Annotated in this window: 97 protein-coding genes, 4 tRNA genes, 7 pseudogenes and 1 riboswitch (1 of these 109 cut by a window edge); of the genes and pseudogenes, 64 read left to right on the top strand and 44 right to left on the bottom strand. The window is 66.8% G+C overall.

Going from position 1 to position 115343, the window contains the following annotated elements; all coding sequences use genetic code 11:
* Positions 1-79: 79 nt before the first annotated feature.
* The 4 genes and pseudogenes from CWT10_RS17970 to CWT10_RS17390 all read left to right on the top strand — a co-directional run.
* Positions 80-298 carry a lichenicidin A2 family type 2 lantibiotic gene (locus CWT10_RS17970; RefSeq protein ID WP_103061647.1) on the top strand — a complete coding sequence of 73 codons (219 nt, stop codon included), beginning with the start codon at positions 80-82 and terminating at the stop codon, positions 296-298.
* 16 nt (positions 299-314) lie between these two features.
* A complete protein-coding gene (locus CWT10_RS09025; RefSeq protein WP_103061646.1) occupies positions 315-527 on the top strand; it encodes a lichenicidin A2 family type 2 lantibiotic in 213 nt (70 codons plus the stop codon).
* A 328-nt stretch (positions 528-855) separates the two neighbouring features.
* Positions 856-1024: pseudogene (locus tag CWT10_RS17965) on the top strand (helix-turn-helix domain-containing protein); the annotation flags it as partial.
* A 75-nt stretch (positions 1025-1099) separates the two neighbouring features.
* Positions 1100-1820, top strand: a pseudogene (locus CWT10_RS17390) (IS3 family transposase); the annotation flags it as partial.
* Between the two features lie 33 nt (positions 1821-1853).
* On the opposite strand, the gene CWT10_RS17385 reads toward CWT10_RS17390, so the two are convergent.
* From CWT10_RS17385 to CWT10_RS08980, 7 genes and pseudogenes are all read right to left on the bottom strand, one after another.
* On the bottom strand, positions 1854-2075 hold the full coding sequence (locus tag CWT10_RS17385; protein WP_233188072.1) for a hypothetical protein: 222 nt from the start codon (positions 2073-2075) through the stop codon (positions 1854-1856).
* Between the two features lie 264 nt (positions 2076-2339).
* A pseudogene (locus tag CWT10_RS17960) lies at positions 2340-2543 on the bottom strand (DDE-type integrase/transposase/recombinase); the annotation flags it as partial.
* Positions 2544-2652: 109 nt separating this feature from the next.
* Positions 2653-3487, bottom strand: a pseudogene (locus CWT10_RS09000) (IS5 family transposase).
* Positions 3488-4766: 1279 nt separating this feature from the next.
* Positions 4767-5186, bottom strand: coding sequence for a Fur family transcriptional regulator (locus CWT10_RS08995; RefSeq protein ID WP_103062578.1), 420 nt, complete (start codon positions 5184-5186; stop codon positions 4767-4769).
* Positions 5183-6100 (bottom strand): metal ABC transporter permease, encoded by a 918-nt coding sequence (locus CWT10_RS08990; RefSeq protein ID WP_103062577.1) that lies wholly within the window; start codon positions 6098-6100, stop codon positions 5183-5185. The genes CWT10_RS08995 and CWT10_RS08990 overlap by 4 nt, the downstream gene beginning before the upstream one ends.
* Entirely contained in the window at positions 6100-6909 is an 810-nt protein-coding gene (locus CWT10_RS08985; RefSeq protein ID WP_416171701.1) for a metal ABC transporter ATP-binding protein, read from the bottom strand. Before CWT10_RS08985 ends, CWT10_RS08990 begins: the two co-directional genes overlap by 1 nt.
* A gap of 86 nt (positions 6910-6995) precedes the next feature.
* On the bottom strand, positions 6996-7994 hold the full coding sequence (locus CWT10_RS08980) for a metal ABC transporter substrate-binding protein (protein ID WP_332881182.1): 999 nt from the start codon (positions 7992-7994) through the stop codon (positions 6996-6998).
* A gap of 133 nt (positions 7995-8127) precedes the next feature.
* Between CWT10_RS08980 and CWT10_RS08975 the strand changes: the two genes are divergently transcribed.
* Together CWT10_RS08975 and CWT10_RS08970 are read left to right on the top strand one after the other, a co-directional pair.
* Positions 8128-9522 (top strand): glycine--tRNA ligase, encoded by a 1395-nt coding sequence (locus CWT10_RS08975; protein WP_103062575.1) that lies wholly within the window; start codon positions 8128-8130, stop codon positions 9520-9522.
* Positions 9523-9796: 274 nt separating this feature from the next.
* Positions 9797-11002, top strand: coding sequence for a YibE/F family protein (locus CWT10_RS08970; protein WP_103062574.1), 1206 nt, complete (start codon positions 9797-9799; stop codon positions 11000-11002).
* 15 nt (positions 11003-11017) lie between these two features.
* On the opposite strand, the gene dusB is transcribed toward CWT10_RS08970, so the two are convergent.
* A complete protein-coding gene (gene dusB, locus CWT10_RS08965; RefSeq protein WP_416171699.1) occupies positions 11018-12367 on the bottom strand; it encodes a tRNA dihydrouridine synthase DusB in 1350 nt (449 codons plus the stop codon).
* A 55-nt stretch (positions 12368-12422) separates the two neighbouring features.
* Between dusB and CWT10_RS08960 the strand changes: the two genes are divergently transcribed.
* Positions 12423-13268, top strand: coding sequence for an SDR family oxidoreductase (locus CWT10_RS08960; RefSeq protein WP_103062572.1), 846 nt, complete (start codon positions 12423-12425; stop codon positions 13266-13268).
* Positions 13269-13432: 164 nt separating this feature from the next.
* Complete coding sequence (locus tag CWT10_RS08955; protein ID WP_103062571.1) at positions 13433-13945, top strand: SixA phosphatase family protein; 513 nt, start codon at positions 13433-13435, stop codon at positions 13943-13945.
* 136 nt (positions 13946-14081) lie between these two features.
* On the opposite strand, the gene serB is transcribed toward CWT10_RS08955, so the two are convergent.
* Entirely contained in the window at positions 14082-14792 is a 711-nt protein-coding gene (serB, locus tag CWT10_RS08950) for a phosphoserine phosphatase SerB (protein ID WP_103062570.1), read from the bottom strand.
* Between the two features lie 84 nt (positions 14793-14876).
* Complete coding sequence (locus CWT10_RS08945) at positions 14877-16121, bottom strand: glucose-1-phosphate adenylyltransferase (protein ID WP_103062569.1); 1245 nt, start codon at positions 16119-16121, stop codon at positions 14877-14879.
* A 254-nt stretch (positions 16122-16375) separates the two neighbouring features.
* Between CWT10_RS08945 and glgA the strand changes: the two genes are divergently transcribed.
* Entirely contained in the window at positions 16376-17608 is a 1233-nt protein-coding gene (gene glgA / locus CWT10_RS08940; RefSeq protein ID WP_103062580.1) for a glycogen synthase, read from the top strand.
* Positions 17609-17825: 217 nt separating this feature from the next.
* Positions 17826-19976 (top strand): glycoside hydrolase family 3 protein, encoded by a 2151-nt coding sequence (locus CWT10_RS08935; protein ID WP_103062568.1) that lies wholly within the window; start codon positions 17826-17828, stop codon positions 19974-19976.
* A gap of 63 nt (positions 19977-20039) precedes the next feature.
* Here CWT10_RS08935 and CWT10_RS08930 read toward each other — a convergent pair whose 3' ends face one another.
* On the bottom strand, positions 20040-20750 hold the full coding sequence (locus tag CWT10_RS08930) for a hypothetical protein (RefSeq protein ID WP_103062567.1): 711 nt from the start codon (positions 20748-20750) through the stop codon (positions 20040-20042).
* A 60-nt stretch (positions 20751-20810) separates the two neighbouring features.
* Between CWT10_RS08930 and CWT10_RS08925 the strand changes: the two genes are divergently transcribed.
* The 8 genes and pseudogenes from CWT10_RS08925 to CWT10_RS08890 all read left to right on the top strand — a co-directional run bounded on the left by CWT10_RS08925 (position 20811) and on the right by CWT10_RS08890 (position 31387).
* The gene (locus CWT10_RS08925) at positions 20811-21593 is read left to right on the top strand and encodes an ABC transporter ATP-binding protein (protein WP_103062566.1); all 783 of its coding nucleotides are present in this window, start codon (positions 20811-20813) and stop codon (positions 21591-21593) included.
* 415 nt (positions 21594-22008) lie between these two features.
* Positions 22009-22843, top strand: a pseudogene (locus CWT10_RS08920) (IS5 family transposase).
* 1012 nt (positions 22844-23855) lie between these two features.
* Complete coding sequence (locus CWT10_RS08915; RefSeq protein ID WP_158247620.1) at positions 23856-24029, top strand: hypothetical protein; 174 nt, start codon at positions 23856-23858, stop codon at positions 24027-24029.
* Positions 24030-24873: 844 nt separating this feature from the next.
* Positions 24874-25326 (top strand): NfeD family protein, encoded by a 453-nt coding sequence (locus CWT10_RS08910; protein WP_103062703.1) that lies wholly within the window; start codon positions 24874-24876, stop codon positions 25324-25326.
* 121 nt (positions 25327-25447) lie between these two features.
* Positions 25448-26701, top strand: a complete 1254-nt coding sequence (locus CWT10_RS08905) for an SPFH domain-containing protein (RefSeq protein WP_103062704.1) — start codon at positions 25448-25450, stop codon at positions 26699-26701.
* 71 nt (positions 26702-26772) lie between these two features.
* Entirely contained in the window at positions 26773-28530 is a 1758-nt protein-coding gene (locus CWT10_RS08900) for an ABC transporter ATP-binding protein (protein ID WP_103062705.1), read from the top strand.
* Positions 28527-30521, top strand: coding sequence for an ABC transporter ATP-binding protein (locus CWT10_RS08895; RefSeq protein WP_103062706.1), 1995 nt, complete (start codon positions 28527-28529; stop codon positions 30519-30521). The genes CWT10_RS08900 and CWT10_RS08895 overlap by 4 nt, the downstream gene beginning before the upstream one ends.
* Positions 30518-31387: a TrmH family RNA methyltransferase gene (locus CWT10_RS08890; protein WP_103062707.1), complete on the top strand. Its 870-nt coding sequence runs from the start codon at positions 30518-30520 to the stop codon at positions 31385-31387. The genes CWT10_RS08895 and CWT10_RS08890 overlap by 4 nt, the downstream gene beginning before the upstream one ends.
* 161 nt (positions 31388-31548) lie before the next feature.
* Here CWT10_RS08890 and CWT10_RS08885 read toward each other — a convergent pair whose 3' ends face one another.
* The gene (locus tag CWT10_RS08885; RefSeq protein ID WP_103062708.1) at positions 31549-33600 is read right to left on the bottom strand and encodes a glucose PTS transporter subunit IIA; all 2052 of its coding nucleotides are present in this window, start codon (positions 33598-33600) and stop codon (positions 31549-31551) included.
* Positions 33601-34005: 405 nt separating this feature from the next.
* Here CWT10_RS08885 and CWT10_RS17380 point away from each other — a divergent pair, with 405 nt between their 5' ends.
* The 4 genes from CWT10_RS17380 (at position 34006) to CWT10_RS08865 (ending at position 38238) form a co-directional block, all read left to right on the top strand.
* Complete coding sequence (locus tag CWT10_RS17380; protein ID WP_233188091.1) at positions 34006-34773, top strand: hypothetical protein; 768 nt, start codon at positions 34006-34008, stop codon at positions 34771-34773.
* Positions 34774-34887: 114 nt separating this feature from the next.
* Complete coding sequence (locus CWT10_RS08875) at positions 34888-36546, top strand: ABC-F family ATP-binding cassette domain-containing protein (protein ID WP_174722000.1); 1659 nt, start codon at positions 34888-34890, stop codon at positions 36544-36546.
* A 136-nt stretch (positions 36547-36682) separates the two neighbouring features.
* The gene (locus CWT10_RS08870; protein WP_103062709.1) at positions 36683-37084 is read left to right on the top strand and encodes a HesB/IscA family protein; all 402 of its coding nucleotides are present in this window, start codon (positions 36683-36685) and stop codon (positions 37082-37084) included.
* Positions 37085-37230: 146 nt separating this feature from the next.
* The gene (locus tag CWT10_RS08865; protein ID WP_158247621.1) at positions 37231-38238 is read left to right on the top strand and encodes an FKBP-type peptidyl-prolyl cis-trans isomerase; all 1008 of its coding nucleotides are present in this window, start codon (positions 37231-37233) and stop codon (positions 38236-38238) included.
* Positions 38239-38315: 77 nt separating this feature from the next.
* On the opposite strand, the gene CWT10_RS08860 is transcribed toward CWT10_RS08865, so the two are convergent.
* Positions 38316-38963: a superoxide dismutase gene (locus tag CWT10_RS08860; protein WP_103062711.1), complete on the bottom strand. Its 648-nt coding sequence runs from the start codon at positions 38961-38963 to the stop codon at positions 38316-38318.
* A 185-nt stretch (positions 38964-39148) separates the two neighbouring features.
* Between CWT10_RS08860 and CWT10_RS08855 the strand changes: the two genes are divergently transcribed.
* Positions 39149-39592 carry a DNA-binding transcriptional response regulator gene (locus CWT10_RS08855; RefSeq protein WP_103062712.1) on the top strand — a complete coding sequence of 148 codons (444 nt, stop codon included), beginning with the start codon at positions 39149-39151 and terminating at the stop codon, positions 39590-39592.
* A 49-nt stretch (positions 39593-39641) separates the two neighbouring features.
* Here the strand turns inward: CWT10_RS08855 and CWT10_RS08850 are convergent, their stop codons facing one another.
* Positions 39642-41282 carry a DEDD exonuclease domain-containing protein gene (locus CWT10_RS08850; RefSeq protein WP_233188092.1) on the bottom strand — a complete coding sequence of 547 codons (1641 nt, stop codon included), beginning with the start codon at positions 41280-41282 and terminating at the stop codon, positions 39642-39644.
* A gap of 223 nt (positions 41283-41505) precedes the next feature.
* On the opposite strand from CWT10_RS08850, the gene CWT10_RS08845 reads away from it, so the two are divergent.
* Positions 41506-42420 carry a lysophospholipid acyltransferase family protein gene (locus CWT10_RS08845; protein ID WP_103062713.1) on the top strand — a complete coding sequence of 305 codons (915 nt, stop codon included), beginning with the start codon at positions 41506-41508 and terminating at the stop codon, positions 42418-42420.
* A 139-nt stretch (positions 42421-42559) separates the two neighbouring features.
* Here the strand turns inward: CWT10_RS08845 and CWT10_RS08840 are convergent, their stop codons facing one another.
* Positions 42560-43750: an MFS transporter gene (locus tag CWT10_RS08840; protein ID WP_233188093.1), complete on the bottom strand. Its 1191-nt coding sequence runs from the start codon at positions 43748-43750 to the stop codon at positions 42560-42562.
* A gap of 18 nt (positions 43751-43768) precedes the next feature.
* On the bottom strand, positions 43769-44377 hold the full coding sequence (locus CWT10_RS08835) for a TetR/AcrR family transcriptional regulator (protein WP_103062715.1): 609 nt from the start codon (positions 44375-44377) through the stop codon (positions 43769-43771).
* A gap of 50 nt (positions 44378-44427) precedes the next feature.
* On the opposite strand from CWT10_RS08835, the gene CWT10_RS17665 reads away from it, so the two are divergent.
* Positions 44428-44826, top strand: a complete 399-nt coding sequence (locus tag CWT10_RS17665; RefSeq protein ID WP_218937318.1) for a type II toxin-antitoxin system Phd/YefM family antitoxin — start codon at positions 44428-44430, stop codon at positions 44824-44826.
* A 239-nt stretch (positions 44827-45065) separates the two neighbouring features.
* On the opposite strand, the gene CWT10_RS17370 is transcribed toward CWT10_RS17665, so the two are convergent.
* Entirely contained in the window at positions 45066-45521 is a 456-nt protein-coding gene (locus CWT10_RS17370; RefSeq protein WP_103062716.1) for a helix-turn-helix domain-containing protein, read from the bottom strand.
* Between the two features lie 214 nt (positions 45522-45735).
* Between CWT10_RS17370 and CWT10_RS08820 the strand changes: the two genes are divergently transcribed.
* On the top strand, positions 45736-46968 hold the full coding sequence (locus CWT10_RS08820; protein WP_103062717.1) for a pyrophosphate--fructose-6-phosphate 1-phosphotransferase: 1233 nt from the start codon (positions 45736-45738) through the stop codon (positions 46966-46968).
* A gap of 238 nt (positions 46969-47206) precedes the next feature.
* On the top strand, positions 47207-48550 hold the full coding sequence (locus tag CWT10_RS08815; RefSeq protein ID WP_416171705.1) for a class II 3-deoxy-7-phosphoheptulonate synthase: 1344 nt from the start codon (positions 47207-47209) through the stop codon (positions 48548-48550).
* 39 nt (positions 48551-48589) lie between these two features.
* On the opposite strand, the gene pknB is transcribed toward CWT10_RS08815, so the two are convergent.
* Entirely contained in the window at positions 48590-50638 is a 2049-nt protein-coding gene (gene pknB / locus CWT10_RS08810; RefSeq protein ID WP_103062826.1) for a Stk1 family PASTA domain-containing Ser/Thr kinase, read from the bottom strand.
* Between the two features lie 109 nt (positions 50639-50747).
* Complete coding sequence (locus CWT10_RS08805; protein WP_103062718.1) at positions 50748-51887, bottom strand: polyprenyl synthetase family protein; 1140 nt, start codon at positions 51885-51887, stop codon at positions 50748-50750.
* Positions 51888-52131: 244 nt separating this feature from the next.
* On the opposite strand from CWT10_RS08805, the gene CWT10_RS17365 reads away from it, so the two are divergent.
* From CWT10_RS17365 to thiD, 4 genes are all read left to right on the top strand, one after another.
* Positions 52132-53763: an RNA polymerase sigma factor gene (locus CWT10_RS17365; RefSeq protein ID WP_103062719.1), complete on the top strand. Its 1632-nt coding sequence runs from the start codon at positions 52132-52134 to the stop codon at positions 53761-53763.
* A gap of 101 nt (positions 53764-53864) precedes the next feature.
* Positions 53865-53953, top strand: a riboswitch (TPP riboswitch).
* Positions 53954-54002: 49 nt separating this feature from the next.
* On the top strand, positions 54003-54797 hold the full coding sequence (thiM, locus tag CWT10_RS08795; protein ID WP_103062827.1) for a hydroxyethylthiazole kinase: 795 nt from the start codon (positions 54003-54005) through the stop codon (positions 54795-54797).
* Positions 54794-55450 (top strand): thiamine phosphate synthase, encoded by a 657-nt coding sequence (gene thiE / locus CWT10_RS08790; protein ID WP_103062720.1) that lies wholly within the window; start codon positions 54794-54796, stop codon positions 55448-55450. Before thiM ends, thiE begins: the two co-directional genes overlap by 4 nt.
* A complete protein-coding gene (thiD, locus tag CWT10_RS08785) occupies positions 55447-56280 on the top strand; it encodes a bifunctional hydroxymethylpyrimidine kinase/phosphomethylpyrimidine kinase (RefSeq protein ID WP_103062721.1) in 834 nt (277 codons plus the stop codon). The genes thiE and thiD overlap by 4 nt, the downstream gene beginning before the upstream one ends.
* A gap of 37 nt (positions 56281-56317) precedes the next feature.
* On the opposite strand, the gene CWT10_RS08780 is transcribed toward thiD, so the two are convergent.
* Positions 56318-56596, bottom strand: coding sequence for a DUF7455 domain-containing protein (locus tag CWT10_RS08780; RefSeq protein ID WP_103062722.1), 279 nt, complete (start codon positions 56594-56596; stop codon positions 56318-56320).
* A 248-nt stretch (positions 56597-56844) separates the two neighbouring features.
* Between CWT10_RS08780 and CWT10_RS08775 the strand changes: the two genes are divergently transcribed.
* The 17 genes and pseudogenes from CWT10_RS08775 to CWT10_RS08700 all read left to right on the top strand — a co-directional run bounded on the left by CWT10_RS08775 (position 56845) and on the right by CWT10_RS08700 (position 73742).
* Positions 56845-57411 (top strand): MauE/DoxX family redox-associated membrane protein, encoded by a 567-nt coding sequence (locus tag CWT10_RS08775; RefSeq protein WP_158247622.1) that lies wholly within the window; start codon positions 56845-56847, stop codon positions 57409-57411.
* 158 nt (positions 57412-57569) lie between these two features.
* Entirely contained in the window at positions 57570-59777 is a 2208-nt protein-coding gene (locus tag CWT10_RS08770) for a DNA gyrase/topoisomerase IV subunit B (protein ID WP_233188094.1), read from the top strand.
* 127 nt (positions 59778-59904) lie between these two features.
* Entirely contained in the window at positions 59905-60960 is a 1056-nt protein-coding gene (locus tag CWT10_RS08765) for a GNAT family N-acetyltransferase (protein ID WP_103062725.1), read from the top strand.
* A 132-nt stretch (positions 60961-61092) separates the two neighbouring features.
* A pseudogene (locus CWT10_RS17955) lies at positions 61093-61215 on the top strand (hypothetical protein); the annotation flags it as partial.
* Positions 61216-61241: 26 nt separating this feature from the next.
* Positions 61242-61421 carry a hypothetical protein gene (locus CWT10_RS17360; protein ID WP_233188095.1) on the top strand — a complete coding sequence of 60 codons (180 nt, stop codon included), beginning with the start codon at positions 61242-61244 and terminating at the stop codon, positions 61419-61421.
* A gap of 129 nt (positions 61422-61550) precedes the next feature.
* Entirely contained in the window at positions 61551-62558 is a 1008-nt protein-coding gene (locus CWT10_RS08755) for a LacI family DNA-binding transcriptional regulator (protein ID WP_103062727.1), read from the top strand.
* A gap of 89 nt (positions 62559-62647) precedes the next feature.
* Positions 62648-63943, top strand: coding sequence for an ABC transporter substrate-binding protein (locus tag CWT10_RS08750; RefSeq protein ID WP_103062728.1), 1296 nt, complete (start codon positions 62648-62650; stop codon positions 63941-63943).
* Between the two features lie 71 nt (positions 63944-64014).
* Positions 64015-64953 (top strand): carbohydrate ABC transporter permease, encoded by a 939-nt coding sequence (locus tag CWT10_RS08745; protein WP_103062729.1) that lies wholly within the window; start codon positions 64015-64017, stop codon positions 64951-64953.
* A gap of 1 nt (position 64954) precedes the next feature.
* A complete protein-coding gene (locus CWT10_RS08740; RefSeq protein ID WP_103062730.1) occupies positions 64955-65902 on the top strand; it encodes a carbohydrate ABC transporter permease in 948 nt (315 codons plus the stop codon).
* Positions 65903-65905: 3 nt separating this feature from the next.
* Positions 65906-66820, top strand: coding sequence for a glycoside hydrolase family protein (locus tag CWT10_RS08735; protein ID WP_103062731.1), 915 nt, complete (start codon positions 65906-65908; stop codon positions 66818-66820).
* 328 nt (positions 66821-67148) lie between these two features.
* The gene (locus CWT10_RS08730; RefSeq protein WP_103062732.1) at positions 67149-67880 is read left to right on the top strand and encodes a helix-turn-helix transcriptional regulator; all 732 of its coding nucleotides are present in this window, start codon (positions 67149-67151) and stop codon (positions 67878-67880) included.
* Positions 67877-69316 (top strand): Fe-S cluster assembly protein SufB, encoded by a 1440-nt coding sequence (gene sufB, locus CWT10_RS08725; RefSeq protein WP_103062733.1) that lies wholly within the window; start codon positions 67877-67879, stop codon positions 69314-69316. Before CWT10_RS08730 ends, sufB begins: the two co-directional genes overlap by 4 nt.
* 61 nt (positions 69317-69377) lie before the next feature.
* On the top strand, positions 69378-70613 hold the full coding sequence (sufD, locus tag CWT10_RS08720) for a Fe-S cluster assembly protein SufD (RefSeq protein WP_103062734.1): 1236 nt from the start codon (positions 69378-69380) through the stop codon (positions 70611-70613).
* Positions 70614-70653: 40 nt separating this feature from the next.
* Complete coding sequence (sufC, locus tag CWT10_RS08715; RefSeq protein ID WP_103062735.1) at positions 70654-71403, top strand: Fe-S cluster assembly ATPase SufC; 750 nt, start codon at positions 70654-70656, stop codon at positions 71401-71403.
* 61 nt (positions 71404-71464) lie between these two features.
* The gene (locus tag CWT10_RS08710) at positions 71465-72826 is read left to right on the top strand and encodes an aminotransferase class V-fold PLP-dependent enzyme (protein WP_103062736.1); all 1362 of its coding nucleotides are present in this window, start codon (positions 71465-71467) and stop codon (positions 72824-72826) included.
* Between the two features lie 2 nt (positions 72827-72828).
* Positions 72829-73296 (top strand): Fe-S cluster assembly sulfur transfer protein SufU, encoded by a 468-nt coding sequence (gene sufU, locus CWT10_RS08705; protein WP_103062737.1) that lies wholly within the window; start codon positions 72829-72831, stop codon positions 73294-73296.
* 74 nt (positions 73297-73370) lie between these two features.
* Complete coding sequence (locus CWT10_RS08700; protein ID WP_103062738.1) at positions 73371-73742, top strand: metal-sulfur cluster assembly factor; 372 nt, start codon at positions 73371-73373, stop codon at positions 73740-73742.
* Here CWT10_RS08700 and CWT10_RS08695 read toward each other — a convergent pair.
* The 5 genes from CWT10_RS08695 to CWT10_RS08675 all read right to left on the bottom strand — a co-directional run bounded on the left by CWT10_RS08695 (position 73732) and on the right by CWT10_RS08675 (position 78279).
* Positions 73732-75351: a hypothetical protein gene (locus CWT10_RS08695; RefSeq protein ID WP_103062739.1), complete on the bottom strand. Its 1620-nt coding sequence runs from the start codon at positions 75349-75351 to the stop codon at positions 73732-73734. The genes CWT10_RS08700 and CWT10_RS08695 overlap by 11 nt on opposite strands.
* On the bottom strand, positions 75348-76253 hold the full coding sequence (locus tag CWT10_RS08690; protein WP_103062828.1) for an ABC transporter ATP-binding protein: 906 nt from the start codon (positions 76251-76253) through the stop codon (positions 75348-75350). The genes CWT10_RS08695 and CWT10_RS08690 overlap by 4 nt, the downstream gene beginning before the upstream one ends.
* Before the next feature lie 167 nt (positions 76254-76420).
* On the bottom strand, positions 76421-77218 hold the full coding sequence (locus CWT10_RS08685; RefSeq protein WP_103062740.1) for a MerR family transcriptional regulator: 798 nt from the start codon (positions 77216-77218) through the stop codon (positions 76421-76423).
* Between the two features lie 140 nt (positions 77219-77358).
* Positions 77359-77706 (bottom strand): hypothetical protein, encoded by a 348-nt coding sequence (locus CWT10_RS08680; protein WP_103062741.1) that lies wholly within the window; start codon positions 77704-77706, stop codon positions 77359-77361.
* A gap of 54 nt (positions 77707-77760) precedes the next feature.
* On the bottom strand, positions 77761-78279 hold the full coding sequence (locus tag CWT10_RS08675) for a flavodoxin family protein (RefSeq protein WP_103062742.1): 519 nt from the start codon (positions 78277-78279) through the stop codon (positions 77761-77763).
* 338 nt (positions 78280-78617) lie between these two features.
* On the opposite strand from CWT10_RS08675, the gene gap reads away from it, so the two are divergent.
* Entirely contained in the window at positions 78618-79628 is a 1011-nt protein-coding gene (gene gap, locus CWT10_RS08670) for a type I glyceraldehyde-3-phosphate dehydrogenase (RefSeq protein WP_103062743.1), read from the top strand.
* A gap of 91 nt (positions 79629-79719) precedes the next feature.
* Here gap and ypfJ read toward each other — a convergent pair whose 3' ends face one another.
* Positions 79720-80625, bottom strand: a complete 906-nt coding sequence (gene ypfJ, locus CWT10_RS08665; RefSeq protein WP_103062744.1) for a KPN_02809 family neutral zinc metallopeptidase — start codon at positions 80623-80625, stop codon at positions 79720-79722.
* Positions 80626-80765: 140 nt separating this feature from the next.
* Here ypfJ and CWT10_RS08660 point away from each other — a divergent pair, with 140 nt between their 5' ends.
* Positions 80766-81815 carry a quinone-dependent dihydroorotate dehydrogenase gene (locus CWT10_RS08660; RefSeq protein WP_103062745.1) on the top strand — a complete coding sequence of 350 codons (1050 nt, stop codon included), beginning with the start codon at positions 80766-80768 and terminating at the stop codon, positions 81813-81815.
* A 359-nt stretch (positions 81816-82174) separates the two neighbouring features.
* Here the strand turns inward: CWT10_RS08660 and CWT10_RS08655 are convergent, their stop codons facing one another.
* Both CWT10_RS08655 and CWT10_RS08650 read right to left on the bottom strand, forming a co-directional pair.
* Positions 82175-83182: an aldo/keto reductase family protein gene (locus tag CWT10_RS08655; protein WP_103062746.1), complete on the bottom strand. Its 1008-nt coding sequence runs from the start codon at positions 83180-83182 to the stop codon at positions 82175-82177.
* Between the two features lie 156 nt (positions 83183-83338).
* Positions 83339-83956, bottom strand: a complete 618-nt coding sequence (locus CWT10_RS08650) for a DUF3043 domain-containing protein (RefSeq protein WP_233188096.1) — start codon at positions 83954-83956, stop codon at positions 83339-83341.
* A 40-nt stretch (positions 83957-83996) separates the two neighbouring features.
* Here CWT10_RS08650 and CWT10_RS08645 point away from each other — a divergent pair, with 40 nt between their 5' ends.
* Both CWT10_RS08645 and CWT10_RS08640 read left to right on the top strand, forming a co-directional pair.
* The gene (locus CWT10_RS08645; protein WP_103062748.1) at positions 83997-85382 is read left to right on the top strand and encodes a M20/M25/M40 family metallo-hydrolase; all 1386 of its coding nucleotides are present in this window, start codon (positions 83997-83999) and stop codon (positions 85380-85382) included.
* A 49-nt stretch (positions 85383-85431) separates the two neighbouring features.
* On the top strand, positions 85432-86610 hold the full coding sequence (locus tag CWT10_RS08640) for a glycerate kinase (RefSeq protein ID WP_233188097.1): 1179 nt from the start codon (positions 85432-85434) through the stop codon (positions 86608-86610).
* A 65-nt stretch (positions 86611-86675) separates the two neighbouring features.
* Here the strand turns inward: CWT10_RS08640 and CWT10_RS08635 are convergent, their stop codons facing one another.
* From CWT10_RS08635 to CWT10_RS08610, 6 genes are all read right to left on the bottom strand, one after another.
* On the bottom strand, positions 86676-87698 hold the full coding sequence (locus CWT10_RS08635) for a LacI family DNA-binding transcriptional regulator (RefSeq protein WP_103062829.1): 1023 nt from the start codon (positions 87696-87698) through the stop codon (positions 86676-86678).
* 86 nt (positions 87699-87784) lie between these two features.
* A complete protein-coding gene (locus CWT10_RS08630; protein WP_103062750.1) occupies positions 87785-89743 on the bottom strand; it encodes an alpha-amylase family glycosyl hydrolase in 1959 nt (652 codons plus the stop codon).
* A 15-nt stretch (positions 89744-89758) separates the two neighbouring features.
* Positions 89759-90694 (bottom strand): sugar ABC transporter permease, encoded by a 936-nt coding sequence (locus tag CWT10_RS08625; protein ID WP_103062751.1) that lies wholly within the window; start codon positions 90692-90694, stop codon positions 89759-89761.
* A gap of 25 nt (positions 90695-90719) precedes the next feature.
* Positions 90720-92363, bottom strand: a complete 1644-nt coding sequence (locus tag CWT10_RS08620; RefSeq protein WP_233188098.1) for an ABC transporter permease subunit — start codon at positions 92361-92363, stop codon at positions 90720-90722.
* Positions 92364-92563: 200 nt separating this feature from the next.
* On the bottom strand, positions 92564-93856 hold the full coding sequence (locus CWT10_RS08615; RefSeq protein ID WP_103062752.1) for a sugar ABC transporter substrate-binding protein: 1293 nt from the start codon (positions 93854-93856) through the stop codon (positions 92564-92566).
* Between the two features lie 119 nt (positions 93857-93975).
* On the bottom strand, positions 93976-95205 hold the full coding sequence (locus tag CWT10_RS08610) for an alpha-amylase family protein (protein WP_103062753.1): 1230 nt from the start codon (positions 95203-95205) through the stop codon (positions 93976-93978).
* Between the two features lie 176 nt (positions 95206-95381).
* Here CWT10_RS08610 and CWT10_RS08605 point away from each other — a divergent pair, with 176 nt between their 5' ends.
* Positions 95382-96716, top strand: coding sequence for a deoxyguanosinetriphosphate triphosphohydrolase (locus tag CWT10_RS08605; protein WP_103062754.1), 1335 nt, complete (start codon positions 95382-95384; stop codon positions 96714-96716).
* 62 nt (positions 96717-96778) lie between these two features.
* Positions 96779-98797, top strand: a complete 2019-nt coding sequence (gene dnaG, locus CWT10_RS08600) for a DNA primase (RefSeq protein ID WP_103062755.1) — start codon at positions 96779-96781, stop codon at positions 98795-98797.
* A 78-nt stretch (positions 98798-98875) separates the two neighbouring features.
* Here the strand turns inward: dnaG and def are convergent, their stop codons facing one another.
* Entirely contained in the window at positions 98876-99367 is a 492-nt protein-coding gene (def, locus tag CWT10_RS08595; RefSeq protein ID WP_103062756.1) for a peptide deformylase, read from the bottom strand.
* A 153-nt stretch (positions 99368-99520) separates the two neighbouring features.
* Between def and CWT10_RS08590 the strand changes: the two genes are divergently transcribed.
* Together CWT10_RS08590 and CWT10_RS08585 are read left to right on the top strand one after the other, a co-directional pair.
* A complete protein-coding gene (locus tag CWT10_RS08590; RefSeq protein WP_128683365.1) occupies positions 99521-100123 on the top strand; it encodes a hypothetical protein in 603 nt (200 codons plus the stop codon).
* Between the two features lie 91 nt (positions 100124-100214).
* Positions 100215-100286, top strand: a tRNA-Asn gene (locus CWT10_RS08585).
* Here the strand turns inward: CWT10_RS08585 and CWT10_RS08580 are convergent.
* A complete protein-coding gene (locus CWT10_RS08580) occupies positions 100248-101099 on the bottom strand; it encodes an ion channel (RefSeq protein ID WP_103062831.1) in 852 nt (283 codons plus the stop codon). The genes CWT10_RS08585 and CWT10_RS08580 overlap by 39 nt on opposite strands.
* Before the next feature lie 155 nt (positions 101100-101254).
* On the opposite strand from CWT10_RS08580, the gene CWT10_RS08575 reads away from it, so the two are divergent.
* The gene (locus CWT10_RS08575) at positions 101255-101755 is read left to right on the top strand and encodes a DUF3145 domain-containing protein (RefSeq protein WP_103062758.1); all 501 of its coding nucleotides are present in this window, start codon (positions 101255-101257) and stop codon (positions 101753-101755) included.
* Positions 101756-101812: 57 nt separating this feature from the next.
* Here the strand turns inward: CWT10_RS08575 and CWT10_RS08570 are convergent, their stop codons facing one another.
* The 3 genes from CWT10_RS08570 to CWT10_RS08560 form a co-directional block, all read right to left on the bottom strand.
* On the bottom strand, positions 101813-103042 hold the full coding sequence (locus CWT10_RS08570; RefSeq protein ID WP_103062832.1) for a beta-ketoacyl-[acyl-carrier-protein] synthase family protein: 1230 nt from the start codon (positions 103040-103042) through the stop codon (positions 101813-101815).
* 47 nt (positions 103043-103089) lie between these two features.
* Positions 103090-103338, bottom strand: coding sequence for an acyl carrier protein (locus CWT10_RS08565; protein ID WP_103062759.1), 249 nt, complete (start codon positions 103336-103338; stop codon positions 103090-103092).
* A 62-nt stretch (positions 103339-103400) separates the two neighbouring features.
* The gene (locus tag CWT10_RS08560; RefSeq protein WP_103062760.1) at positions 103401-104585 is read right to left on the bottom strand and encodes a PucR family transcriptional regulator; all 1185 of its coding nucleotides are present in this window, start codon (positions 104583-104585) and stop codon (positions 103401-103403) included.
* Positions 104586-104795: 210 nt separating this feature from the next.
* Between CWT10_RS08560 and aspA the strand changes: the two genes are divergently transcribed.
* Positions 104796-106301, top strand: a complete 1506-nt coding sequence (gene aspA, locus CWT10_RS08555; protein WP_103062761.1) for an aspartate ammonia-lyase — start codon at positions 104796-104798, stop codon at positions 106299-106301.
* Between the two features lie 91 nt (positions 106302-106392).
* Here aspA and aceE read toward each other — a convergent pair whose 3' ends face one another.
* Positions 106393-109146 carry a pyruvate dehydrogenase (acetyl-transferring), homodimeric type gene (aceE, locus tag CWT10_RS08550; RefSeq protein ID WP_128683364.1) on the bottom strand — a complete coding sequence of 918 codons (2754 nt, stop codon included), beginning with the start codon at positions 109144-109146 and terminating at the stop codon, positions 106393-106395.
* A 383-nt stretch (positions 109147-109529) separates the two neighbouring features.
* On the opposite strand from aceE, the gene CWT10_RS08545 reads away from it, so the two are divergent.
* The 3 genes from CWT10_RS08545 (at position 109530) to CWT10_RS08535 (ending at position 110913) form a co-directional block, all read left to right on the top strand.
* Positions 109530-109934, top strand: a complete 405-nt coding sequence (locus CWT10_RS08545; protein ID WP_103062762.1) for a DUF3052 domain-containing protein — start codon at positions 109530-109532, stop codon at positions 109932-109934.
* Positions 109935-110043: 109 nt separating this feature from the next.
* Positions 110044-110116: transfer RNA gene (locus CWT10_RS08540), tRNA-Val, on the top strand.
* A 56-nt stretch (positions 110117-110172) separates the two neighbouring features.
* Positions 110173-110913 (top strand): YdcF family protein, encoded by a 741-nt coding sequence (locus tag CWT10_RS08535; RefSeq protein WP_233188099.1) that lies wholly within the window; start codon positions 110173-110175, stop codon positions 110911-110913.
* Here the strand turns inward: CWT10_RS08535 and CWT10_RS08530 are convergent.
* Positions 110835-112013, bottom strand: a complete 1179-nt coding sequence (locus CWT10_RS08530; RefSeq protein ID WP_103062764.1) for an aminotransferase class I/II-fold pyridoxal phosphate-dependent enzyme — start codon at positions 112011-112013, stop codon at positions 110835-110837. The genes CWT10_RS08535 and CWT10_RS08530 overlap by 79 nt on opposite strands.
* A 192-nt stretch (positions 112014-112205) precedes the next feature.
* Here CWT10_RS08530 and CWT10_RS08525 point away from each other — a divergent pair.
* From CWT10_RS08525 to CWT10_RS17355, 3 genes are all read left to right on the top strand, one after another.
* Positions 112206-112296: transfer RNA gene (locus CWT10_RS08525), tRNA-Ile, on the top strand.
* Between the two features lie 20 nt (positions 112297-112316).
* Positions 112317-112400 (top strand) — tRNA-Leu (locus CWT10_RS08520).
* 163 nt (positions 112401-112563) lie between these two features.
* Positions 112564-112773, top strand: a complete 210-nt coding sequence (locus CWT10_RS17355) for a hypothetical protein (RefSeq protein WP_103062765.1) — start codon at positions 112564-112566, stop codon at positions 112771-112773.
* 591 nt (positions 112774-113364) lie between these two features.
* Here CWT10_RS17355 and CWT10_RS08515 read toward each other — a convergent pair.
* The 3 genes and pseudogenes from CWT10_RS08515 to CWT10_RS08505 all read right to left on the bottom strand — a co-directional run.
* A pseudogene (locus CWT10_RS08515) lies at positions 113365-114363 on the bottom strand (recombinase family protein); the annotation flags it as partial.
* 29 nt (positions 114364-114392) lie between these two features.
* On the bottom strand, positions 114393-114746 hold the full coding sequence (locus tag CWT10_RS08510) for a hypothetical protein (RefSeq protein WP_103062766.1): 354 nt from the start codon (positions 114744-114746) through the stop codon (positions 114393-114395).
* Between the two features lie 133 nt (positions 114747-114879).
* Positions 114880-115343 carry the 3' portion of a replication-relaxation family protein gene (locus tag CWT10_RS08505; protein ID WP_103062767.1) on the bottom strand. Its footprint extends 361 nt past the window's final position, so the window shows 464 of its 825 coding nt (coding positions 362-825); its start codon lies beyond the right edge, outside the window; the stop codon is at positions 114880-114882.

The following is a 115343-nucleotide window of genomic DNA, read 5'->3' as shown; positions in this document are numbered from 1 at the left end:
CGCAATCGGATCACTTTTAGGGCTGCTGGCGTATCTGCACCAATGGATCTAAGTTCGCTCGGAGAATAGGAGTTGAAGAATGAACACCGAGAAAGTTGGTGCGTCCTTTGATGCACTAAGCCAGACCGAAATGGACTTCGTGATTGGAGCTGCTGGCAACGTGCAGCCGGCAGCCACGCCATCGGTCACGACCAGTTCACTGCCCTGCTTGAAAATATCAGCGAGTTCTGTGACTTGCGGAGGAGCGTCGGTATCTGGACTCTTCGGGCTTGTGTCATATATGAAACGCTGCATCTAGAAGGAGATGACTCTACATGACCCAGGACTACAATTGCGGACCGTCATTCGAAAGTCTATCTCAGGAAGAAATGGACTTCGTGACAGGCGCGAATGGTGACATTCAGCCTGCGGCAACTCCGACGCTCTCTTCCGTTGTTTGTGGCGGCGTTAGCAAGTTCGTTGGCAGTGCTATCGTCAGTTTTGTCGGTAGTTTCGTTGCGTCGGCTTCGTCTCGTTGCCGAGACTGAACGTCCATCGTCTCCGTGAAGCCGGTCGATCTATGAGCATCTTCTAGCACAAGACCATAGCATAGGCCAGGCTATACCGGTATGATTCGTTGGCCTAACACCAAACAGAACGCTGGATGACGTGGGGCTCAAGTCTTACGGACGTATAGCTGTTGTATTCAGTATAGAATATTTGAGCGGTCATAATGTTCCTGTCTAAGGGGGCTTCAGAGCGATGTTGCCGACCGGGGCCTTGGCCCCGTTTGTTGGACGCGCTGATTCCGGCCCTGCGGGGTCGGGGAGAGCGAGATGATCTGACTGTGGTTATGAAGGGTTACTCGGCAGGAGCTTGCGTCGTCAGGCGGTGGGCTTGTACGAGACGACACCGGGGGCGATGCGTGCGTGGTATCGCCCAGGACCTGGGGGTCTGCCGGGGCACGCTGCGTGAGTGGTTGCACCGGTGGGGCACCGGGCGGAAGACCGGTCCGGACGGTGCTCCGGCCCCCAGCCCGCTCAAGCCCAAGACCGATCTCGGGGACAGGACCGGGACCCAGACGCCAGCGCAGGCCGGCGCGGAGTCGATGGAGGAGCGGGTCGCCCGCCTGGAGGCGGCCAACGCCGCATTGCGGGCGGAGCGGGCCAAGCTGACCCGGGAGCGGGAGATCTTGCAGCAGGCGGCCAAGTATTTCGCGGGGGAGACGATCTGGTGAGCCGCTTCCAGTTCGTCGCCGACCATGCAGCCACCCATGGGGCGGGAGCGGCTTTGTGAGTTGCTGGAGGTAGCCCGCTCCTCCTACTACGCCTGGAAGGCAGGTGCTCCCAACAGGGCGCAGCGGGCGGCGGCCGATGCCGCCCTGACCGAGCGGATACGGGCCATCAATGCTGGTGACCGGGCCATGGGCGCTCCCAGGATCACCGCCGAGCCAGGCGAGGGGATCGACAAGGGCTCCGACGGGCGGATCAACCGTAAGCGGGTTGCCCGCCTGATGCGGGCCGGCGGCATTGTGGGGTATCGCAAGCGGCGCCGGGTGCGTACCACCGTCCCGGACTAGGCCGCGTCGAAGTATCCCGACCTGTTGAAACGGGACTACCGCCGCCGATGCGCCCAACCGCAACTACGTGGGCGACATTCCCCCACTGCGTGGGAGGTGCCCCACCTATCTGCCGCTGGCTGACGGGGGCAGCCTATACCTGGCCACCGTCATTGACTGCTACAGCCGGCGCCTGGTCGGCTGGGCGGTACGCGACCACATGCGCACATCCCTCGTGATCGACGCCCTACAGGCCGCCGCACGTGAGCGCGGGAGCCTTAGGTCGTGTTGCGTAAGTCGGGTGGGGTGGTCGATGTCAAGCCCCGGGTTTTGTGGAGGGTGTTTTATCTGGCGCCGGCTGGGGCTGGTTGGGGGTGGTCTGCTCGCCGACGTCCATGGCCTTTGCCTCGGCCTCTGCCTCGGGCTCGGGCTCGGCGATGGTGTCGGCGGCGTCGGCGGTGGTGCCGTCGGTGACGGTGTCGGTGGTGTCTGGTGGTGGTGGGGTGTAGGCCTGCTCGTGCTGGATCGGAGCGTGCATGCCTGTGGCGCAGTGAGGCCGGGTGTTGCCCGACCAGTTGCACCCACTGGGCGGTAGCGAACACGGGCATCGTCGATGCCCTGCCAGGGGCCGTGGTCGTCGAGGTAGTGGCGGCCCAAGGATCAATTCCGCTTTGTACAGGGAGTTGAGGGCTTCGGCCAGAGCGTTATCGTAGGAGTCGCCCTCGGGAGCCCACCGAGGCCACGGCATCGCAGTCGGAGGGGGCCTGCCCGCACTCGTATTGCCCGGTACAGCCGCACCCCGGTCGGAGTGATGAATCAGGCCGGTAAGGTCGGCTCCTTCGCGCCTGCGTTGCCAGATCCCCATGCGTAGGGCGTCCAACGCAAGGTCGGTGTACAGGCTGGTGGAGGTCTGCCAGCCGACGATCCGACGCGAGCACACGTCGGTGACAAAGGCCACATACACCCGGCCGGACAGGGTGTGTACGTAGGTGGGGCTACCTGTCACGTAGTGGGGGAAGTGTCCACACGCCCACAACTCGTTGGGCCTGAACGCGCTGAAGTGCCTGCCCGCCAGGTCCGCCGGGCACTGGTCCCTTAGAGTTCGCGTTAGTAGGTCATGGTTTGCGTGTGGGTCGTTGGTCCCAGTGGTGGGTGGTCCAGGCCCGGTGGATGAGGTTGCGTATGGTGATGATGGTGTTGGCCAGGGCGATGAACGCGTCGATGACGGTGGTGCGCACCTCGGTGCAGACCTGGAGTTTACGGAAGCCGCGGTTGTGCCAGGAGTTGGTGCGCTCGACCACCCATCGGCTGCCGGCCTGAAGAGGCGTGCCCTTAGGGGAGATCTGCCCCTCGCAGCCCAGCACCTCAAGCAGCTGGCGGGTCTTGCGGTTGTCGTAGCCGGCATCAAGGTGCACGGTGATGCGCTCGGGCAGGCCCGGAGCCGAACCGGCTCAGGCACTCCAGGGTGGGGGCCAGTAGCGGGGAGTCGTTACGGTTGGCCGGGGCGGCCACCACCCCAATGGGGATTGCGTTGCCTTCGACCATCACTGAGCGCTTGGTGCCCTGCTTGCCCCTGTCCACCGGGGAGGGGCCGGCGGCCTGGCCCCCGCAGGGGGCTTTTACCAGGCAGCCGTCCACGCACAGGTCCTCCAGGGCCAGGCCTGCGATCTTGTCGTAGGCCTCCAGGGCGGCCTGCTCCAGGGCGGTGAACACGCCGGCCGCGATCCACTCCTCGCGTCGGCGTCGGATGGTGGCCGCCGAGCAAGTGGCATCGGCGATCTTTTCATAGGCGGCTCCCAGCACCAGGACCTGGACGAGCTTGTCGAACACGACCCGATCCGGGATGCGGGGCCGGTGGCAGCCCAGCGGATGGTTGTCGACATGCTCGGGCAGTAGAGCACTGAACTGGACCCACAACGGGTCCATGAGCGAAGATGGCAGTACGGGCACCAGGACCCCCTGTCTGTGTAGGAACGATCGTCGAACAACTCATTCCTACCGGGACCTCGTGCCCACACCCTGCTCCCACACCACACCTACTGACGCGAACTCTTAGCAGCGCTGCGCGTGGTACGCGGTGATTTGGCGCGGCCGGTGGCCGTGCAGGCCCATGGCCCGCATCAACCGCACCCGCGGTGCAGCAGGCGCCGCATGCCCCAGGCCGTGCCGGGCAGAGGCCTCGGGCCGGCCCCGCATCGCATGCCATGTTGCGGGCCCCCACCCGCGCAGTAGTTGTCCTCGTGACCCCGCCCGGTTCTCGGCCTTCAGGTTCTCATCGTGCATCCCTGTGGCACTGGGGAGCCGGGTCCTGGCTGCGCAAGTGGTGCTCGGGGCGATCTTGACATCGGCGCTGACAAGCACCTGGCAGAACCGGCACAGGCCCCGCATCTCCTGCCTGTGGGAGTCGATACATCTCGCGGATCAGCGGGACGGGCGGCCTGGTGTCGGCCGCGAAAAACAACTGACGCATTCCTTTGGGATCGCGTTCGCCCGCCCCCGGCTCGCGGCTTGTCGGCCTCCAGCCGCCTGAACCGCTCAGCATCCTGACTGGTGGCCCCCGGCCGGGCGCCCGCGTCAACCTCGGCCCCTCTATCACCCAGGTACGCAACCCCCCCCAGGGCTCGGCACCCAACTCCTCGACGATCCCCCAGGTCCGTCCCCCTTAGACCTCTCAGGGTCCCGACGGGCCCCTGCACACCCCATCCTGGTAGCCCGCTCCCGCAACTCCTCGGGATACTTCCTCTGAGCACTCATGACAGTGATCCTTCCGGGTATTCACTGCCTCCATCAAACCCGGTTCAGTTCACAACCGCCCCCCGGGGTGGAGATCTACCCGATCATCTACCAGGGGTGCCATCCGCACCCAGGGTCCGCGCCGATGCCGCGGGTCCGGGACAGTGGCGAACACCCGGGTCAAGGGGCTGGCGTGACAAGGGCGTAGTGGGGGCTGATGACACAGCGGCGCGACCTTCCGTGACGAGGCTGATTTAGCGCCACCTATCGTCTCCGACGGGTCGCGCCGCACCCGCACCAACACTCCGAAAACCCCTAACAACCCCCAACCCAGACACCCACATTGCCGAGCCCCTGAGCCCGAGGAGGCCTACACCCCACCATAAGCAGAAGACACCGACACCGACAACGCCGAGGACGTCGGTGAGGTTTCCGCCACCAACCAACCCTAGCCAGCTACCACCGGCGCCACTTCGACCGAACTCGGCGGTTATTGCTACCGAACTCGGGAGCAGGCGGGGCACAGGCCGAAGAACTCAACCGTGTGTTCCACATCCGTGTACCCCTGCTCGGCGGAGACTCGGCGGATCCACTCCTCCAGCTCGCCGCCGGCCACTTCCACGGTGCGCCCGCAGGAGCGGCAGACGATGTGATGGTGGTGCCCGGGGCGCTCGCACTCCCGGTACAGGACCTCGCCGTCGGCACTACGGATCTGATCCACCTGACCGGCCTCGGCCATGGCGGTCAGGTTTCGATAAACGGTCGCCAGCCCCACCTTGGTGCCCTGCGCCTGCAGGGCGGCGTGAATCTGCTGCGCCGAGCGGAACTCGTCCGTGCGCGACAGCATGTCTGCCACCGCGGCCCGCTGCCAGGTGGAACGATGCCGCGCGGAACCGGCCCCGGCTGTATTGCTCATGCGTGCACCTCCTGCTCGCTTTGGCTGCTGACTCGCGGACGGCGTCCGCGTCTGGAACGGACCGTCCGCACCAGGCCGCCGAGCAGCGCGACTGTCGCATAGGTCCCCACCAGAAGCACCACTATCATGGCGCCCGGCGAGGCGGCGAGGAAGTAGGTGATCGTCAGCCCGGTCAGGCAGGCGACCACGCCGATGGCCATCGCCAGGTGCATGGTACGTCCGAAGGAGTAGCAGACGAGTTGGGCGATTGCCACCGGCACGATCATCACCGCCGACACCAGCAGCGCCCCGACCACGCGCATGGACACCGACACGGTCAGCGCCGCCACCACGGCCACGGTAACATTCAGCGCTCCGGTGGGCAGCCCCATTGAACGGGCGAACTCCTCGTCATGGCACAGGGCGAACAGAGGGCCGCGCATACCGATCCCCACCGCTAGCACGATGGCGGCCAAGACTACTGTGAACCAGGTGTCGGAGGCCGACACGGTAGCAATCGAACCGAACAGATAGCTGGTGAGGTTCGTCGTCGTCCCCCCGGCCAGCTTGATCAGAATCACCCCGCCCGCAATGCCCCCATAGAACAAGATAGCCAGGGCCACGTCTCCGCGGGTTCGGCCCCGGGCGCGGATGATCTCGATCAGAACCGCCCCGAGTACGGAGGCAATGATGGCCCCGGGTATAGCCCAGGCATCGTGGGGGGTGACGTTCGCAGCTGCGCCGGCGATCCAGCCGAGCGCCACGCCGGTAAGGGCAATGTGGCCGATACCGTCTCCCAAAAGGGCCAGCCCTCGTTGCACCAGGTAGGTGCCCACCACCGGAGCCGACAGCCCCACCAGCACAGCGACCACACAGGCCCGCTGCATGAGCGGACTGTCCAACATCTGGCCAAGGGCGGATATGAAATCGTTCATTAGAGGCCTCCTGCCTGGCGCACGGAGGTGGTCAGCACCGGCGCGTGGTGGGCGGTCGGTTCGCTGCTGCCGTGAACATGCTCATGTTCGCAGTCATCCAGGCTGTCGTGGCCGAGCTCGTCGTGGCGAGCGTGATCATGAGCGAGCGCATTCTTCGGGCCGTCGAAGACCACTCGTCCCTCGGACAGCACCACCGCCCGTTCAACGACGTCGGCCAATTCGCCCATCTCATGCAGCACTGTGAGCAGTGTGAGCCCCTGGCGGCGCAACTCGGCCAGGGTTATGGCCAGGGACTCGCGGGAGGCCCGGTCGATGCCGGCCAGAGGCTCATCCAACAGCAGCAGTTCGGGAGAGCGCACCAGTGCCCGCGCGATCAGTACGCGCTGGGACTGGCCGCCGGACAGGATCTGCACATGGTCCTGAGCCCGGTCGACCAGACCCACGGCCGCCAGCGCATCCAATGCCCGGCGTCGGGCGGCCCCGCCGCGGTCGGCGAAGGGGCGCCCGGGGGACAGCAACCCGGAGCGCACCACCTCCAGCGCGGTGGCCGGAACACCCGACGACGCCCCCACGCGTTGAGGCACATAGCCGACCCGTTCCCACGGGACGAGTCGCCGGCGCTCAACATCGTTGCCGAACAGGCGCACCGCGCCTGAGTGGACGGGGGTCAAACCCAGGATCGTCTTGACCAGGGTCGACTTGCCCGATCCGTTAGCACCCAGCAGCGCAACCGACTCGCCCTGGGTGACGGTCAAGCCCACACCATCAAGAACCAGATTCGAGCCGAGTACGACGCAAGTATTGATGATCTCGATAGGCGGAACAGGAGGGTGTGCTGAGGCGGGTGTCGAAACCGGGGTCAATGAATGCCTTCCACTGATGATGGGAACCGTGATCACTCGCAGGACAACGCGTTGCGCAGCTCCTGCAGGTTGGTGGACATGGCCTCAGCGTAGTCGCCGGAGGCGGGGGCGGACTCCAGCGGATTGAGCACGGCGGTGGTGGCGCCGGTCTCATCGGCCAGCGCCTCGGCCGTTTCGGAGGAAACCAGATCCTCCGTAAAGATCGTCGTCGTATTGGTCTCCTGGACGATCTTCTTGACCTTGGCGAGGTCTGCGGGGCTGGGTTCGGACTCGGGGTCGATGCCCGACACCGACGCCTGGCTGAGTCCGTAGCGGTCTGCCAGGTAACCGAAGGCGGCGTGCGAGGAGACGATAGTGTTCCGCTCGCACTTGGCCAGTCCCTTGGTGTACTCCGAGTCCAGGTCCTCCAAGGTCTCGGTCAGGGAGGCGAGATTCGCCTCATAGTCGGCTGCGTGGTCGGGATCCATCTGTGACATGGAGGCGGCGATGACCTCGGCGGCATCCTGCATGCGCACCGGATCAAGCCAGAAATGCGGGTCGGTCGCGTGGTTGTGGTCATGGGCGCCATGCTCTTCGGCGTGATCATCGGCGTCGTCGGCGTCGTGGTGATCGTGGTCGGCGTCATGGTGATCGTGGTCGCCGTCGTCGGCAGCTTTCAGGTCGACCGCATCGGCCAGGTCCAGGACGGTGGGTCCGGAGAGCTCGCTCAGGGCGTCGTCCAGAGACGGCTGGAAGCCTGAAACGTAGGCCACCAGGTCGGTTTCGGACAGGCCGGTGACGTCCTTGGGGGATAGCTCGTAATCGTGCGGCTCCACATTAGTGGGCGTGACTGAGGTCACGTTTGCGTGCTCACCGCCGATTGTTTGCGCCAGGTATTGGATCGGGTAGAAGGAAGCGGCAACGGATAGCGATGCGCCGTCGGCGGTGTTGCCGCCGGAATTGGTGTTGCAGGCCGCCAGTGGTAGGCAGGCGAGTCCGAATACGGCAGCGGAGGCGACGAGCGTTCGGCGGGAGCGAGTAAGAACCGTCATGGGAACCATTCTCATCTTGTTGTTACGGGTAGTCAAATCAGGTAGCCAAGACCCGTAGACTGACACCCGTTCGTCCCACCGATCGCGTGCGGACTGTAGACGGCATCAGCATCAGGACCTACGGAGAAACACAGTGGCAGCAACTCCCTCTACGCTCGACCGTGTCATCAACCTTGCCAAGCGGCGCGGCTTCGTCTTTCCCTGCGGCGAGATTTACGGCGGCACCCGCTCGGCCTGGGATTACGGGCCGCTGGGTGTGGAGCTGAAGGAGAACATCAAGCGCCAGTGGTGGCAGTACATGGTCCGCTCCCGCGACGACGTCGTCGGCCTGGACTCCTCGGTCATCCTGCCGCGCGAGACCTGGGTGGCCTCGGGTCACGTGGCCGCCTTCACCGACCCGCTGATCGAGTGCACCTCCTGCCATAAGCGGCTGCGTGAGGACGAACTCCAGGAGGCCTACGCCGCCAAGCACGGTATCGACAACCCCGACACCGTCACCCCGGACCAGCTCGTGTGCCCCAACTGCGGCACTCGCGGCGCCTTCACCGAGCCCAAGGCATTCTCCGGTCTGCTCAAGACCTTCCTCGGTCCCGTCGACGACGAGGCCGGCCTACACTACTTGCGCCCCGAGACCGCCCAGGGCATCTTCATCAACTTCACCAACGTGATGAGCGCAGCGCGTAAGCGGCCGCCCTTCGGCATTGGGCAGGTCGGCAAGTCCTTCCGCAACGAGATCACGCCCGGCAACTTCATCTTCCGCACTCGCGAGTTCGAGCAGATGGAACTGGAGTTCTTTGTTGAGCCCGGCACCGACGAGGAGTGGCACCAGTACTGGATCGACTACCGCAAAGCCTGGTACACCGACCTGGGTATCAGCGAGGACAACCTGCGCCTGTATGAGCACCCCCAGGAGAAGCTCTCCCACTACTCCAAGCGCACCGTCGACCTGGAGTACCGTTTCGGCTTCGCCGGCGGGGAATGGGGCGAGCTTGAGGGCATCGCCAACCGCACCGACTTCGACCTGTCCACCCACGCCGATCACTCCGGCAAGGACTTGTCCTACTTCGACCAGGCCAAGAATGAGCGCTGGACCCCATATGTGATCGAGCCCTCGGCCGGGTTGACGCGTTCCCTGATGGCCTTCCTGGTGGAGGCCTACACCGAGGATGAGGCACCCAACACCAAGGGCGGCGTCGACAAGCGCGTGCTGCTGCGCCTTGACCCGCGCCTGGCGCCGGTCAAGGCCGCGGTGCTGCCGCTGAGCCGCAAGGAGGAGCTGACCGGGCCTGCCCGCGAGCTCGCCGCCCGCCTGCGCCGAAACTGGAACGTCGAGTACGACGACGCCGGCGCCGTCGGCCGTCGTTACCGCCGGCAGGACGAGGTCGGCACCCCCTTGTGCATCACATACGACTTTGAGTCGCCCGAAGATGGTGCGGTGACCGTGCGCGAGCGCGACACCATGGCCCAGGAGCGCATCCCGCTTGAGGGCGTGGAGCGCTACCTGGCCGAGCGCCTGATCGGCTGCTGAGCGGCGAGCACGGCGCGGTTTACGACCTTGGGTTGCGGTTTACGACCCTGGTGTGGTCGTGAAACGTCCCCCAAGGTCGTAAATCGACATGTGGCGGGGCCACGGTCGCCAGTAGCGATCGGTGTTGCCTGCGCGGCGAGCGCGGTTCAACACCATTGGCAGGCATTATGGCGCCGTGAACGACGAGACGACGCCCACCACCACTGCTGCGTCAACTGATCCATCCGCAAACCCTCCCGCTGGAGCGCCCACAGACACCCCGCACACAATCCGGATGCCGCACACCCACTCCGCGCCCATCGAGCTGGATGCGGCCGAGGCCAGACGAGTGCGTCTGGTGCTGGCCGCGATCGTGGTGCCTTTGGTGGCGGCCACGCTCATCGGCCTGATCGTGCTGTGGCCGGGCGACAGCTCGCTGGTCGGCTCCCGGCCCTTCACCGCCGACGGCGCCAGCCTGGAGTCGGCCACAATCACCTCCCTGGATACTGCCGCCTGCGCCGACACCGCCGGCGCGTTGGAGGGCGTGTCAAACAACGCCTTGCTCGCCGATGCCGTCTGCGCCGAGATCACCTCCGGAGAGGGGGAGGGCTTGACTATGCCGGTGCACATTCCCGCTGAGTCCCTGCCCGCAGCCGATGTTGGCGACCGCCTGACGGTTATGTACACGCCCGCCGCGCTCGCCTCCGGTACCCCATACGTATTCGTCGACTACGCCCGGCAGGTCCCGGTGACGGCATTGGCCGTGGTCTACCTGGTGCTCGTCGTCGCCGTGGCCGGCCGTAAAGGGGCCCTGAGTGTACTGGGCCTGCTGCTGGCCACCGTCGTGTTGCTCGGCTTTATGATCCCGGCACTACTGGACCTGGCCTCACCCATGTGGGTGACGCTGGTGGGCGCTTCGGCCATGATGCTGCTGGCCGTCTACGTCGCTCACGGCATCTCCGTGCGCACCACCACCGCACTGCTGGGCACTTTCGCCGGAGTGGTCATAACCGTGCTGCTGTCCCTGTGGGGAGTGGACGCCGCCAACCTGACCGGCGCCACCGAGGAGACTTCCCTGACGCTTACGGCCATGGTGGGCGGCATCAATCTACAGGCGCTGCTCACCTGCGGCATGGTGGTGGCGGCCCTGGGCGTACTCAACGACGTGACCATCACCCAGGCCTCCGCCGTGTGGGAACTGCATGCCGCCAACCCGGCGTTGGGACGGGCCCGCCTGTTCACCGGCGGGATGCGGATAGGTCGTGACCACATCGCCTCAACCGTCTACACCCTCGCCTTCGCCTATGCCGGCACCGCCCTGCCGCTGATCCTGGCGGCCTCTCTGATCGACCGGTCGGTCACCGACACGCTCCTGTCAGGGGAGATCGCCGAAGAGGTCGTACGCACCCTGGTGTCCTCCATCGGCTTGGTGCTGGCCATCCCGGTGACCACGGCGATCGCCGCGGCCCTATGCCGTGCTGGAGAGCCGGATCGTGGCTGATTGCGCGAACGGCGCTCAGCCGCCGGACACGTCCAGTTCGGCGTCGGACAGCAGTGCACGATCCTCCTCACCCAGGTAGGGGGAGTCCAGCCAGCCATCGGGTAGGTGAGGTGTACGCGGATGGCCGGCCCGGCCACGCGGCCCCTCGGCCGCCGTCCCCGGGAAGGGGACCCGTTCGGGCAGCCGCTCCCGCATTCGTGTCAGAGCGTTATCCAGTTCGGTCAGCGAGGACACGCGCACCAACTCTCCGCGTGCCACCCCGCCGACTGGATAACCCTTCAGATACCAGCCGATGTGCTTGCGCAGGTCGCGCACCCCCCGGTCCTGTCCCAGTTCCGCCGCCAGCAGCCTACCGTGCTTCTTGATGACTGCGATCACCGCATCCAGGTCGGGGCGGGCGCGCTGTGCCCGACCGTGCATGGCGGAGACGATGTCCGCGAACAACCACGGCCGCCCCTGGCAGCCGCGCCCGACCACCACACCGTCACAGCCGGTTTCGTCGAGCATGGCGACGGCGTCGTCCCCGCTCCACACATCCCCGTTGCCGAAGACCGGCAGCTCGGTGGCCTCCTTCAAACGGGCGATCTGGTCCCAGCGCGCCTTGCCCGCGTAGTGCTGCCTCGCAGTGCGTGCATGTAGTGACAGGGCGGAGACTCCGGCATTGGCGGCAATGCGTGCAGCATCCAGGAAGGTCTCGTGCTCATCGTCGATGCCCAGGCGCATCTTGACCGTAATCGGAACCTCGCGTTCCCGATGGCAGGTGCGAACCGCCGTCTGGGAGGCCTGCACCGCTGCACGCATAATCGCTTCCAACAGATCCCGCTTCCACGGCAGGGCGGCGCCCCCACCCTTGCGAGTGACCTTGGGCACGGGGCAGCCGAAGTTGAGGTCGATGTGGTCGGCCAGGTCCTCGGCCACCAGGATGCCCACAGCCGCGGCAACCGTAGCCGGATCCACGCCGTACAGTTGGATGGAACGCACCCGTTCCTGGGGGTCCGTGCGCACCATCGCCAGAGTCTTCGCATTGCGCTCCACCAGGGCGCGGGTGGTGACCATCTCGGTGACGTACAGGCCGGCTGGGGCGGCCAGACCGCCGTCGGCGGTGATCACCGGTCCGTCGTGAGTAGGGCGTAGCGCGTCGGGCAGAGCGGTCTCGCCATAACGGCGGCACAGGCGCCTGAATGATGCATTGGTCACTCCCGCCATGGGGGCCAGAACCACCGGCGTGGCGATCTGAAGTGGGCCAATGCGCAACGGCTCGACGGGGCCCCCGCGGGGCTGCCCATCCGTGGGGCTGGGCTGCGGCTTAGCGGACTGCCTGGCCGGCAGGGGCGGTAGCCGGGTCGGTTCGGGCGATGCGGTCACCGGCACATGCTGGCACATATGCGCCGTGGGCGTCGCTACATGCGAAGCTGGTGCCATGAGCGAGCAGTCGGTTCCGTCCTCAGGCCTGCTCGAAGGCCGCACCGTCCTGGTCACTGGCGTGCTGCGCCCGGCCTCGATTGCAACTGCGATCGCCGTCACGGCTCGGGATCAGGGAGCCCGCCTGGTGCTCACCGGTCAGCCGCGCACCTTGCACCTGACCGAGTCGACTACTCGCCGCTGCCTCGGTGTGCACCCCGTACTTCCTCTGGATGTGGCCGATCCGGAGTCCTTGTCGCGTCTAGCTCCGCAACTGCGGCAAGTCGGCGTGGAGCGCCTGGACGGCGTCGTCCACGCCGTCGCCCACGCCAATGGTTCTGTACTCGGGTCGCTGTTGCCCCGGGAGGCCGATGCGGGGGCCGATGACACTACCACCTCGACCACGCAGGCGCATAACCGCAGCCGGGCGTTGGCGGAGGCCTTCGCCATCTCGACGGTCTCACTGCCGGCCCTCGTGGATGCCCTGCGCTTCATGCTCGCCCCACGTGCATCTGTGGTCTGCCTGACCTTCGACACCGACCACGTTCACCCCGGCTATGGCTGGATGGGGCCGCTCAAGGCCGCCCTGGAGGCGAGCGTCAGGGGACTGGCCGTGGAACTGGGGCCGGTGGGTGTGCGGGTGAATGCCGTCAGCGCCGGGCCCTTGGCCACACCCGCAGCCAGCGCGATCCCTGGTATTGAGTACTTGTCATCCCGTTGGGAGCAGCTGGCGCCGCTCGGCTGGGATCGTAGCGACGCCGCACCCGTGGCACGCACCGCCGTCGCGTTGCTGTCCGAATGGCTGCCGGCCACTACCGGAACGGTTATCTACGCCGACGGCGGCGCCGCTCTGCGCCTGCGCTGAGTGGCGGCCCCAGAGCGAGGGCTTTCTGTTCACGGCGGTGGGAGCACCCAGCCTGGCGGCGTCGCTTTCCCACAAGGCGCAATGGGTATGGACCGACCTCGATGGTTATGTCGACCGATCTCGATGGTTATTTCGACCGACCTCGGCGGTTATAGGGTATCCGCGTGACGACTGACTCCGCCGGGAAGATCCTCGTGCTGGTACGGCACTCGAAGGCGTCCCACAATGCCCCCACTGATCTTGAGCGTCCGCTGACCTCCCGCGGTCGTGTGCTTGCCGATGAGCTTGCCCACTGCCTGGAACGGCGGGTGCCGAGCCTCGACCTACTGCTGGTGTCGCCGGCGGCCCGCGCCCGCCAGACCGCCGGTCCCATGCGTGAGCGCCTGGCCCCGTCGCTCACGCGCGTGGAGCCGGAGATCTATCATGAGGGTCCCGGAGGTATCCTCCGCCTGCTGCAGCCGCTGCCGGAGACGACCAGGCAGGTGCTCGTCGTCGGCCATGAGCCGACTGTGTCGGTGCTTGCGCACATGCTGCACGACACCGTCGATGACCTGGCCAACCAGGTTTCCTTCGGCATCCCCACCGCGACGGCGCTCGTGCTGCAGGTGTCGGTCAACTGGGCGGGGCTTGGCCCCCAGACCGCGCACCTGAAGGAAATCGTCACAGCCCCGCGCTGATACCGGCGGGCCACGGCGCCACTTCGACCGACCTCGGCGGTAACAACGACCGACCTCGGCGGTTATATCGACCGACCTCGGCGGGGGTAGCCGCACTGCGGCTAGGGCAAGTGCGCTAGGGCAGGTCCCAAGTGCGCTAAAGCAGGTCCAGCACCGCCGTCAAGTCGCGCACATGCACCGCGGCCGGCGCCGCCTCGGATACGACCGGTTTGGCACAGAACGCTACGCCCAGCCCCGCCGCGGCGATCATGCCCAGGTCATTCGCACCGTCGCCCAGCGCAACCGTGCGCGCCATGGGCACGCCATCGGCCTGCGCCCAGGTGTGCAGGCAGCGGGTCTTCTCCTCCCGGTCCACGATCCGTCCGAGCACCCGACCAGTGAGCACGCCCTCCGCCACCTCCAGGCGGTTGGCGGCCGCATGATCGATGCCCAGGCGCCGTGCCAGCGGATATACGACCTCTTCGAAGCCTCCCGACACCACCCCGACCCGGCAGCCGCGCTCGTGCAGCACGGCAATGAGCTCGTGCGCACCGGTCGTCAGCTCGACCTCCTCCAGGACCTCGGCGAGCACCGACTCGGCAACGCCAGCCAGGGTCGCCACGCGCTCGCGCAGGGAGTCGGCGAAGTCGAGCTGCCCGTGCATAGCGCGGGCGGTCACTTCGGCGACGCGTTCGCGCGTGCCCGCCCGCTCGGCGATCAGCTCGATCACCTCCTGTTCGATCAGGGTCGAGTCGACGTCCATAACCAACAGACCGGGCCCCAGTGAGGCCAGTTCCCCCTGGGCGCGGGCACCGCTGACGCGCGGCGACCCCTCGGGGGGCACTGACGTAGGCGGACAGGTGTGCATAACCGGATGTTAACCAATGCCCACCAGGGGCGCGGCGGGTGACGCGGCCCCGGGCTCAGGAGTTCCCGGGGCGACGGCGAGGCCTCAGCGCGTGACCCGCTGCCCCTTGGGCACCACCGTGATTCCGGACTCGGTCACCGTGAAACCGCGCTCGCGGTCGTGCTCGGGGTCGACACCGACCATGGCGCCCTCCTCGACGATCACGTTCTTGTCCAGGATGGCGCGGTTGACCACGGTGTTGCGGCCCACATTCACGCCGTCCATCAGCACCGATTCGCGCACCGACGACCAGGAGTTCACGCGCACCGCGGGGGAGAGCACCGAGGAGATGACCTCACCGCCGGAGACGATGACACCGGGGGAGACGATAGAGTCGATTGCGTGCCCCAGGCGCTCGTGGTGACCGTAGACGAACTTCGCCGGGGGCATGGAGCCCGAGTAACCCGCGTACAGCGGCCACTGGCTGTTGTACAGGTTGAATACGGGAGTGACGCTGATCAGATCCTGGTGCGCCTCGTAGAAGGCGTCCACGGTTCCGACGTCCCGCCAGTAGTCGCGGTCGCGCTCGGTGGCGCCGGGGACCTCGTTGTCCTTGAAGTCGTACACGCCTGCTCCGCCCCGTTCGACGAACCAGGGAACGATATTGCCTCCCATGTCATGTTTGGAGGACTCGTCAGCGGCGTCAATGGTGACCGCCTCGGTCAGGGCATCGGCGTCCATGATGTAGTTACCCATGGAGGCGAGCACCTCGTCGGGGGAGTCCGGCAGGCCCGGGGTCTGCTTGGGCTTCTCGACGAAGGCCTTGATCTTGCCCGGTGAGCCGGGATCGGACTCGATGATTCCGAACTGGTCCGCCAGCTCGCGCGGCTGCCGGATGCCGGCGACGGTGCACGGCAGACCGGAGGCGATGTGGTGGTCGAGCATCTGGGAGAAGTCCATGCGGTAGATGTTGTCGGCCCCGGTGATGACGACATAGTCCGGGCGCTCGTCCTCGACCAGGTTCAGAGACTGGTAGATGGCGTCGGCCGAGCCGAGGAACCAGTGCTTGCCGACGCGCTGCTGGGCGGGGACCGGGGCGATGTAGTTGCCCAGCATGTCCGACATGCGCCAGGTGGCGGAGATGTGCCGGTCAAGCGAGTGGGACTTGTACTGGGTGAGTACAACCACCTTCAGGAAGCGCGAGTTGATCATGTTTGACAGGGAGAAGTCGATGAGCCGGTAGATGCCCCCGAAGGGCACGGCCGGCTTGGCGCGGTCTACCGTCAGCGGCATCAGGCGCTTGCCTTCGCCGCCGGCGAGGATGATTGCGAGGACGCGAGGAGAAGCCATGGGCCCACCTTACGGTGATTTTCGTCATCTTGGGAGTCGATTGGATCGATTGGATCGAAGTGCCCGCAGAACAATCGACACCTCCAAGCAGTCATGCGGCGTGTCAGGGCAGTCGGACTCGGCCCCGCCAAAAACAGCGCGCCGAACCCCGCTGGGGGATACTGTGTGACCTACAACAAGGCCCGCCGGACGTGCACGGGTGCACGACCACGAAGGAGAGCGCTGTGACCGAAGAATCCAACATCAATGACGCACTGCGAGTTGATCTGCTGACCAGGGAGTATCCGCCGTTCATCTACGGCGGTGCCGGCGTCCACGTCAATGAGCTCGCCAAGGTGCTGCGTCCGCTGGCGGACGTGCGCGTGCACGCCTTCGGAGGTCCTCGCGAGCCCGGTACCGAGGGCGCCGATGCGGGCGTGACCGGTTACCCGGAGGTCGCCGAGCTGGAGGGCGCCAATGCCGCACTGCGCACCCTGGGCGTAGATCTGGAGATGGTCCCCGGCGTCGAGGGGGCGGACATCGTCCACTCCCATACCTGGTACGCCAACCTCGCCGGGCATCTGGCGGGCTTGCTCTATGGCATCCCGCATGTCCTGTCCGCCCACTCCCTGGAGCCCATGCGCCCCTGGAAGGCCGAACAGCTGGGTGGCGGTTACGCACTGTCATCCTGGGCCGAGCAACAGGCCTATGAGGGCGCTTCCGCAATCATCGCCGTGTCCAACGGCATGCGTGCCGACATCCTCAAGTCCTACCCGAAGGTTGACCCCGAGCGTGTCAAGGTGGTGCACAACGGCATCGACTTGGCCGGCTGGGCCCGCCCCGAGGATGCCGAGTTCGAGGCGCTCGCCGAACAGGTCCGCCAGCGCTACGGCATCGATACCTCCCGCCCCACGATCGTGTTTGTTGGCCGCATCACCCGCCAGAAGGGGCTGCCGCACCTGTTGCGGGCGGTGGAGAAACTGCCCGGCGAGGTCCAGGTCATCCTGTGCGCCGGTGCTCCCGACACCCCGGAGATCAAGGCCGAGGTGGACGAGGCCGTGGCCGCCCTGCAGGGTCAGCGCACCGGTGTGATCATGATCGAGGAGATGCTTCCGCACCGTGAGCTTCAGGCCGTGCTGGCCGCCTCCGACGTGTTCGTCTGCCCGTCGGTGTACGAGCCGCTCGGCATCGTCAACCTTGAGGCCATGGCCATGGGACTGCCGGTGGTCGGCTCGGCCACCGGTGGCATCCCGGACGTGATCGTCGACGGCGAGACCGGCTACCTGGTGCCGATCGAGCAGCTGCAGGACGGCACCGGCACGCCGATCGACCCGGAGCAGTTCGCCACTGACCTGGCCCAGCGCCTGAGCGACCTGGTCATGGACGCCAACAAGGCCCAGCAGATGGGTGCGGCCGCCCGCAAGCGGGTGGAGGAGCACTTCTCCTGGACCGCGATCGCGGACCGCACCATGGAGGTCTACCGCTGGGCGCTGGCCAATCCGCGCTGACGCCGCGAACCTGAGCGCCGCTGGACGCCGTCGCCCACCCGGGCGGCGGCGTCCCTCTGCGGCGAGGCGTGCGCCGCCGTCGCTGCATCGGCGCGACCGCCGAAAGGCAACCACCCCTTGTGAGCGGAGCAAGACGATGCTAGGTTAGTTGTCCCGACCTACTAATTGGTCGGCGCCTGTTCGCGTCAACGATGACACCACCAGCTGGAGGAACAGCATGACCACATCCTTCGACCAGTCCGTGCAGGCCGTTCGCGATGGCGCCGATCCATTCGCCCAGGCCGCCTACCTCTATGAGCAACTGACCGACGACGAGCGCCTCGGCCTCCTGGACGGCGATCAGCCGTTCTGGCAGGGCATGGCCGACATGATGCAGGTCGGCTACAACGCCGCCCCCTACGTTCACGGCGCCGTGGAGCGGATGGGGATCCCCGGCACACGCTTCGTCGACGGCCCGCGCGGTTGCGTAAGTGGCCAGGGCACCGCCTTCCCCGTGTCCATGGCCCGCGGGGCGACCTGGGACGTGGACCTTGAGGAGCGTGTGGGTGAGGCGATCGGAACCGAGGTGCGCGCGGTCGGGGGCAATTTCTTCGGCGGCGTGTGCATCAACCTGCCACGTCATCCCGCCTGGGGCCGAATTCAAGAGACCTACGGCGAGGACACCTGCATACTGGGGGAGATGGGCGCCGCACTGACTCGGGGCGTTCAGCGCTATGCCATGGCCTGCGCCAAGCACTACGCCCTGAACTCAATGGAGAACAAGCGCTTTCAGGTTGATGTCACCATTGATGAGGCCTCCCTGCACGAGCAGTATCTGCCCCACTTCAAGCGGGTCGTCGACGAGGGCGTGGCTGCCATCATGAGTGCCTACAACTCCGTCAACGGCCAGTGGGCGGGGCAGAACCGCTACCTGCTTCACGAGGTTCTGCGCGAGCAGTGGGGTTGGGATGGCATCACCGTCTCCGACTTCATCTGGGGGCTGCGCGATGCGGCGACATCGCTGAACAACGGTCTAGACCTTGAGGAGCCCTTTGCACAGCAGCGTGCCCAGAACCTCAGGCGGCAACTCGCCGCAGGCGAGACGAGTTGGCTGATGGTACGGCGCGCGGGTCTGCGGCTGCTCGCAGCCCAGCTCCGTTCCTATGCCTTCCGGAAGGATGTGCCCGAGGACAGCTCCCTGCTTGCCACCGCTGAACATCGCGCCCTCGCACGCGAAGCCGCTACCCGGGCCATGACGCTGCTCAAGAATGATGACGTCGACGGCTCCCCAATTCTGCCGCTGTCATCGCAGTTGGATACGATCGCCGTGATCGGCAGGCTGGCGACGGCGGAGAATATGGGCGACTCCGGCTCCTCGATGGTCCATCCGCCCAGCCACGTCACGCCCGTGGACGGCATACGCGCAGCCTGCCCCGGTGCTCGCATCGTGCTCGTCGCAGACGATGACCCGCAGGCGGCCGCTCGAGCCGCATCGCGGGCTGACGTGGCGATTATCGTCGCCGGCTTCGATAAGCATGATGAGGGCGAGTGGGTCGGTGGAGACACGATGAACGACCCTGTGCTGACCAGGCTCTTCCCCGCTCTGCCCGCAGGCGCCGAGGCGCCGACCGGGGACGCCAACGCCGTTATGACCGCCGGATACGGGGGAGACCGCTCCCATCTGACCCTGCGCGAGGTCGACGATGAGATCATCAGGGCCGTGGTCGCCGCAAACTCGCGCACGGTTGTGACGCTTGTGGGCGCCGGCCCCATCATCATGGAGAGCTGGCGGAACAAGATTCCGGCCATAGTCATGATGTGGTACGCGGGAATGGAGGGCGGTCACGCACTCGCCGATGTCCTCTTCGGCGCCGCCAACCCATCGGGGCGCCTGCCCTTCTCCATACCCACAAGCGAGGACCACCTGCCGGCCTTCAATCGCGACTGGACGGCGGTGACCTACGACCGCTGGCACGGTCAGCGCCTACTGGACCGACTCGGCGTCGAAGCGGCCTTCCCACTGGGCTGGGGGCTGTCCTACTGCGCCTACCGTCTTGATGGTGCGCAGGTCATCGCCTCAACCGGCCAGGGAGCGGAGCGTGTCATCACCGTCCGTGTCCGCGTTACCAACACCGGCGCCCGTGATGGCATCCAGGTCATCCAGGTCTACGGTCGCGGCGGGGCACACCGCGAGGAGACTCAACTTCTCGGATTCGCGACGGTGGAGGTCCGCGCGGGAAGGAGCGCTGAGGTGGACGTCCCGGTGCGTCTTACGCAGCTGGGCTCATGGGACCCGCAGGTCGGGCGGATCGTCCTCACCGACGGACCCGTCTGCCTCGACGTCGCCTTCCACGCCCACGACGCCAACGCAGTCCCGCTGGTCGTCTGATGCCCCCGGTTCGGTCCGCCACCAAGTGTCCGAGCGCTTATCACTGCGACCTTGCGGCCCGGATCAGCGAGCCCACCACTCGGTGGCCGCAGCAACGCCCTGGCGGGCGGTGGTCAACAGCGGGCGCAGTACAGTCGCGCGCCGAGAGGCCTGCAACAACGTGGCCGCCGCGCCGTCGTCGGCCAGGGCTAGGGTGCAGATGGCCCGCAGTCGCAGGGAACGTTCCAACAGGGTGCGGCGGCGGGCGTCCAGGCCGGGCGGCAGCAGGCGCGGATCGATGACGGCGGTGACCAGGTCGTTGAGTGTGTCGGCCAGTTCGGGGCGCTCACGGGCCAAATCCAGCTCTATCAGCGCATCGATCGCCGCTTCGGTGGCGGTGTGCACGTCGCGGCGCGCCTGAGAGGGATCGAAGGGCGGCAGCGGGGCGAGCACCTCCTCCACCTGCCAGGCCACCGACGCGCCCGCGGCCTGGGGCACCAGCAGCACCCGGCGTCCAGTGGTGGCCTCCAGGACCACGCCCTGGCCGACCTCAATGGCGGCGCCCAGCCCCGGCAACGGGTCCGCGGGGGAGGGCAGTACCGCGCCGGCACGCGCGAGCGGACCAAAATCGGCCACCCACCGCTCCAGGGGTAAACGGCCCAACCCCCACGGTGAGGCGTCGTCGATGGCCTCGTGCGCGCCGTCCTCGCCCTGCACGACGGCGCGTCCCTGGGAGGATGGCTGGGGGGCCCACAGGGCCAGTAGGACGGACACGGGCATTGCAAGCGGATCCACGGCCGCACCTTAGTGCCAAATGCGAGGGGGCCGCACCGTCGCGCAGGATAGGGTGATCACATGACCAGCGTGCTCCGCTTTGACGACGTCTCGCTGCACCGCGGCACTGCTCAGATCCTCTCGCATGTGAACTGGAGTGTGGAGGAGGGGCAGCACTGGGTGCTGCTCGGCCCCAATGGCGCAGGGAAGACCACAATCGCCCGTATCGCCTCGGCTCGCCTGTTCCCGTCCACGGGCACGGTCGATGTCCTGGGGGAGCGACTGGGCGCAGTGGACGTATCCGAGCTGCGCCCCCGCATAGGTCTGGCTTCAACCGCCCTGGCCGGACGGGTCCAGGGAGGCGAGAGCGCCTTGTCGGTGGTTCTATCCGCCTCCTATGGCAGCATCGGGGTGTGGCGGCAGGAGTATGACGATTTCGACGTTGAGCGCGCCCGGGCGCTTCTGGCTGCACTCGATGCGCTCCACCTGGCCGAGCGCAGCTGGGCGAATCTCTCCTCCGGTGAGCGTAAGCGGATTGAACTCGCTCGCGCACTGATGCCCGATCCGGAACTGCTGATACTGGACGAACCGGCTGCAGGCTTGGACCTGGCGGGCCGCGAGCAGCTGTTGGCCGCACTGACCGAGATCATTTCCGGCCCGGGTGCGCCCTCCATGCTGCTGGTCACTCATCATCTGGAGGAGATACCGGTGGGCTTCACCCACGGCCTGGCCCTGCGAGGCGGTCGGGTGGTGGCCTCGGGGCCGCTGGACGGCGTCATGACCAGTCAGGCCATCACCACCACCTTCGGTCTTCCGTTGGAGATCGCCAAGGATCGTGGCCGGTACACCGCACGCGGTGCCTGAGAAGCACCCCCACCAACCTCTCCCCAGCCCACGGGGGCGCAGAACACCTGCACTGCATCGTTCTCAGAATGCGAGACTCGGCTAAGCTCGCCGCCCGCAGTCCTGTCCACGTCTCCGGTTGTAGACAACGGGTATACCACACCTCTCGGAGTTCAGGGGCTCGGCAAAGTTGAATCGTCCCGGGTTTGGTGGAGGTAGTGAATGCACGGAAGGATCACTGCCGGGAGTGCGCAGAGGAAGTATCCCGAAGAGGGTTGCGGGAGCGGGCCACCAGGATGGCTGTGGAGGCCCGTAGGGATCCGGAGAGGTCTAAGAGTTCGCGTCAGTAGGTGTGGTGTGGGAGCAGGGTGTGGGCACGAGGTCCCGGTAGGAATGAGTTGTTCGACGATCGTTCCTGCACAGACAGGGGGTCCTGGTGCCCGTACTGCCATCTTCGCTCATGGACCCGTTGTGGGTCCAGTTCAGTGCTCTACTGCCCGAGCATGTCGACAACCATCCGCTGGGCTGCCACCGGCCCCGCATCCCGGATCGGGTCGTGTTCGACAAGCTCGTCCAGGTCCTGGTGCTGGGAGCCGCCTATGAAAAGATCGCCGATGCCACTTGCTCGGCGGCCACCATCCGACGCCGACGCGAGGAGTGGATCGCGGCCGGCGTGTTCACCGCCCTGGAGCAGGCCGCCCTGGAGGCCTACGACAAGATCGCAGGCCTGGCCCTGGAGGACCTGTGCGTGGACGGCTGCCTGGTAAAAGCCCCCTGCGGGGGCCAGGCCGCCGGCCCCTCCCCGGTGGACAGGGGCAAGCAGGGCACCAAGCGCTCAGTGATGGTCGAAGGCAACGGAATCCCCATTGGGGTGGTGGCCGCCCCGGCCAACCGTAACGACTCCCCGCTACTGGCCCCCACCCTGGAGTGCCTGAGCCGGTTCGGCTCCGGGCCTGCCCGAGCGCATCACCGTGCACCTTGATGCCGGCTACGACAACCGCAAGACCCGCCAGCTGCTTGAGGTGCTGGGCTGCGAGGGGCAGATCTCCCCTAAGGGCACGCCTCTTCAGGCCGGCAGCCGATGGGTGGTCGAGCGCACCAACTCCTGGCACAACCGCGGCTTCCGTAAACTCCAGGTCTGCACCGAGGTGCGCACCACCGTCATCGACGCGTTCATCGCCCTGGCCAACACCATCATCACCATACGCAACCTCATCCACCGGGCCTGGACCACCCACCGCTGGGACCAACGACCCACACGCAAACCATGACCTACTGACGCGAACTCTAAGGGGGCGAACCTGGAGGATCGCTGAGGAGCTGGGCGTCCCGCCCCGGAGGCGTTGCGTATCTCATTCATCGACGGGCAACAAGGCGGACCTTGGGGCCTGTGCCGGTTGTGCCAGGCGTTGACCAGTGCCGGTGTCAAGATCGCCCCGAGCACCTAACTTGCGCAGCCAGGAGTCGTCCCCCATCGGCAAGGAGTAGACGCGATGACGCCCTCAAGGCCGAGATCAGCAGAGTGCATGAGAAGAACTACTGCGTACTGGGCGTAAGGAAGATGCACGCCATGCGGGGCCGTCCTGAGGCCTGTGAGCGGCATGGTCTGGGGCATGTGGCGCCTGCTGCACCGCGGGTGCGTCTGATGCGGGACATGGGCCTACGAGGCCACCGGCCGCGCCAAATCGCCCAGGACGACCCGGTCCGCACCGAAGGACGCATGCCCGGCGGACCTGGCGGGCATGCACTTCAGCGCTTCCAGACCGAACGACTTGTGGGCGTGTGGACACTTCCCCCACTACGTGGGAGGTACCCCCACCTGTGTGCGCACCCTGTCCGGCCGGGTGGTGCGCCTGCTTTCGCCCGCCGACGTGCTGCTCGCCTCGGATAGTCGGCTGGCAGACCACCCGCGAGCCCGTGTGCACCGACCTGGCCCAGGGGCGCCCTGAAAATGGGTATCTGGCAGCACCCGGCGCGAAGGAGCCGACCTTACCGGCCTGACCCCGCCACACGCGGCCGCGGGGTCCAGTACCGGGCCATCCGAGTGCGGGCAGGCCCCCTCCGACTGCGACGCGGTGGCCTCGGTGGGCACCCGAGGGCGACTTCCTTTCGGCTCCGCTCTGGCCGAGGCCCTGATACTGGCTGTACAAGGCCGAGCTGATCCTTGGGCCGCCACTACCTCGACTCCCATGGGCCCTGGCAGAGTATCGAGGACGCCCGTGTTCGCCGCCACCCAGTGGGCGCAACTGGTCGAGCACCGTACGCCCCCACTGCGCCACAGGCATGCACGCCCCGATCGAGTACGAGCAGGCCTACACCCCACCACCACAAGAAGACACCATCACCGGCACCATCGCCGACGGCTCCGACATCATCGACAACGCCGACGCCCAGGACGTCGGCGAGCAGACCACCAACCAAACCCCAGCCGGCAACTACCGGCGCCAGATAAAATAGCCTCTACGAAACCCGAGGCTTGACACGGTCGATGGCTTGTCGCGCTCATAGACACCCGGCTCACGCCGCACCTGGTGGCTGTATCGGTCCTGACCGTCTACGAGCTCGCCCGCGGCCCTCCCGGCAGGCCCCGGGAGCGGCGGCATGGACACCTTCAAGTATTTGCCGCAACTGCCCCGCCGCTGGCCGCCCACACGCGCTGGAGTACCTTTAAGGCGTCGTAGGAGTACTTGCGCGCCCGGGCACGCGGTTGCGGTTTTCCTGCGCCAGGAGGGCGCTTGGCTACCGCCCTCAGGCGTCGCCTGGAGCCCTCCCGGCTCCATCCGGTCACCGCGCACACATCACGCCGGTATCCTCCCCTTGTCCTTCTCTGGGCGCCTTGGCATACGCCCCTGCGTACTTCCTGGTGATCTCCGCCCTGGCCTGCACCAAACAACCCACCACCGCATGCCCACCACGATCCGCGACTCTCGCGAGCAGTTCCAGATGAGGCACCGAGCCTCTCTCGCGGGCACCTGAGATGAGTCACGTCGGCGTCTTGCCTACAACCGCAAACAACGAGACAATCAAACCAACCGAGAAGACCACGATGATGTCTGATCCAACCGCCCCAAGCGGACATTAACGCTGAAACAGGTCACCCACGGTCTCGTCCTGCGCCGGGGCACGGCCGTCGCAGCTGCCCCTGGACGGAGGCTTCGCCGGCGAGGTCTTCACCACGACCCGCGGTCTCCCACTGGAGATCACCAAGGGCAGCGGACGGTACACTGCCCGTGGCGCCTGAAATGCCCGTATTAGTCCCGCCCCGGCTCGCCGGGGCGCACGCAGACCAGAGGAGGACACGATGATTTGGCTGTGGTGGGTCGGAGCCGCCCTAGTACTCGGCGTCATTGAGACGGCGACGGCGGACCTGACCTTCCTCATGCTCTCAGGCGGCGCCCTCGGGGCCGCCCTGGCCGCCGCGTTGGGCGCCCCCGTGTGGGTGCAGGTGATCGTATTCGCCATTGTGGCCGCGCTGCTGCTGGTGGCGGTCCGCCCCTGGGCAAAACGGCACCTGGCCTCTACCACCCCGCAAATGCGCACCAACGCCTCGGCCCGCATCGGACGGGAGGCCACGGCCCTGACGGTGGTCGACGCCCGGGATGGCCGTATCAACCTCGACGGCGAGGAGTGGAGCGCCCGCCTGGCTGAGACCCCGGATGCCTACGGTACTAACGCCACCGCGCACATTGAGCCCGGAGCGGGAGTGCGCGTGGTTGCGATCGACGGGGCGGTGGCAGTCGTCGTGCCGAAGTGACTTTCGCGAGCTTCACCCGTGATCACTGACGGCGAATCCGAGCTGGGGTCGTCCACAATCTAACGATTCTGCGCCAGGCACTCGCGTATGCTGCTGAGCAACTTCGTGGAAAGGCCCTCTCGTGAACGGATTCGAGGTTGTGCTCGTGGTCATTCTCATACTGATACTGCTGTTCGTGGTCGTCGCCCTGTTCCGGGCGGTGCGGATCGTCCCGCAGTCCTATGCGATTATCGTCGAGCGTCTGGGCAAGTTCCAGGCGGAGTACGGCGCCGGCATGCACTTGCTGGTGCCCTTCATCGACCGCGTGCGCAACACCGTGGATCTGCGCGAGCAGGTCGTCTCCTTCCCGCCGCAGCCGGTGATCACCTCCGACAACCTGGTCGTGTCCATCGACTCGGTCATCTACTACCAGGTCACCGACCCCAAGCGCGCCACCTACGAGATCGCCAACTACCTGCAGGCCATTGAACAGCTGACCGTCACCACGCTGCGTAACGTGATCGGCGCCATGGACCTGGAGCAGACGCTCACCAGCCGTGACCAGATCAACGGTCAGCTGCGAGGCGTGCTGGACCAGGCCACCGGCCGCTGGGGCATCCGCGTTTCCAATGTGGAGCTGAAGTCCATTGAACCGCCTGCCTCCATCCAGGGTGCCATGGAACAGCAGATGCGTGCCGAGCGTGACCGCCGCGCCGCCATCCTGACGGCCGAGGGCGTAAAGCAGTCCCAGATCCTCACCGCTGAGGGAGACCGGCAGTCCGCGATCCTGCGCGCCGAGGGCCAGGCCCAGTCGGCCATCCTCAAGGCACAGGGCGAGTCTCAGGCGATCCTCCAGGTATTTGACGCCATCCACCGGGGCAATGCGGACCCCAAGCTGCTGGCATACCAGTACTTGCAGACCCTGCCGAAGATTGCCAACGGTTCGTCGTCCAAGATGTGGATCGTCCCCACCGAGTTCACCGCCGCCCTGGACGGCATCGCCGACGCCCTGGGCGGCAAGTCCGGGGGCGGATCCGGCTCGGGCGCCTTCGGCGCACACACCGATGACGAGGTGAGCGTGGACGTCAGCGGCATGGACACGACGCTGGACATTGCCGACAACCTCGCCGAAACCAGTCTGCAGGCTCCCGAAGAGGCTCTTGCCCAGGCTCGGGGTGAGGCCGCCTCCGCTTCTCAGGAGGCCGAGGCAGCCGATGCGACGCCGGGCATGAGCCCCACGGCGCCGTCGTCGCCAGTGTCTGAACCGGCGCCCTCGGCGGACCGCTCAGGTGGGGGAGCCGCCACGACTACGCTGCCGACCTCCGGCCGTCGCGCCGACGCCCCTCCAGCCGGAGGAGTGCCGCCCTCCATCCCGCCCTCGGGTCTGGATGCGTGAGACGCGCCCCAACTACCTGCCGCCAGTGAAATAACAAGACGCTGAGGGGCTGCTGGTTGTAGCCTCACAAGGTGCTACTCAAGACACTTCGTCACTACCTGCGGCCGTACACGGTCCCGTTGACGATCGTCTTCTTCCTTAAGATCATCGAGACGATCGCCGTGCTGTCGCTGCCCACGCTCAACGCCGACATCATCAACGACGGCGTGATCACAGGCGATACGAACAGGATCTGGGCCCTGGGCGGGCAGATGCTCGCCATCACCGTGCTTCAGGGTGTCGTGGCCATAGTGGGGACCTATCTCGCGGCGAAGGCGGCCATGGGATTGGGCCGTGAGATGCGCCGGGACATCTTCAGCCAGGTCCAGAGCTTTAACCTTGAGGAAGTCTCCCGCTTCGGAGCTCCGTCGCTGATCACCCGCTCCACCAATGACATTCAGCAGGTGCAGATGGTCGTGTTCATGGCCAGCACCGTAATGCTCATGGCGCCGATCATGCTGGTTGGCGGCACCGTCATGGCCCTGCGTGTGGATGTGCCCCTGTCGGCACTGCTGCTGGTGCTTATCCCGCTTCTGCTGGTGGTGGTCGGAGCCCTGATGAGTCGGCTGCTGCCCCACTTCCAGGTGATGCAGTCCCGCATTGACCGCGTCAACCTTGTCATGCGCGAGCAGATTCAGGGCGTGCGCGTGATCCGGGCTTTCGTGCGGAAAAAGGAGCGCGGTCAGGTGTTCGCCCAGGCCAATGACGCGCTGACTGACACCTCGTTGCGCATCGGCCGGCTGTTCGCCATGCTGTTCCCCTCAGTCACGGTGATCATGAACCTGGCTTCCATTGGTGTGATGTGGTTCGGCGGGCAGCGGATCGACGACGGGCAGATGGAGGTCGGTGACCTGACCGCCTTCCTGAACTACATCATGCAGATCCTCTTCTCAGTCATGATCGCCGTCATGCTGGTGACCATCCTTCCGCGCGCCCAGGTGGCCGCCACCCGTTTCCAGGAGGTCATGGCCGTGGACCCGGCCATCAAGGCGCCGGCCGAGCCCCGCCATCTGCCCGCCCGCGGCGGGGCCGAGGGTGGTGGCCGCGGTCGTAGGGTGAGCCTGGACAATGTCACCTTCCGCTACCCCGGCGCCGACTCCCGGGTGCTGGCCGAAATCAACCTCGATATGGCGCCGGGCACCACCACAGCTTTCATCGGCTCCACCGGATCAGGTAAGACCACCCTGGCCAATCTGCTGCCGCGCCTGCTGGACGTCACCGAGGGATCGGTGAGCATTGACGGCGTGGACGTGCGCGACTTGGAACCCCACGAGCTGCGCGAGAACGTGGCGACCGTCCCGCAGAAGGCCTACCTGTTCTCCGGCACCATCCGCTCCACGTTGCTGCACGGACGTCAAGACGCCACCGATGCCGAACTGTGGGACGCCCTTGAGGCCGCGCAGGCGGCCGGCTTCGTGCAGGCATTGGATGACGGGCTCGATCACCAGGTCGACCAGGGCGGTGTGAACTTCTCCGGCGGGCAGCGTCAGCGCCTGGCCATCGCGCGGGCACTGGTGCGCCGGGCGGGCGTTTACGTCTTCGATGACTCCTTCTCCGCCCTCGACTACGCCACCGATGCCCGCCTGCGTGCGGGCCTGCCGCGAGCCACCGGCGGCGCAACGATCGTGGTCGTGGCCCAGCGCGTCGCCTCCGTGCGCAACGCCGATCAGATCGTCGTCCTCGATGAGGGACACGTGGTCGGAATCGGTACCCATGACGAACTCATGGACTCCTGTCCCACCTACACGGAGATCGTCCTGTCCCAGATCAGCGCCGAGGAGGCCGCATGAGCCACGGACCCGGGCCCCGGCAGGCCCCTAACCAGAAGGCACAGGACTTCCGCGGCACCTGGAGGCGCCTGCTGCGCGAATTGCGTCCGGAGCGGCTGCGCGTGGTCACGGTCATGGTGCTGACCGCCGCCGCCGTCGTCCTGAACGTGGCCGCCCCGAAAGTGATGGCACGCGCCACCAACGTCATTTTCGAGGGCGTGCTGGGCAGACTGCTGGCCTCCTTCGGGCTGCCGCGGGGGCTTAGTGGCAGAGAGCTCGAGCAGGTGCTGCGGGCTGCGGATCGGGACACCTATGCGGATATGCTCTCCGCCTATGACGTGGTGGTGGGCCGGGGCCTGGACAGTCACGCCCTTATGGTGATCCTGTTGCAGACTCTGGCCCTGTACGGACTGTCCGCACTGTTCCTGTGGATTCAGGGGCGCATTCTCGCCGGAGTGGTCCAGCGCACGGGGCAGCGTATGCGTGCCGAGGTATCGGCCAAACTGGACCGCGTGCCGCTGTCATACATCGATCACGGCTCGCGCGGCGATATGCTCTCCCGCGTCACCAATGACGTGGACAACATCACCCAGACCCTGCAGCAGACCATCTCGCAGGCGCTGAACTCGATCATCACCGTAATTGGCGTATTCGCCATGATGCTGACGGTCTCGGTGCAGCTTTCCCTGGTGTCGCTGGCTACCCTGCCCGTAGCGCTGATCATCACGCTGCTTATTGCCTCACGGGCCCAGCCCCACTTCACCGAGCAGTGGGATGCCACCGGTGACGTTTCCGGGGTGGTTGAGGAGGCCTTTACCGGCCATGAGGCGGTAACCCTGTTCAACTCCGAGCAGGCCTTCGAAGAGCTGTTCGAGAAGGAGAACAACCGCCTGTACGAGGGGTCTTACAAGGCTCAGTGGATCTCCGGCGTTATTCAGCCGGCCATGCGCGTGGTCTCCAACCTGAACTTCGTGATCATCGCGGTCATTGGCGGCGTCAGGATCACCAGCGGACAGATGACGCTGGGGGACGTGCAGGCCTTCATCCAGTACTCCCAGCAGTTCACCCAGCCGATCACCCAGTTGGCCTCCATGGCCAACCTGCTGCAGTCGGGCGCGGCCAGTGCCGAGCGGCTGTTCGAGATTATGGACGCCCCCGAGGAGACCGACGTCGCCGTCGCCGCCCTGCCCGAGCGGGTGGCGGGCCGCGTCGTCTTCGACCATGTGAAGTTCTCCTACAGCCCCGACACGGAGCTGATCACGGACCTCAGTCTCAAGGTTGAGCCCGGCCAGACCGTCGCCATCGTCGGTCCGACGGGCGCCGGCAAAACCACCATGGTGAATCTGCTTCTGCGCTTCTACGATCCGCAGGCCGGGTCAATCACCCTGGACGGCGTCGACACCCGGGAGCTGTCCCGCGACGAGCTGCGCGAGCAGATCGGCATGGTACTGCAGGACACCTGGCTGTTCGAGGGCACCATCGGCGAGAACATCGCCTTCGGCGCCGAGCACGCCACTGATGAACAGGTGCGGGAGGCGGCCCGGGCCGCGAGCGTGGACCACATTGTGCGCTCCCTGCCCGACGGCTATGACACAATCATCGACGACTCTGGGGCTGGGGTATCGGCCGGTGAGAAGCAGCTGATTACCATTGCCCGCGCCTTTCTCGCCGACCGCCAGATCCTGGTTCTGGATGAGGCCACCTCCTCGGTGGACACGCGCACCGAGCTGCTGGTTCAAAAGGCTATGGTGCAGCTGCGGCACGGACGCACGAGCTTCGTGATCGCCCACCGCCTATCGACCATCCGCGACGCGGACACCATCTTGGTGATGGAGCACGGCGACATAGTCGAGCAGGGAAACCACGAGGAGCTGATGTCTGCCCGCGGCGCCTACTACGAGCTGTACCAAAGCCAGTTCTCCGGCCCCGAGGCGGAGGAGGAGGCCGCCGTGGTGGCCGACCCGCTGCTGGCCGCGGTGGGGCGGGACACCGAGGGCAAGACTCGCTCGTGATTGTCCCCCTGGCGGATCTCGACGACGCCGATGAGCGGCTCGTCGACTACACGCGACTTACCGATGTGGCCCTGCGGCGCCGACTGGAGACCGAGCGCGGCCTGTACATGGCCGAGTCAACCAAGGTCATCACCCGGGCGGTGGCCGCGGGGCACGCCCCGCGATCCTTCCTGATGGCGCCGCGTCACCTGGAGCAGATGCGCCCGGTGATCGCGGCGGCCACCGGCTGCGGCGGGCGCGAGGACGGCGGCGACGTGCCGGTGTTCATCGCCCCGGAAGAGACGCTGGAGACCCTCACCGGATTCCACCTGCACCGCGGCGCGCTGGCAGCCATGCATAGGCCCGCCCTGGCCGGCGTCACCGAGCTGCTGGCCGGGGCCCGCGGCGGGGCCGGGGCGCGGCGCATAGCCATCCTGGAGGACCTGGTGGACCACACCAATGTGGGCGCCGTCTTCCGCAGTGCCGCGGCCCTCGGGATCGACGCCGTGCTGGTTACTCCGCACTGCGCGGACCCGCTGTACCGGCGCAGCGTGCGCGTGTCCATGGGCGCCGTCTTCCAGGTGCCGTGGACGCGCATTGACCGTTGGCCGGCCCTGGATGAACTACACGCCGCTAGCTGGACGGTGGCGGCCCTGGCACTGACTGACGACTCGGTCAGCTTGGACGCCTTCGCGGCCTCACCGGCCTGCACCGACCCGTCCGGACGGGTGGCTGTGGCGGTGGGCACCGAGGGCGATGGTCTGAGCCGGCGCATCATCGCCACCGCCGACGCGGTGGTGCGCATCCCGATGGCTGGGGGAGTGGACTCCCTGAACGTGGCCGCGGCGGCCGCCGTCGCCTTCTGGGAGCTACGGGCATGTCCTTAATTTTGCGACGAGTGCGGGCACAAGTGATTGGGGGCCGTAGAACAAGCCCGGTATGAATGCAAGGTGGCCGACACCCCGGGGGTGCCGGCCACCAGCCGTCAGGCACTTGAGCGGTGCCCGGACAGTCGCGGATCGCCCTTACAAGTGGGGCGGTGCCGTGCTCAGGCGGTGAGTCGCAGCAGCGGGTCGCCCGGGGCGACCTCGCCGGAGGCGATCGCCTCCACGGAGGCGAAGGCCGCCGTGTTGGTGATCAGCACCGGAGTGGTCAGCGGGTGACCGGCCTGTTCCACGGCCACACGGTCGACGCGGACCAGCTCCTGACCCGCCTCAACGCGATCGCCCTGCTTGACCAGGACCTCAAAGCCCTTGCCCTCCATCTCGACCGTGTCCAGGCCGACGTGAATGAGCAGTTCGATGCCCGAGTCCAGGTTGATGCCGTAGGCGTGGCCGGAATCCGGAGCTACTACCACCGTGCCGGCCGCCGGGGCGGTGACCACGATCTGCCGGTCCGAGGGCTCTATGCCAACGCCCTGGCCGACGGCGCCGCCGGAGAACACCGGGTCGGCAACCTCGCTGAGAGGCACCACCGTGCCCTGCAGGGGGGAGACCAATTCGGTGACCGTGCCCTCAACCAGCGCCGGCTTGGGCTGTTCGGCCTGGGCCTTGGCGGCCTCCTCCAGCGCCAGGTCGGCGGCGGTCTCCTCGGGGGAGGCCTCGACCGCGCCACCGGCGGCCGCAAGGGCCTCCGCCTTCTCCTCCGCCGTGCGGTAGTCGGAGATGAACAGGATGATGAAGGAGGTGAAGAATGCCGCCGCGATCGCGATGGCGTACAGCGCCATGGGGGAGAAGACCGGGATAGTCAGCAGCGAGGTGAAGGCGAAGGTTCGCGCGTCCACGCCACCGCCCAGGCCCACGATGAGACCACCTACGGCGCAGCCGACCAGCATGCGCGGGTAGATGCGCTTGAAGCGCAGGTGAATACCGTACAGGCTCGGCTCGGAGATACCGCCGAACAGGCCGGCCACCAGGGCGCCGAAGGACGTCTGGCGCATCTCGTTGTCCCGATCCCGGATGGAGATGGCCAGAACTGCTGCGGTGGCGCCGAAGCAGGCGAAGTTCCAGGCACCCATGGGGCCCTGAATGAAGTCGTACCCCAGGGAGTCGATGTTGGCCAGCATCAAGGCGTTCAAAGGCCAGTGCAGGCCCAAAGGCACCAGGAACGGATACAACAGCGGAATGATGATGGCGAAGATGATCGGAGCCGTGTTGTTCAGCCATGCCAGGCCGGTGCCCAGGGCGGTACCGAGCCAGACGCCGATGGGGCCGAGGAGGAAGGCCGTGACCGGCATCATGATCACAAAGGACAGGAAGGGAACGAACACCATCTGCAGGTTCGGGGAGATGATGCGGGTCAGCCCCTTGTACAGCGGCGCCAGCAGCGCCACCATGATCAACGGTGTGAACACCTGGCCGCCGTAGTCGTTGAGCTGCATGGGCAGCCCGAACACAGTGGCGGTGCAGAAGTCCCGGTCGAGGACATCGTTGTGGGTGCACACGACATCTGCGGTCTTGGTCAGATCGCTCATGTCGATGAAGTTGGGCGTGATCAGGGCCGCCATGACGGCCGTGCCCACCCACGGATCGATCCGGAGCTTCTTGGAGGCGTTGTAGGCCACCATGATCGGCAGGAAGTAGAACACCGAGCGGTACATGGCGTCTACGAAGACGAGCCAGGCGGGCTTGACATCGGCGCGGGTATCGATAAGCCCGAAGGCCTCGGCCATGGCCTCGCCGGCGATGATGAGGGAGGTGCCCAGCAGTACCGGCAGCAGGGGCCGGAAGGAGTCTGACAGGTACTCGAAGAATGCGTCCACGAAGGCGTTCTTGCCGCGGGCCTTAGCTCGGGCGGCGGCCTTGACGTCAGCGTTGGACTGACCGGATCGGGCGCCTGCGCCGCCCTTCATGGCGGGCAGGTTCATGATCTCGTCGTACACGCCCTGCACGGCGCCGCCGATGATGATCTGGTAGCGGTCGCCCGCCTGCGGGACCGCACCCATCACGCCGGGGATCTTCTCCACCGTGGCCTTGTCGACCACGGAGGCGTCCTGGAGCTCGAAGCGCAAGCGCGTCGCGCAGTGGGTGAGGTTGACAATGTTCTCGGGGCCGCCTACGGCTTCGAGAATCGCTTCTGGAGCGGATGTGGTTGTTGCCATGTTGACCTTACCGTCGGCCGCCGGCCCCACACGTTCGGGGCGGGCGGGCTGGGTTGGAGGGGGCCCGGTTGCATAGGACCCCGCCTGCCAGGGTAGCGCCCTCGGGGGTGATCCGGCACATATTCACCCTCGCTGCTGCATCATCAAGGGAAACGCGCCGCACACACCAGCTAAGTCGAACCCGCTGCGGTGCGCTGTGAGCGAGCGCCGGTATCCACCGCATTGCTTGGGCGCACCCTGTACCACTCGCATCCACAGGAGGCCTGCGGGGCCGTCCGCTTGTGGCGCACGCTATGGCCGACGGCGAGGACGCCGTCGTACCGACTAGCACCGATACCACATCCAGCAGCACCGCGGTGCCTCAGCTGCGCGTATGGCAAGGGTGCCAACCATAGGAGAAAACTCATGAACCCGCAGTCATCCACATCCCCCCGCGTGTCCACAGGCCAAAGCATGCCGCCCCGCACCGCCCCGGGGCTCGTACAGGAGCCGGATCAGGAGGAGGGCCTGTATGGACCCCGAGGGTGGACCGTACGCGCCGGCGTGTGGCACGCCCTGGCCGACTGCCGCGACGATCTGCGCTCCACTGTAATCCCGGCGCAGTTCGGCTTCGCACCTGCCGGCATCATTACTGCCGAAGGAACTCCGCAGGATGACTACACGCCCTTTCACGACCTCGGGCCTGCAACTGCCCGAAGACTGCTTGAGGTTCTGCCCGCCGAGCAGCTGCGCGACCGCCAGAACCTCGGTCCCAGCTTGGGGGCCTTGCTGCGCGCCTGTGTGCGCGCGAACGGTCGGGTGCGTCTGTCCGGCTACGGCATCGGCCCGCAGCGTCCCGATGAGCGCGTTAGTGTCGAGGGTCTGTGGATCGAGGACCCGGATCTGTTGGAAGCGCTCATCAACGCGATAGTCGGTGAGGATGAGGGCTATCGAGGCTGCTGCGGGTGTCAGGACCATGCGGTCTATGAGGTCTACGAGGATGGTGCGGACTACGAGGACTGTGAGGACCTAGAAGCGGAGGAGTTGGCGGCGCTGATGGACGGTCTACAGCGGGTTTGGAGCCGTGTGGCCGAGCGCTACGACTTGGACGCCAACGCCGGTCCCGACGAGTTCAAACCACTGCGCCGCCACTGGACGCACGGTGCCCTGGGCGCCTGGCTGTGGTGGGACTGAAGTGCTGCCGGGTGATAAGGCACCCGCCTAGGCGGGACCGATGTGACGGACAACCGGGTCGGCCGCGTGCTCGCAGGGACCGGCGGCTACCCGGATGCCCGTAGCATGCGCATCGTGATCAACGTCCAGGACCTAACCATGCGCATCGGCGCCCGGCAGCTGGTAGCCGGAGCCACCTTCCGGGTGGACAAGGGCATGCGCATCGGACTGGTTGGACGCAACGGGGCAGGCAAGACCACCATGACCAAGCTTCTGGCTGCCGCCTCGGTGGCGCAGGGCACTAGCCGGGCCGTGGCCGACGCCGACGAGCGTCACGGCTTGGAAGCCGTCGAACACGAGGGTCGAATCACCTGCAACGGCTCGGTGGGCTACCTGCCTCAGGACACCCGTGTGGGGGACTTGAACGAGATCACGCGTGACCGGGTCCTGTCAGCCCGCGGCATCGACGCGCTGCTGGCGCGCATCCGCCGGGCCGAGCAGAAGATCGCCACCACTCAGGGCGGCGCTCAGGCCAAGGCGCTGGACCGGTACACCCGGCTTGACCATGAGTTCACCATGGCTGGCGGCTACGCGGCCGCCAGCGAGGCCGCCCGCATCTGCGCCTCCCTGGGGCTTCCCGACAGGGTGCTCGACCAGCCAATCGGCACGCTGTCCGGCGGGCAGCGGCGCCGCGTCGAACTGGCTCGGGTGCTATTCCAACGGCCCGACACGCTGCTGCTGGACGAACCCACCAACCACCTGGACCACGACTCAATCCTGTGGTTGCGCGACCACCTGCGCGGCTACTCCGGCGGTTTCGTGGTCATCAGCCACGACGTGGAGCTGCTGCGCGACACGGTCAACCAGATCATGTATCTGGACGCCGGCCGCGGGGTTCTGGATGTCTACCACCTGGGCTGGGACGCCTACCTGAAGCAGCGCGCTGATGATGAGAACCGACGCCGGCGCGAGCGTGCCAACGCCGAGAAGAAGGCGGCGGCGCTGCGTGCCCAGGGGGAGAAGATGCGTGCCAAGGCCACCAAGGCCGTGGCCGCCCAGCAAATGCTCAAGCGCGCCGATCGCCTTATGGAGGGGTTGGATGCCGAACGCGCACAGGAGAAGGTGGCCCACCTGCGCTTCCCCGATCCGGCCCCGTGCGGCAAGGTGCCGCTGCGCGCGGCCGGACTGTCCAAGGCCTACGGCTCGCTGGAGGTCTTCGCCGGAGTCGACCTGGCCATAGACCGCGGCAGCCGCGTGGTGGTCCTAGGCTTGAACGGCGCCGGCAAGACCACGCTTCTGCGGTTGCTGTCCGGCACCGAGGAACCCGACGCCGGGAAGGTCGTGGCCGGAACCGGGCTGAAACTCGGCTACTACGCCCAGGAGCACGAGACCATCGATGACTCTCGCACCGTGGTGGAGAACCTGCGCGGCGCCGCCCCCGGCCTGGACGACACCGAGGTGCGCGGCGTGCTGGGCTCCTTCCTATTCTCCGGAGCCGATGCCGACAAACCTGCCCACGTACTGTCCGGCGGGGAGAAGACCCGCCTGGCGCTGGCACTGCTAGTGGTTTCCAGTGCCAACGTGCTGTTACTGGACGAGCCCACCAATAACCTCGACCCCGCCAGTAGGCAGGAGGTCCTGCGCGCCCTGAGCACCTTCGCGGGCGCCGTCGTCCTGGTCACCCACGATGAGGGAGCCGTCAAGGCGCTGGACCCGGACCGGGTGCTGCTGCTGCCCGATGGGGACGAGGACCTGTGGAGCGAGGACTACCTGGAACTGGTTACGCTAGCATGACGTGCATGTGACGGTGAGTGCGATCACTGCTGGCGGTGTTCCCATCCACCAGGCGGTAGGACGTAAGGTGAGGGGAACATCCTGAACCGTCGGCGTGTTCGCCCCGGTGCAAGGCACCCATTAGGAGGAGACAGACATGGCTCAGAACACCCTGACCGACGCTTCTAGCGACACGACAACCGGAGCCCCCGCACACGAGGTGCTGCTGACCGAGGCCGCTGCTGCGAAGGTGGCCGGCTTGCTGACCCAGGAGGGGCGTGACGACCTGCGTCTGCGAGTGGCCGTGCAGCCGGGCGGCTGCTCCGGACTGGTCTACCAGCTCTACTTCGATGAGCGCGTCCTTGATGGCGACGCCATCCGCTCGTTCGCTACCGGTGACGCTGAACTCGCGTCCGTGGAGGTGGTGGTGGACCGGATGAGCGTGCCCTACCTGAATGGCGCCACCATCGACTTCGCCGACACGATCGAGAAGCAGGGTTTTACCATCGACAACCCCAATGCGGTGGGTACCTGCGCCTGCGGAGAGTCCTTCCACTGATCCATTGAGCGCCCAACCGGGCGCTGACCGGCCCCACCTGTCACCGACCCCTACGGGTGTCGGTTCTGTAATGCGACGGGGTGGCGCGGCTGACACTCGTAGCCCGTCCCTCCCGTCGGCATCCGCAAGCACATAAGGAGAAAAGATTGCGCCGTGCCGCGACCGTGCTGCCCGCACTGGCCCTTTCCGCCTGCCTGGCGCTGACGGGCTGTTCCGACTCTTCCGGTGATGCTGCGGCAACGGCCTCGGCCGATGCCCCCATTGCCGTGTTGACCAACGTCGACTGTTCCAAGCTCACCGTTGACAGCGACGCCGACTCCCTGCCCACGCTCACCGGTGATGCCGGGAACGAACCGACCATATCCTGGGGTCAGGCAGACGCACCGGCGAACCTGACCGTCAAGACCCTTGAAGCGGGCGAGGGCACGCAGGCCGCCGAGGACTCCATCGTTGTGGCCAACTACGCCGGCTGGGAGTGGGGGGCGACCGAGACATTTGATTCCTCTTACGCCCGCGGAGAGGCGACGCCGTTCAGCCTGCAGGGGGTGATCTCCGGCTGGCGCTGCGGCCTGACCGGACACCGCGCCGGCGACCGCCTGGAGTTGGCGATTCCGGCGGAACTGGCCTATGGCCAGCCCGCGGCAGCACCGAACTCTCCTTCCGGACCGCTGGTGTTCGTGGTCGAGATCGAACGCGTGCTTACCCAGAGCGAGCTCGCTGAGGCGTCTGAAGGGGCGCAGGCGGCATCAAAGGATGCGGTGGCCGATCCGCAAGCCGAGCAGACGCTGGCACAGCGCGGCGTCACAGTCACCGGCGATCTGGGGACGGCGCCCACGGTCTCTGTTGCCGAAGGCGCCGCCGAGCCCACGGCGGTGGAGACTGTGGTGACGGCCCGTGGCAACGGGGAGACGATTGCAGACGGTGATTACGTGGTGCTGGAGACGGCGGCGGTCAACTGGACCAATCCGGACTCCTTCCAGTCTTCCTGGGAGGAGGGAGTGCCGCAGCCCACTGTGATCTCACAGGACTCGCCCATCATCGGTGGCTTGGTCGGCGTTCCGGTCGGGTCCCGCGTGGTGATTCTTGTTCCCGGCGATGAGTCTCAGGGAACCATCGCAACTGCATTCGTGGTGGACGTGGCGGCAGTGCTGTAGGACCCGGGCGTCCATAACATTCGGGGGCGTGCACGCCGAAGACAACGGCGCGCACGCCCCCCGGTTATGCCTGCGCCTCAGCGCACGATCAGGGCTTCGGTGCGGGCCACGGCATCGGCCAGGCGCTGCGAGACGTCCTCCCAGTTCACCACCTGCCAGACGGCCGCCAGGTAGTCCGCCTTGACGTTGAGGTAGTCCAGGTAGAAGGCGTGCTCCCACATGTCGATCTGCAACAGCGGGATCGTGCCTACAGGGACGTTGCCCTGCTGATCGAACAACTGGAAGGTGACCAGACGCCCGGAAACGGAATCGTAGGCCAGCACCGCCCAGCCGGAGCCTTGGATGCCCAGTGCAGCGGCGTTCAACTGCTGCTTGAGGGCGGCGAAGGAGCCAAAGGAGTCTTTGATGGCCTGCGCCAACTCGCCCTCGGGTTCGCCGCCGCCGTTAGGAGACAGGTTCTTCCAGAAAATCGAGTGGTTGATGTGCCCGCCGAGGTTGAAGGCGAGGTTCTTCTCCCACAGGTTGATGGCGGCGAAGTCGCCGTCGGCACGCGCGGCGGCCAGCTGCTGCAGGGCGGTGTTGGCGCCGGTGACATAGGCGGCATGGTGGCGGTCGTGATGCAGCTCCATGATGCGTCCGGAGATGTGCGGCTCCAGGGCTGCATAGTCATAGGGGAGCTCTGGCAGCGTGTACTGCGGTGTGGTGGCGTCCGTCGGTGCGGTCATTGCGGTCCTGCCTCGCGGTGAATACGGTGGTGTGTGCTGATGGTCGAGGCCACAGACTCATGTGTGAGACTGAAGTCCTAGACCGAATTCATGGTAGACGGTGATCGGTCCGCAAAGAAGAGTGGGCGCGCCCAGGCGACGCGATTACACTTAGCGCTAAAGCCCGTCGCCCACAGGAGGACCCCATGACCGACCAGGTGCAGCCCGCCACCCTCGATCTCCTTGTCTTCTCCGATGACGCTACCGTGCGCAAACAGGTGATCGACGGCGTGGGACGCCGCCCCGCCAAGGGCATGCCGCTGGTGTCCTGGACCGAGGCGGCCACCGCCGACGGGGTCCGCCTGGCCATCAAGGACCGCCAGCAGGCCGGTGACGCCCCTTTCGCCGCTCTCGTGCTGGACGCCGAGACGAAGAAACTGGGCGGCATGGGTCTGGCCCATGAGTTGTTCACCGAATTGGACCGGCGGCCCCCAGTGGTACTGCTGACCGCCCGTCCGCAGGACGATTGGTTGGCGGCCTGGTCCAAGGCGGAGGTGGTAGTGCCGCGGCCATTGGACCCGGAGACTTTGCAACAGGGCGTGACCAAGGCGCTACGTGCTCGCCGTGGCTCGGTGACTCCAGCCGGCTGAGACCAGTCGACCACGCGGGGGCGGCGCCGCGTGGATGCACAACTTGCAGCTAGACCTCCGCCTCAATTACCCGCCGGTGGCGGGCGGCGGCCCCCACCGGCCAGCACAGCGAAACCGGATTTGAACAGGCTGAGCCCGCGTCGTCGTCGAGCCCTTCGACCTGCACGAGCCGGGCTCCGGCGTCAAGCACCCAGTCGGCCAGCAGCGCCGTCTCCTCCACACTCGTATCCGCTCCGACACGTCCCGGTCTATCCACCACCTGCGCGGTGGCGCGCACAGTGGCAATCATGGGGCGCGGATCAGCGCCGGGCGGGGTGATCGCCGAGCCGGCCAGACGTCCCCAACGCACGTTCACCAGCTCCCAGCCTCCACCACTGCGACGTCGGGCCGCCATCAGCTGCGGGCAGGTCAGCAATGGCCGGATCTTCTCCGCCCGGCACACTCCCAGCAACAGCGCCCGCAGCCGGCGGGTCCACATTCCCGCCTCCTCATAGCGCTGCGCAGCTGACAGCGCATTTATCCGCTCCAGCAGCGGAAGGGCCACCAGGTCGATCTCCCCTGCCAGCGCCCGAGCGGCGACCTCGGCGTCGGCGGGGGAATCGTCGCGACGCACCGTGTGGCTGGAGAGCCCGTCCCAGGGATCCAGGCGCAGCACCGACTCGGCGGCCCGCTGCGCCTGTAAGGCCGCGCTGCGTGAGGGGAAGGGGCCGACGGCGCTGTTCGCCTCCTCGAGCGGCAGCACGGTGGTCAGGGCCAGCCGCGGGCGTGGGGATCTGACCAGGTGCAGCCAGGGGCGGCGCTGTGGTGAGCGAGAATGTCGGTTGACCGGCGGGTCGAGTTCGGCAATCAGCCGCAACTCGCGCACGCGGGCCTCCACCTCCGTGGGCGTTTCGATCACCCGCACCGCCACGGCCGTGTCCAGCATGCGCGCCACCTTGGTGCGTTTCTCCGCGGCCGTGAAGTAGGAGCGCACCCGCCGATGCAGGTTCACGGCGCTGCCCACGTACAGCACCTGACCGGCGGGGGATAGGAACTGATACACGCCGGGAGTGGCCGGCAGGTCGTCGGCGAGTCGGCTCTTGACCCGACGGGATGCGGGCACGGGGTCGGTGGCGGTGGCCAGGTCCTCCAGGTGGGTCACACCGAGTGGCGCCAGCGCCTCAAGAGCGGCGTGCAACACGTGCACGGTGGCACGGGCGTCGTCCAGGGCCCGGTGGGCGGGCGAGGTCGGTGAACCCACGAACGCCGCCAGGGTGCCCAGCTTGTGATTGGGCACATCCGTCCTGGTCCAGGCCCTACGGGCTAGAGCCAGGGTGTCGATCACCCTCGGTTCGTGCCAGTCCAGACCCAACGCGCGGGCCGCCCCGCGCAAGTGGCCGAGATCGAAGCGGGCATTGTGGGCCACCGCCACCGTTGCCGGCTCCTGCAGCCCCGCCCATTGCAGGAAGGCCGCCAGCGCCTGTTCGGTCGGCGGGGCGTCGGCCACCATGGCATTGGTGATGCCGGTCAGGAGCGTGATCTGTGCGGGGATCGCGGCGCCGGGATTTACGAGCGTGGAGTATTCCGAATCCACCACGCCGCCGCGCACTTTCACCGCACCGATCTCGGTGATGGCGTGGGCACCCGGAACGCCGCCCGTGGTCTCCAGGTCGACGACCACGAAGGTAACCTCGCGCAGCGGTGTGCCCATATCCGCGAAAGAAGGCTGAATATGACGCCGTACCGGCCCAGTGTGCCCGCGGCCGCCATCGTCACCGGGTGCAGTGCTTGCGGGCGGATGGGGCGAGAGCGCTTCTAAGGGCACATCGCGAGGCTAGACTCTATGAGCAGCCGATCCAGCCGCGGACACGCCCGGCGGGCGTACCCGGACGGCCCGGCGACGTCTCGCCCGCCGCAGCACAGGAGGTCCCACGTTGGGGTACCGAGGTATCAAGGCCGCCGTCGGCCCGGCCATGGAGATGCTCTATCAGCCCTGGATCCGCGGCGAGGAGAATATCCCCGCCGAGGGCGCCGCCATCCTGGCCTCCAACCATCTGGCGGTAATCGACTCCTTCTTCCTGCCGCTACTGGTGGATCGTGAGGTCGCCTTCATCGGCAAGTCCGATTACTTCACCGGCAGGGGAGTCAAGGGTTGGGCGGTGAAGAACTTCATGACCGCCGTCGGCACCATCCCTGTGGACCGTTCCGGGGGCAAGGCCTCCCAGGCGGCTCTGCAGGCGGGTATCGACCGCTTGCGTTCGGGTGAGCTGTTCGGCATCTACCCCGAGGGCACGCGCAGCCCCGACGGACGTCTGTACCGCGGCAAGACCGGGGTGGCTAGAGTCACTCTGGCCACCGGTGCTCCGGTGATTCCGGTGGCCATGATCGGCTCCAACCTCGCTCAACCCATCGGGCAGGTGGTGCCCTCCACCCGGCACCGCGTGGGCATCGTCATTGGTGAGCCACTGGACTTCTCCCGCTACCAGGGCCTGGAGAACGACCGCTTCGTGCTGCGCTCCATAACCGACGAGATCATGTATGCGCTGATGTCCCTGTCCGGTCAGGAGTACGTGGACCTGTATGCCGCGGACGTGAAGAAGGCGATGGACGCGGAGAAGAAGACGGCCGCGGAGGTTGTCGAGGAGATGCTTGAGGAGCTTGCCGCCAAGCGGCCCTCCGCGGCCCCGGTCGAGGCCCCCGGCGGTCGGCCCGCCCCCGACGTCGAGGTACCCGAGCCACCGGAGGAGCCGGAGGATGCGGAAGAAGAAGATGCGGAGGACACCGAGGGGGCGCCTGAGGGTGACGAGGGCTTCGAACCGGATGCCGAGTCGCGCTCTGACGGCGACTGACAGTACGGGGCCGAAATGTCCAAGATCGGCACGAACGGAGCTGGCGCGCCGGTCTGCGTTTTCAGGAATGTTGGAATCATGCGTATTCTTTGGGTAGTTCTTGGTCGGTCGACGCCGTTCATGCCGAATCCGGACAGTTTCACCCGGGCATGACCGCGAACTTGCGCGGCAACCGGGCGAGTATCGCGGCGGCGGGCGCTACGACGACCGCCAGCGCCAGGCAGGCACCTGCAAAGCCGATCCCCTCGGTGAGCGCGCCACTCAGGGTAGGGCCAATGAATAGACCTCCGGCGTAAGCCAGGTTGTAGAGGGAGTAGGCGCCGCCGATAGCGGGAGGTGTGGCCATGGCTCCCTGAACGCCTATTAGTGCACCTGCCGGTGCCACCAGGAGGGCGATTGCGCCGCCCAGACAAACCAGTCCGGTGATGACTACTGGGAGGCTCGGCCCGATTCCCACCAGAACCAGGCCTACGGCTGCGGCGGCGGCGCCCAGTAAGGTCAGCCCCCTTGGTGATACGTGTGGCAGACAGGCTCCGACCAATGGGTTCAGACAGGCGCCGACTAGGGTCAGCAGCGCGAACAGCAGGCCGATGCCGGTGGGGCCGGTGCCGAATGCCTCCGCCAGGTGCGTGGGGAGAACCGGCTCAATGCAGGAAGTGACGGTGGCGCCGAAGAGAATCAGCGCGACTACTGGCCAGCATCCGGGCGTGCGCAACACGTCCATCGCGGTGGCGGGGTCGTCATCGGGTGGCGGGTCCGAACGGATGAAGACAATCCGCAGTACACCGTCGATCACCAGTAGCGCGGTCGCACAGAGGAAGGGAGCCGAATGCCCTCCGAGCCCTGCCAACCAGCCCGCCAGGGGCGGACCGGCCAGTACGCCGACCGAAACCATGCTCATTGCCAGTCCGAGATAGGTCCCGCGTTGCCGCAGAGGTACGGTGGCGGCGATCAGTGACAGCCCGGCCACCCAGCTCAATCCGGCGGCGGCTCCCTGGAGCGTGCGGGCCGTCAGAAGCAACCAGTAAGGACCACCGATGGTGAACAGCAGACACGCGCCTGCCAGGCCCACCAATGCGGCGAGCAGCGGCCCGCGAGGACCGCGTTTGTCCACAACTCGCCCGGCGATAGGAGTGACTATCACCAGTGCGGCCGCATAGGCGGCGAAGAGCAGGCCGGTTGCCGAGGGGCCGGCCTCGGTCACGGCGCGGAGCAGCGGGAGTACCGGGATGAGAATCCCGTAGACGAGCATGTCGGTGAACAGGGCGACGCAGGCGACCACGACGGCCATGCGTGGGCTGGTTGTGGTGTCGGATGACGATGGTTGCATGACAGTCCTTCTTTGGTGTCAGACCGATTCCACGGCTATCAGTCCCGCTACCAGGGCATGCGCCGTAGCCTCGCAGCACTTGGGCTCGGGCAGGTCGTCTGGTGTGAGCGCCGCGGTGAGCGTGGCGCCGTACAGGAATGACGTGATGTTGAACCGGGCGATGTCTAGCGGAGCGCGCAGCCGCTCCTCGCACTCGGTCAGAAGCCCGATGAGCAGCGCCGACCACCGCGCGAGTGCCGCCTCCTTCTGCTCCATTGCGGACTTGATCGCCGGTGCCTGCGGCGCTACGAGAACGGTGACGACGGCGAGTTCGCGGAAGGCCGTGTCCCCATGAAGTCTGCGCAGGTAGTCCGCCAGGAACGCCGTGAGCCGCACCTCTGGGGCCGCGGAGGCGTCGAGCGCGGCGAGGAGCGCCTCCCCCTGGTCGCGCCATTGCTCTGACAGGACGGCGTCGAGCAGATCGCGCTTGCCGGTGAAGTGGTGGTAGACGGCGCCGCGAGTCACGTCGGCGCCGCGGGCCACCTCCACCAGCGAGCAGGCCTCCCAGCCGTCCTTCGCGAAGTGGTGCAGGGCGGATCGGATGACGGCCTGGCGGGTCTCGGCGGCCTCGGCGGCGGTGCGACGCATGCTTACAGACAACCATGTATGTATAACTTCGTCAAGTGTCTGCGCGGCGCATGAGTCGTGTACACGTCAGTGTTGTGGCCAGATTCGTTGCCATGTCGGTCGACGCTGACATGCCGTTGCGGGAGGTGAAGAACCACCTGTCCGAGGTCGTCGGCCAGGTGGAGCGGGAGCATAACCGTGTAACGATCACCCAGCACGGTCGCCCCGCGGCGGTCGTCATCTCTGCGGATGACCTGGGGTCACTTGAGGAGACGCTCGACATCCTGAGTCGCCCCGCGCTAACCGAGTGGATCCGCTGCGAGACAATCCGCATCGCGTCGGCCAGCCTCTGTGCTTTGAGCTGGCCGGGCTCCACAGTGCGCGACGGGGCGATTACCGCATCATCTACAGAATCGATGACGCGGCGTCGGTGCCGCTTTCGCGTGCGTCGGCCTTCGAGTCCCGCGTAGCACACCAAATGCCGGGTCCGGACAGTACGCCGAACCCGGTTACAGCCCGACTGCGGTCAGCAGCCCAGGGATGCGGACTTCTTACGCAGCAGCGCCTCGTCCGTCGAGTCTGCCCATCGAGTCTGACGCGTAGGCGTCGAAGCCGTGGTTTCCGATGAAGGCGGCCCCGGCTCCTAAGCGTCTCAGATCCGCGAGCCGCCGTTCCACCCGGCCTGCGGGTGATGGCGTAGTACTCATATTCATACCGACTCCAGGGAAGCCCCGGATGTTGTGACTGAGCCGCTACTGGCCAAGACCACGTCGACGGACACCGTCAGTAGATTCGACAACTCCTCCTGAAGCTCCAACAGGTCGAGGATGTCCGCACCTGCTGGAAAGCGGACCAGCAAGTCGATGTCGGATTCGGGGCGATCCTCGCCGCTGGCTACGGAGCCGTACGCGTCGATAACCTCGCATCCATGCGAACCGGCCAACGCGATGACCTCTTTGCGCGCAGCGCGCAGCAGAACTGAGGGGCGCACCTGTAACGCCTTTCGCAGCCGCTCCTGCGTGTCAGCGGACGGACGGCGCGCGCCGGACTCGATGGCGGCAATGAGTGGTTGGCTGACACCGGTGCGGTCCGCGAGTTCGCGTTGGCTCAGCCCCGCCGCGTGGCGACGGAAGCGGATCCAGTCACGTTCGGTGCGCTGTGTCACGCATCCATGATAACGCGGGCGTGATCGCCGAATGGGACGTCAAGGCGGCGGTCCGACCGGCCTTGGCCGGTTCCGGCACGTCACTTCCACCGGTCTCGGTGCGTAACGAGTGCCGGTCTCGGGAGAATTCGGGGTTGGGGTGAATCTGTCTGCACAGCGGGGGCGTCCCGGTAGGATGGCTGCGACAAGCCCCACTACCTACGAAAGGTTTCCGATGTCGATCCGTCGCGTCGCCCTCCTCACCGCGGGCGGCTTCGCCCCCTGCCTGTCTGCCGCCGTCGGCGACCTCATCGAGCGCTACACCGAGGTCGCCCCCGAGGTTGAGATCATCGCCTACCAGTACGGCTACCACGGCCTGCTCACCGGTAACTACGTCGTCATCGACGACGAGGGCCGCAAGAACGCGGGCGTGCTGCGCCAGTACGGCGGCTCCCCGATCGGCAACTCCCGCGTCAAGCTCACCAACGCCAAGAACCTGGTAGAGCGCGGCCTGGTCAAGGAGGGTGTCGACCCGCTCGCCTTCGCCGCCGAGCGCCTGCGCGAAGACGGCGTCGACGTGCTGCACACCATCGGCGGTGACGACACCAACACCACCGCCGCCGACCTGGCCGCCTACCTGCACGAGCACGACTACGACCTCACCGTAGTCGGCCTGCCCAAGACCATCGACAATGATGTCGTCCCGATCCGCCAGTCACTGGGTGCCTGGACGGCTGCCGAGCAGGGCGCCGGCTTCGCTCTTAACGTGATCGGCGAGCACCGCTCCAACCCGCGCATGCTGATCGTCCACGAGTGCATGGGCCGCAACTGCGGTTACCTCACCGCCGAGACCGCCCGCCGCTACCACGAGCTGCTCAAGGACCGCCAGTGGGCCCCCTCGCTGGGTTTGGCCAAGGAGCGCTGGGACGTGCACGCCGTGTTCGTGCCCGAGGCCAAGCTGGACATCGCCGCCGAGGCTGAGCGTCTGAAGGCCATCATGGATGAGCAGGGCAATGTCAACATCTTCTTGTCCGAGGGAGCCGGCGTCCCTGAGATCATTGCGGAGATGGAGGCCAAGGGTGAGGAGGTCCAGCGGGACCCCTTCGGCCACGTAAAGCTCGACACCATCAACCCCGGCCAGTGGTTCGCTCGCCAGTTCGCCGACCTGATCGGCGCCGAGAAGGTCATGGTGCAGAAGTCCGGCTACTACTCGCGCGCCGCCGCGGCCAATGAGGAGGACCTGGCTCTGATCAAGCAGATGTGCGACCTCGCAGTCGACTGCGCCCTGCGTGGCGAGCCCGGCGTGATCGGCCAGGATGAGGAAAACGGTGACCGACTCGGCGCCATCGCCTTCGACCGCATCGCCGGTGGCAAGCCCTTCGACATCACCCAGCAGTGGTTCGTGGACCTGATGGCCGAGCTCGGCCAGAGCCTCGAGCCCGCCGCCACCACTGACGGCGAGGCCTGAGCACGGACCCATCGCCATATGGACGGGCCGGCATGGAGGCGAATGATCGCGTCCAGGCCGGCCCGTCTTGGTGCACACTGTTTGGTGTTCACTGCGCTGTCCCTTTCCGCGGTCGTCTCTAGCCCTGCCAGCCCGAGTGAGCGTCCAGCCGTCCGCTCGGGCCGAACATGCCCGTGTCCCACGTCCCACGTTTCGGCGCACCGCCCACCGCCCCGCCGAGCTCACCTATGCTGGCGCCATGATGAACGAGCTCCACGTTCCCGGCGGAGCGTCCGACTGGCGGCAGCACTACGCCGCCCAGCAGCCCCGTTACCCGGACCCCCAGGCGCTCGCCGACGCCGCGGCGGACCTGCGCACCCGCCCCCCGCTGGTATTCGCGGGCGAGGTCGACTCCTTGCGTGAGAAAATGGTGTGGGCCTCCCAGGGACGCGCCTTCGTACTCATGGGCGGGGACTGCGCGGAGTCGTTCCACGACAACACCGCCATCAATATCCGCCTGAAGCTGCAGACCATCTTGCAGATGGCGGCCGTGTTGACCTATGCCGCCTCCACGCCGGTGGTCAAGATCGGCCGAATGGCCGGCCAGTACGCCAAGCCGCGCAGCTGCGACACCGAGACTCGCGACGGCGTGACCCTGCCCTCCTACCGCGGGGACTCGGTCAATGACCACGCCTTCACCCCGGAGGCGCGCGTGCCCGACCCACAGCGCATGGTGGACGCCTACCTGCGTGCCGGAACCACCCTGAACCTAATCCGCTCATTCACCATGGGCGGTTATGCGGACCTGCGTGAGGTCCACTCCTGGAATCGCGGCTTCACGGCTAACCCCGCCTATAAGCGCTTCGAATCCTTCGCCGAGGAGATCGACCGCGCCATGCGTTTCATGGAGGCCGCCGGCGTCGACTTCGAGGCCCTGCGACAGGTCGACTTCTACGCCGCCCACGAGGCACTCCTGCTGGAGTACGAGGACGCCATGACGCGTGAGGACTCCCGCTCCGGCCGCCTGTATGACACTTCCGCCCACTTCCTGTGGGTGGGGGAACGCACCCGCGGAGTCGATGATGCCCATGTGGCCCTGCTCGCCGGAGTTCACAACCCGGTCGGGGTCAAGATCGGCCCGACAACCACCCGCGATGAACTCCTGGCTCTGATAGACCATCTCAATCCCACTGGCGATCCGGGCCGACTCAGCCTCATCACCCGCATGGGCGCGGACCGTATTCGGGACGTGCTGCCGCCCCTGGTGGAGATCGTGCAGGCGGACGGGCGACCGGTCACCTGGATCACCGACCCCATGCACGGCAACACCATCACCTCGGACAACGGCTACAAGACCCGCCGCTTCGACACGGTGATGGAGGAGGTCCGGGGGTTCTTCGAGGTGCACCGCCGCCTGGGCACGGTGCCCGCCGGCATCCACGTGGAACTGACCGGAGACGACGTCACCGAGGTTCTCGGCGGCGGTGAGCATATCGACGAGGCCGCCCTGGCCCGCCGCTATGAGACCCTCGTGGACCCGCGGCTGAACCACCAGCAGTCCCTGGAGATGGCCTTCGAGGTAGCGGAGATGCTGCGCGACTGAGCGCTGCGGGCGTGGAGCAACGGTAGTCAAGGCCGAGGCTCAGACCACGTTCAAGGTCACCCTGGAGCCCTTGCGCACTCTTTCACCGGCCGCAGGGTCGGTGGAGTGAACGGTGCCGAAAAGGCCTCCCATGATCCGGGACACCCTGGTGTCCAGCCCGGCCTCCTCCAGGGTCGCAATGGCATCTTCCTCACTCATCCCGGACACATCGGGCACAGTAACCATCTGCGGACCCTTGGACACGGTTACGTCCACCGCGTCACCATGGTAGTAGCCACTATCACCGGAGGAGGGGGACGAGGAGATGATCAGGCCGGAGGCGACGGTATCCGAATAGGACTCCGACTGGGTGCCGAGCGTCAGCCCGGCCGCTTCCAAGGTGGTGGTCGCATCCGCCACACTCATGCCGGTCACGTCCGGGATGGTCGCGGGCTGGCGCCCCAAGGACACCACGATCGCCACGGCGGTGGAGTGATCCACCGTGGTGCCCGCCCGCGGGTCGGAGGAGATGACCATTCCGGAGGCGAAGGAATCGGAGTAGGTCTTGGTGACGGCGCCGAGCGACAGCCCCGCTTCCGTTATGGCGGTGGCGGCGTCCTCCTCGGTGACGCCGACGACGTCGGGCACCTTCTTGCGCTCAATGCCCCGAGAAATCACCGGTGTTACCGCCTCACCCGGATGCACGCGGGCGTCAGCGGCCGGGGAGCAGGAGATCACCGAATCGGCGGGCACAGTGTCGGAGTAGACGCGTGTGGGAGCGCCCCACACCAGTCCCACGGCCTCAACCGCCGCCTGCGCTTCGGCGGCGGTCATTCCGACAATCTGCGGCACCGGCACGGTGTGTCCTGGGCCCAGGGCGAAGTACCAGGCACCTGCGCTCCCGGCGGCCAGCAGCAGGCCCGCGGCGATCAGCGCGCGTCGGCCCGTCCCGCCCACGGGGGAGCGGGAGACCTTCTGCGTGGCACGCTCGTCCTCCTCGCGGGACAGCGCCGACCGCTCCAGGGCGCGTGTACTGCCGTCCCGCCCCCGAGTGGCCTCATCCGGGGCGATAGAACCAATTGGCAACGACACCGTGCGCAACCCGGCGCCGGGTGTGGCGGCGTCGGCAGGAAGCTGAGCGCCGTCGTCCTCGACCTGCTCCCCGTCCGTGGAGGCCATGGCGGTGCGGGCGGCTTCCGCGTTGGCCGCCAGTACCTCCTGCGTGCGCACCGAACCGGTGGCGCCCCCGCGCTTGACGGAAAGTTCGGCATCGGTCAGGGCCGATACGACCTCCCGCAGGCGAGTCAGCGCGGTATCGGCATCGGCTAGACGGGAGTGCGGGTCACGGCTCGTCATCACCGACACAAGCTCATCGACCCGTTCTGACAGATCCGGCAGTCGCAGTGAAGGGGCAGGGATGTCCTCGTGCACGTTACGGAAGGCGATCTGTATGGGCGTATCCGCAGCGAATGGCTGCACCCCGGTGAGCAACTCGTACAGGATCACGCCGACGGAGTACACATCGGCGCAGGGGGCGGAGGAGCCGGTGGTGATCAGCTCGGGCGCCAGGTAAGCGACCGTGCCCAGCACGTTCCCGGTGGTTGTCTGGGCGACCTCGGTTACGGCGCGGGCCAGCCCGAAGTCGGCGACCTTGGCGACCGAGCCGTCGGCGGGAAGCAGTACGTTTTCCGGCTTGATGTCGCGATGGACCAGATCCGCCCGGTGCGCGGCACCGAGGGGGCGCAGCACCTGCGCGGTCAGACCGAGCGCCTCCCGCACGGTCAAGGGCCCGGCGGTTATCAGGTCACGCAGATTGGGGCCTTCGACCAACTCCATCACCAGATAGGCGACGCCGTCGAGACTGCCCTGGTCGTACACGGATACGACTCCGGGATTCGACAGTCGCGCCGCCGCCCGGGCCTCGCGGCGGAAGCGGGCCACGAAGTCGGGGGAGTCGGCCAGGTGGGGGTGCATGAGCTTAAGCGCCACCAGGCGGTCCAGGCGGCGATCGTGCGCCCGGTAGACGGTGGCCATGCCCCCACGGGCGACGCGGTCGACGATCTCATAACGAGCGTCGACCAGGCGGCCGATGAGAGGATCCTTGGTCACGGTGCCGAGTGTACGGGGCAATGCAGGCACCTGTTGGTACGCAGCGCAGCACACCTCCGGGCGCCGGGCCCCGGACCGGGTTGGACCGGCACCGTGCCGGCACACCCAATCAGTTTTGGCGGGCGGTCAACACCTTCGTCAGGTCGTGCAAGGTCTCACGTGCGCCAGGGCTGAGGGCATCAGGGAGGGCGTCTAGCGCAGCCAGGCCGGTGGCGGTGTGCGCGGAGATCTCCTCCTCCAAGGCGTGCAGGGCTCCACAGTCGCGTATGACCCGGGCGGCTCGCTCGACTTCAGCGGCGCCCGCACAACCGGTCAGCACCTCGGTCAGCAGCCTTCGGCCCTTGTCGTTACAGCGTTGCCAGGCCAGGGCGACCAACACGGTGCGTTTGCCCTCGCGCAGATCGTCACCTGCGGGCTTGCCGGTCAGCTCGGGGTCCCCGAACACTCCGAGTGCGTCGTCGCGCAGCTGGAAGGCGACTCCGACCTGCTCACCGAACACCTCCAGCGCGGCAAGCAACTCGCCTTGCGGGGGCGCACCCGCAAGCAGGGCACCGATCAGCAGTGGATACATAACCGAATACCGGGCCGACTTGTGCCTTACCACCTCCAGCGCGGATGAGCGCATGGCGGCACCCGCCTGTACGGGCCGGTCGGCGGGGTCGGGCAGCGGCAGCACCTCATGGTGAACATCAAGGAACTGACCGACGGCAACCTCTGCCGTCATGGCGTCGAAGGCGTCCCGGGCGTTGCGGGCGGCCTGACCGTCCACATCCCGGACTGCGGCGCCCATCTCCGCGGCAGCGGCCGACATCAGCAGATCCCCCAGCAGTATCGCGGCGCTCATGCCGTAGGCCTGTGCCGAACCGTGCCAGCCGGACTGCTGGTGGCGGGCCGCGTACCGCCGGTGTGCCGCGGGCCGGCCGCGGCGGGTATCGGCGGCATCGATCACGTCGTCATGGACGAGCGCACTCGCCTGATAAAGCTCCAGGGCGGCGCCCAGTCTCGCCGCAGTGGGACCGCCCAGTACCTCGGCGGGGGCATCGCCGCCGTCGGGCAGCGTCAGCCCCACCGCCCCCAATGCGGCCCGCATGCGTTTGCCTCCGGACAGAAGTTCGGTGGCGGCGTCAAGGAGAGCATCGGTCTGTGCGCGCCGGTCGTGCCACTGCGAACGCATCCGCGTCAGAACCCGATCCAGGCGAGTATCGACGACGTCGCGCACCAGCGGCAGTAGGGTGTCAACCTCGGTCATGAGCCCAGGCTAGATGAATGCCTCGGGAATACACCGGGCGCGTGCATCGTTGTTGCTGCCGTTGGTGGCTGTGTCGAGTTGGGTTTGAAGCCCTCGTTGGTCCGCGACGGTGTGCCGCGCGTGGACGGGCCCTTTACGGGTTCGCGTAGACTTGTCCCGGCTCTGTGCGCTCCTCCAGCCGAACCGTCTGCTCCGCGAAAGGAAATCCGTGGCTACTTCCACAGTTGCTCCTACTCCCACTCACATGCGGGAGCGTGCCGAATTCGCTGACGACATCGATGAGCCCCTAGAGGTCGAGCAGGACACCGACCTCGAGGTCGATGACATCGACACCGATTTCGACGCCGACGCGGCCGACGCCGAGGACGTGGACGACACGCCGGAAGACGACAGGCCGGAAGACGACACGCACACCGCCGAAGCCGCGGACGCTCAGGAGGCGCAGGAAGCGCCCGCTCCGGAGCTGCGCGACTACTACCTGGATGTGCTGTTGGAGGACAACGGTGATGGCACCAAGCGTCACCCCTTCAACACGCCCGCCGCGCTGAAGAACGTACGGCTTGCACCCGGCGCCACGCTCTTCGTGCGCAGCCGTACCGTCATCGAGGGCCTGGAGATCTGCGGGGACGGCACCCTGGAGGACCCCATCACCCTGGCCCCGTACGGGCACGGTCCGGTGCCCCGCTTCGTCATCCCCGGTGAAGAGGAACCGGTTGTCGCCCGCGAGTTCCTCACCTACAACGGTTACATCTTCCGCGGTTGGGTCATCAAGGGCATCAAGATGAACCCCTCCATTGCCGCCCTGACCGGCGAGCTGGACCGCATCCGGCGTGAAGAGGCGGAGAGGGCTGCCAACAAGAAGGCGAAGAAGTCCAAGGGGGATAAGAGCAAGGACGGCTCCTTCACGGTATCCGACTCCGACGAGGGCGATGAGCCCGCCCAGAAGGTCGTCACTGCTGGCGCCACCGCGGATCCGGTCAAGGACTATCTCAAGCAGATCGGCAAGGTGGCTCTCCTCAACGCCGCGCAGGAGGTCGAGCTCGCCAAGCGCATTGAGGCGGGCCTGTATGCCGAGCACCTGCTGGCAACCGAGGGCAACGACATGGAGGCCAAGTACCGTCGTGAGCTGCACTGGGTGGCTCAGGACGGCCAACGCGCCAAGAACCACCTGCTGGAGGCCAACCTGCGTCTGGTGGTCTCCCTAGCCAAGCGCTACACCGGCCGCGGCATGCTGTTCCTGGACCTGATCCAGGAGGGCAACCTGGGTCTGATCCGCGCGGTGGAGAAGTTCGACTACACCAAGGGCTACAAGTTCTCCACCTACGCCACCTGGTGGATCCGCCAGGCCATCACCCGTGCCATGGCGGACCAGGCGCGCACCATCCGCATCCCCGTCCACATGGTGGAAGTCATTAACAAGCTCGCCCGCGTCCAGCGGCAGATGTTGCAGGACCTGGGCCGCGAGCCCACCCCGGAGGAGCTGGCCGTCGAGCTGGACATGACGCCGGAGAAGGTCGTGGAGGTGCAGAAGTACGGGCGCGAGCCCATCTCCCTGCATACCCCGCTCGGTGAGGACGGCGACAGCGAGTTCGGTGACCTGATCGAGGACTCCGAGGCGGTCGTACCCGCCGACGCCGTGTCCTTCACCCTGCTGCAGGAGCAGCTGCACGCGGTGCTGGACACCCTGTCCGAGCGTGAGGCGGGCGTGGTCTCCATGCGCTTCGGCTTGACCGACGGTCAGCCCAAGACCCTGGACGAGATCGGCAAGGTCTACGGGGTGACCCGCGAGCGTATAAGGCAGATAGAGTCCAAGACCATGAGCAAGCTGCGCCACCCCAGCCGTTCCCAGGTGCTGCGCGACTATCTGGACGACTGACGAATCATGGTCGGGCCGCAGGCGCGCCGCCCGACCCGTGTACGGCCCGGCCGCCCCGGAACTCACCGGTTCCGGGGCGGCCGTCTGCTTGCTATCGTTGCGCCTACGACACGGGGTGCCGTCAGGCTGAGAGAAGACCCGTTGAACCTGTCCAGATAATGCTGACGAAGGGATGTCGCATGATGCAGCACGCGTCCGTCAACACCTATCCGCACGAGCACCAGGCGAATCCGGAGTCGATTCCAGATCCTGCGGGCGTGCTGGAGGCCCTGCGCGCCACCGGGCCGCTGGTGGCCTGCATAACCAACGCGGTGGTCACGAACTTCACCGCCAACGTCCTGTTGGCCGCTGGAGCCGCCCCCGCCATGGTCGACGTCACCGGGGAGGCCGGCCCCTTCGCCACCGACGCCTCGGCACTGCTGATCAACCTGGGCACGCCCCAGCCCGAGCAGCGCGCCGCTGCCGTGGAGGCCGCCACCGCCGCGCGGGCCGCCGAAGTCCCCTGGGTGCTGGACCCGGTTGCGGTCGGCACCCTGGTGCACCGCACCGCCCTGGCCCACCGCCTACTGCAGGAGCGCCCCACCGTGATACGCGGCAACGCCTCGGAGATCATCGCCCTGGCCGGCTCGGGCGGCGGCGGACGCGGGGTGGAGACCGCCGACGCCGTGGATGCCGCCCTGGACGCCGCTAGAGCCCTCTCGGCGTCCACCGGCGCCGTTGTCGCCGTGTCCGGCCCCGTGGACGCCATCGTTGATGACAGACGCCTGGTCCGGGTGGGCGGCGGGTCCGCACTGCTTACCCGCATAACCGGCGGCGGCTGCGCCCTGGGGGCCCTGGTGGCCGGCTTCGTCGCCGCCGGGCGCGCCATCGGAACCGACGTCTTCGAGGCCACTGTCGCCTGCCACGCCGCCTACAGTGCGGCCGCCGAGCTCGCCGCGGAGGCGGCAGCCGGCCCCGGCTCCTTTCAGATCTGCCTGCTTGACGCCGTCTACACGCTCGACGGCGACGACATCGCCAGGATTCCGATCTCATGAGACCTGCCCCCGACCTGCGGGTATACCTGGTCACCGACGCCGACCAGTGCCGCTCCCGTGGCAGCACCGTCACCGACACCGTCCTTGCCGCCGTCGGCGGCGGAGTCACCTGCGTGCAGGTGCGTGCCAAGCAAGCCGACGGCGCCGACTTCCTCACCCAGGTTCTCGACGTCACCCACGCCGTCGGCAGGCAGGTACCGGTGATCGTCAACGACCGCGTAGACGTGTACCTGGCCGCCCGCCGCCTGGGGGCGCCGGTTGCGGGCGTGCACATGGGCCAGCGCGACCTGCCTGCCACCGTGGTGCGTGAGCTCATCGGCGATGACGCCTACCTGGGTCTGTCAGCAGCTACCCCGGAGGAACTATCCGCGGCGGAATCGGAGGGCGCCTGCGACCATGTGGGCATCGGCGCCGTACGCGCCACCGCGACCAAGACCGATGCGCCCGCAGGTATCGGCACCGATGGCGTCATCCGCCTGGCCGCCTCCACTGCCCTGCCATGCGTGGCCATCGGTGGCATCACTGCCACCGACCTGCCCGCCCTGCGCGTCGGAGGACTTGCCGGGGCCGCCGTCGTCTCCGCTATCTGCCTGGCGGATGATCCCCGGGAGGCTGCACAGCAACTGCGCGGGGCCTGGGAAGCCGAACAATGAACGACCCGATTCCGAAAGTGCTTACCGTCGCCGGCTCCGACCCCTCCGGGGGCGCCGGTATCCAGGCGGACCTGAAGACCATGGGTGCGCTTGGCGCCTACGGCATGAGCGTGGTGACGGCACTGACCGCCCAGTCCACGCGCGGGGTGGTCGGGGTGCACGCCGTCCCCGTGGATTTCGTGCGCCTGCAGTTGGACACCCTGCTGGCGGATATCCGCCCGGATGCCACCAAGATAGGCATGCTCGCCACCGCCGATCTGGCCGATGCGGTGGGGGAGTACCTGCCCGGTCTGCCCAACACGGTGCTGGACCCGGTGATGGTGGCCACCTCCGGGGACAGCCTGCTCGACGCCGATGCCTTGGCGGCGCTGCGCCGTCTGTGCACGCTGGCGGACCTGATAACCCCGAATCTGCCCGAGGCGGCCGCGCTGCTGGGTTGTGAAGCGGCCGCAAGTCCACACGAGATGCGCCGCCAGGCCGAGGCGCTGCTTACCCGGGGTGCGCATCGGGTGCTGCTCAAGGGCGGTCACCTGGTGGGGCAGGCCGCCAACGCCGCCGATGTCTACGCCGATGCCGATGGCACGGTGCTGCTGCCCGGAGTGCGAGTGCACACCAACAACACCCACGGCACCGGCTGCACACTGTCGTCCGCCGTCGCCGCCCTGCGACCGCAGCGTGACAGTTGGATCGCCGCGGTGCGGGACGCCAAGGCCTACCTGGCCGGCGCCCTTGCGCATGCCGACCTGCTCGGCGTCGGCCACGGTCACGGCCCCGTGCATCACTACTACGCCCTCTGGCCGAATCGGTCAGAGGGCGTCAGCAGCAAGTAGGAAGGAACCGCTGGGTGAGCTGCCCAGCGAAAATCGGTCAATCGACCTCGCTGGTGCGGGTCAGGCGGTCGGACTCGTCCTGGATGAACAGGGCCTGACGCTCCAGGATCTCGCGGTGGGCGCGGCCGTGATGGGCGCAGAACAGCAGTTCGCCGGAGGCGAGTACCACGCGAAGGTATGCCTGCGCACCACAGGCGTCGCAACGGTCGGCAGTGGTGAGCGGACGGGTCTCGGTCGCCGCGGCTGGGCCGGTGGCCTGTTCGGGCGCGGCCGTCGGATCGGCGACCGTGGGGGAGATAGGAGTTGTCGTGCTCATGGCTCGATTCCACCACCGCCGGGCGCCCGCGCCAACGCCGAAGGGCCGTTTTCCGCCCCGGGCGCACCCCCTGCGCCCACGGCGAACGTTGTATATTCTGGCGAAGCTCATATATGATGTGAAGCACATATCGATGGCATGTCGAAGTCGTCGCAGGCGCAACCGTATGCGGATCGTCGGGGTGTGGCTACAACTGAGGCGTGATGTCGTGTGTGAAACCCCTGCGCCAGAAGGTAGAGGTAAGTGATATGGATGCCTTCGCATACTCCCTGGGTGCCGTGCGGATCCTCGTCGGCCTTCTGCTGGTGGTCAGCGCGTACGGAAAGCTGGGTCAGCTCTACCAGCAGGGCGTGAGCGATGTGCTCGGATACCGGTTGGTCGGTAGACGCGGTGCAGACCTGGTGGCCTTCTTCCTGCCGGTGGTGGAGATGCTGCTCGCCGCCGCCCTGGTAATGGGACTGCTGGTCCCCGCATCAAACCTAGTCGCTGCCGCATTCTTCCTCGTGTTGGCGGGGGCGGCGGTAAGTGCCTTGGCGAGAGGCCTGGTAACAGACTGCGGCTGCTGGGGCTCGCTCGCCCGCAGGCGAGTAGGACCGGTCGTGGTGGCCCGCAACCTGGTCATCGCAGCCCTGCTGCTGGCCGACGTTTTTTTCGTCGAGCAACAGCGCCTGGTTCTGGTCGACTCGCTGCAATCACCCGCCTATATGGGAATGGGAGTCGTCACGCTGCTGCTCGTGCTACAGCGCTGGTCGCAGCGTCGCGCAGCAACGCGAAACTCACATCCGGGCGCAGCGCCGAGCGCGCCCACGGTGTGAAGTACGAGCCCGTCTCAATCCGCCGGCCCCACAGAACCCTTAGCCGACGCGCTGGAGGGCTTGTGGGACCGGTGCGTGGCGCTCGGGCGGCGCAGACCACACCCACGACGGCGGCGGGGGATGCCGAATCGGCCCTCTTAATCGGCTAGATTCGGGCCGTGCCAGATTCCTCCCAGTCCTACTCGGCCCGCCACCTCTCCGTACTGGAGGGGCTCGAGGCTGTGCGCAAGCGCCCTGGCATGTACATCGGCTCCACCGACCAGCGGGGCCTGATGCACTGCGTGTGGGAGATCATCGACAACGGCGTGGACGAGGCCCTGGAGGGCTACGGAGACCGCATTGACGTGTTGGTCCACGCCGACGGCTCCATAGAAGTGCGTGACACCGGGCGCGGCGTGCCCGTGGACGTGGAGCCCTCCTCCGGCCTGACCGGCGTGGAGCTGGTCTACACCAAACTGCACGCCGGCGGGAAGTTCGGCGGCGGCTCCTACGGCTCGGCCGGCGGCCTGCACGGCGTGGGGGCCAGCGTGGTCAACGCCCTGTCCGCCCGCATGGACGTGGAGGTGGACCGTGGTGGCAAGACCTACGCCATGAGCTTTCGGCGCGGGGTTCCCGGCGTGTTCACCGATCCTTCGACCGGCCCCACTCCCGACGCCCCCTTCGAGGAGTACACCGAGGCCACCCAGCTGCGCGTTCTCGGCAAAGTACGCCGGGGGGTCACTGGCACCCGAGTGCGCTATTGGGCCGACCCCGAGATCTTCCCCGCCCCCGACCAATACGACATCGCCGCCCTGCGCGCCCGACTGCGGCAGACCAGCTTCCTGGTGCCCGGGCTCGCACTCACCCTCACCGATGAGCGTGGCCCCGAAGCGATCACAGCCACGGCTGACAGCACCACCGATCCGGCCCTAGGTGCCAAGGCGGAGCGCGGCTCGGAGGGCGACCTGTTCGACTCCGGCGCACCGGACGAGAAGGGCACGGAGATCTTCCGTGCCGAGGGTGGCACCGCCGACTTCGTCGATTTCCTGGCCACAGATGGCTCCGTGACCGACACCTTCCGCCTGACCGGTGAGGGCACCTACACCGAGACCGTGCAGCAACTCGACAAGCGCACCGGCCACCTGCGCCCCACCGAGGTCGAGCGCACCTGCACCGTCGACGTGGCCCTGCGCTGGGGCATCGGCTACGACACCACCGAGCGCTCCTTCGTCAACATCATCGCCACCCCCATGGGCGGCACCCACCTGACCGGCTTCGAACAGGCCGTCACCAAGGTGCTGCGCAAGCAGATCGACGCCAACTCCCGCGCCCTGAAGGTCACCAGCCGCGACGGGCGCATTGAGAAGGACGACATCCTCGCCGGGCTCACCGCCGTCATCACCGTGCGCGTGCCCGAGCCCCAGTTCGAAGGGCAGACCAAGGAGGTGCTCGGCACCGCCCCCGTGCGGCAGATCGTCGCCAAGGTGGTGGAGAAGGAGCTCACCGCTCTGCTGACCTCCTCCAAGCGCGACCTGAAGACCCAGTCGCGCGCCCTGCAGGAGAAGATCGTCGGCGAGATGCGCGCCCGCGTCTCCGCCCGCATGCACAAGGAGATCACCCGCCGCAAGACCGCCCTGGAGACCTCCACCCTGCCCGCCAAGCTGGCCGACTGCCGCTCCGACGACGTCGCCTCCTCCGAGCTGTTCATCGTTGAGGGCGACTCCGCCCTGGGAACCGCCAAGAACGCCCGTAACAGCGAGTTCCAGGCACTGCTGCCCATCCGCGGCAAGATCCTCAACGTCCAGAAGGCCTCCCAGGCGGACATGCTGCGCAACGCCGAGTGCTCCGCCATCATCCAGGTGGTCGGCGCCGGCTCCGGGCGCACCTTCGATCTGGACGCCGCCCGCTACGGCAAGGTCATCCTCATGACCGACGCCGACGTCGACGGCGCCCACATCCGTACCCTGCTGCTCACCCTGTTCTTCCGGTACATGCGCCCCATGATCGAGGCCGGCCGTGTCTTTGCCGCCGTCCCCCCGCTGCACCGCATTGAGGTGAGCGCCCAGGGCCGGCGCAAGAAAGAAGTGATCTACACCTACTCCGATGAGGAATTGGTCACCACGCTGCGCAAGTTGGAGCGGCAGGGTCGCAGCTTCAAGGAGCCCCAGCGCTACAAGGGCCTGGGAGAGATGGACGCACACCAATTGGCCGAGACCACCATGGAACCGGAGCACCGCACCTTGCGGCGCATCACATTGGGGGATGAGGCCGAATTGATTGAGGCCGAGAACGTCTTCGAACTGCTCATGGGCTCCAGCGTGGAGCCACGCCGCGACTTCATAATCGAAGGCGCCGCCGACATCGACCGCGAACGCATCGATGCCTGAGCGGAGGTGGGACAGGTTCGGGGGTCTATGAGGCCCCCCGTAGCAAGCTGGCAGCTCGGGTAACCTGGCCCGAGCCAATCATTTCGCATGCCCGAGTTCGGGAGCCCTCCCGTCGAAGGAGACGCACATGACACCCGTTTACGGTTCAACCCGCCGTACCGGTCAGGGTGGCCCGTGGGCCATGTTTCGTCCCGGTCCCCGCTCCGCACTGCCTCGCATCCTCACCTGGGCGCCGCTTGGACCGCGTGACAATTCCGAGCTAGCGGATTTGATCGCCCGCTCTGAGGAGAACGACAATCCCCCCTATCGCACCAGCGCCCAGGAGACGGCCGAGTATTTCGTGGACCCCACCTATTCCGGGGTGGCCGGCCGGGATGAGGATGGGGTGATGCGCGCCTTCGGACTGGTGCGGCTGCGTCCGGCCGGGGAGATTTACGCCTCCATGACCGGGACGGTTGATCCGCTTTGGCGCAAGCGCGGCATCGGGGTGGCACTACTGCATTGGCAGGCCGAGCGCGCCCGCCACCTCATCGGAGCCGAACGCGCCGGGGTGCCCGTGGGCTCCCAGGCCAACACGACCCCTGCGCATATCGTCACCACCGTACTGGAGGACGACGAGCGCATGAAGGGGCATTTGGCTGAGCTGCGCTTCGAACCGCGCCGTTGGTACCGGGAGGTTCGCCGCCCGCTGTCCGTGCCCGTCCCGGAGGTTGATCTAGACGGATTCCTCACCATAGAGCGGTGGTCTGAGGACTTCGACGACGCCGTGCGCCGGGCGCATAACCAGGCCTTCGCGGACTCCGGTGGCGGCAGCATGAGCGCGGAGGAATGGCGTTCAGGGCGCGCCTATTTCGCCCCTCACTGGAGCTTCGTGGCGGTGGATCGCTCCGGTGACCGGGCCCGGGTGGCCGGCTATGTGCTATCCAGTCGCTACGAGCAGGACTGGGAGGCCCTGGGCTGGCGGGAGGGATACACCGACGTGATCGGTGTGCTGGCAGACTACCGTTCCCGTGATGTGGGTCCGGCGCTGCTGTGTGCAGCCATGTGCGCTTATGCCGCTGACGGCATGGAGTATGCGGCGGCCGGCTTCGAATCCGACGATCCCAGCGGCGCCGTCGACCTGTTTCACGACCTGGGATATGCCGCCACCCGTGGAACCATCCTGTACGGCCTGGACGTGTAGGCGCCAACTCCAGTGCGACGGCTTGGCCCGCAACACCGGCGTGGACATCGAGTGGATCGCATCAGGAGCCCGCGGGTTCTGATGCTCCCCGGCCGGGGGTGACGCCGTGGAGACGGTCGGCGCCGGGGCGCCCTGCTGGAGACCGCCCGTTCCGGAATCTGGTACACAGACGACGGCCGCGTTGAAGGAAGCCTGCGCTCCGAATACCTTCCGCATACCTTCCGCCGCCGTCGCGGCACCAGCCTGCGTCGGGTGGACCTGCCACATGCCGAAGAAGTCCTGTGGAGCTGCCGGGAAGTGAGGCTTGCAGCTACATCGCCGCCAACAAGGAAAGGGCGGCCGACGTGGTGGCGCGTGAACTGCCCGGCTGCGCCGCGCCGGTTTCGCAGGGCACCTACCTGTCCTGGATCGACGTGCGTGCGCTGCTGCACTCTGGGGCCGCACTGGCCGCCGTCTGCTGAACGATCCCGCCAATCGCTCTCGTATACGTAGCTGTGACGTTAATCGTTTGACTTAACCTCGTGTGACGACGCACACTCCTGTTGACAGATCAGACCGTGCGGATCATCCACGAGCAGACAGGAGCGGCGATGACGACTCTCGCCGAAGTTGCTGAGGCTGCGCGCGTGTCCACGGCGGCGGCCTCGCTGGTGCTGTCCGGCAAGTCGAAGGGGAGAGTCTCCGAGACGACTGCACAGCGTGTGCGAGCCACCGCCGAGGAACTCGGCTACGTGCGCGACGCACTGGCCGGCGGCATGCGCAACCGTCGCACCCGCACCGTCGGCGTCCTCGGCGAGCGGGTTCTGTCAACGCCCTACGCCGTCGCCATGATCGACGCGATCCTGACCGCTAGCCGTGAACTCGGCTGGTCGGTCCTATTGACCGACTCCGGCGGACAGCCCGAACAGACTCGGCGTGCCGTGAGGGAACTGCGATCCCGGCGCGTAGACGTCATCGTTCATGCCGCCATGTACCACCAGCGGGTACACGTAGCGCCGGAACTCGTTAATGTGGCCGTGTTGAACGGCTTCGCGGATCGCGACGACGTCGTCGGCGTGGTACCGGATGAGGAGGCGGCCGCCCGAACAGCAGTCACTCACCTGCTGGAACTGGGGCACCGTCGGATCGGGCATCTGACTCAAGACGACCCCGCCATCGCCATCGGCCTGCGTCGAGCCGCCTTTGAGGAAACGCTGCGCAACGCCGGTATTTCGCCGGACCCCGCACTGACGGTGGCCGGCGGACAGCATCCGGAACAGGCCGATTCAGGTGCCTGTCGGCTGTTGGACCGCGCGGACCGTCCCACCGCGATCTTCTGCTACAACGACGGCATGGCCGCCGGCGTTTATCGGGTCGCCTCCGCCCTGGGGATAGCCATCCCCGAACAGTTGTCCGTCGTCGGCTTTGACGATCTGCGACTGATCTCCACCAATCTCGCGCCTCCCCTGACCACCATGCGCTTGCCCCACTACGAGATGGCGGACTGGCTCGTGCGACGGCTGATCACCGGCGACCTGCCCGAGTCCGCAGGAGTACACCGCTTCCCATGCGAGCTCATGGTCCGCAACTCAACCGCACCCGCGCCCCCGGGCGCCTGAGGGGCCGTCAGGATCCGGCCCACCCCCACAAGCCCCGGAATCGTCCCGATTCCGGTAAACCATCCCCAGTGACACACGAAGGAGTGTCCATGTCTACCACTCGCCGCACCTTCCTAGGCCTCGGCGCGACCACCGCCGTGGCCGCAACCCTTGCCGCCTGCTCCTCCCAGCAGGGCGGTGCCAGCTCCGACTCCTCCGGAACCATCACTCTGTGGACCCACAACGGCGGCAACAAGGAGGAACTCGCCGTCGTCAAGAATGCGGTGGAGGCCTTCAACGCGGCCAACCCCGACACCCCCGTCGAGGTCAAGGACTTCCCGCAGGCCTCCTACAACGACTCCATCGCGGCGGCCGCCGTCGCCGGCGACCTGCCCGACATCCTTGACCTGGACGGCCCCATCATGCCCAACTGGGCCTACTCCGGTTACCTCGCGCCCCTGCAGATCTCCTCCGAACTGGAGGACAGCATCATCGACTCCGCCAAGGGCTACTGGAACGACACCCTGTACTCGGTAGGCCCCTACGACACCTCGCTGTGCTTCCTGGGACGCAAGTCCGCCTTCGAGGCGGCCGGAGTCCCGATCCCCACGATTGACAAGCCCTGGACCAAGGATGAGTTCGATGCCGCTCTGGCCAAACTGGCCGAGCTGCCCGACTATGACTACGCCATCGACTTCTCGGTGGCCGACTCGGCCGAGTGGTGGCCCTACGCCTATGCGCCAATGCTGCAGTCCTTTGGCGGCGACCTGATCGACCGGGAGACCTTCGAAACCGCCGAGGGCTTCCTCAACGGCGACGCCGCGGTGCAGTGGGGCGAGTGGTTCCGCTCCTGCTTCGCCAACGGCTACGCCTCCGAGACACCCGCCACGGACGGGCAGGACTTCCTGCAGGGGAAGGTTCCCCTCTACTACGCCGGCGGTTGGAAGGTGCTGCAGTCCCAGGAGACCTTCGGCCAGGACGAGGTACTCATTCTCCCGCCGGTTGACTTCGGCCAGGGCGCGCGCGTCGGCGGCGGATCGTGGCAGTGGGGCGTGTCGGCCACCAGCTCCAACCCGACGGCCGCCAATGCCTTCATCGAGTTCCTCATGCAGGACGAGTACCTGGTGGAGTACTCCAACGCCATCGGCAACTTCCCCTCCGTCGCCTCGGCCACCCCCGAGACGGAATACTACGCCGAGGGCGGCGCGCTCGAACCCGTGTACGAGATCGGCACCAAGTACGCCCTCCTGCGCCCCGCCACCCCCGGATACAAGGTGATCTCCTCAATCTTCGACAAGGCTGCCCGCGACATCGTCTCCGGCGCCGACGTCAAGTCCACCCTGGACCAGGCTGTGAAGGATATCGACGCCGACATCACCTCCAACAACGGCTACCAGGCCAACTGAGCCGCTGATCCGCCAATTCCGATTCCCAACACCGGCGGGGCGCTTCGGCGCCCCGCCGGGAAGGACCACTCATGTCTGCTTCAAGAACCACTGCACCAACTCGGGACGTGGGGGCGCGCAGTAGCCGCTCATCGGCTGCGCGCAAGGAGGCCCGCACCGCCTGGCTGATGTCATCGCCGGCCCTGCTGCTGCTTCTGCTGTTCCTGGGCATTCCAATCGTGCTGACCTTCGCCCTCAGTTTCACCAACGCGCGGCTGATTTCCCCCAACCCGCCCGCGTTCATCGGGCTGAACAACTTCATCCGCGCCTTCAGCAGCGACCCGACCTTCATCCGCTCACTGACCAATACGGCCTTCTTCGCGCTCGTCGTCGTCCCCTGCCAGTCCGGGCTCGCGCTGGCGCTGGCGATCCTGGTCAATCAGAAGGTGAGGGGAGTAACCGCCTTCCGGACCATGATTTTCATGCCGGTGGTCACCTCGATGGTGGTCGTGTCCATCCTGTGGAGCTTCTTCTACGAGAAGGACGGCCTGTTCAACTCGATCCTCAACACCCTCACCGGTGGCGGCTGGACAGCCGTCGCCTGGTTGAACAATCCCGGCACGGCCATGCCGGCTATCATCCTGCTGTCCATCTGGCAGGCGGTCGGATTGCACATGATCATCTGGCTGTCCGGGCTGCAGGGCATCGACCCGGCGCTGTATGAGGCGGCCGCGCTGGACGGTGTCAACGGTTGGCAGCGCTTTCGCTACGTGACCTGGCCCGGCCTGCACTCCACCATGGTGTTCATCCTGGTGACCATAACCATCGCCGCCCTGGGCCTGTTCGTCCAGGTGGATGTGATGACCTCCGGCGGTCCGCAGGATGCCACCTCCACGCTGGTCTACCACGCCGTGCGCAAGGGCTACCGGGAACAGGACATGGGTTACGGCAGCGCGATCTCGCTGATCTTCTTCATAGCCGTTCTGGTGATCAGCCTCATCCAGCGGCGCCTGACCAGGGAGGATGACTGATATGACCACTGCAACCAACGCCGTTGACGCGCCGGAACAGACCGCCCAGAGAACTGTGCGGCGACGCGGGCGTGCCGCCACCAAGCGCCGCTCGAAGATCCTGACCTACCTGGGACTGACCGTGGCGGCCATCGTCGCCGTCTTCCCTCTGCTGTTCATGATCTTCTCCTCTCTCAAGCCCGATGCGCAGATCTTCGCCCACCTGGGCACACTCAAGGCCTTCCTGCCGGTAGGGGATCTGAGCTTGGACAACTACGAGGGCGTGTTCGAGCGGGTTCCGGCCGGACGCTTCATCGCCAACTCCGTCATCGTTACCGTCGCGATCGTGGGCCTGGGCCTGATCGTGAACTCCATGATCGGCTTCGCCATCTCGCGCATGCGTTGGAAGGGCAAGAACCTGATTCTGTCCCTGGTGCTGGCCACGCTCATGGTGCCCTTCGAGACCATCGCCGTGCCGCTGGTGTTCTGGGTAGCGAAGCTGCCCTCCATACAGTGGGCCGTGGACGGCTTCCTGCTCAAGCAGGGCATGCTCAACACCTACCAGGTGCAGATCCTGCCGTATGTAGCCAACGCCCTGGCGATCTTCCTGTTCGCCCAGCACTTCGGCGACATCCCCAAGGAGATCGACGAGGCGGCCCGTGTGGATGGCGCGAGCTGGTGGACCATCTACCGCAAGATTGTGGTGCCGCTGTCCGGACCCACCTTTGCGACCGTAGCCATCATCACCATGCTTCCTGCCTGGAACTCCTACCTGTGGCCGTTGATGGTGGTGCAGCAAGAATCCATGCGACCGGTGAGCGTGGGGATGCAGTACTTCTTCCAGCTCAACCCCGTGTGGGGACAGATCATGGCCTACGGGACTTTGATCACCCTGCCGGTGTTGGTCATCTTCGTCCTGTTCCAACGGTCTTTCGTGCAGTCGCTGGCCGGCACCGCGGTCAAGGGGTGAGCGATGGGATTGGAACTCGCAGACCACTGGCTGTGGGACCACTGGATGGCCGAGGACGGCGAGCACTACCACCTGTTCTTCCTGCGCGCCTCCCGGGCATTGCATGATCCGGAACGGCGGCACTGGCGCGCCTCGCTGGGACACGCCGTCTCCGATGACGCCCGTTCCTGGAGGCTGCTCCCCGATGCGCTGGTGCACTCCGACGGGCCGGCGTTTGATGACCAAGCCATCTGGACGGGCTGCACCATCCACAAGCCCGGCGGCGGGATGCGGGTGTTCTACACAGGCATCTCCCGGGCTGAGCGCGGCATGGTGCAACGGATCGGCTGGGCTGATTCAGAGGACGGCGTCACCTTCGAGCGCCGTTGTGCACAGCCACTCGAGGCGGACGGGCGCTGGTATGAGAAGTGGCATCCCGGCCACCCGTGGGATGAGCCGTGGCGGGACCCCTTCGTATTCGCATACGACGGCAGCTGGCACATGCTCATCACCGCTCGTGCCCGGGGCGTGAACCGCAAGCACGCCGGCGTGATCGGGCATGCGGTATCCGAGGACCTCGACCACTGGGAGGTGCTGCCTCCCTTGACCGAGCCGAGCGTGTTCGGTCAGCTCGAGGTCAGCCAGTCCCATAGTGTCGATGGACGCAACCTGCTGGTCTTCTCCTGTGGCGATGACATGCAGGCCGAGCCCGGAGCCGGCGGTGTGTGGGTCGCCGAGGGGGAGGGGCCGCTGGGGCCCTGGGATGTGAATGCGGCTCGTTACGTGCGGCCGGAGCATCTGTATGCCGGACAGTTGTTCCGCTTGCGGAACGGGCAGTGGGTGCTGACCGGGTTCAACAACATCGTCGACGGCGCATTCGTCGGTTCCGTACCGGACCCGCTGCCATGGGCTGAGATCGAGCTCGCAGAACGCCGGTAGCGCAGGCACTGATCGCCACCTGCGGCGGCCCGGGATGTCCATGGGGCACCCGGGCCGCCGTTATGTCGACCGAACTCGGCAGTCATGTCGACCGAACTCGGCAGTCATGTCGACCGAACTCGGCAGGTGGGGGTGGGAGTATGTTCGGGCAAACGTCCGGCGAAACATTCCCGCCGCCAACGTGCGATATCGCACGTGCCGACGCCGCGCCAGAAACTTGCCAGACCGGAATTTGGGAACGAAGATGTTCGTTAAAGTTTGGTGCACGCAGGCGGAGCCATCCCGCGGCCCGCCGCCCGCACCGCGCAGACGCGGAGAGGAGTTAACCATGAGCCAGGCCGACGATGACTCAACCCGCTCCCGGGTCCTTGACCTGATCGCCGAGAAGGGACCGGTGTCCGCCGCGCAACTGGCCAAGGTCCTGGATCTGACTCCGGCAGCGGTGCGACGCCATATCACCGCCCTTGAGCAGTCCGGCGAGATCGAGGTTCACAACCCCTCAGTGGGCGGCAAGCGCCGTCGCGGGCGCCCGGCGCGCTTCTACGTAGCCACCGCGCAGGCTCGCACCAGTTTCGGTGAGGGGTACTCGGAGCTGGCCAACCGCGCCCTGTCCTACCTGTCTCATGTCGGCGGTGAGAAGGCGATCAACTCCTTCGCCGCCTCGCGCGGCCGCGATCTAGAGCGTCGTTACATGCCGGTGGTGGAGGCCGCCGGCAAGGATCCGGCCGATCGGGCGCGCGCCCTCGCAGACGCACTGACCCTGGACGGCTACGCCGCCACCGTGCGCGCGGTGGGCGACGGCACCTTCGCGGTGCAGCTGTGCCAGGGACACTGCCCGGTGCGGGACGTGGCCGGGCACTTCCATGAACTGTGTGACGCCGAGACCCGCACCTTCTCTCGGCTGCTCGGCGTCCCCGTGCAACGCCTGGCCACCCTTGCCAGCGGCGAGCACGTGTGTACCACCCATGTACCCATCGCCATGCCCACGCTGCGTAAACGCGCAGTGCGGGCGGCGGACCAGCGGAGCCGTCGGCCCCGGACAACGGAAGGAAACTCATGACAGCACCCGTGACGGAAGCTGTGCGCAGCAGCGACGATGAGATCATTGATTCGATCTCCGAGGTCTACGAGTACGGCTGGCGCGACTCAGATGCCGCCGGCATGTCCGCCAGGCGTGGCCTGGATGAGCAGGTGGTGCGCGAGATCTCTGCGCTTAAGGGCGAACCCGAGTGGATGCTGCAAAAGCGGCTGAAGGCCTATGAGATCTTCCAACGCAAGCCCATGCCCAGCTGGGGCGTGGACCTGTCCGACCTGGACATGGACCAGGTCAAGTACTTCGTCCGCTCCACGGACAGGCCCGCCAACTCCTGGGAGGACCTCCCCGAGGACATCCGCAACACCTACGACCGCCTCGGCATCCCCCAGGCGGAGCGGGACCGCCTCGTCGCCGGAGTCGCCGCACAGTACGAGTCCGAGGTTGTCTACGAGCAGATCCGCGAGGATCTGCAGGAACAGGGCGTGATCTTCCTGGACACCGACTCCGCCCTGAAGCAGTACCCCGAGCTGATGCAGGAGTACTTCGGCTCGGTCGTGCCCGCCGGTGACAACAAGTTCGCCGCCCTGAACACGGCCGTGTGGTCGGGCGGCTCCTTCATCTACGTGCCCCCGGGTGTGCAGGTGGAGATCCCCCTGCAGGCCTACTTCCGTATCAACACCGAGAACATGGGCCAGTTCGAGCGCACCCTGATCATCGCCGACGAGGGCTCCTACGTCCACTACGTGGAGGGCTGCACGGCCCCCATCTACTCCACCGACTCCCTGCACTCGGCCATCGTGGAGATCATCGTCAAGAAGAACGCGCGCGTGCGCTACACGACCATCCAGAACTGGTCCAACAACGTCTACAACCTGGTCACCCAGCGGGCCACCTGCGCCGAGGGCGCCACCATGGAATGGGTGGACGGCAACATCGGTTCCAAGCGGAACATGAAGTACCCCGCGGTCTTCCTCATGGGCCCCCACGCTCGCGGCGAGGCCCTGTCCATTGCCTTTGCCGGCGCCGGTCAGCACCAGGACACCGGCGCCAAGATGGTCCACATGGCGCCGCATACGTCCAGCCACATCGTGTCCAAATCGATCTCCCGCGGAGGGGGCCGCTCCGGCTACCGGGGCCTGGTGCAGGTGCAGAAGAACGCCCGGCACTCCAAGTCCAATGTGCTGTGCGACGCCCTGCTGGTCGATGAGATCTCCCGCTCCGACACCTACCCCTATGTCGATATCCGCACCGATGATGTCGAGATGGGGCATGAGGCCACCGTGTCGAAGGTGAGCGCCGATCAGCTATTCTACCTGATGCAGCGCGGCCTGACCGAGACCGAGGCCATGGCCACCATTGTGCGGGGCTTCGTCGAGCCGATCGCCCGCGAGCTGCCCATGGAGTACGCCCTGGAGCTCAACCGGCTCATCGAGCTGCAAATGGAGAACTCCGTCGGCTAAGTCGCCGTCCCCGTCTACCCCCGATCACAAGCCGCCGGCGGCAGGCCGGCAAGGAGCACCAATGCCCGAACTCAAGACCGACCACTCGCGCGCATCGCTGGAGGGGGCGCACACTCACGGCGGACGTCGTTACGTGTCCTCGCGTGCCGAGCGGCCCACCTCCTTCGATCCCGCCGACATCCCCGTGCCTCACGGACGTGAGGAGGAGTGGCGCTTCACTCCCACCAAGCGCTTCGCTCCACTGTTCGATCTCGACGCCGTGGCCGCCGGTACCGGCAGCGGTGTGATCGGCGTCGATGTCGATGCTCCGGCGGGAGCCGACGTCGAAACCGTACGTCGCGACGATCCGCGCCTGGGAGTCGTCGGGGCGCCAGTGGACCGCACCGGCGTCGTCGCCTGGGCCGCCTTCCAGGATTCAACCGTACTCACGCTGCGAGCGGGTGTGGACCTGGAGCGGGCTGCGCGCATGACCATCACCGGAGCCGATCCGGAACTGGCCCACCCCGCCGCCCAGCACATCCGCGTCGCCGCCGAGCCGGACGCCGTCGGCACTATCGTGCTTGACCACCGTGGCACTGCGGCGCTGACCCAGACCGTCGAGGTAACCGTGGGCGAGGGCGCCGAACTGACCCTGGTGACAATTCAGGGTTGGGAGGACGCCGCCGTACACGCCTCGAATCACCGGGTGCGTGTGGAGGGGCGCGGCAACCTCAAACACGTCGTTGTCTCCCTGGGCGGGGACGTGCGAATCTGCTCCGACCTCGGCTTCCAGGGCGAGGGTGGACACATTGACGCCTACGGCGTGTACTTCACCGACGCCGGTCAGCACCAGGAGCACCGCCCCTATGTGGCCCACACCGAGCCGCACTGCTACTCCCGCGTGGCCTACAAGGGAGCTTTGCAGGGCGAGGGTGCCCATTCCGTGTGGGTCGGTGACTGCTTGATCGCAGCCGGCGCCCGCGGCACCGACACCTACGAGCTCAACCGCAATCTGGTACTTACCGAGGGCGCCAAGGCGGACTCCATACCCAATTTGGAGATCGAGAACGGCAATATCGAGGGGGCCGGGCATGCCTCGGCCACCGGCCGTTTCGACGACGAGCAGCTGTTCTATCTGCGCGCCCGCGGTATCCCGGAGATGGAGGCCCGACGCCTGGTGGTTCTCGGCTTCTTCAACGAGATCGTCGCCGAGATCCGCGTCCCCGAGGTGGAGGAGCGGCTCATGGCCGCCATTGAGAAGGAGCTCGAACTCACCGGGCTCGTATCCGCCCGCGAGCATGAGGCAGCGGCTCTCTGACCCCCCCAAGCACTTTTCCCCACGAAAGAAGAAAGCATCTATGAGCACCCTCGAAATCAAGAACCTTCACGTCCAGGTCGCCACCAACGACGGTCCCAAGCCCATCCTCAAGGGCGTGGACTTGACCGTGGACTCACGCGAGGTTCACGCCATCATGGGCCCCAACGGCTCGGGCAAGTCCACGCTGGCGTACTCCATTGCCGGCCATCCCGACTACGAGATCACCGAGGGCGAGGTGCTGCTCGACGGCGTGGACCTTTTGGATATGAGCGTTGACGAGCGTGCCCGCGCCGGCCTTTTCCTGGCCATGCAGTACCCCGTGGAGGTACCCGGCGTGACAGTGGCGAACTTCCTGCGCACCGCCAAGACAGCCATCGACGGCGAAGCCCCCAAGGTCCGCCAGTGGATCGGTCAGGTCAACCAGTCGATGGAGAACCTGCGCATCGACACCTCCTTCACCCAGCGCGATGTCAACGCCGGTTTCTCCGGCGGTGAGAAGAAGCGCTTCGAGATCTTGCAGATGGAGCTGCTGCGGCCCCGCTTCGCCATTCTGGACGAGACCGACTCCGGCCTGGACATTGACGCCCTGCGCATCGTCTCCGAGGGCGTGAACCGGCTGCACGACTCCTCCGACGCCGGCTTCCTGCTCATCACCCACTACACGCGCATCCTGCGCTATATCAAGCCCAGCCACATTCACGTGTTCGTGGATGGACGGGTGGCCGAGGAGGGCGGTGCGGACCTGGCCGACCGTCTGGAGGATGAGGGCTACGACCGGTTCCTGGTCTGAACCATCCGCCGACGCCCCCACATATGACCAGCAGACTCCCTCCCACAGGAGGCCACCGGCAATGACCCAAACCATTGAGCACCAGGAGCAGGAGGATGCCCTGCCCGATGGTGACACGCCCTTAACTCCCAAAGAGGTGGCGGCGTTGCGCGCCGACTTCCCCTACCTGGAGCGGCCGGCCCGCAATGGTGAAGCACTGGCATACCTCGATTGGGCCGCCACCAGTCAGAAGCCTGTCGGCGTGATGGCCGCCGAGTTCGACTTCTACGGCCGGTCCAACGGCGCTGCCGGACGTTCTACCTACCAGCTGGCCGATGAGGCCACCGCCGCGTGGGAGGACGCCCGCGAGGCCGTCGCGGGTTTTGTGGGCGCCCGCGGCAGCCAACTGGTCTTCACCAAGAACGCCACCGAGGCCGTGAACCTAGTGGCCCTGGCCATTGGACATGCCAGCGCGGGCCGGCCCGCCGGGCACGGCGGGCCGGCGGCCGGCACCGACCCCAGCGCCCGCCTGCGTGTGGGCCCCGGCGATGAGATCGTGGTTACCGTGGCCGAGCATCACGCCAATCTGGTGCCCTGGCAGGAGCTGGCCGCTCGCACCGGTGCCGTTCTGCGGTGGCTGGACCTGACGAAGGACGGCCGCATCGATCCGAGCAGCGTGAAGGTGATCACCGATCGCACCCGGATACTCGCACTGACCCACGTATCCAATGTGACCGGCGCAATCACCCCGCTGGCGCAGATCCTGCCCGCCGCCCGCAGCGCCGGGGCGCTGGTGGTGCTCGACACCTGCCAGTCCTCCCCGCACCTCCCGGTGGACTTCGCCGCCCTGGTGGCAGCCGGCGTGGACGCTATGGTGCTGTCCAGTCACAAAATGCTGGGACCAACCGGCATCGGCGCCCTGGTGGCCACCGAGGAGCTGCTGGACGCCATGCCGCCGGTGCTTACCGGCGGCTCCATGATCGAGACCGTCACCATGGCCTCCTCCACCTACATGCCCGCGCCCGCGCGTTTCGAGGCCGGCAGTCAGCCGCTCGCCCAGGCTGCCGGCTGGCACGCCGCCGTCGACTACCTGTCCGAGGTGGGCATGGGGCGCCTGTACGCCGGCGAACAGGCTCTGCTGGACCGGACTGTGCGCGGTATGGCGGAGGTGCCCGGCCTGCGTATCCTCGGTCCGGAGGATACGCATGACCGCGTCGGGGTGGTGTCCTTCACGCTAGAGGGCGTGCATCCTCATGACGTGGGGCAGGTGCTCGACGCCGCCGGGGTGGCGGTGCGCACCGGCCACCACTGTGCCCAGCCGATCCATGCCCACTTCGCAGTGCCGTCCTCTTCACGCGTATCCTTCGGTCCGGTGACCACGCCCGAGGAGATCGACCGCTTCCTTGACGCCGTCGCCTCCGTCCGCGGCTACTTCCAGAGGTGACCATGAACGATCTCGACCAGCTCTACCAGCAAGTCATCCTCGACCACTCGCGCGAACGCCACGGTGCGGGTGCTCTGGAGTCTCCCGATGCCGTCTCCCATCAGGTGAACCCGACCTGCGGTGACGAGGTCACCCTGGGCGTGCGAGTCGTCGCCGGACGCCTGGAGGCGCTTGGCTGGGAGGGGGACGGTTGTTCCATCTCTCAGGCCTCCATCTCCATCATGCACGACCTTGTGGTCGGCGCCGACCTTGACTTTGTGGCCAGGCTGGAAGCAGATTTCGACACCCTCATGCACTCACGCGGTCGCGGCGTGGATGACGTGGTACTGGATGAGTTGGAGGACGCCGCCGCCTTCGAGGGCGTCTCGAAGTACCCCAATCGCATCAAGTGCGCGCTGCTGGGATGGATTGCACTCAAAGATGCGTTACTGAAGGCGGGCGTTCCCCTGCACGGCGCCAAGGTCAGCTGATTGCCGGTCCTGGGGGCCAACGCCCGCATCGGCCCGAAAACTCACACATCCCGCAACCCCCACCAGGAGGAGTTATGAGCGAGATCGCCCAGGAAACCAACCCGATGGCCGCTCAACACGCGCCCAGCGGCCCAGCAGACATCGACGTCGCCGCCGTTGAGGAGGCCCTACGCGACGTTATTGACCCCGAACTGGGCATCAACGTTGTAGACCTGGGCCTGTTGTACGGCATTTCCATTGAGCCGGACGGCACCGTAGTGCTCGACATGACCCTGACCACGGCGGCCTGTCCACTGACCGACTTGATTGAGGAACAGGCGCAGCAGGCGCTGGGACTGATAGCCGACAAGGTGCGGGTGCAGTGGGTGTGGCTGCCGCCGTGGGGACCGGACAAGATCACCCCGGAGGGCCGCGAGCAGTTGCGCGCGCTCGGCTTCAACGTCTGACCCGCGGGCCAGCCGAGCCGGACCGCCGTCCGGAGGTGGGGCGCAGGTCGCGGCTGCGCACCGCCAGTACGCCCGATGCAATCCCGGCCCCGCCGACCAGCAGCAGCCAGACCGCTGTTGGCTGGCCCGCCTGGGCCAACAGGCCCGCATCCATGACCGACTGGGGCAGGTTCAGGCTGGGGCCGAGCTGGGCGATTCCCAGGCCGACGAGCAGCGGCGCCCAGGCCAGCCACCGCGCCTGAGGCCAGAGCCCGCCCAGCAGTGCAGTGATGCCCGCGCTGGCCGCTGCGGCGGGCCACTGCCCGGCGATTAGCCGCAGCGCGTCAGCGGCGGTGGTATCCAGTAGCGCGCGTCCCACCAGACCCGCCACCAGCGCGGCCGCACCGAGTGTGAGGGATGCGGCCACCAGGGAGACAAGACACCAGGCGGTCAGTTGTCGTGCCGGCCCGGTGCCGGTGCCGCGTGCCGCCTCAACCAGCCCGGAGCGCTCTTCGGCCGCGAAACGCCCCGCCAGCACCACTGCCTGCGCGCAGGCCAGGGCCGCCATGAGCACGCCTATATAGCCTAAGAATCCCTCGCCCGGGTCACCAGCGCCGAGCAGTGAGCCGAAGGTGCCGCCGTCCACCGCTCCCTGCCGGGCCAGCTCGACCATGTTCTCGCCCATGGCCGTGAGTACCCCGGCAATGACGGCGGCGGCCAGCGCCCACGCCAGCAGCTGGCCGCGAGAGAGTCGGAGCGCGAGCGTCACCGGGCCAAGAGCGTGCAGCGGACGCCGATGTCCGGACCCGATCTGAATCAGCCCGGCCCCCAGGTCGCGACGGCTCGCCGCGCCCGCCGCCGCGGCGAGCAGGACCAGCAGGGCGGCGCCCGCCACCGCGCCGGGCGGCCAGTGGTTCTCTCCGCCGGGATCCATAGCGCCGCGCAGTGCGAAGGGCGACCAGGCGCCCGCCCACCCCCACCCCTGGGTGGCCCACACCCCGTGCCCCGCATATAGCAGAGCCAGGGTCGTCAGCCCAGCGCTGCGCGCCCCGGTGGCGTCGGTGGTCAGCTGTGCGAGCAACGCTGTCGTGGCTGCCACCAGCCCGCACAAGCCGCCCACAGCGATCCCGTAGGCCGCTCCGTCCGCTGCCCCGACCCCATCTAAGGCCAGCAGCCCCAAGCCCGCGCCCATGCCGAGCAGCGCACACTGCGCGCCGAGTGCCAGGCAGATGCCGACCAGCTCGGCGACCGGACCAACGCCGCCACCGCGCAGCATCTCCGAACGCCCGCCGTCCTCCTGGGCGCGTGAGGCCGCCACCGTGCGCAGCACCATCACGATCCCCAGCAGCAGGCAGGTCAGCGCCCCAAGTTCCCAGACCGCGAGCTGCACCGCGTCGGCACCCTCGGGCAACTTGCCGTATAGAGCCGTCAGCGACTTGGATATCCGGCTCATCGCCACGGCGCGCGCCAGGTCTTCGGCAGTGGCGTAAGTGGTCGCATAGCTCGGGGCGAGTAGGGCGGTCAGCAGGGCGACCGCCGTCGGCAGGGTCAGCAGCCAGGCGCGTTCCTCGCGGGCGATGATGCGGGCGGTGCGCAAGGCGTATGGCATGAGTGTCGACGGCGTGATCATCGGGCCTGGCCCTCGTAGTGACGCAGGAACAGGTCCTCCAGGGACGCCGGGGTGCAGGTCAGTCCCTGGGCGCCCGCGGCGATGAGGGCGCTCAGCGTATTCGGGACGTCTTCGGCGGGCGCCGATATTCGCGTCACGCCGTCGGCCCCCGCCGGTGGGGCGTTGATGCCGTGTGGTAGTCCTGGTATGGCGCCGTCCGGCAGGCGGCAGGTGATCGTCGAGTCGCGCAGGTGCCGCAGCGCGGCCAGGGTGCCGGCCTCCACGGTGCGCCCGTCCTTGATGATGGTGACCGCGTCGCAAACGCGGTCCACCTCGTCCAGTAGATGGCTGGACAGCAGCACCGTGCGGCCCGCGGCGGCCGCCTCACGCACGCACCTTTGGAAAATCTCCTCCTGGAGCGGATCGAGCCCGGTGGTGGGCTCATCCAGGATGAGCAACTCGCAGGGCGCCGCCAGGGCCGCGATGAGCGCGACCTTCTGTCGATTGCCCTTGGAGTAGCTGCGCACCGGCTTGGACGGATCCAGACTGAATGCCTCGATCAGCTCCGCCTCACGGCGGCGATCGCGGCGGCCGCGCAGCGCGGCGAAGGCGTCCAGAGTCTGCGCCCCGGTCAGGGCCGGCCACAGCGCCACGTCGCCGGGTACGTAGGCGGTGCGCCGGGTGATGGCCTTCGCCGCGTGCGCCGGGTCGAGTCCCAGCACCCGCACCTCGCCGGCGCTGCGGTGGTACATGCCCAGCAGTACGCGAATCGTGGTGGACTTGCCGGCGCCGTTGGGACCGAGGAAGCCATGGATCTGACCGCGGCGTACGTTCAGGTCCAGGCCGTCGACGGCGTGCAGGCGTCCGAAGGTCTTGACCAGGCCGCTGATCTCAATGGCGCCCTCGGGGCGGCGGGAGTCCATTGCGGCGGCGGGCTTGGTGGCGGAGTCGTTAGTGGCAGAGTCTTTACGCGGCATGAACCCAGGCTCGGGTGTGACGTCGCGTCGCACTCAAGCGTGCCGTGTGGCGCTCGCCCGGCGTGTCGCGGCCCGGCGTCGGGCGACGGGCGGTGTCGGCCGGTACTGCGTGTTCACCGTGCGCGCCAGCGGGCGATCGCCTCGATCAACAGCCTCTCCATCGCCTCCGCCATCCGCGCATACCCCGGTTCCACCGTGGCAATCAGTTGGAACAGGGGGCGGACACTGGCAGTGTCGAAGTCTTCGGCGAGCTCCCGGCAGCGCTGCGGCCCCAGAACCCGTTCGAATCTGGCGATGTTGTCCGCCGCGCGCTCCTCGATCTGCGCATTACTAAGGCCCGCGGTGTCCCTGCCGTAGGCCGCCAGGGCCTCGGCGTCCTCACCGTCGTCGGGCTCGGGGAAGATCAGTTCGGCAGCGGGAGGCATACGCCCGCTGTAGCAGGCCACATCGACCAGGTCGCGCTCACGGCGCACGGCCGCCCGTGTCCGCTCATCGGGCGCGGCCGCCTCCAGACGGTCGAAGAAGGCCACCATGCGCGGCGGCATCGGGGAGACGGTCAAGCCCTCCTGCGCGCGCTTCAGCAGGCCGATCAGCATGTCCCGCTGCCGCAGCACCCCGTCCAGGTGCTCCTGTACGGCGTCCAGTGCTCCCGACAGGTCGGCGATGACGGTTGCCGCGGCATCCGGGCCCTCCTCCTGCTCGGCGGACCGGCCCAGTATGTGTCCGATGGCCTTCAGCGGGACGCCGGCCTGGACCAGCCAGCGGATGCGTGACAGGCGGGCCACATGGCTGAGGTCGTAGTCGCGCCAGCCGCCCCGCTCCTCGGGCACGGGCAGCAGACCCAGCGAGTGGTAATAGCGCACAGTGCGAACGGAGGTGCCGGTGAGCCGGGCTATTTCGGCGACGCGCATGGGAGGGGTCGTGTCTCCTTCGGTTGAGCCGAGGTGTCCTCAGGGCAGGGCGGCGGACGGGTCGGGGGGATCACAGGCGGGGCTCATGGGACCACCGTAGGCGCCTACGACTCCGCTGTCACCGGCCCAACAACGGCCGTTCAGCGCCACAGCCTGGTGCTGAGCCAAACCGCGAACCCCAGGACCGGGACGCAGCCGATCAGCGCCACGATCGTCTCCATGCCGATGACGAACAGGTAGGCGATCAGGCCCAACGCCGCCAGCCAGACGGCCGCGATGCGCAGAGCCGGTGGCAGTGCGGTGACCAGGTACGCGCCGAGGGCGATGAGCACCAGGCCCCCGGTCGCGAAGGACATGAAGTCGCCGCTGAACATGCTGACCGGCACGACCGTGCCTCCCCAGACGATGGTGATAATCCCGCAGGCGGTCAGGCAGATCCCGGTGATGGCGCGGCCGCTCAACCGGTTCTTGGTGTTGCTGGTCGTCATTTTGCTCTCCTTACGGAAGGTTGTCGGATGTGAGTGTTCGCCGTGAGGCGGGCATCAAACGTTGGTCGTCGAGGCCGCCAGAGCACGCCCCCAGGTGCGGGCGGCCGCCTCCTCGCCGTCGGCCAGGGGCCCCGACTGCCCTTGAACCAGGAAGCTCCTGATCGACGGTGCATCCCGGCCCCGCCCGCGCCGCAGGGCCTTGATAATCGCCTTGGCCGCCGAGCCGCTCAGCCAGCTCTTGGACGTCACGGTGTCAAAGACGGCCGTGGTGAGGACGGCCGGAATGGTGGTGCGCGCCAGCCATTCGCGCATGCCGCTGTTCGGCACGGCCGCACCGGCCTGCTTATGAGCTTGGGTGCGCGTGGCTGCGGTCGGTAGTCCCCGGTTGTGGGTAGGAGCTCCCAGAATCAGTAGGTCGAGCTTCGCGGGCAGCGAGCCTGGCGCTTGGGCGACGTCCTTGATGCGGGCCTGTGCTCCGGCATCAGTGAGCCCGGCGGCGACGGCCTCGGCGATCGCCCGGGTGTTGCCGAAGCAGGACTCGACGACGATGAGCGCGGTGGGTGCGGTGGGCATGGTTTCTCCCGGTTGCCGGCGGTGCCCCGGGTGGGGCGGACACACCCAGCGTCGGGTGTGACGTCACGTCGCACGCAAGCGGGTACCGGTTGCGATGGCGCGGTTCGGAGCCGCTGGCCGGCCCGGCGGTGAAGAAACTCCGAGTAGGGCCAAGGCTCACGGAACTGTGTGTCGGGAGTTAGGCACTGCCCGCCACCTTGCCAGTGGAGCCGCAGAGGATTCGCAGCTGCGCGTCGTGGGATGGAGGTCGGCACGCCGTAGGCCTCTGCCAACCGGCCGCTCGCGGCCGCGTCCGTGAGCGACAACTGTCCACGACCAACAGGCAAGGGAGAACAGGCATGACTGTGCGAATCGGAATCAACGGCTTCGGTCGGATCGGCCGCACCTATCTCAGGGCGGCTTTGGCCAACCACGCGGACGTGGAGGTCGTCGCCGTCAACGACCTCACCGACGCCGCCACGCTGGGCGTCCTGCTCGAGTGGGACTCCGTTGGCGGCCGCCTGGAAGACGTGCACGTCGACGGTGAGGCGCTCATGGTGGGCGGCCGACGCATCGCGGTCTTCTCCGAGCCCGATCCCGCCCATATCCCGTGGGACAGCGTGGGTGCCGATGTGGTCATCGAGTCCACCGGATTCTTCACGGACGCAGCCAAGGCCGCCGCCCACCTGGAGGGCGGGGCCAGGAAGGTGATCGTCTCCGCCCCCGCGAAGGGCAACGTTCCCACCTTCGTCCTGGGCATCAATGACGGCGAGCTCGATGTTCACGCCGCCGACGTCTTCTCCAACGGCTCGTGCACCACCAACTCGCTGGCGCCGCTGGCGCAGGTTCTCAACGACCTGGTGGGCATTGAAACCGGACTCATGACCACGGTTCACGCCTACACGGGCGACCAGCGCCTGCACGACGCACCGCACCGCGACCTGCGCCGCGCCCGTGCCGCCGCGGAGTCGATCATCCCGACGTCGTCGGGAGCGGCCAGCGCCATCGGAGTGGTCATTCCCGAACTGGAGGGGCGCCTGACCGGGGCCGCCCTGCGCGTACCGGTTCCCGTCGGCTCAATCACCGACCTGACCATCGTCGCCGGCCGGACCACGTCCGTGGAGGAGGTCAACGCGGCCTTCCGGGAGGCCGCAGAGAACGGCCCGTTGGCCGGGTATATGCAGTACTCCGAGGCGCCCATCGTCTCTCGCGACATCGTCGGCAACCCGCATTCGTTGATATTCGATGCCCCGCTGACCGCGGTCGTCGGCAACGAGGTGAAGGTCTTCGGCTGGTATGACAACGAGTGGGGCTTCTCCAACCGGCTCGTTGAGTTCTCCTACCGGATCGGCTCACAGCTGGCCGCCTGACGGCTCCGGGAGCACTGCCAGGAGCACTCGGCGAGGCGTGACGTCGCGGCGCCCCTGACGGGACCCGTCGTCCACCGGGCGGCGGGTCCCCTCAGAGCTGGGAGCCGGCCACGGCGAAGGTGTTGCACTGCTCCAGGGAACCGGAGGTCATGCCGGTGGTGAACCAGCGCACCCGCTGCTCGGAGGAGCCGTGCGTCCAGGTGTCGGAGTTGACGGTGCCGCGGGAGCGCTGCTGAATATGGTCATCGCCCACCGACTCGGCGGCATTGATGGCGGTGGCGATCTCCTCCCGGGTGGGTTCGACCAGGAAGGCGGTGCCGGTGTCGGGATCGGGAGTGGTGGCTGCGTAATGCACCCAGACGCCCGCGTAGCAGTCGGCCTGCAGCTCGGTGCGCACCGAGTCGGAGTCGGCGCCACTACGGGAGCGATCCGCGGAGTCCATGACGCCAAGCAGGTTCTGGATATGGTGGCCGAATTCGTGGGCGACGATGTACTCCTCGGCCAGCGGGGTGTCCTGAGCGCCGAGCGTGGACTCCATGTCGGAGAAGAAGCTCATGTCCAGGTACACGTTGGAGTCGCCCGGACAGTAGAAGGGGCCGACGGCGCTGGTGGCCGAGCCGCACGCCGTCGACACCGACTGCCCGTCCCACAGGACGAATCCGGGCTCGGCGTAAGCGGTTCCGGCCTGGGCCGGAAGCTGCTCGTTCCAGACCGCATCGAGCGACTCGGCGGTCGCAATCATGCGGCACTGGGTGAACTGGTTGGCGGCCTCCCCGCTGGTGCACATGGAGGTGTCGATCGTGGAGGAGGAGGTTGTGCCCGGGGCAGTGTCCTGATCACCGAGTAGGCCGGTGAGGTCCATACCGGTCATCTGCGAGAACAGGAAGACAGCCAGGACCACCAGCGCCGAGCCGCCGCCGATCGCGGCGCCTCGGCGGCCCCCAGAGCGAGTCTGTACCCGGTTCGGATCGAGTTTGATATTACGGTTGAAGGACACTTAACACCTCGTTGCCGGACGTTGCTGGTGGTCGTAATGATGGGAACTGGTGAATCAAGGCTAGCGGAGAAGGCAGCTCGGCAATGCCAACACCGCTCGGGGCTGCGGCCCGGATGAGGCGGTACGAGTAGTCTGGACACGTGCTGTACGAGCTGCTGTACAAGACCGTCTTCAACCGCATCGACCCGGAACGTATTCACGACGTCTGTCTGGAGGCGATCGAGGCCACCAGCAAGGTGCCGCTCGTGCGCGACGTCGTCCGGCAGGCCTTCGGGCGCCGCCCCGCCTTCCCCGTGCCGTCGGCGAACCAGGGCGGGCCCTTCGTGCGCCCCGTCCCCGGGATCCTCGGACTGGCCGCGGGCATGGACAAGAAGGGGCAGGCCGTGGAGGGCATGGACATGCTCGGCTTCGGCTTCGTGGAGGTGGGCACCTTCACCGCCCGTCCCCAACCCGGCAACGACAAGCCCCGCATGTGGCGCTACCCGACCATCCGCGCCGTCCGCAACCGCATGGGATTCAACAACTCCGGGGCCGACGAGGCCGCCGAGCGGCTGCGGCGACTGCGTTCCAGCGCACGCGGCCGATCGATCGTCGTCGGGGCCAACATCGGCAAGACCAAAACCACACCACTGGACCGGGCCGCCGATGACTACGCCTACTCCGCCGCGCAGGTCGCCCGCTGGGTCGACTACCTGGTCGTCAATGTCTCCAGCCCCAACACCCCCGGCCTGCGCGGCCTGCAAGCCGTCGAGGCGCTGCGCCCGATCCTAGCGGCCGTGCGCGAGGCCGCTGACGACGTCGCCCGCCGCCACGTGCCGCTGCTGGTCAAGATTGCGCCGGACTTGGCCGAGGACGACATCGATGCCGTCGCCGACCTGGTCCTGGACATGAAGCTGGACGGGGTGGTGGCCACCAACACCACTATCGACCACGACCTGGGGGAGGGCGGCCTGTCCGGCGCGCCGCTGCTGCCGCGCTCGCTGCAGGTCGTACGTCGGCTACGCAACCGGCTGGGGGAGGGCCCGATCATCATCGGCGTCGGCGGCATCTCCTCCATCATGGACGCCGAACTGATGCTCGACGCCGGTGCGGATCTGCTGCAGGCCTACACGGCCTTCATCTACAACGGCCCGGCCTGGCCCGGGCGCATCAACCGCGCCCTGGCGACCACCCCGCGTCCCCTGAACTGACCCACCCACCGATACCGGTCGAAATCACCAGCTCTTCCGGTTTGGGGCTGTGTTTGCCGAGTTCGGTCGTTATTACCATCGAGTTCGGTCGGTGGGACTGGCGGGTCGGGGGGAGTGTCCGGATTCGGCACGAACGATGTTCCTCGGCCCGGCGCTGCGCCCAGGTCCGCATGAATCCGCCGAGTCTGAGGGCGTGTGCTGGGAGGGGGCCCTTCCTTGTCCGATCGACTGGGACGTCTTTGGCTATGAGCCGGGCCCGCATCCACCCGCTACTCCCTAAAATCGGAAGAGCCAAAAAGCACCGAGACCGGTCGAAATGGCTGTGCCATCGACCGGTCTCGGGTTTCTGCTTCGGCGCGTCAGGCGGGACGCTGCTCGGGGGAGCGGGTCAGGGACGGATCGTGCTCGACGACGTCGCCCAAAGCCGCATCGATTGCGGCCATGATGTCCGCACCCAGCTTGACACCGGATGCTTTTACGTTCTCCTTCAACTGCTCGGGGCGAGAGGCGCCCACGAGTGCAGCGGAGACGAAGTCGTGCTGGAGTACCCACGCGATGGCCAGTTGCGGCATGGACAGCCCGGCGTCGTCGGCAATCGGCTTCAGCTTCTGGACGGCGGTGAGTACGTCGTCGCGCATCCAGCGGCTGATCATCTGCTTGCCTCCCTTCTCGTCCGTGGCGCGCGAGCCGGCCGGCGGCTGTTGCCCGGGCAGGTACTTACCGGACAGGACGCCCTCGGCCATCGGCGACCAGACGATCTGGCCCATGCCGAGCTCGGTGGAGGTGGGCACCACCTTGTCCTCGATGACACGCCACAGGGCGGAGTACTGCGGCTGGTTGGACACCAGGCGGAAGCCCATCTGGGTGGCGAGCTCCTGACCGGAGCGGATCTGCTCGGCGGTCCACTCCGAGACGCCGATGTACAGCGCTTTGCCTGAGCGGACGACGTCGGCGAAGGCCTGCATGGTCTCCTCCAACGGTGTGGCATAGTCGTAGCGGTGCGCCTGGTAGAGGTCGACGTAGTCCATGCCCAGGCGGCGCAGCGAGCCGTCGATGCCCTCCATGATGTGCTTGCGGGACAGGCCTACGTCATTGGGGCCCTTCGGGCCGACGGGCCAGTACACCTTAGTGAAGATCTCCAGGGACTCGCGACGCTGTCCTTTCAGCGCCTGTCCCAGAACCTCCTCTGCGACTGTGTTCGCGTACACATCGGCGGTGTCGAAGCTGGTAATGCCCAGGTCCAGTGCCGTGTGCACGCAGTCAATGGCGGTGTCCGCCTCCACCTGGGATCCATGGGTGAGCCAGTTGCCGTAAGTGATTTCGGTGATCTTGAGTCCGGAGTTGCCGAGATGACGATATGCGACCATGACTTCAGCCTAGCCCGGTAAGTACGCCCATGCAACAATATTGTTCGTTGACCTGCGCCGTCATATCGACCGAACTCGACGGTCATATCGACCGAACTCGACGAGGGGTGGGGCGGATGGTGTTCAGTCGACGTTCAGCCAACGGCCATCCTGCGTTCAGTCTGGATATTGCCTGCGGGCCACTTGCGGGACGGGCTGCCGCCACCGACGCAGATTGAAGCAGCGGGAGAAGATGTACCAGAAGATCATCCCCTGCTCCTGGACCTTGTCACTGCCGAACTTGGCGTACAGCCTGCGTCGCAGCTGCCGCCAGCAGATCACGGCGTCGCCGATCGCAACGAACAGGAACAGGTAGATAGCCAACATGAAGTAGTAGCTGATCAGGGGCCGGAGGGCGGACAAGCCGATCAACACGATCATCAGCAGCAGAGTCAGTGGCATGAACAACTCGCCCAGGGAGAAGCGAGCATCTATGTAGTCGCGGATGTACCGCTTGATCGGGCCCTTGTCACGGGGCGGCAGGTAGCGGTCGTCACCGGTCTGCATCGCCTGACGCTGGCGCTCCCAGGCCTCGTCCCGCTTGGCGCGCGCTTCACGCTTGGCGGCCTTACGGTCGGCGGGCACGATCGGGTGCAGGTTGCGTGACTGCGCGTCTTTGCGCTTGGGGGTGGGACGCCCCTTGCCGGACTTCTTGACGGCGGTGGTCGGTTTGCTGGCCGTATCGGCGTCGGCCCGCTCACGTTTGCCGAACGGCAGCTTCTCTAACAGACTCACGGGAACAGAGTAGCCGCTTGACCGCGCTACCCTGCAACTCATGATTACCGCCCAAGCCGCGCGCACGGCCGTCCGCGCCTCCTTCGAACGGGTGGTCGCCGATCTTACGGATCTGGTCGCCATCCCCTCCGTCTCCGCGACCGGACACGATCCGACTCAGGTAAGCCGCTCGGCCGAGCATGTTGCCGCCCTGCTGCGGGACGCTGGACTTCAGGCCCGTGTCAGCTCGGTTGCTGGCCCGGGCGGGCCCGGTCGCCCCGCCGTGCTCGCCCACAGGCAGGGCCCGGCCGGAGCCCCCCGGGTGCTGCTGTACGCCCATCACGATGTCCAGCCGGTCGGCGATCCTGGCAAGTGGCGACAGGCCGATCCCTTCACTGCTGAGCGGCGCGGGGAGCGGCTGTACGGGCGGGGCGCGGCGGACGACGGCGCCGGCGTGATCACACATGCGCATGCCTTACGACTGCTCGCCGAGCTGAATGACGGCGAGCTGCCCTGCTCGGTAACCGTGTTCATTGAAGGAGAGGAGGAGGTCGGCTCACCGTCCTTCGAGAACTTCCTGGGCGCCTACCGCGAGCAGCTGGACGCCGATGTAATTGTGGTTGCAGATTCCTCCAATTGGCGGGTGGGGGTGCCGGCGCTGACCACTTCGCTGCGCGGCGTGGTGCAGGTGGACGTGCGCCTTGATGTGCTCGATCACGCTCTGCACTCCGGCCAGTACGGCGGCCCAGTCATCGACGCCGTCACTGCCATGTGCCGTCTGATCGCTACCCTGCACGATGACCGTGGTGACGTTGCGGTTGAAGGGCTCATCTCCCATCCCCTGGCCGCTCCGGGTTCTCCGGAGTACTCCGAGTCCGACTTTCGTGCTGATGCGGGCGTGTTGGACGGTGTTGCGCTTGCCGGCACAGGCGACCTGACCGCCCGGCTGTGGACCAAGCCCGCATTGGCCGTCATCGGCATGGACGTGACTGCCCTACCGGTGGCGGGGAACGTCCTCGCCCCGTCCTGTACTGCGCGCCTGTCCCTGCGCATCGCGCCCGGTCAGGACCCGGCCGCTGCGCTCGCCGCCCTGGAGGCGCACCTGCGGGCGCATATCCCCTTCGGAGCGGTGCTCACCGTCAGTTCCGGCGAGATGGGGCCCGCGTTTGACGGCGCCGCGGATACACCTGCGGGACGCGCCGCCCACTGGGCACTTACGGAGGCTTTCGGCACCGAGGCCGTAAACATTGGCCAGGGCGGCTCGATTCCGTTCATCGCCACCTTGAAGGAGACCTTCCCCGAAGCCCAGGTCTTGGTCACCGGCATCGAGGATCCGGACACCCGCGCCCACAGTGAGGACGAGTCCATGCACCTGGGAGACCTTGAACGCATTGTTACGGCCGAGATCCTGCTGCTGGCCCGGCTCGGCGGCGCTGTTGCCGATTGACAAGGCGCTAGGGGCGGAACGTATGCGAGTGCTCGTGGCGCCGGGACCCATGTTCCCCGAGCCCGGCGGGGTACCAGTGGCTGGGCCTGAGCTGGGGCTTGACGCCCACGGTGTGGCCGCACAGATCGCCGTCGGCTGGGCACACGACAGGCCCGACGACGTCGTGACGATCCTGCCGCTGCCCGACGGCGGGCCCGGCACGGCGCAGGCGCTTCCCGAAGCACGGGTCGCTTCCCGCACCGCCCTGCACGCGGCGGGGCCGCTCGGACAGATCCGGGAGGTGGATCTGCTACGCCTGCAACACGCCGCACCGGCGGTAATGAGCAGCGCGCGCCGGGGCGTTATGGGTGCCACCTGGTTGCTGGACGCGGCCCGACTGCTGGCCCTGCCGGCTGACCGCGAGCAGGCCTCACTCGAGGCCCAATCAGGAACGACGGCGGGACTGGGGCAGGCGCTGGCCGCCGCCCTGCGATTGACGGCGCCCGGCGACATGCTTGTGGTTACCCTGGCGTCAACCGCTGTGCATGACGGCGGGCTCGGGGCGCTGGAAGCACTCGGTGGGCTGGAGTCTGCGCGTGCACTGATTGCCGGTCGCGAGCTGGTACTCGCCCTGGCTGATGACACCCCGTTGGGCGGTGTCTCGGGCGCAGGCCAGGCGCTGAGCGAGGTGAGCACATTGAGTGGGGAGCGAGCCCAGGAGCTGAACCTGAAAGCCTGCGCGGCGGCGTCGCGGATCGCCGAGCTGGCCTTCGCCAATCAAGGCGGAACCCTGCCGATCGTGGGTGCAGGGGCTGAGGGGGCCTCGCCGTCGTCGGTTGTTTCCCGGGGCACCGGTGCAGGCGGGGGAGCGGCCCTGGTGTTGCGCGCACTTGGGGCCCGCGCCCTACCCGGTCCCCGCGTGATGGCCCGGCTGTTGGACCTGGACGGGGCTGTCGCCGGTCAGGATCTGGTGGTAACAGCGGCCGGAGAGGTTTTTGATGTTGTTGCCGACTGCGTGGTCGCGGTGGTTGGCGAGGCAGCCGTTAACTCGGCGCTGCCGACAGTGCTGATTGCGGGGCGTATGGCGGCGCCGCGTGGCGAGCTCGCCGCGGCGGGTGTGGTATCGGCTTATTCGTTGGAGGGAACGGACGGCAACCGGGAGGGCGGTTGGAATGCCGGTGGTGCCGTCCAGCTGCGCGCGCGGCTTGTTGAGATGGGGGCGCGCCTGGCGCGCACATGGTCCCGCTGAGGCACATCATCGCCATATCAGCCGATCTCGATGGTTAATCAGCCGATCTGGATGAGGTGGGTGGGTCAGGGGAGGAGGGTGTGCGGAGCGGGGGCCGTGGACCCGCGCACGATCAGGTCGGGGGTGAAAAGCAACTCGGTGTCGGCCGGCTGCTCGCCGCCTATGGCCGCCATCAGGGTGGTGACCGCAGCCCGGCAGATCGCGGCAACCGGCTGACGCACGGTGGTCAGCGGCGGATTAGTCATGGGGATCAGCGGGGAGTCGTCGTAGCCGATCACGGACACGTCCTGCGGGACGGTCTTTCCGGAGGCGCGCACACCGGAGATGACCCCCAGTGCCATTATGTCCGAACCGCAGATGATGCCCGTACAGTCCTGATCCAGCAGCCGAACGGCGGCGCTGGCACCGCCCTCATAGGTGTATAGGGTCTCGACGATACGCAGCGACTGGTCCGGCAGATCACTATGCATGCCGTCCTCGTAGCCGGCTCGTTTACGCTGGGCCGGGACCATCCGTCCGGGGCCTATTGCCAGGCCGATACGGGTGTGTCCCAGGCTGGCCAGGTGATCTACCGCCATGCGCGCCGCCGCCCGGTCATCGGTGGCGAAGCCGGGAACCTTGATGGTGGAGGCGTTGCCGTTGATGGTCACCAGCGGCACCCCCCGTTCCCGCAGCCGCTGGTAGCGGGTGACGTCTCCACCGGTGTCTGAGTGGCGTCCGGATACGAAGATAATGCCGGCTACACCCCGGTCCACGAGCATCTCGATGTACTCGTCCTCACTGGTGCCGCCCGGCGTCTGGGTGCAAAGCAGCGGAGTATGCCCGCTGGGTGCCAGCAGCTGCTCAATCTCCTGGGCGTACAACGGGAAGATCGGGTTGCTCAACTCGGGCACGATCAGACCCACCAGGCCCTTGGAAGCCTGGCGGAGCGATTCGGGGCGCTCGTAGCCGAGTAGGTCCAGGGCGACCAGCACCTGACGGCGAGTGACTTCCGCGACATTCGACTTGCCGTTCAGGACCCGGGAGACGGTCGCGGTGGAGACACCGGCCTGCTCGGCGATGTCAGCAAGGGTGATGCGCTGTTGCACGATGCCCATCCTAAGGGGAAATCAGCGGCTGCGGCTGGTGAGTGTCCATACTCGAAACGGGGTTAGGCCAGGCATGCGTATCGCGCCTAGCGGTTACGGGCTGACTCCGTGGGTGCGTATCCGGGACGCAGCATGACGATCGCCGAGCCAGGGCCGGTGGCGTTTATGGTCAGGCGGCCGTCCATTGCGCCGACGACGGTGATATCGATGCCGTCCATCGCCTCCACGGCAGCGACCGCCCCGGCGGGAAGCGAAGCCAGCGGCAGATCCAAGCTGGTTCCCCCCGCTCGGGCCAGGGCCACCAGCACGTCTCCCTCCGGGTGGGTGCGCAGCCAGACCATTAGGTCATCCTCGGCATGCACCCAACGCATGCCGCCGCGTCGAAGCGCCGGCAGTTCGCGCCGGAGCCGCCCCAGCAGCCGGTAGCGGTCCAGCATGACGCGGTCGACCGGTCCCCAGGCGCCCCGATCATTCAGCTCGTCTGTGGGCGCGCTGCCCGGCGGACGGCTCCAGGGCATGGTGGTGCGGGAGTGCTCGCCGGTGCGCCCGGTGGCGCCGAGTTCGTCGCCGGAAAACACGGTTGGCACGCCGGGAGCCGTGAACAGTGCGGTGGCGGCCACCAGTTGGGCCTCACGGGAGCCAACCACGGTGCGGATACGCGGCGTGTCGTGCGAGCCCAGCAGGTTCATGGAGTGGGTCAGGCAGGTGCCGGGCATGCGGGCGGCATACTGGCGCACACCCCGGGAGACCGGGCCGGCCGGGATTCGGGGAATGCCGTTGTCAACACCCGGCCAGCTCAGGTTATCGGCGGGGTCGGGGTCGGCCAGCCAGGACCACAGTGGTCGGGTGAAGCCGTGATAGTTCATGGTACCGTGCCAGCCCGTTCCAGTCAGGTCGCCGGAGGCGTCGTGGCCGTGTTCGGCCACCAGCCACAGACCTCGAGAGGTTTCCGCCTCCACCTGCCGCATGGTGGCACGCATGTCTGCCGCGGCCTGATGAGCCAGGTCGACCATGCCGCTGCGTCCGGTCATATTGGCCACATCCGTGCGCCAGCCGTCGGCGCTGTAGGGCGGACGCAGCCAGCGGGCGGTCACCGAATCCATTCCTCGCAGCAACCGGTCGCGCATGGCCTCGGAGCGGTGGTCGAGTTTGGGCATGGAGTCCACTCCCAACCAGGTGGCGTACCGGTCGGGGTGACGCTCAAAGGAGTAGAAACCGGCCTCGGCGGACTCCGCGTCGGACACCGCCCTGCGGAACCAGTCATGGCGGACGCCGGTGTGGTTGGTGGTCAGGTCCAGCAGCAGGCGCATGCCGCGCCTGTGCAGTGCCTCCGACAGGCGGGCCAGGGCCGCGTCGCCTCCGAGCAGGGCATCGACATGATCGAAACTGGTGGAGTCGTAGCGATGCACAGAGCCGGCTGGGAACACCGGGGTCAGGTAGACGGTGTTCACGCCCAATCCCTGCAGATAGCTCAGGTGGTCGGTGATGCCGTCCAGGTCCCCGCCGTACCAGGCCGCTGCGCTGGGGTCACCGGCGACGGGCGGCTCATCCAGCCAGTGGTGCGATTGTGCCCAGGCCGGAGCGATGCGCTCCCGGGGTGGGATGCGGGCCGCGAAGCGGTCCGGGAAGATCTGGTAGCACACCGCGTCAAGAACCCAGTCCGGGGCGTCGTCAGCGGCCAGGACGCGAAAGTCAGTGGCATCGGGGACGTCATGATCGGACAGGCCTGCGGCGTGAAACCACATGTAGGGGTGGCCAGCGGCGGGGGTCAGCAGCAAGAAGCGATAGTGGTTGACCGGGTTGACGAGCCGGATGGTCGCCTCCCACCAGGTGCCGGCTTCGGAACTGGCCACCGGCCGGGCCGAGGATAGGTCCGGCTCTCCGTCAATCACCTGCCGCAGGACGATGCGCTCGGGCTGCCAGGAGGAGGGCACCCACAAGCGTGCGGTCAGCCGGGCTCCCGGATGCCGCGCGCCCAGGAGGTAGGCGGGGCCGGTGTCGTGATGGGGCTGGGCCAGATAGCGCGTGTGGTTCAGACATGTCATGACACGGGCCTTCGCTCAACCCTTAACCGCACCGGCGGTAGCGCCGCCCACGATGTACTTCTGCAGATACTGGAACAGGGCGATCACAGGAATCATGGTCATAACCGAGCCAGCGGCGAAGATGCCAAGGTTGTTGGAGCGGTCGCCGGAGAGCATGCCGTACAGGCCGACCGCCAGGGTCTTCTTGGAATCGTCGGTCAGGAAGATTGAACCCAGGATGAACTCGGAGATGATGCCGACGAAAGCCAGGAGGAAGGTGGTGGCCAGAATGGGCTTGAGGGAGGGCAGCAGGATCCGATAAAAGACCTGCCAGTGGGTGCAGCCGTCGAGGATGGCGGCCTCATCCAGCTCCTTGGGGATAGTGTCGAAGGTGCCTTTGATCAGCCAGACCTGTCCCAGTGCACCACCCATTAGGGCCAGACAGTACCCCAGCAGCGTGTTCAACCCGATTGAGGGAAGCACCTCCCCGATGTCGGAGATCATGTTGTAGATGGCGATCATTGAAAGGGTGGCGGGAAACATCATGATCAGCAGCAGCGCCAGCAGTCCGCCGCGGCGGCCCTTGAAGCGGAAGCGGCTGAAGGCGTAGGCGGCCAGCACGGAGAAGAAGATCTGCATCGCCGCCACCGCGGCGCACACGATCATGGTGTTCAAGTACCAGCGGATGAAGGGGCCCCTGGTGCCATTGAGCAGCGTCTGGTAGTTGACCAGGCTCACTCGGCTGGGGATCAGCGAGGTCGACGCCACCGTTCCCAGGGGGTTCAGGGAGGCGGAGACGACGTACAGGATCGGGAAGGCGGCGAATACGAGCGCCAGTACGCCAACGACGTGGCGCCAGCCTACTTCGCGGAACCAGCGGCCGAAGGGCATCCGATTCTGCTTCGGTTCTGTTCCCGTGGTTTCGGGGGAGCTGGGTGCCGGGCGAGTAGTGGAGCTTGTAACTTCAGTCATTGTCAATCAATTCCTTCTGGCGCGTTCAGTTGATGTCCTCAAGGCGGCGTGTGGCGGTGAACTGTGCCGCGGCCAGGACGCCGGTGATGAGGAACAGGACAACGGATACGGCCGAGGCGAAGCCGTAGTCGGCCCCCGATCCGCCGAAGGCGATGCGGTAAACCATGGAGATGAGGATGTCGGTTCCGCCGCGGGTGTACTCACCGGGTGCGAAGGGGCCGCCCTCGGTGAGCAACTGGATGGCGTTGAAGTTGTTGAAGTTGAAGGCGAAAGTGCTCACGAGCAGGGGCGCGACCGAGACCAGCAGCAGCGGGGTGATTACGCGGGTGGTGGTCTGCCAGCCGGAGGCTCCATCGATGCGCGCGGCCTCTTTCAGCTCATCGGGGATGGACTGCAAAGCGCCGGTGCACACGATGAACATGTAGGGGAAGCCCATCCACGTGTTGGTCAGCAGCACAGCGATCTTCGCCCAGGTCGGGTTGCCGAGCCAGTCGATGTTCAGGTTGAGTAACTCGTTGATCAGACCGAAGTCCCGGTTGTAGAAGTTCGACCAGATCAGCAGGGAGATGAAGCCGGGAACCGCATAGGGCAGCAGCAGCAGAGAGCGGTACAGCTTCTTGCCGCGGATGCGGTCGTCATTGAGGGTAAGGGCCAGGAAGTAGCCCAGGAGGAAGGTGAACAGCATGGAGCCGGCGGCGAAGATCAGGGTCCAGGAGAAGGCTCCGCCCAGCTGCTTGAGCAGATTCTGGTTGCCGAACAGGCGTTGGAAGTTGGCCAGTCCTATGTCCTGCTTCCAGGACTGGACCAGGCGTTCGCCGTCGGCATTGACGAAGTAATCAGAGTTGCCGATCTTCTGTACCGTGTACACCTCGCCCGTCTGGGTGTTGGTGATCGAGTCGGTCTGCTCGTCGTACACCATTGTCTTGATGCCCTCGAAGGCCGAGCGCACGCCCTGAACCTTGATGGCGCTGGTGTCGGATACCGACAGAGTCAGGTTGGAGATCGTGTCATAGGCGGTGTTGACCTGCTTGCCGTTCAGGACGGTGTAGCCGGCGGCGGCGGTGACGTAGCCATCGGTGACCGTGACGTCCATTTCGGTGGCGGACTGGACCATCTCCCCATCGGCGCCGTACAACACCTCCCCGGTTTCGGCATCGACCAGGAACAGGGTGAAGGGACCCTCCTCCAGGCTGCCGGTGGTGGCCACGGAGAGGTTGTACAGGGCGGAGTCGGCGGCCTGGACCACGGAATTGTTGGTGATGGTGGTGATGGCCTCCTCCTTGGTGCCGCGGAAGCCGTCGCCGAAGTTGGTGAAGGCGGTCTGGACCGTGATGACTATCGGCACGATCAGGAATACCACCAGAAAGAAGGTGCCCGGGAAGAAGTACTTGCCGGGGATGAACCGCCTGGTGGAGAACAGGACGAAGATGGCGACAGTGGCCGCCACCACGATGAACATCCACAACCACATCCGCCCGGCGAACAGCAGCGGTAGCAGGTAGGCCGCGACGGCGAGGGCGGCACCGAGGACGAGTATCCGCCCGAGCACGGAGCGGATCGTCGTCGTCCGTTCCCGCGGCATGCGGTTAGGAGGCGACTGCGGGCTGTCTGGGTTGTCCGCGCCTGAGGCCGCGCGGCCGCCGCCGGTGTGGGCGGTTGGGGACGTCATCGTCGAATGACCTTTCATAAGCCTGAAAGACAGATGGATAGCAGAGGTGGCAGGTCAGGGGCGGGGCGAAACCGATCGAGGAGAGCCGAGCGGTCCAGGAGTCTTGGACGCTCGGCCCCTAGGCGGTGCGTGATGCAGGCCGGCTATAGGCACAAGGGCCGTGGGGGCAGACGGCACGGCTGCCGCCTGCCCCCTACGGCTCACAGTCCCAGCGTGGACTTGATCTCTTCTGCGGCGCTGGTCATGGTGGACTTGGAATCGGCGCCGTCGACGATATTGGCCTCGGCCATTCCCAGCGGTCCCCAGATGGCGGCCATCTCCGGAATGGAGGGCATCGGGTCGGCACCAGCGGCGAACTCGACGAACTTGACCATGTTGGCGTCGCTGGACTCCAGCTTTTTGGCCAGATCCTGCTGGACTGGAGGCAGCGGGTTAATGGCGTACATGGCCTCGGCGATAGAGGAGTCCTTGGCGATCTCGGCCGCGAAGGTCTCTGCGAAGGCCTTGTTCTTTCCGGCATTGGCGACGAAGAAGGCGTTGACACCGGCGAAGGGGCGTGCCTCTCCCATGCCTTCGAAGCCGGGAATCTTGGATACCTCGTAGTTGATACCGGCTTTGGTGATGTCTGCGATGGCCCAGGGGCCGGAGATGAGGTAGGCGGCCTTGCCCTCGGTGAACAAGGAGATGGCGTTGTCGCCGCTCACGGTCTTGCTCAAAACCTTCTGCTGGCCCAGCGCCCCGATCTTCTCGGCGGCGGCAATTGAGCCCTCGCCGCCCACGCCCAGGTCGGTGGCGTCCAGGGAGCCGTCGTCCTTCTTGCCGAACAGGTATCCACCGCCGGAGGTGTACAGCGGCTGCATGTGGTAGGCGTCACCGGACTCGCCCACGGGAAGGGAGAGCACGAGGTCGGCGCCGGAGGCCTGGCCGGCCTCAGCCAGCTCCTCAATGGTGGCCGGCGCGGTAACGTCGGTCAGGTCCTTGTTCACGTACAGAGCCAGCGTCTCCACGCAATAGGGCACGCCGTAGTACTGCCCGTTGTAGGTGACCGCGTCCAGGGCGATCTGGCTGTAATTGGCCTCTGCGGCCGAGTCCAGCGTGATGGGGGAGATCGAGCCGTTCTGGACCAGGTTGCCGATCCAATCGTGTGCGGCCACGATCATGTCCGGGCCGTTGCCTGCGGAGTTGGCGGCGATGAAGTTGCCCTGGAGATCGTCGGCGACGATCTGCACCGCGACGTTGATGTCCTGCTTATTGCCCCACTCCTGGGCGATGTCCTTCAGCGCGCCCGCCTTGACCTCATCGGTCCAGATGACCAGGTCTGCGCTGTCATCGCGGACGACCTGTTCCTCGGCGCCCTCGGCCGGGGGAGTATCGGCCTGAGCGGAGGATGACCCTGCATCTGAGGGAGCGTCGTCGGAGCTGCATGCGGCAGCGGCGGCGAGGGTGGTGGCAATGGCGGTCATGGAGAGGAAGGACCGGCGATTGAGAGACACCGTGATTCTCCTTCGAATCTGAATGGAGCTGATGAGATGACGGGAAAAAATGTAACGCACATCTGCAAGCCATGCAAGAACACCCGGGGTGCGGTGCAAAAAAGTTGCAGAGTGGTGCCTCAGGCAACAGTGGCAGCTCCGGTCCACACCGTGGTTGTCGGCGGCACTATCAGGCTGCCGCCATCCTGTTCCAAAGCTGCCGAGGACAGCAGCACCTCGGCGTGTTCGGGCAGCATCAGCGCCCGCGGCGAGGTGTTGACCAGCACCAGTACATCCCGAGTCAACGCCACCAGCACGTCCCGAGGGCACCACTCCAGCCCCTCGACAAAGGCGAAGGGCGCTGCCGCCAGGTTATGCTCACGACGCACGTAGGTGGCATGGCGGACGGTGGCCAGTGGAGAGCCGAACTCGGAGCCCTGGGAGGCAGCCAGGGAATTAACGACCTCGGCCAGTGCCAACGGGTCTAGCGGCCTGTCCTCGTCCGGCATGCCGATCTCATCCCCCTGGCGCAGATAGACGGCGCCGGGCAGCGCCAGCACAAGAGCCTGCAGGGCCAAGGCGCGTCGGCGCAGCTGTGGGCCGGGGGCGGTCTCGAACCAGCGATTCCCGTCACCGGGCCTCACCGAGTCCAACAGACGGTAGCTGGGTAGATAGCGCCACACGGGAGGGGCGCCGAAACGGTCGTGCTCCGCCAGTGAGCCCGTGATGGCAGCGGTGAGTGACTCCCGATCCCAGCGGGAGAGCATGAGGCGATCATCGCGCAGGTGATGCAGCCAGTCGTCCTGCAAATGGTGGCGCAGTGCGTCAGGGTAGCTGGCCGACACATCGGCACCGAGTGTGCCCTCGGGCACGTACTCGGCCAGTAGGGACTGCACGGCCGTGAAGTACTCGCTGAGGCGCTCCAGGTCGGACTCATCCGACACCTCCGGCGGGATGATCATGCCCAGGTCCACGCCGTCGGCACCGCCGGCCAGGAAGCTCGCGGACCGTTCGACCAGCCCTTCGTAGTCGCGCTCGTGGCCGGTGATGATCTGGTTGTCCTGGCGGGCGTACAAGCCCGTCACCGGGCCCAGGGCGCCGGAGATCCGGACGATCACGCGTAGGCCCACCTCGTGGGCACGCTCGGCGAAACGGTGGAAGACCGTCGTGGCGGAGTTGGTGGCGAGCCGGGAGGGACGCAGCAGGATGGCGTCGAAGCCCAGGGAGACGACATGCTCGCAGATGCCGCCCAGGCCGTCCAGTTGCTCGGCGCCGAGCTCGGGTGAGGCGATCTCATACACGAGCCCGTTGCGCCACCACTGTGCCGGACCGGCGTATGCGCGGTGGATGAGCGTCGTCATGGTGGTCACGGCAACCGGTTCCCTTCCGCCGGGAGCTACCCGGACCTGCGGGCCACACCCGGCCCGCGGGGGCCGTGTGCGAGTCCCAGTGACAAGACATCCTGCAAAGCCGTACAGCGACGGCCTGAGCCATAGTAACCCGCCGTCAGGAACGCTGCCGCCACGTCCTGCGATACGTTGGACTCATGTCCGTCTCACAAGAGCACCCCCCAGGCGCGGTGTGGCCCGGCGTGGGCGGCGCGGACGAGGACACCGGCGATCTGATCGGTTACGGCGCCACCGACGTGGCACGCTTCGTGCCCGAACCGCCCAAGAATCCCCAACGCACCCCCTTCGAGCGTGATCGGGCCCGAATACTTCACTCCTCCGCTCTGCGCCGCCTGGGCGCCAAGACCCAGGTGCTGGGGCCTTCCAGCGACGACTTTGTGCGCACCCGCCTGACCCACTCCCTGGAGGTCGCCCAGGTGGGTCGCGCCCTGGGCCAGGCACTGGGCTGCGATCCCGATCTGGTCGACGCCGCCTGCCTGTCCCACGACCTGGGCCACCCGCCCTACGGTCATAACGGGGAGCAGGCGCTGGATGTGGTGGCCCAGTCCATCGGGGGTTTCGAGGGCAATGCCCAGACCTTCCGCATCCTGACCCGCCTAGAGCCCAAGACGCTGGACTCCACCGGCCGCGGTGTGGGGGTGAACCTGACCCGGGCCGGCTTGGACGCCGTCGCCAAGTACCCCTGGACCAAGGGGGAGGGGCCGGGCGGCCCCGCCGGACGCTCCGCTAACAAATACAGCTGCTATGAGCAGGACCGTGAGATCTTCGCTTGGATGCGCACCGACGCCCCGGCGGGCCGCAGGTGCCTGGAGGCCCAGATCATGGACTTCTCCGATGATGTCGGCTATTCGGTCCACGACGTGGAGGACGCCATCGCCCTATTCAGAATGGATCCCGCCCTGCTGGCCGATAGCGCTGAGATCGTCACATTGGTGGATGCAACTCGCTCCTGGTACGGCGGCTCCATGAGCGCCGACACTCTCGGCGCGGCCTGGGAGCGACTGGTCCGCCAGCCGTTCTGGATCCGTTCTTACAGCGGGGCGCTCGCGGATGCGGCGCGATTGAAGAACCTGACCAGTCAGCTCATCGGCCGCTTCATCTCTGCCGTCGCAGGTGCCACCAGGGAGGTCTTCGGTTACGGGCCGCTGACCCGCTATGACGCAGACCTGGTCATCCCCGAGCAGACGGCCGCCGAGATCATGGTCCTGAAGGGTGCGGCGGTGCGCTACGTAATGGCGCCCCGTGAGCATGAGCCCGTGTATCTGCGTCAGCGCACCGAGTTGTTCGATCTGGCCGACGTCCTGCTCGAGGCGGGAGGCCGGCACCTGGAGCCCGTTTTCGCTCAGGCCTGGAACGAGGCGGCCGATGACGCCGGACGGTTGCGTGCCGTGGTGGACCAGATCGCCTCCCTGACGGACACCTCCGCACAGGCCTGGCATGCACGTCTGTGTGGAATGCTGTCCGCGTTCTAGGCGGGTCGGTCGCTGCGATCGGGGCCACGGTTCGTTTAGCAGCCCTCGCCTAGGATGGGACTATGGCGGGACTGATCAAGCGCGAGGACATCGATGCGGTGCGTGAGCGCGCCAAGATCGAGGACGTCGTCGGCGAGCACGTCACGCTCAAGAGCGCGGGCGTGGGCGCCTTGAAAGGGCTGTGCCCCTTCCACGATGAGCGCACCCCCTCCTTCAACGTACGTCCTCAACTGGGGCTGTGGCACTGCTTCGGTTGTGGTGAGGGTGGCGACGTCTTCGACTTCGTGCAGAAGATCAACCATCTGTCTTTCACCGAGGCAGTGGAGTACCTGGCTGGCCGCGTGGGCGTGCAGCTGCGATATGAACAGGGCGGCGCCGTCAAGCGGGGCATTGAGCCGGGGACCCGGCAGCGGCTGCTGGAGGCAAACCGTCTGGCCGAGGCCTGGTTCCAAGAGCAACTAGCCACGCCTGCCGCCCAGGCGGGCCGTGATTTCCTCACCGGCCGAGGCTTCGACCGCAGTGCCGCCGCCCACTTCGGCGTGGGCTACGCCCCGGAGGGCTGGGACAACCTGGCCAATCTGCTGCGTTCCCACGGTTTTACCGAGCGGGAGCTGGTTGAGTCAGGGCTGTGCGGGCGCGGCAGCTCCGGCCGCGTCTACGATCGCTTCCGGGATCGGCTGGTATGGCCCATCCATGACGTTACCGGAGCCCCGGTCGGCTTTGGCGGGCGTCGGCTGTCGGATGCGGACAAGACCGTTCCCAAATACCTCAACACCCCTGAGACAGCCATCTACCACAAGGGGCAGGTGCTGTACGGGATCGACCTGGCCAAGACGGAGATCGCCCGCACCCATCAGATCGTCGTCGTCGAGGGTTATACCGATGTCATGGCTGCGCATCTGTCCGGAGTACCCACTGCGGTGGCCACCTGCGGCACTGCCTTCGGTCCGGATCATGTGCGCATCGTGCGCCGTCTGCTGGGCGATGCCGCCGATCCCTCCGCCGGGGTGATCGCGGGTAACCGGGTTCGCGGCGGCGAGATCATCTTCACCTTCGACGGCGACGCCGCAGGTCAGAAGGCGGCCCTGCGTGCCTACGGGGAGGATCAGCACTTCGCCGCGCAGACTTTCGTAGCGGTTGAACCACGTGGACTGGATCCCTGCGATCTGCGCATGGAGGAGGGGCCTGATGCCATACCGCGCCTGCTCGGGCGGCGTGTGCCCCTATTCGAGTTCGTGATTCGCGCATCCCTGGCGAACCTGAACCTGGACACCGCCGAGGGGCGGGTGCAGGGACTGCGTTCAGCGGCGCCCGTAGTCGCCGGTATCCGTGACCGGGCCCTGAAACGGGAGTACACGAGACGTCTGGCGGGCTGGTTGGGACTGCCGGAGAGCGAGGCGGTCGGGGCTGTGCGGGCCGCCGAGCGGCGCGGCCCACGGCCCGGCAGCTCGGTTATCGGCGCTCCGGGTGGCGACGGCGTTGCCGAGCCGATCGGTCAGATGATGGCGGAGGATCGCCCCGGCCTGCCGCCGGTGACCGACCCGGTGGAGAAACTGGAGCGGCGGGCGCTGGAAGTGATTGTGCAAGCCCCCCAGATCGCCGCGCGCATCGGCGCGGACGACATCAACGCGGTCGCCTTCTCCGTACCGATCCACCGTGCCGTCTTTGAGGCCATCGAGGCGGCCGGCGGAGCCGCGCAGGTCGATGAGCTCGTGCAACACGCGTTAAGCGCGGGACTGGCCGGACCCGACGCCGTCAAGCGCGCCACCACCCGCTGGCTGGAGCGGGTGCGCGCCGGGGCCTACGGTCCGGTGGGTGCGGCGGTCACCGAACTCGCCGTCGCCCCGTTGCCACTGCCCGCCCCACGAGGCAACCGGGAAGGTGAGGCCGACCCGGACGCCGTCGAGCGCTACGTCTCCGGCGTACTGTCCGCCCTGGCCCGCACCGGTATCAATCGGCGACTGACGGAATTGCGTTCCCGCCAGCGGCGCATGAGCCCGAATGACGCCGGGTACCGGGAGGTCTTCGAGGAGATAACCGGCCTGGAGAACCGGCGTATGCAGATGGCCCGACAGGCATGAACCGCACCACGCGTCGGTGCGAGGCCTTCTGGCGCGTGGCGCGTACCGGAACCTGGTTCGTACCGGCCCGCGGCGGGACTACAGGCCGCGTTCGCGCAATTCTCGCATAGCCTGTGCCCGATTCTTGCGGGACAGTCGATCCAGGTACAAGCGGCCGTCAAGGTGGTCACATTCGTGCTGGATGCAGCGTCCCATGAGCTCCTCGCCCTCCACAACTACCTTCTTGCCGTCCAGGTCAATGCCCTCGGCGCGCGCATACCAGGCGCGCTCGGTGGGGAACCACAGGCCGGGCACCGACAGACAGCCCTCGTCGCCGTCCTGGAACTCGTCCTCCGACAACTCAACGATCCGCGGATTGAGGATGTAGCCGATCTCTCCGTCGACATGCCAGGAGAAGGCGCGCAGACTCACTCCGATCTGATTGGCGGCCAGGCCTGCGCGTCCGTCCTCGTCGACGGTCTGGAGTAGGTCCTCCACCAATGCCTTGACGGAGTCGTCGATGTCGGTGATCGGGTCGCAAACGGTGCGCAGCACCGGATCGCCGATTATGCGGATGTCGCGGTAAGCCATGGGTACATCCTCGCACGTCAGCCACCGAGATCGGTCGATCTAACCATCGAGATCGGTCGATCTGACCATCGAGATCGGTCGATCTGACCATCGAGATCGGTCGATAACGCGCCTGGCGACGAGTTGCACTGCTCGATCATCTAGCCTGGGGTCGTGACCCGCTCGCGCAAAGCCTCCCCCCAGTCCGCAGCACCGTCCGGCATTGTTGCGCGCCTGCGACGTCGAGCCACACTCCCGCCGGAACTGTCCGCGCTGGTATCGGCCGATGGGCGGGTGTTAGGGGCGGTGCCGCTTTCCGACGACGCCTCCCGCTGGGCGGTGGCGACTACTCGCTTTCTTACCGTGGTGGGCCGCGACGGCGTGGAGGTGCGTAAGGGTTGGCACGAGGTGGAACGCGGTCGTTGGGACTCGGAGGTGTCGACCTTCACCCTGAATTGGACCGACGATTCTGGACCGCTGCTGCTGGTGGTCCCTGCCGAGATCAGCCAAGGAGAGGTAACCGTGCGGGTGGACGTCGCGCCTTTCGCCCGGGCGCTGCGACAGGGGGTCGAGTCGGCTCTGGTCCATTCCGTGACCGGTACCCTGCCCGACGGTAAGCAAGTGACGGTAAGCGTCCGCCGGGACCCGGAGGGGGAGCTGTACCTGGCCAGCGACCTGCCCGCCCATGCCTTGGCGGGGCTGGATGCGAGGGGGAGAGCCGTCTTGGCTGAGCTGCGCAGGCGCGCTCGAGACGGTGTGGGGCTTCCCACAATCTGATTTTCCGGCGTCATGGCGCCGCGCCGAAGACGGGACTCAATTCGACCTTCGCGCCACCGGCTTGCTACAGTTCCACCCGCACCCGGTGCGATCCCGCGTAGCTCAATGGCAGAGCATCCGACTGTTAATCGGACGGTTGTTGGTTCGAGTCCAACCGCGGGAGCCCAGCCGAACCCCGGTCCCCAGCGGCCGGGGTTCCGTTGTTTCCAGGGTGCATGCTCGCCGTGGCGGTGCGCGACGGCGTCAATGCTCGCAACTGCTCTGAAAGAGCCGAAACCTGGTCCTGTAGTGCGGTCACCTGCGCCTGTGTAGCCGCTTCCTGTTCTTGGCTCTCCTCATTGACCAGGGAGACGATCCAGGAGGCGAGGGTGGCGGTGACCACGCCGATCACGGCCACGCCACCGATCATGAGCAGTATGGCGGTGCATCGGCCGACCGTCGTCACAGGTACAAGGTCGCCGTACCCGACCGTGGTGATAGTGACCAGCGACCACCACACGGCGTCCGGGAATGTGGTTATCGATGCGCCCGGCGCTGCCCGTTCGGCATCCAATACCGCCAGTGAGGCCACGAAAGAGAGCAGTGCGACGCTCCCGGCGGTATAAGCGGTGATGCGTCCCCGCAGGGCGGTTCCGGCGCTGCGGCGAAGGACCCCGATCAGTGCCAGCAACCTAACCAGCCGCAACGGTCGCAACATGGGCAGCACCACCACTGCGAGGTCGGGCAAGTGATGGGTGAACCAATGCGGCCGATCGGAGGCCAGTGCGAAACGCACGCAGTAGTCCACGGCGAACACGGCCCACACGATGTTCATCACCGTCTCGGGGAGGCGACGCGCAGGGCCCTGAAGATCCGCGATGACCTCCCAGGCGTAGACGATGAGGAAGATGACGGCGGCGGTGATGAGTGGCCATTCGGTGGCACGTTCCCACAGGCTCAACAACCGCTGTCGAGAGTGTTTCGTTTCAGCGGGCATGTAGGTGATCCTAGAGCCAAGGCGGCCCGGCGACTGGCTTTGCGCCGTCGGCTCTGGCATGATCCAGTCACGAGCCGTGTGTTTCACGCGAGGCGCCCGGATGATCCGAGAACGTAGGGGAAGACGAATCTCGGAACAACCAGGAGGCGATCAACGTGAACGGTGCCTACACCCGCGGTGTGTTTTTTGTGCACTCTGCGCCCCGTGCCCTGTGCCCGCATATTGAGTGGGCCATGGCCGAGGTGCTGGGCAGTCGCGTCCACTTGGAGTGGACCGAGCAGCCCGCCGCTCCAGGGATGATGCGCGCCGAGACCAGCTGGGTAGGCCGTGTCGGCACCGGCGCGCAACTGACCAGTGCCCTGCGCGGCTGGGCGAATCTCCGTTATGAGGTCACCGAGGAGGCCTCGCCCGGCTACGACGGCGGGCGCTGGTCGCACACCCCCGACCTGGGCATCTTTCACGCCCAGACCGACGTTCACGGCAACGTGGTGGTTCCCGAGGATCGTGTGCGTGCCGCTCTAGCCCACGCCGACCAACCCGCCGTCATGCGCCGGCAGCTCGACCTGGCACTTGGGCAGGCCTGGGACGATGAGCTCGAGCCCTTCCGCTACGCCGGCGCCGGGGCTCCAGTGCGCTGGCTGCATCGAGTCGGCTGAGGGCGCCGGGCTGAGGCGACAGCAAGACGAGTGAGAGTAGCGGGCCCACGGCCACATCTACCGATCTCGGTGGTTGGGGAGATGGGTGAAGGCCAGAGCCGCATTGTGACCGCCGAAGCCAAATGACGTACTTACAGCCGCCTCCAGGCCGGGTACGTCCCGGCCCTGCGGACCTACCACATCCAGGCCCAGTTCTGTGATGGCCGGATCGATGCCAGCTGGCAGCAGCGTAGGCGGCAGCCAACGCTCGTGCAGAGCCAACACCGTAAGCACCGCCTCCAGGCCGCCGGCGCCGCCCAGCAGGTGCCCGGTTGCGGATTTAGTCGCCGAGACCGCCGCCCCGGGCACGGTGCGGGCTAGCACGCGCGCCTCGACGGCGTCTCCAACACCGGTGGAGGTCGCGTGAGCGTTGACATGACCGACCTGCCCGGGGCACAGGCCACCGCGTTCCAACGCCAGCCGCAGCGCTCGCTCCTGCTGTCTACCATCCGGGTCTGGTCTTACGGCGTCGTAAGCGTCAGCGGTGACGGCGGCGCCGGCCAGCACTGCCAGTGGGCGGGCGCCCCGAGCGGCGGCGTGCTCCGCCGCCTCCAACACCAGCACGCCGGCGCCCTCTCCGAGCACGAAGCCGTCCCGGTCCGGGGCGAAGGGCCGGGAGGCGGTGGCGGGGTCGTCATTTCGTGTCGACAGTGCTCGCATGGCGGCGAAGGCGGCTACGACCATAGGGTGCAGGGAGGCGTCCGTGCCCCCGGCGACGACGATGTCGGCTCTTCCCAGGGTGATCAGGTCCGCTCCGTAGGCTATGGCCTCCGCGCCGGAGGCGCACGCCGATACCGGGGCGTGTACGCCGGCCTGCGCGCCGAGCGCGAGTCCCACCGCTGCTGCCGGTGCATTGGGCATCAGTGCCGGAATCGCCGTCGGCGGCACACGGCGCGGCCCGCGCTCGCGCAGATCATCCCAGGTACTCATGACGGACCCCACCGGGCCGATTCCCGGCGAGATGGACACCGCCAATCGCTCCGGCTTGACCGTAGGTGCGCCGGCATGCGTCCATGCCTCACGGGCGGCCAGCAGCGCGCATTGGCTGGCCCGGTCCAGGCGGCGGTGCTCCCGAGCGGATAGGTAATCAGCGGGTTCAACAGCAAGCGGCGCGGCGATCCGCACCGGCAGGTCGCGCGCCCAGTCGGCTGTGAGCCCACGCGCTGCCGACTGCCCGGCACGCAACGCCTGCCAGGTTCGGGGTGCGTCCCCCGCCAACGGGTTGATGGTCCCGAGCCCCGTCACCATGACGGTGCGGGTCTCGGGGGCGGGCACGGTTCGCGGCACGACGGCGTTCAGCGCTTGTTGCGGCCAACCAGGTCCACGAGGGCACCGACCGTGGTAAGTGTTGGGATCAGAGCATCGTCGAGGGTGATGCCGAAGCGTTCCTCCACCTGGGTGGCGATTGTGAGCAGGCCCAGGGAATCGATGTCCAGATCCTCGGTGAACCGGGAGTCGGGCGTGACCAGTGCCGTGTCGACGCCGGCCTCCTCGGCGACGATCTGGGTGACTGCTGCGAGGATGTCGGTGGGGGAGTCGGTCATGATGAGCTCCTTATATTGCATGGGGTGGATTGCTTTGGATGCGGAGGTCGCTTAACGACGCACTACTGAGTCGGGCCGGCAGTGAGCCGACCGACGATCACGGCCAGGTGCAGTACCAGCCCGTCGCGGGCGTCGGTGGCATCCCAGCCGATCTGCTTGCTCACCCGGCCCAGCCGGTAGCGGACCGTATTGGCGTGGACGAACAGAGTACGCGCCGTCATCTCCAGGCTGCGCCCCAGCGCCAGGTAGGTGACGACAGTCTCCTCATACAGGACACCCATTTCGCGTAACGGTCCGGTTACCAGGGCCTGAATCTGCTCACTCGCTAGGGGGTCCCCGGCCAGCAGGCGCTCGGGCAGCAGATCATCGGCGCGACATGGGTTCGGGGCCTCGGACCAGCCGGGCAGGGCACGCAGACCGGCCAAGGCAGAGCGCAGCGAGTGACCAGCCTGCGCAACTCCGTCGACCACCGGACCGATCACCACTGCGCCGTCCAGGTCGGCTGCGATACGGTCGGCGGCGGAGGCCAGCTCGGCATGCGGTGACGCCGTGGCGGAGGACTCGGCCGGCTTTGCAGCACCGCCGAGGACGACGATCACGGAGTCACCATGCACCGAGACCAGGCAGTCCTGTACGTGCTGGCGACACTCATGGCGCAGCCGAGAGGTGGCCAGTGCGTCGAGAACCGTGCGTGCCACAATCGCGACCGCGGGACCGGTGCCGCGCCATCCCGCGGTGCCAGCGCGGGCGGCGGCGTCGTCGGGGGAGTCGTGCAACATGGCATCGACGGCGACTGATTCCAACCGGGCGTCCCAGGCGCCGCGGGCCTCGGCGACCCTGGCATACACCTTGGCGACGGCGAATCCCACATCACGGCCGAAGGTAAGTACCCGCACTCTGACGGCGTCATGTCCCGCGGCGGGCACGACGTCGGGCGCCTCCTCCTCCACGACGTCGACTACGGTGCGTACCAACTCCAGGGTCTGCTCAAGAGTCACCGCGCCGGTCAGGGCGACGGGCGCCACATTGAAGATGCCGGACGGGTCCACCGCCCCGCCACTTTCGTCCACTGAATCCACGAACATCGTCACGCCCACCCGCGCGACCTTCTCGATCTGGTCGCGCGAGGCCGCCGACAGTGTGCGGTACCACGGGTGGGCCGCACTGATGCGGTCCAGGGAGTGCTCGATAATCGTGTTCTGCGCCTGGCGCAGGGCCGTGACGGCCGGGGCGCTGAGCTGGTCCATGCGTCGATGCTAGCGACCGATGCCGCTACTACCGAATGCGCCACTACCAGCCACCGCCGCGGACTACCGGCGAGCTTGGGGATTAGGGTGCCGATTCCGCGGTGTGCGTGGTGGGCCCGGTAGGGTCGGAAAGGCGGGGATGGCGTCGTCGACTCCCCGCACCCGCCCCGGTCGACGGCAGCGCCCTGCGGCGCGGACGGAGGAAGCGACATGACATCAACAGTCACAGCCACTCGCACCGAGGAGGACCTGCTGGGGACCCGGCAGGTGCCCCTGGACGCCTATTGGGGGATCCATACCTTGCGCGCCACCGAGAACTTCCGCATCTCCAAGGAGACGGTGGGCGACCAGGAGGAGTTCGTGCGCGGCATGGTGGAGGTCAAGCAGGCCTCGGCCCTGACCAATAAGGAACTGGGCACGGTGACCGCGGAGATAGCTGATGCGATTGTGTGGGCGTGTGACCAGGTGCTGCAGGCGGGCCGTTGCCTGGACCAGTTCCCCATAGACGTCTTCCAGGGCGGCGCCGGAACCAGCGTGAACATGAACACCAATGAGGTGATCGCCAACCTCGCCCTTGAGCACCTGGGCTACGCCAAGGGCCGCTACGACATCGTCAACCCCAATGACCACGTCAACAAGTCCCAGTCCACCAATGACGCCTACCCCACCGGGTTCCGCCTGGGCGTGTACCGGGCAATTAACGGCCTGGAGATGGACCTGTGCGACCTGATAGACGCCCTGCTGGCCAAGGGTAAGGAGTTCGCCGATGTGCTCAAGATGGGACGCACACAGTTGCAGGACGCCGTCCCCATGAGCCTGGGATCGGAGTTCCGTGCCTTCGCCGAGCTGCTGGATGAGGAGATCCCGCGGTTGATGAATAACTCGGCGCTGCTGCTGGAGGTGAACCTGGGGGCGACGGCGATCGGCACCGGGCTGAACACCCCGCCCGGCTATCGGGAGACGGTGGTGCGTAACCTGCGCGAGGTCACTGGGCTGCGGGTCACTGGCGCCCACAACCTGCTGGAGGCCACCGGCGACACCGGTGCCTATGTCTCCATGCACGCCGCCATTAAGCGCCTGGCCGTGAAGCTGTCAAAGATCTGTAACGATCTGCGGTTGTTGTCCTCCGGGCCCCGTGCCGGTCTGGCCGAGATCCGGCTCCCGGAGCGGCAGGCCGGCTCCTCAATCATGCCGGCCAAGGTCAACCCGGTCATCCCCGAGGTGGTCAACCAGGTGTGCTTCAAGGTGATTGGCAACGACTTGACGGTGACGATGGCCGCCGAGGCCGGACAATTGCAGCTCAATGTCATGGAGCCGGTGATCGCTCAGGCCTGCTTCGAGTCCATCCGCTTGCTGCGCCATGCGCTGATCACGCTGAAGGATCTGTGCGTGGTGGGTATTGAGGCCAACGCGGAAGTATGCCGCCGCAACGTCATGAACTCCATCGGCATCGTCACCTATCTCAACGAAGTGATCGGCCATCACAACGGTGATCTGGTGGGACGTGAGTGCGCCCGCTCCGGCCGCAACGTGCGCGAGGTGGTGCTGGAGATGGGACTGCTGGACGAGGCCGCGCTCGACGAGCTGCTCAGCCCGGAGAACCTGATGCGCCCCCGCTACCGGGACGCCCATCACTACTCCGGCTCGGACCCGGATGTGCGCACGGTGTCGGAAGACGAAGAAGAGCAGGGAGAAGAGCTAACAAGGGGTGAATAAGGCCGGGCGGCCACAGGCGTCGGCGTCGGCGGAACTGAGTTCGCCGACGCCGCCGCCTGTGGCCGTTGTGTGGGGCCTTTGTGGGTGGGGCTCAGGAATGCCCGCCCTGAGCGCCGGAGCGACCGGCGGACGGGTCCTGGAGTCGGTAGCGGGCGATGGCCTGCGCTAGTACGGAGCGCTCTGCACGCCCCTGCGCGACCAGGGCCTGCAGCGCCTTGACCACCACGGATTCGGCGTCGATCAGGTAGTGGCGGCGGGCGGCCGCACGCGTGTCGGAGAAGCCGAATCCGTCAGCTCCCAGGGTGTGGAACTCCCCGGGCACCCAGGCGCGGATCTGATCGGGCACCAGGTGGTCGAAGTCACTGGTGGCGATGAACGGGCCGGAGGCGCCCGCCAACTTGGCGGTCAGATAGGGCACGCGCTCAGGCTCATCCGGGTGCAGGAAGTTGTGCTGGTCCGTCTCCAGGGCCTCACGGCGCAGCTCGTTCCAGCTGGTGACCGACCACACGGCGGCTCGCACGCCCCAGTCCTCGGCCAGCAGACGGCGGGCCTCGCGGGCCCAGGGGACGGCTACGCCAGAGGCGAGCAGCTGCACCTCGGGACCGTCCCCTTCGGGCGGACCATCGAGGCGGTGAATGCCCCGGACAATCCCCTCCACGTCAACGGCTGCGGGCTCGGCCGGCTGGTGGATCGGCTCGTTGTAGACCGTTAGGTAGTACATGACGTCGCGGTTGCGGTCAGAGTCGGGGCCGTACCAGCGTTCCAGGGCGTCGCGCACAATGTGGCGGAGCTCGTAGGCGTAGGCCGGATCGTAGGTGACCACGGCCTCATTGGTGGCCGACAGCAGGGGGGAGTGTCCGTCCATGTGCTGGGTGCCCTCACCGGTCAGGGTGGTGCGTCCAGCCGTGGCCCCGATGATGAATCCCCGGGCCAGCTGGTCGCCGGCCGCCCAGAACTGGTCGCCGGTGCGCTGGAAGCCGAACATCGAGTAGAAGATGTAAACGGGGATCATCGGCTCCCCGTGAGTGGAGTAGCTGGTGCCGACCACCTGGAACAGGGCAGCCGAGCCCGCCTCATTGATGCCGGTGTGCATGATCTGCCCGGAGACGGACTCCCGGTAGGACAGCATCATCTCCGCATCCACCGGAGTGTAGTTCTGGCCCTGGGTGTTGAAGATCTTGCGGGTGGGGAACAGCGACTCCAGCCCGAAGGTGCGTGACTCGTCCGGCACGATCGGCACGATGCGTCGCCCGATGTGCTCATCCTTGATCAGTTCTTTGAGCAGCCGCACAAAGGCCATGGTGCTGGCCACCTGCTGCTTGCCGGAGCCGCCCTTGAGGATCTCGTAGGGGGCGTCGCCCGGCAGTTGCAGCTGGGCCCCGGGGTCGCGGCGCTCGGGCAGGAAGCCGCCCAGGCGGCGGCGCCGCTCAAGCATGTAGGCCAGCGCCGGGTCGTCGGGCTCGGGCCGGTAGTAGGGCGGCAGTTTCGGGTTAGCCTCGAGCTCGGCGTCGGTGATGGGGATGTGCAGGCGGTCGCGCAGGCCCTTGAGATCCTCCAGCCCTAGCTTCTTCATCTGGTGGGTGGCGTTGCGGCCGGCGAAGTGGGAGCCCAGCAGGTAGCCCTTGACCGTCTGGGCCAGGATGACGGTGGGTTGGCCCTTGTGCTCGGTGGCCGCCTTATAGGCTGCGTACATCTTGTGATAGTCGTTGCCGCCGCGCTGGAGGGCCCAGATCTCCTCATCCGTCCAGTTCTCCACCAGCTTGGCCGTGCGTGGATCACGGCCGAAGAAGTGCTCGCGCACGTAGGCGCCGTCGTTGGCCTTGAAGGTCTGGTAGTCGCCGTCGAGTGTCTCCATCATCAGGTGCTCCAGGGCGTGGTCCTTGTCCGCCGCGAGCAGCCGGTCCCAGCCGCGCCCCCAGATCACCTTGATGACGTTCCAGCCCGCACCCTTGAAGCAGGCCTCCAGCTCCTGAATGATCTTGCCGTTGCCGCGCACCGGACCGTCCAGCCGCTGGAGGTTGCAGTTGACCACGAAGGTGAGGTTGTCCAGCTGCTGGGAGGCGGCCAGCTGCAGCATGCCGCGGGACTCGGGCTCGTCCATTTCGCCGTCGCCCAGGAAGGCCCAGGTGTGCTGGGCGGAGGTGTCCTTAATGCCGGCGCCTTGCAGGTAGCGGTCGAACCAGGCCTGGTAGATGGCCTCCGCCGGCCCCAGCCCCATGGAGACGGTGGGGTACTCCCAGAAGTCCTCCATGCGCCGCGGGTGCGGGTAGGAGGGCAGGCCCCGCCCGCCGGCCGGCCGGGAGACCTCCTGCCGGAACCCGTCCAGGTCTGCCTCGGTCAGCCGGCCCTCCAGGAAGGCGCGGGCGTAGTTGCCGGGGGAGGCATGCCCCTGGAAGAAGACGTGGTCGCCGCCACCGGGGTGGTTCTTGCCGCGGAAGAAGTGGTTGAAGCCGACCTCATAGAGGGTGGCGGTGGAGGCGTAGGAGGAGATGTGGCCGCCAACGCTGATGCCGGGCCGCTGCGCCCGGGTGACCATCACGGCCGCGTTCCAGCGTAGCCAGCGGCGGTAGGTGCGCTCAACGTCCTCGTCGCCGGGGTAGTAGGGCTCATCAACGACGTCGATGGTGTTGATGTACGGCGTGGTGGTCTGCGCCGGCACGGTCACGTTCTTGCGGCGTGCCTCGGCGAGCAGGCTCAGCAGGATGAAGCGGGCCCGGGGGCCGCCCTTTTCTGCGATCAGGGCGTCGAGCGAGTCGCGCCACTCGCCGGTTTCCTCCGGGTCGTTGTCGGCCACCTTGTGCAGCAGGCCGTCTATCAGTGGGGCGGAGTCTTTAGAAGGGCTCACTGGAAACCTCTTTTCTCGGGTTCGCGCGGCTCGTAGGTGCTGACGGCGGGCCTGGCGCAGCGGACGGCGTCCGTACGGACGTGCCCTGGCCGCCGTGCCGGTCGCCTGGACGATCGGCAGTTCTAATCTATGAGACCGTCGCCTCAGGGCACACCCTAAAAGGGGAATAAAGTCCCACTTTGTTCGTGATGTCGCTCACTCGGTAATGGGTAAAAGTTAGTGCTTACGACGGGAGGTCCGGCCGCTGGACCGTAGTTTCGGGCGTGTGCGCTTGCGTATGGCGGGTGATCTGCGGTGGGCTAGTGCCCGTAGGTAATCGGAGGGTCGCGACCGCGGCCGGCGAGCGGGCCCGACGGCCCGCGCATGGAATGGAGAGCACGACAGTGACGAGCACAGTGGCCGGAGCCTTCGGCTTCGCCCCCGGTCTCATCATCCAGGAGTTCGGATACGACGACGACGTCGACCAGGCCCTGCGTCAGGCGGCCGAGGCTCAGACGGGCACCGAGCTGGTGGACGAGGATTATGAGGATGTCGCCGACTCCGCCATCATCTGGTGGCGCAATGACGACGGTGATATTGATGACCTGACGGATCTGCTGGTGGACGCCCAGACCAATCTCGACGGCGACGGCCTGGTATGGGTACTGACCCCCAAGGCGCGCACCATCGGTGCCGTGGATGCGGCAGAGATCGAGGAGGCTGCCCGCACCGCCGGAATGCACGCCACCTCGGCCGCCTCCATGGGTGACCGCTGGAGCGGTATCCGCGTGTCCAGTCGTCGGCACTGACGGCGACGGCGCCGTCCGGATGTGCAGCAGCCCGAGGCCTCGGTGTGGGCGTTGGGCTGCGGACGGCGTAGAGTATGTCCCGCGCTGCCGGACCTCCGGCGGCGGAAGCGGACCTGTAGCTCAGTTGGTAGAGCAACGCGTTTACACCGCGTAGGTCGTCGGTTCGAGTCCGGCCGGGTCCACTGGAAATCGTTCGAGTCCGGCCGGGTCCACTGGAAATCACTGTTCAGGAGCACCGGTGTCCCCGATCCCACTTAGGTCGCACCTAATGTTCAAGGCGGGAGCCGCCGTCATTGCGGCACTGGCGCTCGGGGAGGCGACCCGCAGGGTGGCGTCAGGCTGTCTGCTTGGTAGCCGTCCGGCGATAGCTGACCCGACCATCACGGAAACCGTGCTGGTTCTCGGTCATGCCGACGCCGGCCCGCAGGCCGGGGCGGAGAACCGTCGTCGTGTCCGGGCGGGTTTGCGCAGCCGCAGCACGCCGTCGTCACAGCTCGTGCTTTGCGGGGGCGCCGTTGCCGGACCCGTGTCCGAGGCCGAGCTCATGGCACGCTACGCAACCGATCGCCTCGGCTATGCGGGGCCGATCACACTGGAGACCGCCAGCCGCTCCACCTGGGAGAACATTGTGTGCGCGATCCCGCTGATAGAGGATGCCGACCGCATTGTTATCGTCTCTGACCCTGTGCACGCCCTCAAGGCAAGATTGTTTATACGCAGGCAGCGCCCGGATCTGGCAGCCCGGCTGGTCCGGGCCGATGACTGCCGCTGGGGAGAGGGGGCGGTGCGTAGGCCGGGCTCTGTCATATTGGGTCTGATCGACCTGGCATTGTCTGCCTGGGTGCCCGGTTGGGCTCAGGAGTCAGCCACCGGCCTGGCGGGGGTGCGTCGGCTGCTTGCCTATGGCCGGTTCAGACCGGCGAGGAAACTGCCCAGACGGTCCAGTCCCTCGCCGACCTCTGCGGTGGATGCGGCGTAGGACAGCCGCACATGAGACTCCGCCGTGCGTACTGCGAAGTCGCGGCCCGGGGTCAGCGCCACTCGGGCCTGGTCGAGTGCCCGCATGCAGAAGTCCCAGGAAGACAGTCCCGTGTCGGAAACGTCGAAGTAGATGTAGAAGGCCCCGTCGGGCTCAACCGGTACTTTCAGATCCAATGCGCGCAGACCATCCAGTGCCAGCCTGCGCCGCGCCACCAGCTCCTCACGGTGCTGTTCGCACAGGGCAAGCGATGCCGGCGTGAAGGCCTCAAGGGCGGCCAGCTGCGCCGGCGTCGAGGCGCACAGGAAGTAGTTGACGGCCAGATTGCGAGCGGGCTCGACCAGTTCATCCGGCAGTACCAGCCATCCCAGCCTCCAGCCAGTCATCCCGAAGTACTTCGAGAAGCTGGACACCACAATCGCTTCGGGGTCGGTGGCCAGCACCGTTCGCGCCGGATTCCCTTGTGGATCGGGATCTGACAGGCCCAGGTAGATCTCATCCACGATTCGCCAGATGCCCTGCTCCTGTGCTGCCCGACATAGTCGGTTCAGCTCTTCGTAGGGGATGGAGGTACCGGTTGGGTTCGACGGCGTGGCTATTTGCACCGCCGAGGTGTACGGAGTCCATACGGTCTCAATGGCTTCCGCATTGAGTTGATAGCGAGTGGCGGCGGATGTGGGCGCCAGTACGAAGCGACCCCCGAATGAGTTCACCAGCTCGCGGTTACACGGGTAGCAGGGGTCGGCCAGCACGACGTCGTCACCGGGTTCACAGGTCAGCGCGGTTGCCAGCAGGAGCCCGGCCGAGGCGCCGGAGGTGATCAGGATGCGTGCGGGATCGACCGCAACATCATGGACGTCCCGGTAATAGCCGGAGATTGCTTCACGCAGGGCAGGCAATCCCTCGGCGGGCGAGTACGGCAAGTTCTGGTGGGCAACGTGGGAAAGTGCCTGACGTACCGCGGGTGGAGCGCCGAAGCTGGGCTCTCCGAGGCAGAGCTTGGACACCGACTGTCCGCGGGACTCGATCTCGCAGGCATGCGCACCGATGCTCATGGCGTGGAAAGGTGGCGCGGAGACGGCGCGTTGGGCGAGCTTCATGGTTCTCTCCGGGGCGTGCGCACCACAGATGGGGCGCGGTACAAACTGTGGTCTAATGCCAAGGTTAGGGCCTCCGGGCGAGCGACGCACGGGGAACGGGCTGGAGAAAGCACCAGCTTCATCCCTGATAGTGTGTGCCGGTCGGCCCGGCGGCCGACATCGAAGCGGGCCCCGCATCGGGCTCGTCTTCGTGCCCCCTTAGCTCAGTGGTTAGAGCAGCGAGCTTATACCTCGTGCGTGCCTGATAAGCACATGGTCCTGGGTTCGAATCCCAGAGGGGGTACCGGACTACGTACAGTTGTGGCCCCTGTGGTGGAACGGTAGACACGGCGACCTTAAAAGTCGCTGCCTTCGGGCGTGCGGGTTCGAGACCCGCCAGGGGCACCACGACACCCTTATACGAACTCGCACCATGCGAAGTCGGCGTAGGGGCTGTCTCAGCCAACGAAGCGTGCTCACCCTGCGGGGTGAGCGCTTTTCGTTGTGGGAGAGTTTTGTGTCCTAGGTCACGGTTGTCTGTGTCGTTGTCTTGGTGGCCACTGTCTGTGGTGTGGCGGATGTCTCCGTTTTGGCCGTGGTGGCCGTCTCCGGTGGGAGTGTCTTGGCCGTCAGGCTGCTGTTTGTTGGGGTTGCTGGTTGGCGTGTGCTGGTGTTGTTGGGCGGCGCGGCGCAGGGCGAGGCTGCTGAGTTGGTCGAAGGGAAAGTTGAGGTATCCGGCGGCGTCGGGTTGGCCGCCTGGTCCGCGCACGAGCAGCGGTAGTGCCGGTGTTGGAGTCTTGTCTTGTTCTTCTGTGGTCTCCGGCGTGGTGTTGCTCACTGGTGTGTGGTTGGTGTCCGGGGTGGTGTTGGGTTCTGGCGGGATGATGAGCCTGCCGTGGGGGTCGGTGGCAGGGTTGATGAGGATGCGGTTGAAGAAGACTTGGTTGAGTTGCTTGCGCAGGTGGGGTGGTGCGGCGGTGTAGAGGCGGTGGCAGTCTTCGAGGAGGTCTAGTGCCTGGGTTAGGTGGTGGCGGATGTCGCTAGAGTCTGCTTTGTAGCTGGCCAGGGTTCGCTTGATGTCGTGTAGTTCACGTTCCAGCCGGTTCTGTTCTTCCTTGAGGAGGTCCAGTGGCACGGCGCCGCCCAGGTGGGCGTGGAGTAGCTTGCGGCGTTCGTCTTCGAGGTTGGTGCGGCGGGTGGTTAGTGAGCGGATGTCGCGGGCGCGGTGGGCTTGGATCTGCTCGAGTTCGGCGTGTAGGTACTGCTCGATGAGCTGGCGGTCTTCGGGTTGGAGGTGGATGCGGTGGTATAGGTCCGCGACACGCGAGTCCACTTCTTCGATGAGGACTGCTTTGAAGGCGCAGTCGTGGAGGCGGTGGCGGCGGGCGCAGACGAAGTATGGGTAGATGGTGCCGTGGGGGTTCTTGGTGTTCTGGACCAGGAGCCGTGAGCCGCACAGTCCGCACACCACGGTGGTTTTCAGGTGGTGGTTGTGGACGCGTTGGCGTTCGCCACAGCGGCGGCTGGCCAGGATCTGCTGGACTTTCTCCCAGGTCTCGATGTCTGCCAGGGGCTGATGTTTGCCTGGGTATTGGACTCCTTGGAAGGTGACTACGCCTTTGTAGTAGGGGTGGCGGAGCAGTTTTTGGAGGTGGCCGACGGTGATGGCGGTGGCGGGTTTGCGTGGTGTGGCTGGGACGGTTAGGCCGAGGGCGGCCAGGTGTGCGGCCAGTTGACTGATGGTCCATTTGCCGGTGGCGTACTCGGTGAAGGCTTGGCGCATGAGGGGTGCGCGTTCGGGGTCCAGTTCGACGGTGCGGATCTCGCGGCCTTGGTCGTCTCGGCCGCGGACGTTGAGGTAGCCCAGCGGGGCCTTGCCGATGGTGCCGCCGTTGCGGGCCTTCTCGCCCATGCCTTTGAGGACTTCGTTGGACAGGTTGCGGCTGTAGAACTCGGCGATGGAGCTCATGATGCCGTGTAGGAGGATGCCGCCGGGGGTCTGGTCTATGTTCTCACTGGTGGATACCAGGCGGACTCCGGTGTCGTCGAAGACCTTGTTGATCTCGACGTCGTCGGCACGGTTGCGGGCCAGGCGGTCTAGTTTGTGGACGATGACGTAGTCGATGCCGGGGGTTTGGCGCAGGTAGGTGAGCATCTTCTGCAGCTCGGGGCGGTTGGCGGAGCGGGCGGACTCACCGCGGTCTACGAACTCTTTGACCACCAGGGCGCCCATGGAGGCGGCTTTGCGCTTGTTGGCGTCGCGTTGAGCGGGGATGGAGAAACCCTCCTCTGTTCCGGCGCGTTCGGCCTGTTCGCGGGTGGATACGCGAATGTAGGAGACAGCGCGTTTCGGGGTGAGCGCCTGGCTCATGGCTACCAGCGGGTCCGGGGTGGTGGTGCTCATGCGTTGCTCCTTATGGTGATGAGGGTGGGTTCGGGTTCGGTGATGATCAGGCCGAGGCCGGTGGCTGCCAGGGCGCCGATCAGGCGGTGGTACTGCTCGCGGTTGCCTCCGGTCGGGTGGTCGAGGTTCGGGGTGATCAGGTAGCGGATGTTGTTGGCGGGGTCGGCGGCGACGTGCAGGGCGCGGGCGATACCAGTGCTGCTGTGGGGCATGTCGTCGTAGATGCCGGCGCCATTAAGGCTGTACTGCTGGATGCAGCGGTTGATGCTGGCGATGCTGTCATCGGGGATGATGCGGCGGTAGCCGATCGCTCGACTGCCGGGGATTATGGTTTCTTCGGGGGTACGCATGTTGTTTCTCCTTTCGGTTATGGCGAATCGGCGTGGTTGCTCTCTTTCTATTGACGCTCAGAATGCGCGAAGAGTCAAGCCTGTTTTCCGGGTGGGTGGTGTCGTTGTTGTGGGCCGTGTGGGTGTCGCTGTTTTATGGTCCGGTTTGAATGAGTGTGGCGAGCGCTTCTGGGCTGGTGATTGTTTTGAACAGGCCCGGCGTGAAGGTGGTCTGGTCAGTGATTTGCTGGGTGAGTCGTGCGGCGCGGTCGGGGTTGTTTAGTAGCCAGACGACTTGTGGGTAGTAGCCGCGGAGGGTTTGTTCGGTGCCGGTGTTGAGGTGGGTTTGGTAGTCGTGGCATTTGGCCAGTAGGCGTGCGGGGTTCTCGGTGCCGAGGTCGATTTCGAGTAGCCAGTGGTCTTGGTCGCCGTGGGCGGTGGTGGTGATGGCTTCAAGGTCGGGTTTGAGCCAGTGTGTGGTGCCGGCGGGGCTGTGCCAGTTGCGCCAGCATTCGGGCTCGGTGGCCAGCAGTGTGAGTCGGCCGCCGGCGTGGTGGATGGCTTGTTCGATGATCAGTCGGGTTTCGGTGATGGCGAGCGTGTGCGCCAGGAAGGTGT

Origin of the sequence: Actinomyces qiguomingii, assembly GCF_004102025.1 — a bacterium.
GTDB classification, from domain to species: Bacteria; Actinomycetota; Actinomycetes; order Actinomycetales; family Actinomycetaceae; genus Actinomyces; species Actinomyces qiguomingii.
This window is presented reverse-complemented; position numbering and strand designations above follow the sequence as displayed.

What these genes read in the sequence shown, in the direction of transcription:
- CWT10_RS17970 (WP_103061647.1), top strand. Translation starts at nt 80, where the DNA reads ATGAACACCGAGAAAGTTGGTGCGTCCTTTGATGCACTAAGCCAGACC.
- CWT10_RS09025 (WP_103061646.1), top strand. Translation starts at nt 315, where the DNA reads ATGACCCAGGACTACAATTGCGGACCGTCATTCGAAAGTCTATCTCAG.
- CWT10_RS17385 (WP_233188072.1), bottom strand. Translation starts at nt 2,075, where the DNA reads ATGCACGCTCCGATCCAGCACGAGCAGGCCTACACCCCACCACCACCA.
- CWT10_RS08995 (WP_103062578.1), bottom strand. Translation starts at nt 5,186, where the DNA reads ATGAGCAATACAGCCGGGGCCGGTTCCGCGCGGCATCGTTCCACCTGG.
- CWT10_RS08990 (WP_103062577.1), bottom strand. Translation starts at nt 6,100, where the DNA reads ATGAACGATTTCATATCCGCCCTTGGCCAGATGTTGGACAGTCCGCTC.
- CWT10_RS08980 (WP_332881182.1), bottom strand. Translation starts at nt 7,994, where the DNA reads ATGACGGTTCTTACTCGCTCCCGCCGAACGCTCGTCGCCTCCGCTGCC.
- CWT10_RS08970 (WP_103062574.1), top strand. Translation starts at nt 9,797, where the DNA reads ATGCCGCACACCCACTCCGCGCCCATCGAGCTGGATGCGGCCGAGGCC.
- CWT10_RS08960 (WP_103062572.1), top strand. Translation starts at nt 12,423, where the DNA reads ATGAGCGAGCAGTCGGTTCCGTCCTCAGGCCTGCTCGAAGGCCGCACC.
- serB (WP_103062570.1), bottom strand. Translation starts at nt 14,792, where the DNA reads ATGCACACCTGTCCGCCTACGTCAGTGCCCCCCGAGGGGTCGCCGCGC.
- CWT10_RS08945 (WP_103062569.1), bottom strand. Translation starts at nt 16,121, where the DNA reads ATGGCTTCTCCTCGCGTCCTCGCAATCATCCTCGCCGGCGGCGAAGGC.
- CWT10_RS08935 (WP_103062568.1), top strand. Translation starts at nt 17,826, where the DNA reads ATGACCACATCCTTCGACCAGTCCGTGCAGGCCGTTCGCGATGGCGCC.
- CWT10_RS08925 (WP_103062566.1), top strand. Translation starts at nt 20,811, where the DNA reads ATGACCAGCGTGCTCCGCTTTGACGACGTCTCGCTGCACCGCGGCACT.
- CWT10_RS08915 (WP_158247620.1), top strand. Translation starts at nt 23,856, where the DNA reads ATGCACGCCCCGATCGAGTACGAGCAGGCCTACACCCCACCACCACAA.
- CWT10_RS08910 (WP_103062703.1), top strand. Translation starts at nt 24,874, where the DNA reads ATGATTTGGCTGTGGTGGGTCGGAGCCGCCCTAGTACTCGGCGTCATT.
- CWT10_RS08895 (WP_103062706.1), top strand. Translation starts at nt 28,527, where the DNA reads ATGAGCCACGGACCCGGGCCCCGGCAGGCCCCTAACCAGAAGGCACAG.
- CWT10_RS08885 (WP_103062708.1), bottom strand. Translation starts at nt 33,600, where the DNA reads ATGGCAACAACCACATCCGCTCCAGAAGCGATTCTCGAAGCCGTAGGC.
- CWT10_RS17380 (WP_233188091.1), top strand. Translation starts at nt 34,006, where the DNA reads ATGAACCCGCAGTCATCCACATCCCCCCGCGTGTCCACAGGCCAAAGC.
- CWT10_RS08870 (WP_103062709.1), top strand. Translation starts at nt 36,683, where the DNA reads ATGGCTCAGAACACCCTGACCGACGCTTCTAGCGACACGACAACCGGA.
- CWT10_RS08860 (WP_103062711.1), bottom strand. Translation starts at nt 38,963, where the DNA reads ATGACCGCACCGACGGACGCCACCACACCGCAGTACACGCTGCCAGAG.
- CWT10_RS08855 (WP_103062712.1), top strand. Translation starts at nt 39,149, where the DNA reads ATGACCGACCAGGTGCAGCCCGCCACCCTCGATCTCCTTGTCTTCTCC.
- CWT10_RS08850 (WP_233188092.1), bottom strand. Translation starts at nt 41,282, where the DNA reads ATGGGCACACCGCTGCGCGAGGTTACCTTCGTGGTCGTCGACCTGGAG.
- CWT10_RS08840 (WP_233188093.1), bottom strand. Translation starts at nt 43,750, where the DNA reads ATGCAACCATCGTCATCCGACACCACAACCAGCCCACGCATGGCCGTC.
- CWT10_RS08835 (WP_103062715.1), bottom strand. Translation starts at nt 44,377, where the DNA reads ATGCGTCGCACCGCCGCCGAGGCCGCCGAGACCCGCCAGGCCGTCATC.
- CWT10_RS17665 (WP_218937318.1), top strand. Translation starts at nt 44,428, where the DNA reads ATGAGTCGTGTACACGTCAGTGTTGTGGCCAGATTCGTTGCCATGTCG.
- CWT10_RS08820 (WP_103062717.1), top strand. Translation starts at nt 45,736, where the DNA reads ATGTCGATCCGTCGCGTCGCCCTCCTCACCGCGGGCGGCTTCGCCCCC.
- CWT10_RS08815 (WP_416171705.1), top strand. Translation starts at nt 47,207, where the DNA reads ATGATGAACGAGCTCCACGTTCCCGGCGGAGCGTCCGACTGGCGGCAG.
- CWT10_RS08805 (WP_103062718.1), bottom strand. Translation starts at nt 51,887, where the DNA reads ATGACCGAGGTTGACACCCTACTGCCGCTGGTGCGCGACGTCGTCGAT.
- CWT10_RS17365 (WP_103062719.1), top strand. Translation starts at nt 52,132, where the DNA reads ATGCGGGAGCGTGCCGAATTCGCTGACGACATCGATGAGCCCCTAGAG.
- thiE (WP_103062720.1), top strand. Translation starts at nt 54,794, where the DNA reads ATGAGACCTGCCCCCGACCTGCGGGTATACCTGGTCACCGACGCCGAC.
- thiD (WP_103062721.1), top strand. Translation starts at nt 55,447, where the DNA reads ATGAACGACCCGATTCCGAAAGTGCTTACCGTCGCCGGCTCCGACCCC.
- CWT10_RS08780 (WP_103062722.1), bottom strand. Translation starts at nt 56,596, where the DNA reads ATGAGCACGACAACTCCTATCTCCCCCACGGTCGCCGATCCGACGGCC.
- CWT10_RS08775 (WP_158247622.1), top strand. Translation starts at nt 56,845, where the DNA reads ATGGATGCCTTCGCATACTCCCTGGGTGCCGTGCGGATCCTCGTCGGC.
- CWT10_RS08765 (WP_103062725.1), top strand. Translation starts at nt 59,905, where the DNA reads ATGACACCCGTTTACGGTTCAACCCGCCGTACCGGTCAGGGTGGCCCG.
- CWT10_RS08755 (WP_103062727.1), top strand. Translation starts at nt 61,551, where the DNA reads ATGACGACTCTCGCCGAAGTTGCTGAGGCTGCGCGCGTGTCCACGGCG.
- CWT10_RS08750 (WP_103062728.1), top strand. Translation starts at nt 62,648, where the DNA reads ATGTCTACCACTCGCCGCACCTTCCTAGGCCTCGGCGCGACCACCGCC.
- CWT10_RS08745 (WP_103062729.1), top strand. Translation starts at nt 64,015, where the DNA reads ATGTCTGCTTCAAGAACCACTGCACCAACTCGGGACGTGGGGGCGCGC.
- CWT10_RS08740 (WP_103062730.1), top strand. Translation starts at nt 64,955, where the DNA reads ATGACCACTGCAACCAACGCCGTTGACGCGCCGGAACAGACCGCCCAG.
- CWT10_RS08735 (WP_103062731.1), top strand. Translation starts at nt 65,906, where the DNA reads ATGGGATTGGAACTCGCAGACCACTGGCTGTGGGACCACTGGATGGCC.
- CWT10_RS08730 (WP_103062732.1), top strand. Translation starts at nt 67,149, where the DNA reads ATGAGCCAGGCCGACGATGACTCAACCCGCTCCCGGGTCCTTGACCTG.
- sufB (WP_103062733.1), top strand. Translation starts at nt 67,877, where the DNA reads ATGACAGCACCCGTGACGGAAGCTGTGCGCAGCAGCGACGATGAGATC.
- sufD (WP_103062734.1), top strand. Translation starts at nt 69,378, where the DNA reads ATGCCCGAACTCAAGACCGACCACTCGCGCGCATCGCTGGAGGGGGCG.
- sufC (WP_103062735.1), top strand. Translation starts at nt 70,654, where the DNA reads ATGAGCACCCTCGAAATCAAGAACCTTCACGTCCAGGTCGCCACCAAC.
- CWT10_RS08710 (WP_103062736.1), top strand. Translation starts at nt 71,465, where the DNA reads ATGACCCAAACCATTGAGCACCAGGAGCAGGAGGATGCCCTGCCCGAT.
- sufU (WP_103062737.1), top strand. Translation starts at nt 72,829, where the DNA reads ATGAACGATCTCGACCAGCTCTACCAGCAAGTCATCCTCGACCACTCG.
- CWT10_RS08700 (WP_103062738.1), top strand. Translation starts at nt 73,371, where the DNA reads ATGAGCGAGATCGCCCAGGAAACCAACCCGATGGCCGCTCAACACGCG.
- CWT10_RS08695 (WP_103062739.1), bottom strand. Translation starts at nt 75,351, where the DNA reads ATGATCACGCCGTCGACACTCATGCCATACGCCTTGCGCACCGCCCGC.
- CWT10_RS08690 (WP_103062828.1), bottom strand. Translation starts at nt 76,253, where the DNA reads ATGGACTCCCGCCGCCCCGAGGGCGCCATTGAGATCAGCGGCCTGGTC.
- CWT10_RS08685 (WP_103062740.1), bottom strand. Translation starts at nt 77,218, where the DNA reads ATGCGCGTCGCCGAAATAGCCCGGCTCACCGGCACCTCCGTTCGCACT.
- CWT10_RS08680 (WP_103062741.1), bottom strand. Translation starts at nt 77,706, where the DNA reads ATGACGACCAGCAACACCAAGAACCGGTTGAGCGGCCGCGCCATCACC.
- CWT10_RS08675 (WP_103062742.1), bottom strand. Translation starts at nt 78,279, where the DNA reads ATGCCCACCGCACCCACCGCGCTCATCGTCGTCGAGTCCTGCTTCGGC.
- gap (WP_103062743.1), top strand. Translation starts at nt 78,618, where the DNA reads ATGACTGTGCGAATCGGAATCAACGGCTTCGGTCGGATCGGCCGCACC.
- CWT10_RS08655 (WP_103062746.1), bottom strand. Translation starts at nt 83,182, where the DNA reads ATGGTCGCATATCGTCATCTCGGCAACTCCGGACTCAAGATCACCGAA.
- CWT10_RS08645 (WP_103062748.1), top strand. Translation starts at nt 83,997, where the DNA reads ATGATTACCGCCCAAGCCGCGCGCACGGCCGTCCGCGCCTCCTTCGAA.
- CWT10_RS08640 (WP_233188097.1), top strand. Translation starts at nt 85,432, where the DNA reads ATGTTCCCCGAGCCCGGCGGGGTACCAGTGGCTGGGCCTGAGCTGGGG.
- CWT10_RS08630 (WP_103062750.1), bottom strand. Translation starts at nt 89,743, where the DNA reads ATGACATGTCTGAACCACACGCGCTATCTGGCCCAGCCCCATCACGAC.
- CWT10_RS08625 (WP_103062751.1), bottom strand. Translation starts at nt 90,694, where the DNA reads ATGACTGAAGTTACAAGCTCCACTACTCGCCCGGCACCCAGCTCCCCC.
- CWT10_RS08620 (WP_233188098.1), bottom strand. Translation starts at nt 92,363, where the DNA reads ATGACGTCCCCAACCGCCCACACCGGCGGCGGCCGCGCGGCCTCAGGC.
- CWT10_RS08605 (WP_103062754.1), top strand. Translation starts at nt 95,382, where the DNA reads ATGTCCGTCTCACAAGAGCACCCCCCAGGCGCGGTGTGGCCCGGCGTG.
- dnaG (WP_103062755.1), top strand. Translation starts at nt 96,779, where the DNA reads ATGGCGGGACTGATCAAGCGCGAGGACATCGATGCGGTGCGTGAGCGC.
- def (WP_103062756.1), bottom strand. Translation starts at nt 99,367, where the DNA reads ATGGCTTACCGCGACATCCGCATAATCGGCGATCCGGTGCTGCGCACC.
- CWT10_RS08580 (WP_103062831.1), bottom strand. Translation starts at nt 101,099, where the DNA reads ATGCCCGCTGAAACGAAACACTCTCGACAGCGGTTGTTGAGCCTGTGG.
- CWT10_RS08570 (WP_103062832.1), bottom strand. Translation starts at nt 103,042, where the DNA reads ATGGTGACGGGGCTCGGGACCATCAACCCGTTGGCGGGGGACGCACCC.
- CWT10_RS08565 (WP_103062759.1), bottom strand. Translation starts at nt 103,338, where the DNA reads ATGACCGACTCCCCCACCGACATCCTCGCAGCAGTCACCCAGATCGTC.
- CWT10_RS08560 (WP_103062760.1), bottom strand. Translation starts at nt 104,585, where the DNA reads ATGGACCAGCTCAGCGCCCCGGCCGTCACGGCCCTGCGCCAGGCGCAG.
- aspA (WP_103062761.1), top strand. Translation starts at nt 104,796, where the DNA reads ATGACATCAACAGTCACAGCCACTCGCACCGAGGAGGACCTGCTGGGG.
- CWT10_RS08530 (WP_103062764.1), bottom strand. Translation starts at nt 112,013, where the DNA reads ATGAAGCTCGCCCAACGCGCCGTCTCCGCGCCACCTTTCCACGCCATG.
- CWT10_RS08510 (WP_103062766.1), bottom strand. Translation starts at nt 114,746, where the DNA reads ATGCGTACCCCCGAAGAAACCATAATCCCCGGCAGTCGAGCGATCGGC.